This is a genomic window from Sorangium sp. So ce131 (genome assembly GCF_051519095.1).
GTDB lineage: Bacteria > Myxococcota_A > Polyangia > Polyangiales > Polyangiaceae > Sorangium.
On the sequence record NZ_CP150455.1, the window covers coordinates 10,990,710 to 11,106,052 of the forward strand.

The window sequence follows — 115,343 nt, forward strand, 5'->3', positions numbered from 1 at the left end:
AATCGCTCGCCCTCGACGACGGCGGGGCTCGTGGACTCGCCGTTGACCGCGATGATCGACACGCCCTCGCCGGCGAGCACGGAGGGGGCGAGCCCCTCGTAGAACGCCGTCACGTACGGCATCCCGTACACGATCGGGGCCGTCATGGTGCCGGCGTCCGCCGTCCACTCGACGGTGACCGACAGGAGGTCGGAGGACCTGATCGCGCGTCCGGTGATGGGCTGGCGCACGCTGAGCTGCAGCTGCGACACGTCGGGCGTCGCGACCGCTTTGCGGTCCACCGCGAGCTCCGGGCGGGAGATCGACAGGCTCTGGCCGAGCGCCTTGAGGTCGTACGGCGAGGCGTTGATGCGCTGATTGCCGTCGCCGAGCACGAGGTTCATCCAGGGGGCGTTCGTGGGGTACGGGGCGTCCAGCCCGGCCAGGGCGGGGTTCGGTTCGCTCGTGTGCTCCACCTCGGCGAAGCCCGGCGCCCCCGTCGAGAGCGGCTTGCTCCGGTCGAGCTCCCACGTCTCGACCGGGACGCCGCCGGTGCCGCCGGTGCCGCCGCCGGCGCCGCCTCCGCCTTCGTTGCTGGTGACCGGGGGCGGCTTGTCGTCCGCGCCGCAGGCCGCGATCGCGGCGAGGCAGCCAAGCCAGGTCAACGTCCGCAGTATCGGGTGTCTTAGCATCATGATCCCTACTCCCTCGCGCTCCGGCGCTCATCGTTCCATCCGACGCGAGTCGGCATGAGAGACGAGCCGTGGTGATATGGCAAATTCACCGATCGAGAAGCGACGGCTCAGGATTGTTTCACGAAGCGCCGGACCCGTCCAGCGTGGAGCGCGCTTCGTCGGGCCCCTCCGACGACGGAGACGACGCATGCCTCGATTCGGCTAGGTCGTTGTCAGTCGGGTCAGGAGTCCCCTTATCGGGGCTTGGCAGCGGTCTTTGACGGCGTCTTCACGGCGGCTCGCTTGGCCGGCGCCTTCGCCGAGGCCTTCGCAGGCGCCTTCGCCGAGGCCTTCGAAGGCGCCTTCGCCGCGGGCGCGGGGGCGCCGGCGCCGCGCACGAGCGCGAGCACCGCGTCGGCGTGCCCGTCGACCTTCACGCTGCCGAAGACGTGCTTGATCACACCGTCGGGGCCGATGATGAACGTGCTCCGGATCGTGCCCATCACCTTCTTGCCGTACATCGACTTCTCGCCGTAGGCGCCATAAGCGTCGTGCGCGGCGAGATCCGGATCGCTGAGGAGCGGTACCGCGAGTTCGTACTTGTCCCTGAACTTCCGGTGTCGTTCGACGGAGTCGCGGGAGACGCCCAGGACGACGGCGCCGGCCTCGGCGAACGCGCTCATGGCGGCGGAGAAGGCCTGGGCCTCCCGCGTGCAGCCGGGCGTGTCGTCCTTCGGGTAGAAGTAGAGAACGACCGTCTTGCCCCGGAGACCGGAGAGGCTCACCTTCCCGCCTTGGTCGCTCTCGAGGGAGAAGTCCGGGGCACGGTCGCCTGCATTCAACATCGCTCGCTCGCTCCTTGTCGTGGAGAGGCGCGGAGGACTGACCTCCTCGGCCTCGCGGCGGGCACGATACACGCGGCCAGGGCGGGGCACCACAAAGGCTCGGTCGCCCGGCGCTGAGGCGCCCGGCGCGCGGCGCCCTGGTCGGCCTCGGCCGGGTCCGAGGCCGCGAATCGAAGCGGCCGGCGCGGCCCGTTCGAGGGCGAATGCGCCGCCGTGGTCCCGCGGATCACATCCACGCCCGCGAGGTCCCGAGACCACGAGCAGCCGCTCGCCGAGGAGCGCGTCCAGGACAGCCGCGCACGCGCGCTCGATCGCGGCGCGCCGGGATCGCGGCGTCGGACAGGCGAGCTCGCCCGGCAGACCGGCGGACGGCGGCGAGCACGCGCGGCGTGGCGAGCGCGCGCGGCGTGGGCGAGCACGCGCGGCGTGGGCGAGCGCGCGCGGCGTGGGCGAGCGCGCGCGGCGTGGGCGGTGCTGTAAGGCGGCGCGCAGACGGCGGCGAGCGCCGCGGCCAGGCTTGCCCTGACCGGTCGCACGAGGTACCAAAGCGGGACTCGCAAGACGCATTGGGCGTCATCGAAGGAGTCGGCGCCGGCGCCGCTGGAGGAAACCATGACCCTACCCGTCCCCGTGTACATCGTCGCCGCGGCCCGGACGCCCATCGGCGCGTTCCAGGGCGCGCTCTCGCCCCTCTCCGCGCCCCGCCTCGGCGAGGTCGCCATCCGCGCGGCCCTCGAGCGGGCGAAGCTCGCCCCCGATGCGGTCGAGGAGGTCTTCTTCGGCAACGTCCTGTCCGCCGGCATCGGCCAGGCGCCCGCCCGGCAGGCGGCCATCTTCGCCGGCATCCCGCACAAGGTCCCGGCCACCACGGTGAGCAAGGTCTGCGGCTCGGGCCTCCAGGCCGTGATCCTCGGCGCGAAGACGGTGGCGGTCGGCGACGCGGACATCGTGGTCACCGGCGGCATGGAGTCGATGTCCAACGTGCCTTACTACCTCCCGCAGGCGCGCTCGGGCTACCGCATGGGCGACGGCAAGCTCGTGGACGGCATGATCCACGACGGCCTCTGGGACCCGTACGGCAACTTCCACATGGGCGTCGCGGGCGAGGCGTGCGCGAAGGAGCACGGCTTCTCGCGCGAGGCGCAGGACGAGTACGCGAAGGAGAGCTTCCGCCGGGCGCTCGCGGCGCAGCGCGAGGGGCTCTTCGCCGCGGAGATCGCGCCGGTCTCGGTCCCGCAGAAGAAGGGCGACGCCGTCGTGGTAAAGGACGACGAGGGCCCGCCGGCCGGCAAGCCCGAGAAGTTCGCGTCGCTCAAGGCGGCCTTCCAGAAGGACGGGACGATCACGGCCGCCAACGCCTCGTCGATCAACGACGGCGCGTGCGCGGTCGTGCTGGCGAGCGAGCGCGCCGTCAAGCAGCACCAGCTGACGCCGCTCGCGCGGCTCGTGGGTTACGGCGGCGCCGCGCAGGCGCCGGAGTGGTTCACCACGGCGCCGGCCGCGGCGATCGCGAACACCACGAAGAAGCTCGGCCTGACGCCGGACCAGATCGACCTCTTCGAGGTGAACGAGGCGTTCGCGGTGGTGGCGCTCGCGGTGAACAAGCTCGCCGGGATCGACGCCCAGAAGGTCAACGTGCGCGGCGGCGCGGTCGCGCTCGGCCACCCGATCGGGGCGAGCGGCGCCCGCATCCTGACGACGCTGCTCTTCGCGATGAAGGACCGGAACGCGAAGCGCGGCCTCGCGACGCTCTGCATCGGCGGCGGTGAAGCGCTCGCGGCCGTCGTGGAGCGGTGATCCGGCCGCGCGCCATCGCCCGCGGCGTGGAGTCCTTCGCGGCGCGCACGCCGACGCTGCCGCCCGCCACACACACGAACAGCTACGCGCTCGGCGGCGGTGAGGTGCTGCTCGTCGAGCCGGCCACGCCGTACGAGGACGAGCGCCGCGAGTGGCTCGCGTGGGCGCGCGGCTTCGCCTCCCAGGGGCGGACGCTCGTCGCAATCGCGGTGACCCACCACCACGCCGACCACGTGGGCGGCGCGCGCTTCTTCGCGGCCGAGCTCGGCCTGCCGGTCTGGGCCCACGCCGAGGCGGCGCCGCGGCTCCGCGACGTGCCGATCGCGCGCCGCCTCGAGGACGGGGACGTCGTGCGGCTCGGCGGGGCGGAGCCGAAGGAGATCCGGGTGCTCCACACGCCGGGGCACGCGCCGGACCACCTCTGCTTCCTCGACGAGGCGGAGGGCGCGCTGGTCGTCGGCGACATGGTGGCCGGCGTGGGGACCATCCTGATCGACCCCCGGGAAGGCGACATGGCGGTGTACCTCGCGCAGCTCGGGCGGCTGGCGTCGCTCGGCGCGCGCGTCGCGCTGCCCGCGCACGGCGAGCCGAGCGACGCGCCGGAGGAGCTCTTCCGGCGCACCGTTGCGCACCGGCTGGCGCGCGAGGCGCGGGTGCTCGAGGCGCTCGGCGCGGCGGGCGCAGGGGGCGCGGCGAGCGCAGGGGGCGCGGCGGGCGCAGGGGGCGCGGCGAGCGCAGGGAGCGCGGCGGGCGCAGGGGGCGCGGCGAGCGCAGGGGGCGCGGCGAGCGCAGGGGGCGCGGCGGGCGCAGGGGGCGCGACGCTGGAGGAGCTCCTGCCGGTCGCCTACGCCGACACGGCGCGCCTGCTCTGGCCGCTCGCGCGGCTGAGCCTGGAAGCCCACCTGATCAAGCTGGAGCGCGAGGGAAAGGCGCTGCGCCGCGAGGACCGATGGCGAGCGGCGCCAGAAGGCGGCTGATCCGCGCGCGGGCTCGTTGTCGCGAGCTCACAGGGGCAGCGGCGGGTCGACGAGCGGCGCGTCGGCCTTCGGCGCGTCGACCTTCTTCTTCGCCCGCCGCGCGGCCTCGGCGCGGCGCCGCCGCTCATAGGCGCTCGTCACCTCGCGCACGATGTCCGGGCGGTCCCGGAACACGAACCGCGCCGCCGCGCGCACCGCCGACATCCGTGCGAGCAGGAGCCCGATCACCTTGTTGCGCAGGCCGAGGGCCTCGCGCGCCCGCTCGCTGAGCCCGGCGGCCTCGGTGGGGTGCGCCCGGAGCGCGGCGGCGAGTTCCTTGGCCTCGTCGAGCATGGCCGCGTCGAACCCGCCGAGGCCGTCCATCGCCTCGCGGTGGGGCGCGGCGAGGGCGGCATAGTCGTCGAGGGCCAGCGCGAGCGCGTCGGCGGTGGCCGGGTCGTCCGCGTGGACCTGTTCGAGCCGCGCGAGCCTCGCGTCGTTCTCGTCCTCGACGCCGTCGTCGAACAGCCATTCTAGCGTCGCGGTAATCTCGTCGAGGACGACCTGCCCGCGCTCGAAGGGGCTCGCCTTCTTCGGGTCGACCACGAGCAGGTAGCGCGTGCCCGCCTCCACGGCGGCGCGCTGGAGCGAGAGGATCTCCTCGCCTGTCTTCGCCGTGAGCAGACTCCCCTTCTTCTTGTTCGCCGCCATCTCGAGGCCGCGGCGCACCACCTTCCCGTCCTTCACCTCCGGCTTCCAGTAGGCCTTGTGGAACTTCGCGACGTCGACCGCTTCACCGAACAGCACATGAATGGGCACCGAGATGGATAGACCCGTGTCTCCCGGAAAGGCGAGCGCCTCAGCCGTCCACAGGTCGAGATCGGTCTTCGTTTTAGGCATCGGAATCTCCTGATGTGCCGGGGGATGATTCATGGGGAGTTGGCTTCGCCCCAAGCCGCCCTAATTAACGGGCAACGTCGACGACGGCAAGAGCGCTCGACCGGAAGGCGTGAGGAGAGCAAGAATGCGGCGGCAGCGACGTCGCACCGCTGTCCAGGAAGCGAGCTGCGGTGTCCAGGAAATGGGGGAGCGCCGTCCAGGAAATGGGGGGCGCTGTCCAGGAAATGGGGAACGCCGTCCAGGAAATGGGGGGCGCTGTCCAGGAAATGGGGAGCGCCGTCCAGGAAATGGGGAGCGCCGTCCAGGAAATGGGGAACGCCGTCCAGGAAATGGGGGGCGCCGTCCAGGAAATGGGGGGCGCCGTCCAGGAAGCAAGCGTATGAACGGCGGCGTCCTGGAAGCGGCCCGGCGTGCGTGGGTCATGCCGCGGGCACGGCATGGCGCGCACACCGGGAAGCTGGCCGACGAAGGCGCTCAATCCGGGCCGTCGCTTGACACGAAAGGTCGAGCCGTGCGCTGCTGCGCGCAAGGGAGGCCGCGATGGCGCCGGTTCCGCGACAGGTTGTGCGGGCGTTGATCCCGCTCTTGATGTTCGTGACCTGCGTGCTCGCGCAGGCGGGGTGCACGTGCATGTCCGAGCCTCCGCCGATGCGTCCTCACGTCATCATCGCCTGCCGGACGCGCGACCCGGGCGAACCGCCGCGAGCCGGCCACACGCCGGGGGTTCCGACCGTCGCTGCAGGCGCCGCCCCGGGGAGCTTCTCCGTCTCGAGCACGGGTGAAGCGACGTACGTCATGCCGCTGATCGCGGTTCCCGGGCGCGCCGGCGTGGAGCCACGGCTCGCGCTCGCCTACGACAGCGCCGCCGGAGAGGGCGTCCTTGGGGTGGGGTTCTCCATCGCCGGGTTGCCCGCGATCGCTCCTTGCCCCAAGAACCGCGCGCAGGACGCCGAGATCCGCGCGGTGGCGTACGACGGCGACGACGCGCTATGCCTCGACGGAAAGCGCCTCGTCGCCGTGGAACGAGCGCCGGGCGCCGTCGAGTACAGGACTTTGCCCGACACGATGGTCAAGGTGGTCGGGCATTACGATGCAGAAGGGAACGCGCCCGCCGAGGCGCTCTCCTTCGAGGCGCACCTGCCGTCGGGGCTCGTCATCGAGTACGGTCGCAGCGAGAGCAGCCGGCCGCTCGCCCTCGGCAGCGCCCCGCGGGCGTGGCTCGCGACCAAGGCGCGCGACGGCCGCGGCAACGCCATGACGTACGATTACTGCGTCGCGGAGGCCGAGGAGGGCTTCGCGGCGGAGTACGCGATCGACGAGATCCGGTACACGAGCTTCGAGGGCGAGCCGGCGCTCGACCCCTCGCGGGCGGTGCGGTTCGTGTACGCCATGAAGGAGCCGGCCGAGGTCCGCAGGCGTTATGCGGGCGGCATGGCGCTCCAGAGCTCGCTGCGCCTCGACGAGATCCGGATGCTCGGCGCGGGCGACACGCTGGTGCGGCGTTACGCGCTCCGCTACGAGGCGAGCCCGACGACGCGGCGGACGCTGCTCACGCAGGTCGAGGAGTGCGCGGGCGACGGCGTCTGCAAGCCGCCCACGCGATTTCAGTACAGCCGCGGCCAGACCGGGTTCAAGCGGATCGCGACGGACGTACTTAAACCCACGTCCGATCGGGCCAGCCCGATGCTCGCGGACATCGACGGGGACGGGCTCGACGACCTCGTGGTGCCGGATACAAACCCGGCGCTCAGCACGCCGTCCAATCCGATCACCGACTGGCACGTCGCGCGCAACCTTGGACCGACGGCGTCTCCGGCCTACCTGGGCCCGGCGACGCTGGCCTTCTCCGAGGAGTGGCCTGTCGTCGCCGAGCCGCTGGGGACCGCGGATCCATCGACGCTCCAGCCGGAGCTCGGGACGGCGGTGGACTACGATCAGGATGGCCGCACGGACCTCCTGCTCCATGACGTCTACGGCACGCGCGACACCTTGCTCGTGCTCCTGGGCCGGCCGGATCGGACGTTCGAGGTCCACGACACCGGCATCCGCCGGCCCTTCCCGCTCCGCGGCGCCCGCGAGCCGCCGGTCCTGCGCAGCCCCGGGGGCTCGGTGCACCTTGCGGATGTGGACGGCGACGGCGTATCCGATCTGATCCTGTGTGAGGATCACGGCCAGGGATTGACGGAGACCCCGTTCGATCCGGAGTGGACCGTCCACCTCTGGAAACCCGCGCGCGGCGCGGGTTCTGTGGGCTTCGACGTGGCGGGGGAGCGGATCGCGCCGCTCGACGGCACCCTCTGCGACACGGAGCTTCACACCGTCGATCTCGACGCCGACGCCAAGGTCGACCTGGTCGTCCCGTTCGTGCTGACTAGCGGCGGCGAGGAGAGGATCCTCGCCGCGACGTATTCCGCGCTCAGCCGCCGGCATGACGGGAGCTGGGCGGTGATCGACACCGAGCTGCCCACGCTGGCTGTGGGCGGCCGCGTCGTGTTCCTCGACGTGAACGCCGACGGCCTGCCCGATGCCGTCGAGTCCGGCTTCAGCGATGCCGCGCTCCGCACGTACGTGAACACGGGGCCGACCTTCGTGGACTGGCCGACCCGGAGCCTCCTGGATCTGAGCCTCGGCAATCTGCTCGGCATTCCCGATCAAGACCGGTTCTTCCCGCTCGCCGTGCCGCTGGACTATGACGGCGACGGGAGGCAGGATGTCCTCATGCCTGTTCCTCCAGGCATGCTGCCGGGCTCATCGCTCGACTTGCCCTCCTGGGCCATCTTGCGGGCGACCGGCGATGAGGCGGGATCGGCGTTCACGCTGGTCGATCCGCAGATCCCGTTCGAGGCGCGGGTCGGGGAGGCCACGACTCTCGCCGATCCGCGCGGGCCGCGCGTCGGAGACCTCAACGGCGACGGGGCGCAGGACGTGGTGTTGCTGGTCGGTGGCGTGTTCACGATCTTCCAGAACCTCGCCGCCGACCAGGATCTTCTCGTCGCGGTCTCCGACGGGATGAACACGCACGAGCCGAGCGAGGCGGGGTTCGTGCCGAATGTGAGCGTGTCGTACGGGCACCTCACGGATGTGTCGGTCACGAACGACCTGGATGCGGGGCATCCGGAGCGGGAGGGCCTGCTCTACGTTGCGCGGGACGACGCGGCGAACGGATGCGAGTATCCGCGCCGCTGCGCGGTGGGGCCGAGGCGGGTCGTCAGCGGCTATGGCCTCGATAACGGCGCCGATCGGTCGCGGCGGTTCGAGGTGCGCTACCGCGACGGGCGCTACCACCGGCTCGGGCGCGGGTTCCTCGGGTTCGGCGAGCGCGTCGTGGTCGAGGTCGACACCGGGGCGGCGGCGGCCGAGCGCTACGACAACGTGACGTTCGATGAGGAGCTCCAGGTCTTTCCGTTCGTGGGGCAGGTGGAGCACGAGCGGCGCTGGGTTCCGGGGCTGCCGGGCCAGCCCAGGCCGGACCAGATCGAGATGTCGTTCCTCGACGTGGAGCGGGAGCTGGTGCCGACGAGCGAGGGCGCCAGCTACTTCACGCTCGCGACCGAGCGCCGGTTGCGGCGGGCGCAAGGGGTCTATCCGCCGGAGAGCGGTGAGGAGATCACGGCCCGGGCGTATGTCGACCAGGTCGAGCGCGGCGGCGGCGACCACGACGCGACGATGTTGCGCGACTCGGTCGCGACGGTGACGGACTTCGATGCGTTCGGCAACGTGCGCGGCGAGGAGGTCTCTTCCCGGGGGGTCGACCTGACGCTGGAGGTCAAGCGCACGTACAAGAACGACACCGAGCGGTGGGTGCTCGGGCAACTCCAGACGGAGGAGGAGTGCAGCGCCGCAGCGGGGCGCGCGCAGTGCCGCACGCTCGCGCGGACGACGACGGTCTACGGAGAGGTCGAGACAGAGTCGATCGACAGCGACGAGGGCATTGCGGACACGAAGCTCGACCTCGTGTACGCGCGGGACACGTTCGGGAACATCACGGGCGTGACGGCGGAGGACGCGTTCGGGCACCACCGGTCGTGGAGCACGGAGTACGACGCCGAGGGGCTCTTCCCGGAGAAGCACGTGAACCCCGAACGCCACACCACGCGCGTCGACTACGATCTCGATCTCGGGGTGCTCGTCAGGCTCGAGGATCCGAACGGGCTCGTGACCGAGCGCAAGCACGACGGCTTCGGCCGGCTCGGGCTGGAGGTGCGGCCGGACGGCACGCAGACGACGGTCGCGCTCTCGCGCACCAAGGACGGTGGGCCGGCGGGAGATGCGTGGCGCTTGACCCAGCGGACCACGACCGCCGGCGGCGCCGACGACGAGGTCGAACTCGACAGCCGTGGAAGGCCCATCCGGTGGTGGTGGCACGGGCCTTCCGCGGAGGGCGCCCAGGAGGCGCCGCCGCGGCTCATGCAGGAGATCGCCTACGACGCGCGCGGCGAGCACATCGCGCGGCGCTCGGTGCCGGTGCGCGAGGGGACGCCGGAGCGCGACATGCTCTACGACGTCTACGAGCACGACGCGGTCGGCCGGGAGGTGCGGCACACGACGCCGTGGAAGGCGGTGGTGGAGAGCGAGTACGACGCGCTGCGGGTCCGGGTAACCGATGAGCTGGATCATGTGACCGTGGTCGAGAAGGACCCGCTGGGACGAGCGGTGACGGTCACCGACGCGGCGAGGGGCGTCACGCGTTATGAATACGGCCCGTTCGGGGAGCTCACCACGGTCACCGATCCAGGCGGCGCAACCACGACCACGGCGCACGACGCGTTCGGCCGCGTCCGGCGGCGCGACGATCCGGATCGGGGCACGACGGTCGTCACCAACGACGGCTTCGGGGAGGTCATCACAAGCGCCGACGCGCTCGGGCGGGTGACGACGTTCGCGTACGACGGGCTCGGGCGCACGACCTCGCGCCTGGACGAGCACGGCACCGAGCGGCGGACGACCACGTGGACCTGGGATACGGCGGAAAACGGCATCGGCAAGCTCGAGACGCTCGCGAGCCCCGATGGACAGAAGGCGTATACCTACGATGAAGACGGCAAGCTCGAGACCGTGACGCTCCGCATCGATGGGGAGCGCGCGGCCCTGAAGAGCAGGCTTGACTATGACGATTTCGGTCGTGTCGAGGCCATCACCTACCCCGCGCCGGCCGGCGCGGCGCCGTTCGTCGTGGCGCACGAGCATGATCCGTACGGCCACGTGATCGCCGTCCGCGACAGCGCGACCCGCTCGGCTTACTGGCGTCTGACCGACGTCGACAACGCGGGCCGCTTCCGCGAGGAGGCGTTCGGCAACGGCGTCGTCACCGAGCGGAGCTACTACGCGGACAAGCAGCGGCTGAGGAGCGTGCTCACCCAGAGCGGCCAGAGCGGCGCGGACGCGGTGCAGGACCTGGACTACGGCTACGACGACCGGCTGCACCTGACGCGGCGCACCGACGCGCGCCAGCCGCAGCACCGGCACGAGCGCTTCCGCTACGACGCGCTCGAGCGGCTGACGTGCGCGTACTTCGGCGCCGCCGATAACGCGTCGGCGCCGTGCGAGCTCAGCTACGACTACGCGCCGAACGGCAACCTCCTCTCCAAGTCGGACGTCGGCGAGCTGCGCTACGACGACCCGCTGCACCCGCACGCCGTCACCGGCGAGGGCACGGCGACGAGCCGCTTCAGCTACGATGCCGTCGGCAACCAGATCGCGCGCCCGAGCGACGTGACCGTGCGCTACACGCCCTTCGACCTGCCGGAGAGGATCACGCAGGGCGCGAGCACCGTCACGTTCGCCTACGACGGCGACCAGCAGCGGATCCACAAGACCACGCCGGACGAGGAGACGCTCTACTTCGGCGACCTGTACGAACGGGTCACCGAGGCGGCTTCGGGGCGGGCCGAGCACCGGTATTACGTCCATTCACCGGAGCGGGTGGTGGCGCTCGTGACCCGCGGCGGCGAGGAGCCGGGCACGCGGTACGTGCACGTCGACCACCTTGGCTCGGTCGACGCGCTCACCGACGAGGACGGCGCCGTGGTCGAGCGACGGAGCTACGACCCGTTCGGCCAGCGGAGAGACCCGGTGTGGGGACGGCCGCCGCCGGCGTCGTTCGCCAGCACGACGACGCGGGGGTTCACCGGGCACGAAGGCGATGACGAGCTCGGGCTCGTCAACATGAAGGGCCGCGTCTACGATCCGCGGGTCGGGCGGTTCTTGACCACCGATCCGATCGTGCAAGCGCCGCTCTCCGGTCAGAGCTGGAACCCGTACAGCTACGTGCGCAACAGCCCGCTCAGCTACGTGGATCCGAGCGGGTTTCAGGCGGAGTATGAGAGGCCGCCAATCGATCCCGAATACCACAAGGATCCCGAGGTGCAGAGGATTCAGGGGTCCGGATGCTGGGGGATCGAATGCAGCCATCCATTTTATCACCGGGCAGAAAGCCCATCGATAGAAGGCTCGCGCGAGGCCGCGGAGGTCGGCGCGGCAGCGGCGCCCGTCGACGTGGGCACGACCGGCACCTCGTCCGGGCACATGCCGCAGCCGACGACCACCGCGCCGGAGCACGCGGGCGCGGGCGGCGTGGCCACCCTCGTTGGCCAGGGCATGCTGGGCGTGGCGGAGGGCACGCGCGACGTCGGGGTGGGCATCGGGCGGCTGCTCGTGCTCAACGCGCTGACGCTCGGGATCTACAGCGGCTACGAGTTCGCCGACGCGATGTGGAGCGGCTTCGAGGAGGACGGGCTCTTCGGCGCCGTGAACGCCGTGAACCCGCTCTACCACATCGGGCGGGGCGGCGCGGATACGGCGCTCGCGATCGGCCGGGAGGATTACCGGGCGGCGGGCGCGGCGGGGACCAAGACGCTGTTCCTGGCGGCGGCCACCGTCTTCGGCGCGGGGAGGGGGCTCGCGGCGGTGGAGGAGTCGGCGATCGCGGCGGGGGCCACGAGGAGTGGAACCTACGGAGCCTTGAGAGCCGCTGGTGTCAAGGACGCCCACCACTTGATTCAAGACGCCGCTGTTCGAGAGCTGCCGGGATATAGCCGCAGCGCAGCTCCCGCCGTTGAGCTCCCCGGGCCATCGACGCGAACAGGAACGCCGCACCATGCAGCAACACAGGTTCAGCGCCAGCCCGGCGGCGGGACCTATGGAGCGGAGCGTCGCATCGGATACAAGGCACTCAGACGCGCAGGATTGTCACCGAGCGAGGCGCGTGCGCAAATTGAGGCTGCGGACAACTATTTTTGCTCGCTCGGGGTCACTCCAGAAACCCTTACGAGAATCCCTGGCAACCGATAACCACAGACACGACACATGAACGACGAGCTGAGACGTGAGATACATCAACTGATTTCGGACCTCAGTGCCGGACGTTACGCTGAGATGGCGGCTGACGGACGCGCTGGGAGACTATCGGCCGAGGAGCTTCGGAGGACCATAGAGCAGTATGGTAGGACTTTGATTCTCCTGCCCGATGAGGCATGGGCTCTAGTAGACGAGTATCCCCACGCTAATGCCCCAGGAACCGTGGCCCTGGATTTGCCACTGTGGACAAAGGAAGAAGGCCGTAGTGATCTTACGCTCTCGCTCTCTGCAACCAAGGAGATGAACGGCTGGGTTCTTCATATAGACGACCTTCACGTCCTGTGACGATCGCTGCCAGTCGGCCTTCACATGACATTTTCGGCGCTCTCGTTACTTCGACCGACGAGCCGCGGCGGGTGAGCACAGCCCACTACGCTCCGATCGAGCCGCTGACGTGCGCGTACTTCAGCGCCGTCGAGAGCGCCTCGGCGCCATGCGAGCTTAGCTACGACTACGAGTGCAACGGCAACCTCACCTTTAAGTCGGACGTCGGCGAGCTGCGCTACGACGCCCCGCTGCACCCGCACGCCGTCACCGGCGAGGCCACGGCGACGGGCCGCTTCAGCTACGACGCTGTAAGCAACCAGATCGCGCGCCCGGGCGGCACGACCGTGCGCTACACGCCCTTCGATCTGCCGGAGAGGATCACGGAGGGCGCGAGCACCGTCACGTTCGCCTACGACGGCGACCAGCAGCGGCTCCGCAAGACCACGCCGGACGAGGAGACGCTCTACTTCGGCGACCTGTACGAGCGCGTCACCGATGCGGCGACGGGGAGGGTCGAGCACCGGTACCACGTGCGCTCGCCGGAGCGGGTTGCGGCGATCGTGACCCGCGGCGGAGCGGAGCCGGGCACGCGGTACGTGCACGTCGACCACCTCGGCTCGGTCGACGTGCTCACCGATGAAGACGGCGCCGTGGTCGAGCGACGGAGCTACGACCCGTTCGGGCAGCGGCGAAACCCGGTGTGGGGGCGGCCGTCGCCAGCGTCGTTCGCCAGCACGACGACGCGGGGGTTCACGGGGCACGAGGGCGATGACGAGGTCGGACTCGTCAACATGAAAGGCCGCGTCTACGACCCACGGGTCGGGCGGTTGTTGACCACCGATCCGATCATGCAGGCTCCGCTCTCCGGTCAGAGCTGGAACCCGTACAGCTACGTGCGCAACAGCCCGCTCAGCTACGTCGATCCGAGCGGGTTCCGGGAAGAGCCTCAAGCGCCTGGCATGGCGCCAACGCCAGGAATCATCGGGGACAGTGGGGTCAACGACCCTTGTCTGACCGGGTGTGTGGTCTCTGTCAGAGGAGCTCCGCGTGTGGAAGGCTCGCGAGAGGCCGCCGAGGTAGGCGCCGTCACGGCGCCGGTCGACGTAGGCACGACCGGCACCTCGTCGGGCTACGCGCCGCAGCCGGTGGCGACGGAGCCGGAGCACGCGGGCCTGCGCGGCGTGGCCCCCCTCGTCGGCCCGGGCATGCTGGGCGTGGCGGAGGGCACGCGCGACATCGGGGTGGGCATCGGGCGGCTGCTCGTGCTCAATACAGGACAAGGCGCAGATGGAGCTGTGGAGCGGCGAATCTGGTGGACCGCCGGCGCTCTCGCTTCCGGGTCGCAACAACACCAACTTCTTCCATGTGGAGGCGCACGCGGCGCAGACAATGAGGGTCGAGGGCCTCTCACAGGCGACTCTCAATATCAATCGGCTACCCTGCGCAGTTGGTCCCGGATGCGCGAACAACCTGCCGCATATGCTCCCCGAGGGAGCACGCCTTGGTCATCGGCCCCGACGGATACGCTCATACGTTCGTCGGGTTGCCGGATCCCCCAACCTACCCTCGCTGAGACCGCGATGAAATGCTACTGGACAGAGCATGATCCAATATTGGTAAACTCGACAGAAGAACTGCTTGCGCTCATCGATGACACAAAGAGCATCGGTCGTCCTACAATGATGCTCCTTGAGCATGACAATGGACGCACACTCGTCATAGGCCTCGGATCCCCGGAGTCTGTTCTCACCTTCGTTGAGACAGACGGGACGAGCTTCCACAGTGTTGGGGATGTATCCAGGTCGGGAGTGCTGAGGTTCTGGTGCCGTGATCAGCTCGATGACTTCATGCTCTAAATGGCCGTTCCCGAATCACTGGCGATAGATGCTGCGCGCTCGTTCTTTGCGAACGGTGCCATGCCATCTGATGTGATGTGGGAAGCGGACTGGTAAACGTGTTCGGCGACGTGCGCGGCGAGGAGGTCTCCTCCGGGGAGGTCGACCTGGCGCTCAAGATCGTGCGTACCTCGCGCCCCGCAGCGCGCCGAAGCGCACCGGCAGGTCGAGCGGGCGCTCGAGCGGCGAGTCGAGCGCCAGGCAGTCGACCGCGGGGTGGGCCCGGGCGCGGCGCGCCCCGCGGTGCCGGCGTCCTGCACCCCGCCGCCGGGCGCGGAAGCGTGACGGCGCTCCCGGGAGGCGGCGTCAGCGACGTGACGGTCCTGCCGGAAGCGCCACCTTTTCTTGAACTTCCGCGCTGGTGTCGCTCTTGCTTGCCCCCGCCCATGGCGGACGAGCTCTCCCGCAAGCGGAGGCTCGCCCGCCGAAGCGACGTGGGGCGTTCTCCCACGTCGCAGCAGATGTTGCCGTGGAGCGAGGAGGCCTGATGAAAAAATTCGCTGTCGTCACCACCCTGATCTCCGTCTCTCTCTGCGCCGGCGCGGCGTTCGCCGAGGGGCCCCGCGCCGCGCGGGCGCCGCGGCACCTCGATGTCCTGAGGTCGCGCGGCGACATCGTGGATCGGTCGTACCGTCACGCGCAGAAGGAGCAGGCCGAGCGGCGGCTCCAGCGCGTGGAGCGCGCGGACCGCGGGGAACGGGCGGCGCCGAGCCGCGTGCCCCGCGGGCAGGAGCGGATCCGCTGCGCCGACACCGGCATGGACTGCGCCTCGCGCACGGCGGCCGCCCAGAGGAGCCGCAGCGAGGTCCGCGACACCTCGAGGCCCGCTGCGGCCGGGGCCTCGCCGCTCAAGAGCAGGGCCGAGGCGCGCATGCACTGCAGCGACGCGGGGGAGTGCGCCGCGTCGAGCGCCGGGGCGCGCCGCGCGTGGGCCGGCCGGTCGGCCCGACCCGCGGCGGCGCAGGCGCGGGAGCACACGGCCGTCGAGCGCGCCGGCGCAGAGCGGCAGAGCCCCCGCATGAGCTGCGGCGGCGAGGGCGAGGAATGCGCCATGTCCAGCAAGGAGGCCGCGAAGTTCTGGGCCGCCGAGTCGATCAAGGCGGGCACCCAATCGCCGGCCCAGATCGCGTCGGAGCGGGCCGAGCGGGCGCGCCGGATCGCCGAGCGGCAGCGCGACCGCGACGCGCGCCGGGCGCGGAGCGACTCGGCCTCGAAGTGACCGCCGCGGGCGCCCGCCGGCGCCCGTCGACCGGCCGCGACTGCCGCCCTCGACGGCGTCAGCGCAGCGCGGCCGTCAGGCGTCAGCGCAGCGCGGTCGTCACCACGAACCGCGTCTTCCCCGACTCCGGATCCCGGCAATCCTTGTAATACTGCCCCGGCGGGTGGAGCCGGCCGCAAAGGTCCTGGCAGCTCCCGACGATCTCGATCATCCCGCAGGACGCGATCTCCCCCGCTTCGTCGAGCTGGCCCGCCGCGCAGTCGCGCTGCGCCGCGCGCGCCCACTCCACGGAAGCCTCGTTGTAGCAGGCGCGCAGGTACGGCGTCCTCGCGAAGAGGTCGCCCCAGAAGGCCCCTTCGACATGAGGGTACGCCGCGCGCTCGTCGCGCTCGACCTCGTGGCGCAGCGGGTCCTGGTGGGAGCGCATCGAGATGAGGACCGACACGCCATAACGGTTCGTGCGGGCCGCCAGGCAGGCCGAGACCATCTGCTTGCCGGCGGCGTCGAGCGGGCCGTCACCCCACGAGTCGGCGAGGCCGAGCTGCCCGCGATAGACCTCCTGGTGGGCGCTGCCCGCGGCGTCGGTCCACGCGAAGCGGAACGACTGCGACTCGTCGAGCGCGCAGCTGACCGTGTACTTCACGAGCTGCCGGAAGAGCGCGCCCTCCTCGCCAGGATCCTGGAGCGCGTCGAGCGCCTCGGTCCTGAGCGCGTTCAGGCTCAGCGCGTTCAGGCTCAGCGCGTTCAGGCTCAGCGCGTTCAGGCTCAGCGCGTTCAGGCTCAGCGCATTGCCGCTCGCGAGCGCTTCAGCGCTCGAGTCGATCTCCTCCTCTCCTTGATCAGCCGCGGTCGAGAGATCGGGCGCGATGCAGCCGGTAACCGACGCGAGCGACGCGAGGAGGACGCAGACGCATCCAAGAACATCCCTGGTTTTCACGTGATGAGACCTCAGCAGCGAGCCAAGGGGAGCGTCCGCTCCCCGATCACAGCACGCCCTCCGGCGCGTCGTCGCGGGACGACGACCGCCGGGAACTCTCCACGTCAATTTACAGGGTACGGCGAACGCGCGCGTCTGTCAGCCCTTAAATTGCACGTCCGGTGCGGATTCAGCCGTGATGACAGGAGCGCTCTGCTCCGACCCACTGCTCCGCGAGCGCCAGTGTGCGGGCATTGTCGGGAACGAGGGAGAGGAAGCGCCTCCTCCACTCGGGGTCGCGGACGCTCTCGGCCCGGTCAAGCAGCTTGTCGCGCGCGGCGGCGATCGCGGCGGCGGCCCTGGCCGGGTCGCCGGCGGCCGAGAGCGCCTCGGCGTACACCAGCCGGATCATCGACTCGCCCTCTTCGAGCCCGCCGAGCGACTCGAGCGCGGCCAGCGCCTCGCCGGCGGCCTCGAGCGCCTCGCCGGCGCGCCCGAGGCCGAGCAGCGCCTTCGCGCGGATCGCGGTGGCCGCGACGCGCAGCGGGGACGCGCTCTCCAGCGTCTCGGCGAGGCGCGCCTCGCGCTCCGCGGCGCCGAAATCTCCCCCGAGCAGGGCGATCTTCGCCAGGTAGGAGCGCGACACCACCTCGGCGCGCGGGTCGCCGAGGCGCTGGCTCGACGCGAGCGCCACCTCCTCGACGGCGCGCGCCTCGGCCAGGCGGCCGCGGTAGGCGAGGACCTGCCCCAGGCTCGCCTGGGTCGCCGCCGCCACCTCGTGGAGGCCCATCCGGTCCGCGGCGTCCAGCGCGGACCGGAGCGCCGCCTCGGCGCCGCCGAAATCGCCGAGCTCGCCGTAGGCGTAGCCGAGGTTCGCGCGGGTGATGCAGGCGTTGCGCCGGTCGCCGACCTCTTCGTACGCCGCGAGCGCGGCCTCCAGGCCGAGCACGCAGGCGCCGGGATCTCCGCCGCTCATGGCGCGGAAGGCGCGCGCCTGGTGCAGGCTCGCGGCCACCTCGGCCGAGGCCGCCGAGCCGTCGTGGAGCGCGCGCTCCACCGCCGCGATCAGCGCGTCGACGACGGCGGGGCGGCCCGCGAAGGCCAGCGCCGCCGCGCCCATGGAGAGGCAGGTGCTCTTCAGGCTGTCCGCGCCCTCGGCGGCGGGCGTGGCCGCGGCCGCGCCCATCCACCGCTCGACGCGGTCGAAGCCCCCCAGCTTGCCCGCCGCGGCGACCACCTGCGCGATGGCCGCGAACCACGGGGCGGAGCCGGGATCGAGGTGCTCCACCGCCTCCGTTCCCCGCTGCTCGGCGAGCGCGAGGTCGCCGCGCCAGACGTGGGCCTCGGCCTGGACCAGCCGGAGCGCCCCCACCACCGCGGGCTCCGGGGCGCACTCGAGGCCGCGCTCGGCCCGCGCGACCGCGGCGCCGAGGTCGTTGCCCTCCAGGGCGTGCTGGGCCGCGCGCAGGTACGCCGCCGCCGCCCGCTCGGGCACGCCGCCGCGCTCGAAGTGCTCGGCGAGCGCCATCGCGTCCGGCTCGCCCGCGCCCTCGAGCCAGGCGCCGGCCAGGGCGTGGCCGAGCCGCCGGTCGGCCTCCGTCAGCATCCCGTACGCCGCCTCCCGCACGAGCGCGTGGCGGAAGCGGTACTCGACCTCGCCGCGCAGCCGCCCGGGGCCGCGCCGGTGGATCACCTCGCGCCGCTCCAGCTCCGACAGCCAGCGCGTGACCCCGGCGCCGCCGAGCAGCGCGCTCACCCCGCTCGGCCAGAACGCCTGGCCGAACACGCTCGCCGCCCGCAGCACCCGCCGCGCCTCCGCGTCCAGCGCCTCGATGCGCGCCTGCACCATCGCCAGCACCGTCTCGGGCAGGTCGGCGCCGTGGCCCGCCGCCACCGCGCGGACCTGCTCCTCCAGGAAGAACGGGTTGCCGTCCGCCCGGTCCACCAGCATCTTCACGAGCTCCGCGCTCGCCTCGCTCCCGAGCGCCTCGCGCACCAGCCGCTCGCTCGCCCGCCGCGTCAGCGGCGGCAGCAGCAGCTGGTTGCCGAACCGGCCCTGCGCGAGCCCCGGGAAGACCTCGTGCACCTCGGGGCGGCCCAGCCCGAGCACCAGGAACGGCAGGTCCTTCAGGCTCCGGAGCGCCGCCTCCACCATCGTGATCGTCGGCAGGTCGCCCCACTGGAGGTCCTCCAGGACGAGCAGCACGGGGCGCTCGGCGCACTCGGCCCGGATGAAGTCCTCCCACGACAGCCGGAGCTGGTCGCCCATGAGCTGCCGGTTGCGCCGCGCCGCGCCCACCTGGATGTCGTCGTCCGGGAACGGCGCGCCGAGCAGCTCGCCGAGGAACGCGCTCACCCGCCCCACGTCGAGCTCCCGGTGCCGCGCGACGCGCTCCCGCACCTTGCGCCGCCGCTCCTCGAGCGGCTCGCCGTCCACGATGCCCATCGCGCCCCGCAGCGCGCGCGAGAGCAGCCCGAACGCCGACCCGGAGCTCATCGGGTCGCCCTGGCCGAGCCAGACCTCCACGCGGCGCGCGGGGGCGCCTCCCGCCCCGCCGGCCCCGGCCGCCTCGCCGGCCCCGGCCGCCCCGCCGGCCCCGGCCGCCTCGCGGGCCGACAGCTTCTCGATGAACTCCTGCCGCAGCCGCGACTTGCCCATCCCCGCCGCCGCGACCACGAGCAGCGCCCCCGAGGTCGACTCCTCGATGCTCCGGCCGAGCTCCGCGCTCAGCACCGAGAGCTCCCGCTCGCGGCCGATACACGCCATCGGCTTGCCGAGCAGCGCCGGGGGGCTCGCCGGCCGGAGGTCGTCCCGCGCCCCGTGCAGGAAGAGCGCGCCGCCCTCGCGGCTCGTCTCGAACCGGCCGCCGAGCAGGCCCGCGGTGACCTCGTCGATCCGCACCGCGGCCGCGGGCGCCGCCTCGGCGCGGGACGGGAGCAGCTGGACCGCGCGGTCGATGAGCTCGCCGAGCGGCAGCCGCGGCGCGAGCTCCGCCCGGCCGGTCACGAGCGCCACCGGCGCGCCGGCGAGCAGCGCCTGGAGCGACAGCGCGCAGCGGGCCGCGTGCGCCGCGAGGTCGGTGGCCTCCTCGGCGCTCGTCAGCACGAGCAGCGGCGACCTCGCGTCGATCAGCTCGATCTGGCCCTGGTACCGCGCCGCCAGCGCGCGCAGCTCCTCGGCCCGCGCGAGCTCCTCCTCCTGGAGGCGCGTGGCGTCCTCGGGCCCGGGGCGCTCGTGCGCCAGCACGAGGCACACGACGCGCCGCTCGCTGCTCGTGAGCGTGAGGCCGCGCGCCGCCGCCACGGCGGGCGCCCAGCCGGCCGCCTCCTCGATGCCGCGGAGGTCGATCGCGCCGAGCGCCTCGGCCACCGCGGCGCCGTCGCGGGGGCGCTCGGCCGGCTGCTTGGCGAGCATGCTGGCGACGAGGGCGTCGAGCGCCTCGGGCAGCTCGGGGCAGAGCTCGCGCAGGCGCGGCGGCTCGTCGAGCAGCACCTTGACCAGCACCGCGAGCGTGCCGGCGCCCTGGAACGCGGGGCGCCCGGTGAGGCACCGGAAGAGCACGCAGCCGAGCGCGAACACGTCGACCCGGGCGTCGACGGTCGGGTCGCCGCGCGCCTGCTCCGGCGCCATGTACTCGGGCGTCCCGAGGACGGTGCCCGGCATGGTGAGCTGCTGGTCGATGCGGATGCGCGCGATCCCGAAATCGAGCACCATCACCCGATCGAGCCGCCCGTCGATGAGCAGCAGGTTGCTCGGCTTGAGGTCGCGGTGCACGACGCCCTGCGCGTGGAGCGCGCCCAGCGTCTCGGCGACCCGCGCGGCGACCTCGACGCTCTCGACCGGGGTGAGCCCCCTGCGCGCGACGCGCTGGGCGAGCGTCTCGCCGGAGGCCCACTGCATGACCAGGTACGGTTGGCCGTCCGCCGTGACGCCGTGGGCGATGTACCGCACGACGCCGGGGATGCGCAGCGACGCGAGCGCCTGCACCTCGCGGGAGAAGCGGGTGAGCTCGCTCTGGCCGGCGGTGCGAAGCACCTTGAGCGCCACCGTGTCGCCGGTGTGCCGGTCGCGCGCGCGGTAGACGTGCCCCATGCCCCCCGAGCCCGCGAGGCCCTCGACCTCGAACCGTTCGCCGACGATCTCTCCCGCGCGCATCAGCCGCCGTCGATCCAGCGATATCACGCGCGCCGCCGGTTCGGCGCGGTCCGCCCGCTTCCGGCGCCGGACGGTGCGCGCGCGACCGACACGCCGCCTCGCGCGGCCACGCGCGCCCGAGGACAAGCCGTGATCGCGCTCACAGTCGTTCCGCGCCGCGGTGACCGCCGCGCGCGGCCGGCGCCGCGGAGCGTGCGCCGCGGAGCGTGCGCCGCGGAGCGTGCGCCGCGGAGCGTCAACGCGCGCGCCAGCGGCCGCGGCGACGGGGCGCGGACAACGTCATCGATGAAGATTTTCCGCGCCGACGTCCCGCGCACGTCCGGTCCATCCCGGGCGCGAGCGATCAGCCCGCCAATGTCCTCAGCCCCTGTTGACAGCGCTCGTGGGAGCTGCGATGTACTCAGCAAGCTTGGCCTCACATACAGGAGACGTCGGATGTCGATGAGCATGAAGCTTTTCAGTGCGGTGTTGATGGGCGTCGGCATTGGCTTCGCTGGGGCAGCGTGGGCTGCGGGCGGGGCGACGGACGTCCCCGCGTCGGTCGCCGAGGGCGCGGCGAAGAAGGAGTTCGCCTGCGGTGCAAAGGGACAGAAGGCCTGTCCGATGCAGGGCTGGATGAAGACGGTGATGCAGTCGGCGACCACGAGCGGCGACGGCGCGAAGATCGCGTCGGCGCTGGAGTACGTGGCGGCGAAGCCGCCGCCCGGGATGCCGAAGTGGGCCGCGATCTCGAAGGAGGGCGCCGAGAAGGCCAAGAAGGGCGACATCGACGGCGCCAAGGCGAGCTGCAAGGCCTGCCACGACCTGTACAAGGCCGACTACAAGGCGAACCTCCGCGACGCCGCCTTCTGAGGCGTCCTTCCCTTCCCCTCACGCTGAGCTCCGTTTCACCTCGCAGCCCCCGGCGCTCTCCGCCGGGGGCTTCGCCGTTTTCCCCTCCCGCGCTCGCCCCGCAAGGCCGCCGCCGCGTCTTCGTGCCGTCGCGGGGCCTGTGCGCCGCAGCGGCCGCGGGCGTTCGTGCCGCAGCGGCCTTGAGCCCTCGCGACGCGCGGTCCCCGCGAGCGGCGCGCCGGTCAGCAGCCGTCGTTGCCGGCGGCGGCGCAGACCTCTCGCGGCGTGAGCGTCCGGCCGAAGACGCGGAGGCTGTCGATCAGCCCGTCGAACTCGTTCCCGCCGGAGGGCTCGTCGGAGCCGATATGGATCGGCTGCTCCCCCTCGGCGAGCACCGGTCCAGAGGGGCTCCGGTCGACCTCGACGCCGTTCACGTAGAGGATCTGCGTCTGGCCGTCCGAGAGACAGGCGATGTGCGTCCACTTCCCCGGGACGACGAAGGCGGGGACGTTCCTCTCGACTCCGACGGTGCAGCGGACCACGCCGCCGGGCATCAGGAAGATGGACGGCTTCCCGCCGCTGTCGATCACGGCATATCGCGAGCTCTCCGGGAGGGAAGCCGGGTTGATCCAGACATCGATGGTCATGGCGGGCGCGGTCCACGCATCGTCGTGGCGAAAACGGAGGTCGCCGCGCCGCCCCAGCTGGAGCGCCTGGCCGTCCTTGCCAGGCACATAGCTCAGATCGCGCCACCTGACGGGCTTGAAGCCGTTCGCCGAGCCGTCGTCGGGGCTCCCCTCGAACGGGAAGCAGGCGATGAGCGACGCGTCTGCCGCGTCGCACAGCGCGGGGGGATCCTCGCCGGGCGGAGGAGGCTGTGTGGGGAGAGGGGGCTGTTCCGGTTCGTCCGTGTCTGGGTCCGTGTCCGCGCCTGGGCCGGCGCCCACGCCTGGGCCCGCGCCCACGCCCGGGCCCGCGCCTGGACCCGTGTCCGTTCCCGTGGCTCCGGCCTCGTCTGGCTGTCCTGGATCCTCTGCGCCGGTGCCACCGGCATGCAGGGTACAACTCGATAGCCAGAGCGGAACAAGGGCCGTTCCGGCCAGGCGAACCGTCAATCGAAGTAAAGAGCAAAGCATCAGGATCTACCTTAGATGCCAGCGTAGCTCAATACGTCGCTCCATGTCACCAGGACCCGCACGATGGTTCGATTCATGGAGGGCGAGTGGGACTGGCACGCCCCTGAGCTCTCCTGCGTGCGCCGCGGAGGGAAAAATGTACCCCAGAGGCATAGATCGCGTGGACATCTTCATGTCCTCTCTCCGCTGGGTCCAGTACATCTCCTGAGTTGCCTTCACGAGGGCCGAGCGCGACGAGGACGAGGCGTGAAGCGGCGCAGCGCCCAGCGCGGCGCCGGGAGCGTTATCACCCCTGCTGCTCCCCGGAGGAGACAGACCACCACGGCGCCGGCGCCGCGCCGCAGGCGCTCGCTACTCGGCGAAGACGTCGGCGAGGCTGCCGGCGCTCATCGCCCGGAGCAGCCACCGCTGCAGCGTCGCCGGCTCCTGACAGGAGAGCACGCGGGCGTGCGCTTCGTCGGAGCACGGGATCCCGCGCATGCTCAGCGCCGTCAGGATGCCCCCTCGCAGGCCCTCCATGGCCTGCTCGGCCTGCGCCTGCGCCTGCTCGACCTGCGCCTGCGCCTGCTCGGCCTGCGCCTGCGCCTGCTCGGCTTGCGCCTGCGCCTGCTCGGCTTGCGCCTGCGCCTGCTCGGCTTGCGCCTGCGCCTGCTCGGCTTGCGCCTGCGCCTGCTCGGCCCTCGCCTCCAGATCGGTCATCATGCCCTGGAGCCGGTCGATCAGATCGGCCGAACCGAAGAGCTCGGCCATGCCCTGGAAGAACCGGAGCTTGCCGCCGCTGACCGCCAGGTCGAGCCCCAGCACCGCCGAAGGATAACGGCCCATCTGCGGCACGATGCGCTGGTAACGCGCGGCGTCCGGACCCGGCAGGCGGTATCCATGGACCTGCTGGCGGAGCCGGTCGTAGACGAAATACTCCGGGATGCGCAGGCGGGCGTAAAACTCGACGTTGGCGACCAGATCCTTGTTTCGGTTGCCCTGATGGAGCACCTCCAGGACCAGGCTGAGGCCCTTGCCCTCTTCGGCCACCACCCACGCCATCCGCGGATCGTCCTCGGGCTGCGGCACGTCCAGCACCGCAAGGATATCCGGGACGAACACGTCCTCACCCGGGTAAAGGACCGCCAGCTCCTCGGCCAGGTAGATGACGCGCCCTGTCGAGCCGAAATGCAGGGTGAGCATGTCGATCGCCCGGCCCTTGGCCTTGTGGTGAGGCCGGCCTTCGGCCATGGCGCGCCGCGGATCGGACAGGGCGTCGAGGATCTGCACCAGCAGGCGCTCGCGCTCCGCCGGCGTCATCGCGCGCCATTCTTCCTCCGTGGGCGCCACCAGCGGGGGGCCGGGGGGCCGCGGCGTTCCCGAGGAGGGTTGGACCATGCGGAGACCTTAGCACCGAACGCGGCCGCGCTGCGCGCGGATCCCGCCGCCGGCTCCGGTATGCTCCCGGCAAGACATGCTGTCTGGGGCTCGTCCGACGCGGATCTTGCAGCAGGCGCGGAGCGCGATCCTCGTCCTGCTCCTCAGCCTGGCCGCCACGGCGCTGGTGTTCCGCTACGTGCGACAGAAGGTCGAGGACGAGACCCGGGCCTACTTCGACAGCCAGACCCGGGAGGCGACGGAGACGCTCGCGCACCGGATCGAGACGTACATCCACGGGCTGAGGGCGTCGCAGGGGCTCTTCGCCGCCATGCGCGAGGTGAGCTACCCGGAGTGGAAGCGCTACGTGGAGACGCTCGATCTGCCGCGGCACTACGCGGGCATCAACGGGGTCGGGTTCGTGCGTTACGTGCGCGGGGAGGAGAAGGCCGCCTACGAGGAGGAGGTGCGGCGGACCCGGGGGCCGGCCGAGGCGACGTACGAGCGCTTCGCGATCAGGCCGGCCGGCGAGCGCCCCGAGCACTTCGTCATCGAGTACCTCGAGCCCGTCGCGAAGAACCGCCAGGTCATCGGGCTCGACCTCGGCTCCGAGCCGGCGCGCCGCGTGGCGCTGGAGACGGCGCGGGACACCGGGCGCGCCGCCGCGAGCGGGCGGATCATCCTCGTGCAGGACGCCGCGAAGGCGCCGGGGTTCACGGTGGCGCTGCCGCTGTTCCGGGGCGACCTGCCCCAGGACACCGTCGCGCAGCGGCGGGCGGCGCTGATCGGCTACGTGTACGCGCCCTTCCGGGCGGCGAGCGTGGTCGACGAGACGCTCTCCCCCGCGGTGCGGCAGATGTTCGACCTGACGATCACCTGCCAGGGCCAATTGATGTACGGCGGCGAGCCCGGCGCGCAGGGGACCGGGAGAGCGACGACGCGGCCGCGCTACAGCCGGGAGCTCTCGATCGACATCGCGGGGCAGACCTGGCTGCTCTCGTTCCGCAGCCGCCCGGGGGTGCACATCGGCGCGGGCCAGCGCCTGCCCGCCACGGTGCTCGCGCTCGGCGCCGCGGTCGGCCTGCTGCTCTTCTGGATCACCTGGTCGCTGGCCTCGTCCCGCAGCCGGGCGATGGCGCTGGCGACGCAGATGACGGCCGACCTGCGCGAGAGCGAGAACCGCCTCCGCGAGCAGGCGCAGCTGCTCGAGATCCGCGTGGAGGAGCGCACCGCCGAGCTGAAGGTCGCGAAGGAGGCCGCCGACGCCGCGAACCTCGCGAAGAGCGAGTTCCTGGCGAACATGAGCCACGAGCTCCGGACGCCGCTCAACGGGATCCTCGGCTACGCGCAGATCCTCGCGCGGTCGCGGCCGCTCTGCGAGCGGGAGGCGCAGGGGATCTCGGTGATCCAGCACTGCGGGACGCACCTCTTGACGCTCATCAACGACATCCTCGACCTGTCCAAGATCGAGGCGCGGAAGATGGAGCTCCTCCCGAGGGCGTTCCATTTCCAGTCGTTCGTCCAGGGCCTCGTCGAGGTCTTCCGGGTGCGCGCCGAGCAGAAGCGGATCGCGTTCGTCCACGAGCAGGCGGGCGATCTGCCGGCCGCCGTGCACGGGGACGAGAAGCGCCTGCTGCAGGTGCTGTTCAACCTGCTCGGCAACGCGGTGAAGTTCACCGAGACCGGGCGGGTGGTCTTCCGGGTGCTCGCGCTCGACGGCGCGCCGGCGCAGCGGAAGGCCGGGGCCGCGCGGGCGCTGCGGTTCGAGGTGGAGGACACCGGGGCGGGCATGAGCGCGGCGCAGACGGCGCGGCTGTTCCTGCCGTTCGAGCAGGTGGGGACCGGGCGGCGGGCCGTCGAGGGGACCGGGCTCGGGCTCGCGATCAGCCAGCGGATCGTGGGGCTGATGGGCAGCGCGATCCAGGTGCGCAGCGAACCGGGGAGAGGCAGCACGTTCTGGTTCGACGTGCGGCTGCCCGAGGCGGAGGCGTGGGCGCAGGCCGCCGCGGTCGTCGCCCGCGGCAGGGTGGTGGGCTACGAGGGGCCGCGGAAGAAGGTGGTCGTGGTCGACGATCGGCCCGAGAACCGGGCGGTGCTGGTGGACCTGCTCACGCCGCTCGGGTTCGAGGTCGCGGCGGCCGCGGACGGGCAGGAAGGCCTCGCCAGGGTGGCGGAGATCGAGGCGGATGTCGTGATCACCGACCTATTGATGCCAGGGATGGACGGCATCGAGGTGGTGAGGCGCCTCCGGGAGGCGTCGGAGCGGCGCCGGCTCGTCATCATCGTGTCGTCGGCGAGCGTCTTCGAGGCGGATCAGCACCGGAGCCTGAGCGCGGGCGGCGACGACTTCCTCGCCAAGCCGGTGCGCGCCGACGAGCTGCTCGACAAGCTGCGGCGGCACCTCGGGATCGCGTGGATCTACGAGCAGGAGACGGGGGCAGCGCCCGGGGGGGCGCGGGAGGGAGAGGGGCTCGCGGGGGTCGCGGGGGAAGGAGAGATCGTCGCGCCGCCGGCGGAGGCGCTCGCGGCGCTGCTCGACCTGGCGGACAAGGGGCGGGTGAAGGCGCTGCTCGAGCGGGCGGCGGTGCTCGAGCGGGACGACCCGCGGCTCGGGCCGTTCGTGGCGAAGATACGGCGGCTCGGGGGGGAGTTCCAGATCAAGAAGCTGCGGGCGATGATCCGGAGTTACGTGGAGGAGGCGCGGGAGGCGGGGGAGACGCCGTGATGCGGTCGACCCCACCACGTACGGCACCCATGGTCGGTGACGCTGGGCGAGGGGGACTGGATCTACGACAGGTCGGCGCGCTGCATCGGTTCCGCCATGCGCGTAGCTCGAACGCTGCTCATCACCTCGCGTGGAGCACCTTCATCAATCGCTCGGCGAGTATCCCCTCGTTGCGGTAGAAGCGCTCCTTGGAGCCCGGCTCGGCGATCCATCCGCCGCTGTGGTGCAAGGCGACGAGCTTCCAATCCCTGTCGAAGACTGGTGACCCCGACGAACCGGGCAGCGTATCGGTCAGGTACTGGACGCGCCCCTCCCCTACATACATGACCAGATTATGAAAGAAGGACAGCTGCTTCTGCTCTCCGCCCGGGTGCTGGATGATGTTGACGCGATCATCCACCTGAACCATGGCCGGCTCGAGCTCGATGGCTCCCCAGCGGGCAGACGGATTGCCAGCCACCTTCACGATGGTGCAATCGTCCTCGATGGAAGTTGAGAAAAATGCTCCTGGATCCAGGCGGAGCTCCTCGACCTGTGCGTCACGCCCGTCTGCTGTCCTCTGGTAGTTGAATTGGATGCTGGTCGCCGCGGCCGCCTCCCGGGAGCAGAGGACATGGTGGTTGGTGACCAGGAGATCTCCTGCGATGAGAAAGCCTGTACCGAGCGTGCCGTCGTCACCCTTGACCCGCGCCACGGCGCGCGCTCGGGACAGCCCCACGTCCAGGAAGCTCACCGGAACGAGCGAGCTCTGCTTTCCAATGAGCTTCTCGAAGGGCTGACCTGAACGGCCTCGCCAGCCGAGGGAGGCGATGTCCGGCCCCTCGGCGTAGCGCGGCGCGGAACCGTTCAGCAGGCACCGCAGCCCGTGGTCGTCAGGATACTCTTCAAGAGCGAGATTGAGGATCGCCAATATTTGCTGCTCTCCCTGTTTGAGGGCCTCCTCCAGGATGCTGAACCAAGTGAGATCGGCGCGGTTACTGAAGCTAATCCGGATGGCGTTCAGACCTACCTTGTCCACGAAGGCGCGAGCCTCGTCGACGGTCGGGTATTTCCTTGCAAGCGCTTCCCGGAACGCCGCTCGGGTGCGGCCGTCACGCAACATGTCCCCAAGTCTCATGCTCTATACCATTTCTGCAGTTACAGGCTCCGCCCCCCGCGGGCGCATCACTCCAATTCACGGGATCGCTAGATGAGACCGAGCGCACGGGCAGCGCTGAGAAGCTCAGAATTTTCAGGGTAATCCATCAGGGGACGCCTCACCAGCGCAGGAAGTGCGCACAATTTCTCCGCCTCTTTAACGACTGCATACCAGACAACAATAGCGCTACCGCTCAGACTAATTCGCCTCACATCGATGCCTGCCTCTCCGGCGACAAGGCACACATGCTCCGCACTATGGTATAGACCAGCCAACACTCCGGACAACGTTGAGAGGCGCCGTTCGCGCATTGCGCTCGCCTTGGGATCAATACGCGACGACAAGGAGCGAAGCGTTATTAACGGTTCACCTCCAGGTCGTGACCCACGCTTCGCCGGTTTCTGTGGCCGCGAGCTCTCGCTCGGCGCCGAGTCTCTCCTCGTATCCTCATTCACCGGCTCAGGGTCGGCGGCGACCATCCAGACATTTCCTTCGTGATCGCCAGCGCAGATCAGCTTGTTCGTCGCCGCCACGCATCGAAACAATGACGTTCCATGCAACGTCCCAAGGCAGACGCCCATATGAAGATCCCACACTCTAATTGTCCTGTCTTCAGAGGCCGATATGACCTTTACGCCATCCGGTGACACGGCGCAGCCGAAGACCCTCCCACGGTGGCCACTGAGCACGGAAATGCGCCAGGGGCGGAGAACATTCCACACCTCGATCTCGCCGTTCTCTAGTGCGAGCACGGCGCTGCGTCCATCCGGCGTCAAAGTGCCTGCGAGAATCGGCGTGGCGAACTTGACGTGGAGCGGCTTGCAACGACCGGACTTGAGGTCCCAAACCTTCACCGTTCCGAGGCGCGAGAACGAGAGAGCATGATCACCGTTCTGTGAAATCGAGCAGCCATCCACGGGGGCACCGTGTTTGAGCACCATCGGGCGTCCTCTGCTCCCAGGGCTCCATATCCGCAGCGTTCCGTCGTGTGAGGCGGTGATCATGCGTCCGTCGGGCGCGATGGCGCAGCCGCTCACGAGCCCAGCGTGGCCGGCAAGCTCCTCCACACGTTGACGGGCGGCGAGGATCCACAACCGGAGGCTGCCATCGCGCGCTCCCGAAAGCACGCGGCGCCCGTCGGCGGAGATCGCGCACGCGGTCACGAGATCCGCATGCCCGCGCAGCGTTTCGCGGCACGCGCCAGTCGCGACGTCCCAGAGCTTGACGCTTCGGTCCTCTGAGGCAGACATTACAACTGCCGCGTCCGGCGTGGCTGCGCACGCCGTAACGGCCGCCTCGTGCTCATCGTGGGGCACCAGGGTCTCCGGCCCGCCGACTTCCCAGAGAGCGAGGGTCCGATCGTACGAGGCCGATACAACGCGGCGACCATCCGAAGTCACCGCGCACGCCGAGACCGCGGCCGCGTGCGCTTCCACACGGCGGATGCACCGCGGCGTCGCGAGCTCCCAGACAAGGATGGCCCCGTCCGCCATCCCACAGAGGAGATGGCGACCCTCGTGCAGGATTGCACAAGCATCCATGCGGCCTTGCCCCGTCCCAAAGCATTGCACGGGGCGACAGGAGACGAGGTCCCACACCGTCACGGTCCCGTCCCCTGCCGCAGCGACGAGCTGCGCTCCGTCGGACGACAGCGCAATCGCCGTGATCCAATGCTGCTCCTTCAAACCTCCACGAACAGGCGTGGTGCCGTGCGCCTCGTGCTCCAGCGTGTGAACGAGCTCGCCGGACGCTATCTTCCATGCCCGCACTGAGCCATCGCGCGACGCGGAGATGAGGAGCTCGCCATCGGGGGTCACCACGCACGCCGTAATGTAGTCGGTATGGCCATCCATTTTCGAGACGCACTCGCCCGATGCGGGATCCACGACCTGGAGGGTCCCGTCATCAGAGCCGATCGCGACGCGCCGACGGTCCGGGCTCACGGCGCACGCGGTCGCGCCGCGGCCCTCGTTGTCGAAGGACCTGACGTATTGCATTTTACTGAGATCCCAGATCTTCGCGGTCGCGTCGGTGGACGTGGAGACCGCCATGCTGCCGTCGAGCGTGATCGCGCACGCCGTGAGCTCGCCTTGGTGCCCGCGCAGCTCCGCGATGCAGGCCCCCGACCCGAGCGACCACAGGCGTAGCGTGCCGTCCGACGATGCGGAGAGGACATGGGCGCCGTCAGGCGTGACGACGCAGGCGACCGCCGGCCTTTCGTGTCCACGGAACGAGCGGAGCCGTGTAGGCCCGAGCCGAACGCCGTGCACCAGCCGAAGCGCCGGGAGTCCCTCGCCGAAACGAAGCCTTCCCTTGATCCTCTCGACCGACCAGCCCGCGCAGCGCAGGCGGTTGTAGACAAGGATCGGCAGCGACTCCGGGTCAGCACCCAGCCGGATCGCCTCAGCGCTCACGGCCGTGAGGACGGCCGCGAGATCGACGGACTCGCTCCCTTCAGAAGCGCGGACGGTCGCCTCGAGGTCGCGCTCGGCCGAGGTGACGCCGAGCTCTCTGCCCTTGCCCGCAGGGTCCGGTCCGGCGGCGGGCCCATCGATCTCGCGAAACTTCATCTTCAAGTAGTCGAGGTTCGTGCAGAGGCGCTGAGCGCTGCGAACTTCGCCAGCCTCGATCCGGTGCGCCACCGCGTGTCGAAGGGCATACGCGCGCTGGAAGGGATCACGCCCGCTAGACGGCCATGCAGCGAGCGTCTTCATCAAGCGAAGGTGATGCTCCCGGACCACGGAGCCTCCAAGCTTGCTGGAGATGAACTCACGAAAGTAGGCGTGAAACGGCTGAAATGCCGATTCGCCCTTGTGCCAGTGCGCTGGCTTCTCAAGAAGGAAGGGCCGCGTCACCCGCAGGAACTCCTCGACTTCCATCGTCGTCGGCCACTTGAGGAGCTCGCGGAAAAGATATGCCGGAAGCGCCTCGCGGGCGGCGCAAGCGAGGCCCAATCCGTCCATCACAAGGGCGCGTCGCGTGCTGTCGAGGGCGTTCAGCTCGGTCCAGATCTGCGTGAGGAATGCGTCGAGTCCGTAAGGTATCGCGCCCGCCACTCGGCGCTCGGGCGGCTGCATCCTGAGCCAGTCTCTGAGCTTGACCGCGTAGAGCGGATTCCCCTCGCACCGGCGCACTGCCTCATCGATGAAATCGGGGCTGAGAGGCGGCGTGAACTCCGCGGCGTGGTGCTCCCAGAAGCGCAGGCATGCCGCCTCGTTGGAGGCAGACCAGATCCCGTCGTTCAAATTGATCGATTGGACACCGTCTTGCTCCAGCCAGCTCAGATCGGGGTAGAGCGGTCGCGAGGCGCACAATACGACGACCCCTGGCGGTAGCACGCGCGGCAGGAAACGCGGAAGCGGGTTATCGCCGGCCGCCTCGTCTAGCCCGTCGATCACTAGGAGCAACCGCCGGTCGCGATGAACGAATCCCTTCTTCGATAGCCGCTTCAAGAGCTCTACGAGACGCACTTCCGACGGCAAATCGACGCTACAGTGCTCCGGATAGAGCCGCTCGATCTGCGCGCAGAGGTTCTGGACGACGACCTCCGGACGATCGAACCCCTCCATCCCTCGCCGGATGAAGTGATAGGGGGGGCCAGGTGCGGGCAGCCGCTTGATCAGGTTGGCGACGATCGCGCTCTTGCCGACGCCGGGCCCTCCGAGCAGCAGCAGCCAGCCGCGGTGAAGCGGCTTGTCCCCGACGAGCCAGCGGCTGAGCTCCGCGAGCACGTCCTCGCGCGCGAAGAGCTGGCTGTGCCGGGAGAACTCGTCCTCGAAATCGATGATTGAGCCGTACACCCTTCATCCCTCGTGCGAAATGATCGCGTTCACTTCGGCTCGCTGCACTCGATGACGGCGCCGCCTCACGCGACAGCCCCTCCCTTGCGCTGGGAAGCCAGCTTCAAGATCTCGTCTTCCGGCACTTGCTCGGTCTGTAGGAAGCTCCGATGGGCACGGAAGCTCGTAGCGCGCCCGTCCTGGAGTAGGTGGAACTCCCCCGCGCGCTGCCCGGGAATCTTGGCGGAGACATTCACCCGTGCTTCGCTGAGCAGCGGCTTCATTTTATCGATGGCCACCGTTTGCGTGATCCGCCCCGCGAACCAGCTCCGGACGTTGTCCCGGCACTTGTAGTCGAGGTCGCCGGGGCTCTGGGTGGCGAGCAGGATGCCCAGACCGCCGGAGCGCGCGCGGCGGAGCAGATTCTCCATCGGTGGCTTCGTCGCTGGCTGAGATTGCGCCGGCAGGTAGACGTCTGCTTCGTCGAACAGGACCACGGCCTGGAGCTGCGGCGAGGGCGAACGGGTCGCCCAGCGGGTCAGGGCGAGTAAAAGCTGCGAGACCCAGAACAAGATTTTCGCGTTGTCGCCCAGGAATTTCGTGCTGATGATGCTGAGCCGCGTCCGGTTGGGCCGAGCGAACGGGCCGAGACCGAGGAGCAGCTCGGCCTCGAGCTGCTCGCCGGTCGACGCCAGCAGCTCCGAGGAGCCGAGCTTCAGCGTCTGGAGGTGCTGCACGAGCTCCTTCAATAGGCGGGTTTCAAGCCGCCCTAGCGCGGCGATCAGCGCCGGATCCTCATCCGCGATGAGCGCGATCAGCAATTCGAGATCGAGCTTGTCCGCCTCGCGGTGCGCGGCGCAGAGCATGAACGCCTGAGTCAGGATGACCCGGAGCGCCTTGTCCCTTCTTGTGTCCTTGTAGCCGAGCATATCGCCGAGCGCCTGAGCGGCATAACCGGCGGCCTGATCGCGATCGAAGTCCTTGAGACTCTCGATGCCGCGCGGCATGAGCGAGATCGCGAGCGGCCTGCCTTCGCGATGGCCTGGCGTGAACAGGGCGACGTCGACACGCTCGCGAAGCGCCCGGCGTCGGCTGTCGAGCGCGGGCTCAGGATGGCGCTCCTGCCAAGGCGCGCCGCGCGCGTACGCGGCGAGGTCTCCCTTCCGATCCACGAGGATCGCGGGGACGCCACGGAGGAGCAACTGCTCGATCACGTTGAGCGCCAGCGTGGTCTTGCCGCTCCCCGTGCTGCCGAGGAAGGCCGCATGGGATGTCAGCGCTTCGACCTCCATCGTGAGCTCTTGGACGACGAGCTCCCCGGTAGTCCCGAGCGCGATCTCTCCGGCGGTGTCGCGCGGCGCGCCGCCCTGCGAGCGAGCCGGCACGCCCGCCCCCGCCGCGGCATCCGGTTCATTACGCGCCGGAACAGCGGAGGTGCGCTCCGGGGCCGCGGCGCTCCTTGGGGAGCTGGGCTCGTCGCGCGCAGGGGCGGCGGAGGTGGGCGCAGATGTACCGGGCTCGGCAGACCTCAGCCGCTGTACAGGCGGCGGCGCCGGCGTCGTCGCTGCGCCTCGCACGGCCGGCTCATTCTCGAAGCGATCGAGGTGATCGAGATCGAGGACGTGGATCAGGGGCAAGAGCCGGGAGAGATGGTTCTCCTCTCTAAGCCATTCCGTGAAATGCTCCTGCTGCTGCTTCGCCTCGCGATACCTCCGGAAAGCCGCGATCTTGCGCCAGTCGCTGTCTTCCACGACGGCCTTCCGCCCTCTCTTGTTCTTGATGATGTCCGCGAGCGCGTGAGCCGACTTCGGTCCGCTCGGGAACTCGCCGCACCGGAGCAACACGGGGATCCGGTGCTTGGCGCGCTTGACGGCGGCGTCGAACTGCGCGCGGAGGCCACCGCCCTGAGGAGCCTTGTTGCAGAACGCCAGGGAGATCTCCTCTCCAAGACGGTACGTTCCCTTTGGAGTGGGGACCATCACACGAACATCGATGAGCTCGCCTTCGACGTTAACCTCGAAGCGGTACCCACTCTCGAGCTCGTCGGCGCACGTCCTGAGCGCCCATCCGAAGAGCTCGGCGAGCTCTGCGTCCGTCTCGGGACGCTCCTCCCGCGCCTGCGCCAGGTAGTCGTTCCACTCCCTCTCGAGCCGCTCTTTTGCGGCCTTGATACTACGATCGTCGTCCTCACGCTTGTGCGTGCTGGGTTTCGCGAGCACCGGCTTCACGATCCGACCGGCTTCGATGCACGCATCCCGGAACGTACGGCACTCGTCGAGCACGTCCCGGATCCGCAGCCCAGAGAGCCCGTGAACGAACGCGGGCGGGATCGGGTACAGCGGATCGACGTCGCCGTCAGGCTGCTTGACACCACAGGCCTCGTAAAGATACCTGAGCCGCTGGCGCACGATCATCTCGACCTCCTCGGCGCTCCGCCCGCTCACGAGCCGGACAGGCGGAGGATCGTTCTCGATACGATCGAGCGTGGAGCGCGTGAGCCGGGTGCGGACGACGTCGTAATAATCCGCCAGGCATGCGATTACGATGATGGATGATGGCACCTGGTCCGCGATGGCGCACAGCGATGTCATCACGCGCCGGAACCGCGCCTCGGCGTCCTCGAGCTGATAGAGATCCTCGAACTGATCGACGCAGAGGACGAGCGAGCGCGCATCGAGGGCCCACATCAGCCGACCGAGATGCTCGACGAGCTTCTGCGCATCGTCGTCGCTGCGCTTCGGCGATATGCCGCCGAGCAGCCGGGCGTCCCGCTCGGGGAGCTCCTCGCAGCGCAGGTACTTCACGACACGCTTCTTAAGGGCCGGATCCTGTCGCTGCAGAAACAGCAGAGCGCGAAGGAGGTCGAGGTCGAGTTCGGCGTAGCGCGGCTGTGAGATGAGCCGATCCGCGGCGCGCTCCACCAGCTCGATCACAGCGTCGGGATCGAGATCAGCCCTGTTAGACAGCGAATCGATCGCTACCGCGTCTCCACACCGCGCTGCGACGGCGTTGGAGAGCCGGAGCAGCCCGGAGGTAGTGCCGAGCGACTCGTAATAGGGCTGGTCGAGCGAGTCAATCAGGTTGCTCACCAAGTAGCGGCCGTAGCTGGACACCGTGGTGGTCATCTGCATGTACCCGACAAAGCCGAGCCCGTTGACGTGGACATGGTTCCGGAACGAGCGGACGAGGTGCGTCTTGCCGCTCCCCGACTCGCCGATGAGCAGGAGGATGCGCCCGGAGTCCAGCCCCGGCGGCGTCGTGACCTGGGCGAGCAATCGTTGAAACTCCAGCCGCGCCCGGTCGTGCACGGACTCCACGTCGAACGGATCTTCGCGCCAGATTTGGTGGCGGTGCTCCACCGAATGGAACACTTCCTTCTTCTTGCTCGATATGAACACACTGAGCAGCGCGTCCCGACCTATCATGGGGGCACCCATCCTATTTTGTATGTCCTGCCACTGCTGGCGCCGCAGATCCTCTCGTAAGGAGGAGCACCGACCTCTACATCGCTAGACAACCACGAAGTGGAACGTGGCGCTGAGATGGCGTGTCTCCGATGCCTCGGTGTCCTTCGGATCCATCGCCTCCACGAGGTCCGCGCGGCTCAGCGAGAGCAGCCCCTGGCGATGGGCCGCGACGAGCCGCTCCTTGAACGCTGCCGCGTCGCCGTCGACGTCGCCCATCTGCACGAGCTTGCGGAACACATGCGAGATGAACACCTTGTTCTGTCCGAAGCGCCCGGTCTCCGAGCCGCGCGCGACCTCGACTACGCGCGCCGCGAATGCGCTGCTGTCCTCTTCCTCGTGGCGTGAGGCGGCCCCCTTCACGGGGCTGGATATCTGAGTCTTCTCGCCTGGCTCCGCGCCCATCTCTCGGCTTGTTGCTGCTGCGCTCGCGCCTCCGCCCGCTCGTCCAGCTGCTGTACTGTACAGCCATTGCCAGATCAACGCGCTCTGGATCTCCCCCGTATCCGCCCGGCGCGCACCCACCGCGTTCGCGACTGCGAGCGCGAGTACCTCGTCCACCGCGTGCGATCCCGAAATTCCTAGAGTTCGTCCTACGAGCAGCGTCGAAACAGCTTTGATTGAGAACGGCTCCCGGGTCTCCACGCCGAGCCCCCGCCAAGCCAGCCTGTCTCGCACCTGTCTGAGCGTAGGATAGTCGCCCACGCTCAACTGGAGGCGGTGCGCTAGAACCGCAGCGATAAGACCTTCCTTCTTGCCGATCCGCGCCACCTCAGCCTTTGTCTTAGGGGCTCGAAGGCCTAACGAGCGCGGAGTCAGATACCGGCTCTTGATCGTGTTCCAAGTCACCCGGCCAGGGAGCGCCTCGACGCCGAGCACCTCGAGCCCGGCGCGTCGGCCGCTCTCCGTGAGCACGATGGCGCCTCGCCTCGGGCATTGGATGTGCTTCGCCCTCTCTAGCGCGGCGTACCCATCCTCGAACGCATTTCGTCGCTCTGCATCGCTCCACCTACCGACGAGCAATGGATTCAACGCCTTCGCTGCCTGGCTCCTCGTCCCGGCGCCGCTGGCCTGCCCCAGCAGCCAGACGAGGGCGAGCGCTCCGACGCCCTTCACCATCTCCTTGGCCGCAGTGCTCATCGCTCTGTCCTCCCCACACGTGCAAACGACAGCTCCTCACCCTGCCCTAAGAGGCGACGAACGCGCTCACAGCCGTGCTCGCGCGCCAGGGCGCGGTCGCGGAGCGCGGCGTACTCGCCGGTCGAGCGCAGGTGATCCGCGAGGCAGCGGTCCGCGTCCGGGCCGTACAGGATCTCGGCCCATCGCACCTGCGCTTCATCCTGCAAGAAGCGCTCGATCTCGACCACCCCCTGCTGCTCGAGCCAGCGCACCAGTTCTCCTGGTCCGGAGAGACCGCGGTCCCGGCAGAGCGCCTCCACGACGTCCCGCAGCGCAGTTCCCTCGGACCTCCGCCCCTGCCGCCGCGCCGCCTCCAGCGCGAGCGCCCGAGCGAGCGCCCCTCGACGCGCGGCCGCATATCCGTCCGACCGCTTCAGTTCCTCGATCGCCGGGTCAGTTCGACCCGCGCCGGGCGCGACGGCGGTGCGATCGGCCTTATCGCGGATGTGCTCCCACGCATCCGTGGCCTCGAAATGGTACCGGACCGGCTTCGGCTGTACCCGGCCTGTGAAGCGCTCGCGCAGGACCCGGAGGAGCGCGCGGGCGTCGATCTGCTTCTGGTCGACGCGGCCCTCCGGCAGGAAGTTCCTCAGCGCTCGGATCTCGACGGTTGAGACGCCCTGCTCTTCCGCGTGCCGGAAGAGCAGGGGATAGCACCGGTCGGCGTAAAACATCCCCTTCGCGATATGCTCGATCCTCTCCGCCGTCGCACCCTGGATCACGCCCGCGGCCTCGGCGGCGCGCAGCGTGGCGCGGAGGTTCACCATCGCCTCACTCGCGGGGCGGTAGCCGTCTTCGGCGCTCGCGTGGACGACGGCCACCTCGTCATCGGCCTCGATCTCCCCGCGCGCATAAGCGTCATAGACGGCGCCCACCCCCTCCATCCCGAACGACGAGAGCTCCGCTGCTCGCAAAGCTCCCATGCTCGCGGCGCCGAGGACGTGCACCCCCTGCCCCATGGCCCAAAGGATCTCCTTGTGAGACACCGACGGAATCCGCTCGAAGTAGCCGTCGATGATCCCGATGGCAACCGGCTTGTCCAGCGCGGCGCGGTACACCTCGCCTTGCGCCGCAGGAGGCAAGAAGACGGCGTCGAGTTCCTTCTTCCCCTCCGCGGCGGAGAGTGTGGGCCCGGTGAAGATGTAGATCGTCATGATGCGCACTCCATGAGGCGCTGGCGCGCGCGGGCGCCGGGCACGTAGCCAGGAATGTCGTAGAGCGGCTCGAGGCCTGGGACCACCATGCGCACCACGGGGATCCCGAGCTCAGGCCGCGTGAGATCGACCGCGATGACCTGGTGGATCCCCGCCGCGCGCAGGCGGTCGAGCTCCCACGCGACGTCATCATCGAGCGTGTCTCCGTCGTGGTGGGGCGCGTCGTGAAAGCTGCGCTCCGCAGGTTCGTCTCGATGCGTCGCTAGGAACCCGCGGGCCGCCGCGAGATCCTCGTCTGGACCGTTCCCGGAGACGCGCACGTCGTCGCGCGCCCCCGTGATCACGGTGAGCCGGCTCTGCGCCGCCTCGGTGAGAGCGCGCAGGAGCGCCACCTCCTTCGCGGGGTGACATCCGTATCCGCCCATCGGCGCGATCGCACGATGAGGGTTCGGGTCTCGGTCGACTAGGATGCAGGAGAACGCGGGGACGCCGACATCGGACGTGATATCCCATACGTACGCATCGATCTCGGCGCGCTTGTACCTGTCGAGCACCTCCCTGCAGTCCGGGTCGTCCACCGTGGCGAGGTCGACCCGGGTGCGGCGCTGGTGCTCCTCGCTTGACAGCCGCCACAAGGTCGCCGCGTCGCGCTCGATCAGCTCGCAGAGCGCATGGCTGATGGCCTCCAGCGGGTGATTGCCGGAGGCGAGCCCGTTCGAGCTCATCACGAAGGAACCGGACCCCGACAGGAGCGGAAGCGAGTAGTCGGTGTGCACGATCTCGAACGGCACCCAGGTCGGGGCTCCGGCGATGACGTCCATCCCGATCACCCAGTAGAGCCGAAGGTTGTCGTGGAAGGCGCCGATCGAGAGGCGCGGCAGGCCGCTCACGTTGACCAGGCGGTGACGGAAGCGGAGTTCGTTTACCGTGCCCAACTTGAGGGGCAGCTGCACGCGCTCCGCGTGCCAGTGCTCGACAGCCTCCATCAGGCCCGAGGCGCGCGCCGCTGCCAGCGTCAGCCCCTTTCCCTGCGAGACGGAGAGCGATCGCGCGTTGGGGCGCGTCACCATGACCACCGGCACGCCCAGCGTGTCGAGGCCGGTGACGTCGGCGACGCGAGTGATGCCCATGACAGGCATCAACGGTCGGAGTCGGGCCATCGTCTCCTCGGGGGAGATGGCGCGGTGGGTACCGGAGAGAAACCGCTTGGGCACCGGTGGGGGGCTGTCGGCGGGGGCCGCCGCGCTGGGTTCGTGCTCGTGGGTGGTCATGGCGCCTCGTCGCTCGCTCAGAGATCAGCGCTTGAACCGCGCCAGGTTGAGCACGTAGCAGTTGATTTGTATGATCGCCTTGATGGGCATCGGCATCGTGGAAGGGAGCGCCTCGGATTTGTCAGGGGTCATCGAGAGGAAGTTCTTTCCGTGAAGATCCTCGAGGAGGAGCAGCACCTCCTTCGTCGTCTCCACCTCCCGCGGGCGCGTGGCCTGGTCCGTCACGAAGCGACCCCAGGTGTTGCACTTGATCACGAAGTAATCGCCCTCCTGGGTCTCGAAGACATCACCGTTGTCCGCGATGATCGTGCCGCCCTTGGCGCAGAGTACAATGTCGTACGGCGATAGCTCCCGGTTGCTCCCCGGCTGCTTGCCGGGCGCGAAGGCCGCCTCCTCGTCGGCGAGTTCGGGGAGCGGCTTGATGTTCTTCTCGTAGATCAAGTAGACGCCCGTCTCTCCCTCGAGGGAGCGCACGAACGTGCCCGGCTTTCCGTTCTGCTTGAGCTCGGCTGCCTTGGCACGGATCTCCGGCGGAATCTCGTGCTCGCCCCAGCGGTGAGACACATGGGCCCAGTGCTTTGACTCGAGCTGGTACACAGGCTCCCGCTGACGATCGATCGTGAAAATCAGACCACGCTTATCATCAACAATTAGACTCTGATTCGACATGTTCATTCTCCATCGAATTCCATGCATTCGAACCACGAAGAGCGAGAACGCACGTAGACACGCGCGTGTCGCCGCGTAGAGATCATCTGATATTCCGAGGACGCGAATCAGCTCACAAGTAGCCAAGCCCTCGGGCAACCCTCGATATCGCACGAAGTATTTTCTGCGCCTCGGCCGCGTGGCCCTGTGCGAAAGCTTCGTCTGCCGCCGTGAAGGCCGCCTCGATCTTCCCTGGTAAACGCTGCTGCTTCGGATGAAGCATCGCCCTGACCTGCGCGACGGAACCTTCGACTCGACCGCACGCCAGCTCGACGAACGCGAGGGGCATCCTGGCGAGCCACTGAAACGGGTAGACGCGCTGCAGCGCTTCCCAGCGCGAGAGCGCTTCGCGCCCGACCCGCTCCGTCGCGACATGGTCGCCGCGCCGGAACGCGACCCAGGCCTGGTTCGCCAGGACCGCGCCGACGTACTGGCTCATCCCTGCCTCGGCCAGCTTCGCGAGGCTCCTCTCGGCCTGCTGCTCGACGACTACGACCCTGCCCCGCCTGCGCTGGATGAAAGAGAAATAGGTCAGGCTGCGCGCGTGCATCTCCAGATCACCCATGCGGGCCGCGTCGTTCATCACGGCGGACATCTTCTCTTCGGCTTCCCCGAGTTCGCCGCGCAGAAGGAGGAGGATCGCTAGGCTGCACCTGGCCGTTAGGATCCAGTGCGCCTCGCGGGATTCGTCGGCATGGTCGAATGCCGTGCAGCAGTCGCGGGCCAGGACCACCGTCTCAGCCGAGGGGGCGTAGCGCTCGTTCCAGACATTCAGCTGCGTCAAGGTGTGGAGGAATCGTCCGCGCTGGACCGGAGTTCCGTGCGCCTGCACCACAGGTCGAATGTCCTCCACGATGGTGCGCATTTGCTTCACGTTGGCGAGCCAGTAATGCGCGGAGATCCGCTCAATCTGAATCTCGAGCCACTCGTCCCATCGCGGATCGGCGTGGTCCGTCGGGCGGTCGCCGAGCGCAGCCTGGGCGCGGTCGGACAGCTCAAGCGCCGCCGTGTGCTGTTCTTGTTTCTCCCACGTCTTGCCGAGCTTGCGGTAGAGCCGCGCCCGCTGGAGCTGCCCAGGAGCCGCGCCGAGCGCCGCGCTGTACGCATCTCGGGCCTTCTCCTGGTCCCCGGTGCGATCCCTCATGTCGCCGAGCTGCTCGTGGAGGGTCGCGAGGTCAGGGAGGTCCAGCTCCTCGGGCGACGCCTGCCTGCGCTCGCGGATGGATCTCTGCAGAAAGTCGATCGCCTCCTTGTTGGCATACAGGTCCCGCGCGCGCTCCGCAGCGCGTGCGAGGTACCTGCTCGCCTTGCCATGGACGCCAGCCTCCGCGAAGTGATGCGCAAGGGACGGGAGCCGCTCCGGCAAGTCGCCGTGCCGCGCCTCGATCGCCTCGCCGGCGCGCCTGTGCAGCTTCGCCCGCTCGTCCTCTGGGATCCGCGCATAGGCCACCTCGCGGATTTTGTCATGGCCGAAGCGCAGCCGGCCCCCGGGTGCCTCCTCGAAGATCTGGAGCCTCCGCAGCGTGTCCAGCGCCTCCGTCGAGGACGCGGCGTCCGCAATCAGCAGATCCCCGTCGAGTTCTTGACCGAAGATCGCCGCCTGCGCGACGAGCGCCTTCGCCTCTGCGTCAAGCTGCCCAAGCCGCCGCTCGATGAGCGCGACGAGCGTGCGGGGCAACGGCAGCGACGAGAGCGCAGCCGCCGCCTGGTCGGGCGGCACATCGAAGCGCCAGACCCCCGCGTCGTCGCGGTAGAGGATCCCCTCGGCGATGGCGGTGCGCAGGTACTCGGCGACGAAGAAAGGGTTGCCCTCCGAGTGCTGTACCAGCGCATCGACCACGGGCCAGGGTGGCTCGTTCGCCAGCATGTCCAGGACCATCGCTGCCACGGCCGAGCGGTCAAGCCGGCCAAGGGTGATCGTGGTGACGTTCGGGGATCGAGTCATCTCCACCAGCTCCGATCGTTCCTCCTCGCTCCGGTAGGTGGCCATGACCAGCACGCCGGGGCGCTCGGCCCCGCCCTTCGCCAGCGCCTCGAGCAGGCTCAACGACAGCTCGTCTGCCCACTGGATGTCGTCGAGCACAAGCACGAGCGGCAACAGCTCCGACAGGGACCAGATCGTATCGCAGAGTGACGCGATCACCCGTGCTCGTGACTCCTTCGGCGGCAGCGCCGGAGGAACGGGAAGCTCGTCTTGGCCGGGCAGGCTGAGCAAGGAGGGGTTGTAAGCAGCCAGCACCGCGCCTCGACGGCCGAGGAGCCGATCCGCCGCTGCGCGCCCGCCTCTTCGTGCTCGATCGGCCACCTCGGTCAGCAGCTGCGCGACGGGATCGAGCGGCGGCGTCGCTCCAGCTCCGGGCGTGCAGCGGCCTGAGATCACGAGGAGACCCGAATCCGCGAACAGGTGCTCCGCGCTTCGACTCACTTCTTTCGCGAGACGGGTTTTACCCACGCCGCTCTCGCCACGTATGAACAACAACCCGGCGTGCTGACGGCTAGCCGCACGCTGTACGGCCTTGTCGAGCTTTGACTTTTCTTCGCAGCGTCCGTTGAGCTCCGGCTGATAGAGGTAGGCACGCGGGCGCGGCCCGTCCTCGATCCCTGGTTCTGCACCTGCTGCCACGAGGGCTGCGGCTACATCGATCGCGTGACCGATCCGATCCCGCGGCGACTTCTCCAGAAGCCGCAGTATCAGGCGCTCAAGCTCCGCAGGGATCCCTGGCACGAGCAGTGAAGGCGGAAGCGGACGCTCACGCACGTGCTGGAGCGCGACGTACTCGCCAGAAAAAGGCGGCCGTCCTGTTGCGCACTCATAAAGAATACAACCGAGTGCGTAGAGATCCGCGCGCGCGTCCACCATCCTGCCACAGATCTGCTCGGGAGCACAGTATTCTACGGTCCCCCTGGAAGGGGCTACATCGAGTTCCTCGCGCCCACCAGCGCCGAAGTGCGCGGCGATGCCAAAATCGATGAGCACCGGGCGCCCGTCGGCCTGCAAAAAGATGTTGCCCGGCTTGAGGTCACGGTGAACCAGGCCCTCGCCGTGCAGGAACGCGAGCGGCGCACAGACGCGGCGGATCAAGGTGAGGAGCGGGCCGAGCGCCGGTGCAGACGCCATCTGCGGCGGCGCGACGACCACGCGTGGGGGCTGTCCGAGGTGACTGGTCATCGGCGCTGTCGCGTCATCCAACGCCGCCGAACCAGCACCATCTCGGCCGCTGCCACGCCCCGCCCAACGAGCGGCGAGATGCTCGCCCAGCGTGGATCCTTTCAAAAGCGGCATCGCATACCAAGGCGTCCCGCCGATCACGCCCTCGTCGAGGATAGGGACGATTCCGGGGTGCCGCACGCGACGGAGCGCATAGATCTCACGGCGAATGCCGGCGAGCTCGGCGCGGTCCGTCACCGGCACCGTCTTGATAGCCACCTCTTCGCCCGTGTCGGCGTGCTGGCCTCGGTAGACGACGCCCATGCCCCCGCGGCCGAGGATCCCTGAAAGCCGATAACGTCCAAGGCTCGAAGGAGTAAGCATCGCCTCGCCCCCTGCCGGCTCCGTGTCTGTCACTCGAGAGCGCAAAGGTGTCCCTCCCTGTGCTCGCGACCCTACATCAATGCTTCTCGACGCAACGAGCGCACCGGTGGCTTCGCCTTCTGCAATGCAACGGTGTATCGCCGCGACCTGCAACGTGGTGCTCCCGATGCCCGCGATGCAATGCACGAGGTGTGCCGCACCGGGTACCCCCTCCGATCCCCGAAAACCGTCGTATCTCTCCCCGCCAGGAGGCGGCATGACCAGGCCAGATCTGGCCTTGGGTCTGCCATTTCTGGCCGATGGCTCGCCTCGGGGCACCTGGCCATGCCCGCAGCTGGGGTCCAACATCGTCCAGCGCGCCCCGCCGAGTGCTGGTGCCGCTGGCCCCGAAGCGCTCCCGAACGGGAGCCCAGGCGTACGATTTCATTTGACATCGCGAGCAGCATCACTTCGCGGACTTGAGCCCGAGCTCCTTGATCCTGCGCCCCAAGGTGCGGAGCGGCATGCCGAGCTGGCGCGCGGCCGCTACCCGGCTGCCGCCGACACGGTCGAGCACCTCCTTGATCATCTGCGCCTCGGCTTTGCGGACATGCGCCTTCACCGAGCGCTCGGATGCGGTGTCGCCTGCTAGGTGCTCCTCCTCGGGCGTGCGTGGCGGCGCCTCCTGCGCTGCCGCGTGAGCCGCGGCCGCGCGCACGCGCGGGGGCAGGTCCTCGGGCTGGATCAGCTCGCTGCGGACCAGGACCACCGCGCGCTCGACGACGTTGCGGAGCTCTCGCACGTTCCCTGGCCATCGGTACACGTGCAGCATCGCCATCGCCTTGTCAGAGATGCCTCGCACGCTCCGGCCATGTGCGGCGTTGGCCTCCTTCAGGAAGAGCTTCACGAGCGGAGCCATCTCGTCGCGCCGCTCGCGCAGCGGGGGGACCTCCAGCTCGATCGTGCTCAACCGGTAGTAGAGATCCTCGCGGAAGGCGCCCTGCCTGACCATGGCCGCCAGATCGCGGTGCGTCGCCGCGATGACGCGCACGCGCACCTCCACCTCGTGCGTCGAGCCCACGCGAGAGAACCTTCCGGTCTCCAGCACCCTCAGGAGCGCTGCCTGCGCGGCGAGCGAGAGCTCGCCTACCTCGTCGAGGAATAAGGTCCCCTGATGCGCGGCCTCGAACACCCCGATCCGCTGATGCGACGCGCCCGTGAAGGCCCCTCGCTCGTGCCCGAACAGCGAGCTTTCCAGGAGCGATGGGGGAAGCGCAGCGCAATTCACGCTGACCGGAGGCTTGTCACGCTGCGCGCTGTGCTCGTGGATGAAGCGCGCCATGAGCTCCTTCCCGGTCCCGGTCTCGCCGTGCAAGATCACAGGGACGCGTGACGACGCCACTTTCCGCGCGGCGTCTATGAGCTCACGCATGGCCGCCCCAACGATCATGCCCTCGTGACCGAGGGTGACGTCGCTCTTTGCCCACACATCTGTCGAGGCCGTCATCACGGGGCGCGCCGCGCTCGCGCGACCGGCTGCTCCGCGCGCCAGCTCGATGAGCTTTTCGACCGTGGTCGCGGCCTCCGGATACACTGCGATGCCAACCGCGTGAGGGACACCGTCCGGACCCGGCGCCGAGGAGACCGCATGCGCCATCTGCGACGCGGCCTCGGCGCCCGTCTCCGGGAGCAGGACGAGCGCCGTGTCCGGGGAGTAGAGGCTGGCTCGGTCGATGTCCGTCCGCAGCCTCGTCAGCAGGCCGGTCACCCAGGCGCTGACCGGCGATCGGGCGGCCTCCAGCGTCAGCGCGCGCACCGCGAGGATCGCGAAACGTCGGCCGAAATGGCGCGCTCGCTTGATCTCGTCCTGGATCCGCGCTCGAAAGCTCTCCTCGCTCTCCACCTGCGGGAGCGTCGCCGCGCCGAGGACGACCACGTGCGCGACGACCGTACCCAGCAACACCTCGCCGCCAAGCGCGATCTCGGCGCGCTCGACCCGAGTGCCCCCGGCCCATGTGCCGTTGGTCGATCCGAGATCCTCGACGAGGACGCGCCCTTCGAGCAGAGAGAACCGCGCGTGCTCGCGCGACAGCGTGCGGTCCGGCAAGCGCAGGTCCGACGGTTCGCCGCGCCCGACGACCTGCGCCTCGCCTGGAGCCAGCTGGATCACCTCGACGCCGTCTCGGTAGTGGAACACGACCGTGACGCCCCGCCGCGCCGGGGGAGTCCCTCCGTCCGCGCTGCCTGACATCCGCTCGGTGCTTGTATCGCCCCGCTTGTCTTCGCGTTTCTCCTTGGACATGTCCGCCTGAGCCAGTAGGAAGGGGTGGAACGCACGCTCAGGGGAGCAGGCCGGGGGCCCCCTGGTCCAGCAGATTCGCGCCAGTCCAGGGCGCCGAAGCCCCTGAGCGGGGTGAAATGGCAGAGACGTCCGCTGCGCGAGCAAGGGTGAGGCGCGGCAATGGCGTCCTATCCTCGTCACGCTGCGGGGGAGGAGCGCGGCGGGCGGGCAGTTCGAGTGACTGGCTCTCCGGCGGGCCAGGGCGGGCGTGAAACGGCGTCGGCCTAAGGGCAGTCCGGCAGCGCGAGCAGGTTGTTGGGCTGCTCGCCGTCGGCCTCCGTCTTCACGTAGTCATGGCCGGCCGAGGAGCGCGCGATCACGAGGGTCACGCGATGTCCCCCCGGTCGTTCGACGTAGTAGCTGAACCGCTTGCTGCTGATATTGGAGATGGCCACGGCGAGCGGGTGATACCATGGCGTGCCATCGGGCTCGACGCCGCCGATTCCCTGGATGCGCTCGTGCGCGCTCTGCCGGTTCGTTCTCCTGATGCATGAAACACGTTTCATCATGGCTGTCTTCAACTCCTTCGTCTCGCACGCAGGAAATCCTGGTGCCTGAGGGCGGCTCGCCGTGGAGCGAGCTGCCAAAAGGAAAGACGCCGTCCCGTTGCCGATCGAGCGAGAAATCTCGCGCTCAGATCACGAAGAACGCACGAGCAACGCGAGCACCTCGCGCATCGCAGGGCGTTGCGAGGGCTTCTTGCTCAACATCCGCGCCACCAGATCGCGGCGCTCCTCGGAGACGACGCCGTCGAGCAGAGCGAGCGGAGGCTGCTCGAAGAGGTGGAGGCACATCAGCGCCTCCTGGTCTCGCGCGATGAAAGGGAGCTGGCCCGTGAGCATCTGAAATAGAAGAACGCCCAGGGAGTAGACATCCGCCTTCGGACCGACATCCTTCGACTTGAGCCACTGCTCGGGAGCCATGTAATCCCACGTCCCCAGCAAGGCCTCGCCGCTGGTCGAGACCGGAAGCAGAGCATCCGCTCCCTGGCGCGCTCTCTCACCACCAGGCCCAGGTCGCACCTTCGCAAGCCCCAGGTCCGCCAGCTTGTACCGGGCGGTCGTGGGATCTCCATCGTCCGAGAGCACGTTGGCCGGCTTCAGATCGCGGTGAACGATGTCGCGCTCGTGAAGCGACGAGAGCCCCTCCGCGATCTGCGCCGCGACGCGCGCCGCGACGCCAGCCAAGAGGCCTACTCGAGCGCCGGCAAGCACCGCTTGGAGGCTCACGGGCAGCCACTCCAGGATCATGTACGGCGGCCCTGCGGGGAGGCGGCCCCAGGCGAGGACGGCCACGACATGCGAATGCTGGATGCCCTCCAGCACGCGCGCCTCGTTGAGAAAGCGAGAGAGGGTGTCGGCATCAAGGCAGAAGATGTCTCTCAGGACCTTCACCGCGACAGGCCGGCCGCTCAGCGTCTCGCGACCTTCGTAAACCTCGCTCATCGACCCCTCGGCCGCGAAGCGTACCAGGTGGAAGCGCCCTACGCACGATCCCGGCGCAAGCATGGGAGCCGCCTTCACCCTCTCCGGCACTTCAGCGCAAGCGACGCTGGACGGATCGACTGGATGCGCTCTATCCACTCGAGCATGGGCCGCAGTTCGTGCGCACAGGCTGGATGGTCGGCCAGGAAGGCCTCCGGGCCCAAGCGCTCTCCAGCGTCGCGCCGCCGCAGGTAGAGCAGCAGCGCAGCGGCAGCGTCCGTCGGGGAGACCTCGGGGCCCCCCGCCTCCGGACGAACCTCACGTTCGCTCGTTACCCGGGACCGTAGCGCCTTCAGGCCACGCCGCAGGAGCCCTGCCACGGCGGCCTCTGTTTTCCCCATGCGCTGCGCGACCTCGGCGACGGGGAAGTCCCTCAGGTGGCACAGATAGATCGCTTCGCCCTGATCGTCCGGAAGCTCGTAAATTTGCGCCAAGAGCTCCGTCAGCTGTTCCTCACGCATCATCTCCTGGCTTGGGCTCTGCTGAGGAGTGGGAACGGCCATCGCCTCGAGGCAGCCGTCAAGTGGTGTCGTCCTGCGGCCGTCGCGCTTTCCTCGCTTCTCGTCGCGCAGCGCCTGCAATGCGTAGTTCCGGAGCACAGAGTGCAGCCAGGAAAGCCACTCCGCTTTCGTGATCCCGGTGAACGTGGAGAACTTCTCGAAGGCGCGCAGCGAGGCCTCTTGCGCGACGTCCGAGGGCCGGAGGGCGCGGGACCTGACATCCTTCAGGCGCAGGGCAGCCCACCGCTCGAGCATCGGTCGGCACGTGCCAAATAGCTCCTCGAGAGCGGAGTGATCGCCGGCGCGCGCTCGGCCGATCAGCTCCTCGACAGGGATCTCCGGGCTACCATCGAGGCTCATGTCGCGACGCATGCTGCCATAGTACGCCGTATCCTTCACCGCAACACCGCAGCGGCTCGACGCGGCCGGCTTCGGCCTGCGCTTCACATCCGGCTTCGCCGAACGTGCGCGCGTCAAGTGGCAGAAAGGACGACATGCGCTCTCCTTGATAGTCTGGATCAGGTACGGTCTGTTCGTCATCGCGCGCTCAGGTCCATGGCTCTCGAATCTTGAGGCGTCCAACCTGCGGAAGTGCATTGCTGGACATCGTGCCGACCACGTTCATGCGGTCCGGGCGAGGCCGTCGCAGGACGAGCCTCCAGAGGAAAGGACGCCGTCCGTGACCAAACCGGTCGCGCCGATCTCACTTTTTTCACCAACCTGGAGCAGCGCACCGAAAACCGACCCGTGCTCCTTCCGGAAGATGCCTGCACGGTCGCAGCGGCACACAGGAATACGCGAAGCGCAACGCGTCGCGTCATACGCGTCGTACCCCCCAGAATCACCGCAGGACCAGACAGCTTCAGTTTCGCCCCGCAGCACGCACAATTCCATTCAGGACGCAATCGCGTACACGGTGCTCCCCGGCCAGGGTGACGCAAGCAGACGCCACCCGGGTGCCCGCTGCACCTTGCGATGCTCGGCAGCCGAGCCTCAACGACAGCCCGGAGCGTCCCCCTGCTCAGTCCGCGGGCACCACGGTGATCACCCCCATCGTGTACAGCGCCGAGGTATCCCAGACGAGCCCGTCGGCGAGCGGCACCGCGATATTCACCTCGTCGAACGCCCCCTCCAGTGCGCCGCCGAAGCCGAGCAGGACGACGTTATCCCCGGCCTGAAACGGCGCCGAGCCCTCCGCCGCGACCACCTCCAGCACGCCCCCGAGGCTCATGTCCCCGTCGACGTCCAGGATCGGCGCCGCGCTCGGGCCCCCGACCGTGATGCGCAGCGCCGCGCTAGGGCCCTGACTGTAGGCGCCCGTGATCGCCGTCGAGGAATACGCGTCGCCCACGATCAGCTCGCCGGCGTGGATGTTGACGAGATCGCCCACGATGACGCCGGCGCTGAGCCGCCCGCCGGCAAAGTCGAAGTCGCCCGCTCCGGCCTCGATCGCGCCCGCGACAAGATCGCCGTCCGCGAGGCGCACGGAGGGCGCCTCGTCGGGATCGCCTTCCTCGAGCGGCGCGGACCGGAGGACGCCGCCGATACGGACGAGCCCGCCGCCGTCGACGAGGAGCGCCGGCCACAGGGACCTAGACGCGAGCACCGTCACATCACCGCCGTTGATCCATGACGCATGGACGCCGTCCACCGCGACGAAGGCCGCGCCGTCGCGCGAGCGGATCTCGACGTCCTCCGTCAACAGGGTCCCGTACGCCCCGATCGAGACTTCACCCGCGAACTCACCGAACTCGATGTCGGCCCCCACGCGCAAGAGCCCTTGGTTGGTCCAGGTCCCGCCCCAGCCGCTCACGGCCACGTACGTCCGACCGATGCCGGGGTCGCCCTCGATCCGCGCATTCACGGTGGAGAGCTCGGCCGCGTAGACGTCCAGCTGGCCGACGCCGCCGCCACCCACCACGAAGTCGCCCGTGTTCACCCACCTCGTCCACGCGCCCGTGGCGCGCGCCATACCCAGGCAGAACCGGCACCCTCCAACCCACGTGTTGTTCGAGAAGAAGCTCGCACCTTGCCTGAGAGCCAGGCGGCCAACCCCCCGGCGGGGAAGGTACACGTCGGTCCGGCTCGTCAGGGCGGCGTCGTAGCCCTCGACGAGCACGTTGCCGATGGAGTCGGCCCCCGTGCTGATCACGAGCGCGTCGGTCGTCACCTGGGCCCCCCTGCGGACGGTGACGACGCCCTCGGAATCTCCGAAAGCAATGTCGATGGCCCCGCTGTTGAGCCACCTCGATCCGTACCCGAGGATCTCGACGGTGCCCGTGCCGTACGAAGCTCGCCCGACATAAGCGCCGGCGGAGATCAACGTCCCCCCATTGGAGACGGTCACGCGTGCCGGGTCATGGCTTATCGTGTTCACCACCAGAGCGCTCGACCCGAGATCCCAGGGATCCGTGGGGTTCTGGGGCGATACGTCCCCCTCGACCACCACATCCGCATAGGCCAGCCCTGCCATGCTCGCCGACGCTGCCGCGAGCAGAGACGCCAACGCCAATCGGACTTGCTGTTTCATGGGTCTTGCCTTTCAGGATACTACGTCGTGGTCCACAGGACACGCTCGTGCGCATGGCGGACTCAACCGCTCACGGGGCGCCTGGTCTCGAGATCGAACACGTCGCCGGCGCTGAGCACGTGGAGGCGCACGTCGAAGAGGCTGAGCACCCGGTCCTCCTGCTCCTCACCGAGGTTCGTGTGGCTGATGCCGCGCCCGTCCACGATGTAGACTGCGCCCGACCCCAGCACACGCAGGCTCCGGTTCGTGTCGATCACGGCGGCCGTGTCCTCGTCGATCCCGACCCCGAGAAGGCGGGGATTGTGCGCGACGGCGCCGAGCAGCCGGCCGAGCCGGCCGCGCTGCGCGAAGTGCTGGTCGACGAGGATGTCGCGGACCAGCCCGAGGCCCGGCGCCATGCGGACCGCGCCGCGCACCTTCGCGGACTCCTCGCCTGCCCCGCCCACGAGCATCGTCTCGCTCATGACCGAGGCGCCGGCCGAGGTGCCCGCGACGAGGCCGCCGCGCCGGTACAGCCCGACGATGGCGTCCGCGGCGCGGCTGCCGCCGAGCTTGCTCGTGATCTTGAGCTGATCGCCGCCGGTGAAGAAGACGCCCCCCGCGTCCTCGATCGACCGTATCCACCGCTCCTCGTTCGCGTCCCCGCGCTGGGCGATGTCGAGGTGCCTGACGTCGCCGGCGCCGAGCCCGCGAAAGACCTGCTCGTACTCGCTCCAGAGCTCGCCTGCGACCTCGCTCGCGAGCGTGGCCACCACGACCGGGCGCCCGCGGGCGCCGGCCACGACCTCGCGCAGGATCTGCCGCTCGCCCGTCTTGTCCTCGTGGCCTCCGATGAGCACCAGCGCGCCGCCGGCGCGCAGCGCGCCCGCCGAGAGGTCGCCCCTGGGCCCCTCAGCGCTCCCTGTACTTCCGACCATGCAGCTCGACCTTTCGATTGCTTTGCTCGAGGAACCGCTCCGTGACCGCGAGCCGCCCGGCCTTGACCATCCGCCGCCCCCGCGCGACGACCTCGAGGATCTCGAGAGATCCCCGCTCGAGCACCACCACGTCGGCGTCGTGGCCCGGCCGGAGCGCGCCTTTGCGGCCGAGCTTCAAGATGCGCGCCGTGTTCGACGTGACCAGCGGCAACACGCGCTCCAGAGAGAAGCCGTGCTCGCGCACCACCTCGCGCACCTGCTCGAACAGGGTGCGCGGGCTCGGGATCGAGGCGTCCGACGAGGCCGTAAGGTTCGCGAGATCGCCGCCCTCGTCGCAGAAGAGGCGCAGCCACTTGCCGAGATCCTCCTCGACGGTGTCGATGTCGACCGTGACCCCCTGCCGCGTGAGCGCGATGGCCTCGCGCATCAGAGGCTCGCTCCGCTCGACGTGCGTCGGGTAAAGCCACCCGGGCGCGACGTCGTGCTCGGCGAGGAGCCGGCGCACCGGCTCGAGCCGCCCTGGCCCGTCGCCCATGTGGAGGTGCGTGACACCCGCCTTGCCGGTGAGGATGCCCCCCACGTAAGCGTCGCTCGCGAGCCGCGCGAGCTCGGCGAGGCTCGGCTCGGTGCTGCGGAGATCCGAGACGGCCACCTCGCCGGCCCCGATCACCTCGTCGACGAGCAGCATGTCGCGGCGCACGGAGCCGGTCAGGGTCACGGGCGGCACGTCGTAGCCGCCCGAGTAGAGGTACGCCGATATCCCCTCTTCCTTGAACGCCTTGGCCTTGGCCAAAAGGCCCGTCATGGTCTTGGTCGTCGTGTCGACGCCGAGGCACCCCACCACCGTGGTGATGCCCGCCGTCACCACCTCCCGCAGCGCGATCTCGGGCGTCTGCGACGCGAAGCCGCGCTCGCCGCTGCCGCCGAGCAGGTGCTCGTGCGGGTCGATCAGGCCCGGGATGACCACGCAGCCGCGCGCGTCGATCACCTCGACCTCGAGCCCGAGGGCGGCGAGCGCGCGGCCGTCGACCGGACCGACCTTGGCGATCCGATCGCCGGCCACGAGCACCGACGCGGCGCCCGCCGGCTCCGGGGCGTAGACCTCCCCCCCCTCGATGAGCACGAACATCAGACCGCCACGTGGGTGTCCTCGTGGCGCCGCGCGCGGCCCCGGATACCGGAGCTCAGCTCGGGCACCGCGCTCACCGCCACGGCCCCCATCCGGACGAGCATCTCCCCGACGAGCGCCGCGTCCTCGGTGAAGAGCACGATGACCTCACCCGGCTCGGCGGTGGCGAGCGCGTGCTCGATCGCCTCGCTCTCGTCCGGGATCACCTGGCAGAGCTGCCCGGGCTGCACCTCCGCCACGACCCGCTGCAGGAGCGCCGGGACCTCCCCGGGCGCGCGGCCCCGCAGGTCGCCGTCGTCCTTGCAGAGGATGCGGTGGAACCCGCCGTTCGCGATCTCGCAGGCGCACGCCTCCAGGAGCGCGTTCGAGCGATCGCCGGGCAGGCTCACGATGCCGGTGAGCCTCCGCCCCTCCCACTGCGCCGCGAGGGCGCATGTCGCCCGGAACGCGCCGGGGTTATGGCCATAGTCGAGCAGCACGTAGTTGTCCTCGAGCTGGTACAGGTTCGTGCGGCCGCGGTTGTTGCTGCACGCGTCGAAGGTCTGGAGCGCCCGGGCGACGGTCTCGACCGGCACCCCCTGCGCGCGGCAGGCCGCGACCGCCGCCATGGCGTTCGCCACCTGGAAGAGCGCCGCGCCCCCGAACGTCGCCGGGATGTTCGCCGCCGGCACGATGTGCCGCTCGACCACGCCTTGCAGCTCCACGATCCAGCCGCTCCGGAGCGTATACCCCGTGCCGCCCCGCGCGACGTGCTCCCGCAGCACGGCGCTCTCCGGGTCGAGCGCGAAGAACACGATGTTCCGCGAGAGCTTCGCCATCCGGCGGTGCTGCGGGAGCGCCGCGAGCAGCGGGTCCTCCGCGTTGAGCACCAGCGTGCCGCCCTCCCGCACCCGCTCGGCGACCACCCCCTTGATCCAGAGCAGGTCGTCGACGCTCTCGATGCCGTCCTGGCCCAGGTGATCCGGCCCGATGTTGGTCATGATCGCGACGTCGGACCAGTCGTAGCCGAGCCCCCGCCGGACGATGCCGCCGCGGGCCGTCTCGAGCACCGCGATGTCCACCGTGGGATCGAACAGGATCGCGCGGGCCGACCCCGGTCCGGTGGTGTCGCCCGCCTCGACGCAGCGGTCGCCGACGTAGATGCCCTCGGTGGTGGTCATTCCCACCGTCGCGCCGGTCGCGCCGAAGACGTGCCCCACCATGCGCGTGGTCGTCGTCTTGCCGTTGGTGCCCGTGATCGAGACGATGGGGATGCGCGACGGCGTGCCCGGCGGATAGAGCATCTCCACGATGGCGCCGCCCACGTCCCGGGGCTTTCCCTCGCTCGGGTGCTCGTGCATGCGGATGCCCGGGGCCGCGTTCAGCTCGATGATCGCGCCCATCGCGCCGCCGCCGAGCGGACGGGAGATGTCGTCGGCCACGAGGTCGATGCCGCAGATGTCGAGATCGATGGCCCGCGCCGCCCGCTCGCACAGGCGGGCCGTGTCGGGGTGCACCTCGTCGGTGACGTCCCGCGCGATGCCCCCGGTCGAGAGGTTGACGCTCTCGCGCAGGATGAACCGCTCGCCGGGCGCCGGCACCTCGTCGAGCGAGCGGCCGTGCTTCGCGAGGCAGGCGCGCACCACGTCGTCGACCACGATCTTCGTGAGGACGCCGTTATGCCCGTCGGCCCGCAGCGGGTTCTGGTTCTCCAGCGCGACGAGCTCGGACACCGTGTGTCGCCCGTCGCCCACCACGTGGGCCGGCAGCCGCTCGCTCGCCGCGACCATCCGCCCGTTCACCACGAGCACGCGGTAGTTGCGCCCGCTCACCATCTCTTCCACGAGCACGCGCGGCCGGTGCTCGCGGGCGATCTCGAACGCCTCGCGCACCTCGGCCTCGGACGAGAGGTTCAGCGACACGCCCTTTCCCTGGTTGCCGTCGAGCGGCTTGACCACGACGGGCGCGCGCAGCTGGCCGAGCGCGCGCGCCGCCTCGTCGGCGGTCCTCACCACGATCCCGCGCGGCACCGGCACCCCTGCCCGCTCGAGCAGCTGCTTCGTGAGCTGCTTGTCGCCGGCGATCTCGACGGCGACGAAGCTCGTGCGGCACGAGGTGGTGGCCTGGACGAAGCGCCGGTGTTTGCCGTAACCGAAGACGAGCAGGCTCTCGTCGTTGAGGCGCGACCAGGGGATCCCCCGCTTCTCGGCCGCCTTGACCACGGCCCGCGTGCTCGGCCCGAGGGCCGTGTCCTCGGCGACCCTCGCGGCCTCGGCGACCTTGGCCGCGACGTCGAACGATCGCCCCTCGAGCACGGCGGTGACGAGCTCGAAGGCGCCCTCGAGCAAGAGGCGCATGGCGGCCTCGTTCTCGAACTCGACGATCACGTCGTACAGGCCCGGCGCCCCGGCGTAAACCGTCTTGCCATAGGTGACCCCGATGCCCGCCGGCTCGCTCAGCTCGAGCGCGACGTGCTCGATGATGTGGCCCCAGTACGTCCCCTCCCGGAGCCGCTCGACGAAGCCCCCGGGCCTGCCCCGCGAGCAGTGGTGCTCGCCGAGGCCCGGGAGGAGGGCGAGCAGGGCGTCGACGAAGCGCGGGATCTCCGCGCTGCTCGTCTCGGCGAGCTCCCCCAGATCGAGGGTCATGCGGAGGACAGGCCAGCTGGCGAACACGTTGGGGCCGTGGAGCGTACGGATGCTGAGGATGCGCATGGGACTAGCTCGGGTGTTGATGTCGGTTCACTGGGAGTCGAGGATCGGTCTTCTCTCGAGCAGATCGAAGCTGCGGCCGTGAGGCAGCGAGTGCAGGGTCACCTCGCAGAGGGTGATGCAGCCCCCCGTCCGGGTGTCCACCGCGTCGTTGAACGAGGCGCCCCCGGCGTCGATGATGGTGACGGCGCCGCTCCCGATCACGGTGGCCCGGTGCCCCTGGACGACGATGGCGGTGTCCTCGTCGATGCCGACGCCGAGGTAATGAGGGAACAGGCCGATCACGGAGAGCAGCCGGCCGATGCGGCCCCGCTGCGCGAAATGTTGATCGATGATGACGCCGGGCAGGAGCTCGAGGCCCGGCCCGGTGCGCACCGCGCCGGCCCGCGGGGACCTGGTCTCGCCCTCGACGATCATCGTCGACGACATGACCGCTGCCCCGGCGCTCGTCCCGCCGACGACCATGCCCTCCTCGCACCGCCGGTGGAGCGTCGTGTCCACCCCGGTGCCGCCGAGCCGGTTCATGATGCGGAGCTGATCGCCGCCCGTGAAGAAGGTGCCAGTCGCGCGCTCCACCTGCCGCATGGCCGCCTCGTTGCGGGCGTCGTTGCGGGCTGCGATGGTGAGCACGGAGACCTCCGGCGCGCCGAGCTCCTGGAAGATTCGCTGATAGAGCTCGCCGACCTCGTCGGGCGTCTCGCTGGCCGAGGGGATGACCACGATGGAGGCCTGCTCGCCCCCCGAGAGGCGCACGAACTCGCGCAGGATCGTGCGCTCGCCCTCCTTGTCTTCGGCGCCTCCGATCGCCACCAGCCGCGGGAACACGGGAGCGGGAACCATCCTGGAAGCCCACTCCCCTTGGCAACCCGCAGGCCAAGGGGCTCTCGCTCCGTTTCAGGCACGTTTCAGCCGCACGCCCCGATCTGGGGGTGGCAAATTGCCACACAGTGTCCGTATTGCCACCCTCGCTCGTTGCGGCTGAGGTCGTCCAGCTCGTTCCAGCAGCCCCGCGGGAAGCGCTCGGGCGCGGGGATCCTGCTGAGTCCGTAGGCAGGGCGGCGCCGGGGCGGGTATCATCGCGCGCACCCGTGAAGATCCCTCGAGCTTCCTTCTCTGGCGCGTACGGCGCGCTCGGCGTGCTCGCGCTCGGCGCGCTGTCCGGCTGCGGATCGTACGTCTCCGACTACATGCCACCGGCGGACGGGCGGGCGCGCCCGGTGTTCCGCGACGGAGAGGTGGTGATGGAGATCGGCGGGGGGGACACGCCGGAGTGCCGGTCGGGCGACGAGGAGAGCCCCGGCGGGGCGGCGCCTCCGACGCCGCCGAGCGCCTCGTCCTCGCGCGTGAGCGTCCACGGGGGCTTCTGGGTGCCGGTGTATTATGGCCCTCCCATCGTCGTCGTGAGGCGCGGCGAGGCGGCGCCGCTCCCGCACATCCACCAGGCTCACGGGAGCGTGGTGCGGGTGCCCGCGTCGCCGTCGAAGGGGGGCAGCGCCGGGACCGGCGGCAGCGCGACGCCCCGGGGCAGCGGCGCCAAGGGCAGCGGCGGCGGCAGCGAGGCGGTCGCCGTCGTGCTCGTCTCGGCCGCGGTGATCGCGCTCATCGCGCTGCCCGCGGTGGCCGTGGGGCTGTCGGTCGGGCGCACGGAGGCCGAGGAGGAGACGGCCGTGACGCTGGACCGCGTGAACGCCTACAACGACATGGCGCGCACGCCCGGGTCGCGGTGCGCGGCGGCGACGGCTGGAAGGTTGTCGCCGTGAGCCGCGCGAAGAGGCCCTGGACCAAGGCGCCCGCCGCGGCCGCGTGTGTGCTCGGCTGCACGCTGCTCGGCTGCACCAGCGGTCGCACGCTCTACGCCCCGCGCTACGTGGCCCGCGGCGAGCTCACCGCGAGCTACGACGACGGGTTCGCGCTGTGGGCCGGCGGGCAGAAGGTGGCAGAGAGCTACCATTACGAGGGCCTGGAGGAGTTCGTGCGCTGCGTGCCCGAGGCGCGCGAGCACGCGCGGCAGGCCGCGCGGAGCGGCCGGTCGGCGACGACGTACTCCACGCTGGGGGCGGTGCTCGGGGTCGCGGGCCTCGGCGGGTTCACAGGGCTCTATTTCTACGACAAGGACAAGGGCGTCATGGCCGCGTTCCTCGGCACCGGGATCGCCGTGGCCGTGGCCGGCGTGGTGCTCGGCGGGCTCTCGAGGCCGGCCAAGGAGAGCGCGCACGGGCACGCGCTCGACGCGATGAACTACTACAACGACGCGGTCGGGAGCCTCGGCGCGACATGTGATGATCTCACCTATCCAGCGCCGGCCGGGCCGGAGCCGCCGGCGGCGCCCGAGCTCCCGCCGCCTCCGCCTCCCCCTCCGCCGACCCTTCCGGAGGGCGACGCGCCGCCGGCGCCGCCGGCCTCGCCAGAGAACGAGCCGCCGTCGCCGGCGATGTAGCAGGGCGCGCCGCCGCCGTAACGAGCGGGCTCTCCGCCCTGATCGCTCACTCGTCGTCGCCTTCGCACAGCGCCGCGAGCCGGCGCTCGTCCTCGGGCCCGCCCGCGGCGCGCGCCGTGTAGTAGACGAGCAGCTGCCTGCTCGCCGTCGTCGACGCGAGCGTGTGCCACTCGAGCAGCAGCGGCTCGCCGTCGGCGTCGCGGCTGCCCACGCCCCGGCCCCCGACACGGAATGCCTTGATGCCGCTCACCTTGGCGCGGACCTCGTGGCGCGCCCAGATCGTCCGGAACACCTCGCTCGTCTCGAGCAGATCCGCGATGAGCGCGTCGTACTCCGGATCACCCACGTACGAGCTCGCGTCGAAGCGGAAGCCGGCCACGGCCTCCTTCTCGACCACACCGATCTCCGCGTATCGCGCGCGCAAGCCCGCGTGATGGAACGTCATCCAGAGCAGGTTGCGCCGCCGCGGGGGGACGTCGCCGAAGTCCGCCAGCAGGCGGCACGCCGCCCTGTTCCACGCGAGCACGTCGTACCGCGGGCTGATGACGAGCGCCGGGACGCGCATCGCCTCGAGGGCGCGCGCCATCGCCGGCTCGGGCCGCTCCTGCCGCGCCGCCGGCCGCGCCGCGGCGCCGGCGTGCTCGGGCCGCGCCAGGTAGAAGAGGTGGCCTCGCTCGTCGTCGTCGAGCTTCAGCACGCGCGCGATCGCCTCGAGCGTCTCGCGCGACGGGTTGACGTCGCGCCCTTGCTCGAGCCGCGTGTACCAGTCGACGCTGAGCCCCGCGAGCTGCGCGAGCTCCTCGCGCCGCAGCCCCGGCGTGCGCCGCCGCTTGGCCGCGGCCGCGCCGCCCGCGATCGGCGCGGCGCGCTGCCTCCTCCCTCGCAGGAAATCCGCCAGCTCGCTCCGCCTGTCGCTCACGATCGCGCGCGCCCCGGGCATGGGATCATCATGCACCACCCGCGCTCCCGTATCCAGGGATTGCCAGTCCTAGGTTCGCCGCTCGTCTTCCTATGCTCTCCGCGGAGCTCCAGATTGCGGTCATCCCCCCAGCGGGGAACCCAACCAGGAGCAGACACCATGTCCCAGAATCTCTCTCTCGCAGGTCGCATCGCCGTCGTCACCGGGGCCTCCAGCGGTATCGGTGAAGCCGCCGCGCGCAAGCTCGCCGAGCAGGGCGCGGCCGTCGCGCTGCTCGCGCGCCGCAAGGACCGCCTCGAGTCGCTCGCCGCCCGGATCCGCGCCGCGGGCGGGCGCGCGCTCCCGCTCGCCGTCGACGCCAAGGACAAGAACGCCGTCGCCGAGGCGGCGCGGGTGATCTCCGGCGAGCTCGGCACCGTCGACCTCGTGCTCAACAACGCCGGCGTCATGTTGCCGTCCGGCGTCGAGGAGCACCGGGTCGCCGACTTCGAGCAGATGATCGAGGTCAACGTCACCGGCGCGATGCGGGTCGTTGACGCGTTCGTCGATCCGCTGGTCGCGGCCGCGGCGAAGGGCGGGCCCTCGGACCTCATCAACATCTCCTCGATCGCCGCGCACGACGTCTTCCCGACCTTCGCCGTTTACTGCGCCACCAAGGCGGCGGTCACCCACCTCTCGCGCAACCTGCGGGCCGAGCTCGGCCCCAAGCACGTCCGCGTCTCGGTCATCGAGCCCGGCTTCGTCGACACCGAGCTCCAGAGCCACATGACCAACGAGGCGGCCAAGGAGTGGATCGCCGGCGCCAAGAAGCAGATCACGTGGCTCACGGCGGAGGACCTGGCGAGCACGATCGCCTTCACGGTCGGCCTGCCGCGGCACGTGAACCTGCCGCACATCACCATCATGCCGACGCAGCAGGTCTGATCGGCGCTCTCGTTCCGCACAGCAGGGGTCGGCTCGCCGCGCCAGGCTTCCTCGCGCGGCGAGCCGGCTTCTTCTACTTCCCAGCGACGCGTCCCTCGCGCCAGGGAGACAGGTCCGCTCCGGAGGCATCCTGGACAGACCTGGTCCGGCGGCTTCGGTTGACCCATCGAGTTATCGTCAAAGATAAAATGCATGGCTAAGTCGGTCTACTCGATGATCATGTCACTGGTCGAGCGCGACATCACTGTTGACGGTCCTGAGCTCACCGCGCACGCGATAAGAGCCGGCCTTGTCGACGAGCTCCAGATGATCGTTTGCCCCGTGGTCGTGGGCGGCGGAAAGCGGTTCTTCCCGGATGGCGTGCGGCTGGCTCTTGAGCTGGTTGAGGAGCGACGGTTCCGCAAGGGTGTGGTCGCTCTGCGATACGCCGCCCGCGGCTGATCGGGTGCGCCGGCAGGTCAGCGCGCGCGCGCGCCGCGCGCCACCGACGCCGGCGTCACGCCGAGGACGCGGCGCATGCACCGCGCCATGTGGCTCTGGTGCGCGAACCCGGCCTCGAGCGCCACCTGGCTGGCCGGCCGATCGCCGCGCAGGAGCAGCGCCTTCGCGCGCTCCACCCGGCGCTGGATCACGTACTCGTGCACCGGCAGGCCCGTCGACCGCTTGAACAGGGTCTTGAGGTGGGACGCGCTGACCTCGGCGACGCCGGCCAGCCGATCCAGGGAGAGGTCCTGATCGAGGTGCTCCTCGATGTAGTCCGTCACGCGCCGGAGCTGCGGCCTCGACAGCCCTCGCGGCAGGCTGGTCGGCGCCCGGAAGCGGCCGAGCAGGTGCACCGCGAGGGCGATGCCGAGGCTCTCCGTGTAGAGCAGGCCGCTCGGGTGGCCCGCCCTGCGCTCGGCGTCGAGGGCCCAGGCGATGTGCTCGATCTGCGGATCCCGGATCTGGTGCTGCAGCTCGAGGCCGGCGCGGTCGGGATCGAGCCCCATGTCCACCGCCGCGCGGCGCAGCAGCGAAGGGGACAGCAGGAGGACGAGCGAGGTGCTGGCGTCGTCCTCGTGCCAGGCGTCCGAGAACCCGGCGGGGAGGACGTCGACGTCGCCGCGCGTGTAGACGAACCGCGTGCGGCCGCAGAACCCCCTGACCGGCGACCCGGCGTGGACCTTCAGCCGATGGTCGGGCGTGGGGTCGATCGCGACCACGCCCGGCGCGGTCGTGCGCACGTCGACGCGCAGCCCGAGGTGAGGGCGCGGCGCGCTCGCGGCCTGCTCCTGTCTTCCGGTGGCTTGCATCCCGCACGAGTATCCACCGGCGCCGGGCCGCGCGCCACGCGGCCGCGGCCGCCTCGCCGTGCCCCGGCCGCCTCGGCCGACCCGGCCGCCGCAACCCGGTCGTCCGAACGTGCTCTCCGCGCGTCCAAACGTGCGCGACGGCGGGGTTCGCAGGCCGCAACCATGGAGGCATGAACGAAACCAACACGCTCGGTGATGTCTCGATCCTCGGCCTGGGCTCCATGGGCACCGCGCTCGCCCGCGCGCTGCTCCAGCGCGGCGCCCGGGTCACCACCTGGAACCGGACGCGCTCGAAGGCCGAGCCGCTCGCCGCGGAGGGCGCGGCGCTGGCGTCGAGCGCGGCGCACGCGGCGCAGGCGAGCGCGGTCGTCGTCGTCTGTGTCACCGACTACCCGTCGACGTACCGCGCGCTGGAGGCGCCGGAGGCCGCCGCCGCCCTCGCCGGCAAGGTGCTCGTCCAGCTGAGCACGGGGACACCGCAGGAGGCCCGCGACGCCGAGGCCTGGGCGAGGCAACACGGCGCCGACTACCTCGACGGCGCCATCCTCGCGACCCCGAGCCAGATCGGACGGCCCGAGAGCACCATCCTCGCCTCGGGCTCGGAGACGGCGTTCCGGAAGGGCAAGCCGCTGCTCGAGAGCATGGCCGGGACCGTGACGTACCTCGGGGGGAAGGTCGGCGCGGCGTCCGCCGTGGACCTCGCGTTCCTCTCGCACCTGTTCGCGGGGCTCGTGGGCTTCTACCACGGCGCGCGCATCTGCGAGGCCGAGGGCCTCCGCGTGGCCGACCTCGGCGCCATGTTCGCCGGCGTCGCTCCGGCGATCGGCGGGATGATCAAGCACGACGCAGACTCCATCCAGGCCGGAACGTACGAGTCTTCCGAGGCCACGCTGGAGCTCTGTGCAAAGGCCCTCGACCTCCTCCTGCGTCAGTCCAGGGAAGCGGGGCTCGATCCCGCGCTCCCGGCGTTCGCCTCGGCGCTGTTCAGGAAGGGGGTGGCCGCAGGGTACGGAAACGAGGGGCCTTCCGCGCTGATGAAGGTGCTCCGTGAGGGCGCCTGACATGCAGAAAGGAGACGCCATGAATCGCTACGCCGGAAAGAAGGTCGTGGTCACCGGCGGGACCCACGGCATGGGGCTCGCCACCGTCAAGGCGCTCCTCGACGGAGGCGCCGAGGTGCTGCTCACCGGCCAGAACGAGGCCAACCTCGCGGCGGCGCGGCGCGAGCTCGGTCCGGAGGCGCACGTCGTGCGCTCCGACACGTCGAGCCTCTCGGACATCGACGCGCTCGGCGCGATAGTGAAAGACAAGCTCGGCGCGATCGACCTCTTGTTCGTCAACGCCGGCTTCGCGAGCCTCGGGCCGTTCGATCTGGTGACCGAGGCCTCGTTCGACAAGACGTTCGACATCAACACGAAGGGCGCCTTCTTCACGGTGCAGCGCCTTTCGCCGCTGATCCGGGACGGCGGCTCCATCGTCGTCACCACCTCCATCGCGAGCGACGGGGGCACCGCCGGCATGAGCGCCTATTCCGGGTCGAAGGCCGCGCTCCGCGCGTTCACGCGCGCCTTCGCCGCCGAGCTCCTGCCCCGCGGGATCCGCGTGAACGCGGTGAGCCCGGGGTTCATCAAGACGCCGACGATGGGCATCGCCGGGGCGTCCGAGGAGCTGCTCGCGTCCTTCGAGAAGGAGGGCAACGACATCACCCCCATGAAGCGCATCGGCGCGTCCGACGAGGTGGCCCGCGCGGTGTTGTTCCTCGCCTTCGAGGCGACCTTCACCACCGGCGCCGAGCTGCCCGTCGACGGCGGCCTGGGCCAGGGGCTTGTCCCGCCCCACCCGTAGCGGCGCGACGGGAGCGCTACGACCCGACGCGTTGGCTGACCTGTGATCGCCGCCGCAGGCCGCAGGCTGCCGTGCCTCGTCAGGCAGGCCGCTCCCGTCGACGAGCATGTTGCTCCAGCCAGGCGAGCAATCCGTCGCGAGGTAGAGAGCCGGAGGCAAGCGCGAGCATGATGCGCTCCTGCTCATCGACGTCCGCGTCGAGATAGTAGCCGTTCAGCATGAGAAAGACATCCATCGACGCGTGGCCCACGCGCTTGTTCCCGTCGACGAAGGGGTGGCCTTGCACGAGCGAGAAACAGAGCGTTGCCGCCTTGGCGAGGGCGGTGGGATAGAGATCCTCACCTCCGAAGGTCGCCTTCGGCTGGGCCACAGCTGCCTCGAGCGCCCGAAGGTCACGCACGCCCGCCGCGCCGCCGCTCGCCTCAAGGACCCGCTCGTGGAGGAAGATGACCTCGGGCAAGGTCAAATAACGCATGCTCAGGCGAGCCGCCTGTAGAGCTCCGCGTTCTTCTGGAGGACGGCCTCGGCAGCGTCGCGGAACTCGTCATCCGGGGTGGTCAGCAGATCGGCCACAGCTGCACGCGCCAGCTCTTCCGGCTGCAGCCCGAGGCTCTTCGCGCGCTCGCGGAGGCGGTCAGCCTGGGAGGGTGACAGGTCGATGGCGAGCTTCATGGACCTGATCCTACCCCGGGCTGCCGTGCGCGTCGACGTGGCGCCGAGCTCCGGCTCTCCCGAAGCGCTCCAGCGCTACCCCGCCTTCGCCGCCTCCGCGAAGGCCTTCCACGTCGCCTCGGCCGCGCCGACCGCGGCGCGCGGGCCGTCGCGCACGATGGGCGTGCGGAGCAGCAGCGGATCCTCGGCGAGGAGCTCGGCGATCCGCGCCTCGCTCGGGCCGAGGTGCTGCAGGCCGCGCTCCTTCACCCGCGCGCCGTCGGCGTCGTAGAGCGCGCGCACGCCGCCCACCGCGCGCGCCACGCTCGCGAGCTCCCCCTTCGAGAGGCCCTTCTCGCGCAGCTCGACGACCTGCACCTTGATGCCCCGGTCCGCGAAGAACCGCTGCGCTGCCCGCGTCGCCTTGCACTTGGCGGTGCCGAAGATCTGGATCATACGCGCCGGGCCCACCTTACCACGCGGCTCAGGTCCCGTGGTGGCTCAGGTCCCGTGGTGGAGAGGACCGGCCGCGCCGCCCACCGCGGCGGCGCCGAGGGATCGCAGCCGGAGGCCGAGCGCGATCAGGAAGGCGCCGAAGACGAGCGCATAGGCGCCGATCCAGGTGACCAGCGCGAGCGCGCCGGCCCCGGGAGCGATGAACAGGAGCACGCCGACGGCGATGGAGAGCACCCCGGCGAGGCCGAGCAGCCACTCCCCCTCGATGACCTTGCGGAGCCGGACGGCCGCGGCGATCTTGAGCACGCCCGTCACGATCGCCCACGCGCCGATCCAGAGGACGAGCGCGACGGCGGTGATGCCGGGCGAGAGCAGCGTGATGAGCGCGACGCCGATGCTCACGATCCCCTCGAGGAGCAGCACCCACCACCGCTGCTCCGCGTAGCCGCCGCGGGCCGCGCCGAGCAGGCTCACCATGCCCTCGGCCAGGGCGTACCCGCCGAAGAGGAGGACCAGCACATAAAGGCTGATGCTCGGCATGGCAATCGCGAGCACGCCGAAGATCATCGCGAGGACGCCGCGGATGACCGGCGCCCACCAGTTTCGAACCATGTGGCTTATCATGATTTGCCCTCCGCCCAGGCAGCGGGCGGGCGGCGACGTGCCGCCGCACGCCCGCGCCGGAACTCCGCTCATCTAGCTAGGCTGCTGCCCCTTCTCGGGCGTCGCCTGATTGCCGTTCGAGCCCGCCCCCTGCGCCGAGGACGCGCCGCCGGCCTTGATCTGGACCGTGCGCCCGCGCTGCTGCTGCTGCGGCAGCTTCAGGGCGATCTCGAGCACGCCGTTCTCGAACGTGGCGTTCACGTCGTCGGGCTGCACGCCCTGGGGCACCGGGATCGTGCGCGCGAAGGTGCCGTAGCTGCGCTCGGTGTAGCTCATGCCCCCGCGCTGCTCCTGGTGCTCCTGCCGGCGCTCGCCCTCGATGAGCAAGGCGTCCTCGAGCAGCTCCACCCGGACGTCGTCCCTCGCCACGCCCGGGAGATCCGCCTTCACGAGGATCTGACCCTCGCGCTCGCTCACCTCGATGTGCGGTGACCAGAGGCCGCCGACGGACGACGACAGGGCCCGCCCGCCGCCCTGCGGAGCGAGCGAGCGGGGCTGGCCGAACGGCGAGAGCGCGCCGCCGAAGCCGAAGTCCTCGAACAGGCGATCCATGTCCTCCATCATCCGGCGCATCATCGAGAACGGGCCGAAGCCGCCGCCCGCCGCGCCGTACCGCCCGAGCTGACGGCCGCCCTGCTGGCGCTGCAGCCCGGCGGACTGCCCGCCGCCGGCGGCCTGCGAGGGAGCCTGCCCCGCCGCCTGGCCGCTCTGCTTGCCCTGCTGCGGCCCGGCCATGGAGACATCCTGACTCGTCTGCTGACGTTGCTGTTCTCTCATGACAACCCCCTTTCACGGCAGCTCATTGCAAACGCGGTGCCCCGCCCCGCTGCGCGTGACCGCAACACGAGGCCCGTTGAGCGCCGGCGCCGCGCCCCGCGCTGCGCCCTCACGCCGCGCCCGGACGGCGGCGCATCACGCCACGGATCACCCAGCGCCCTCGCCCAACCCCCTTGCAGGCGAGCTCCTCTACAGGCGCGAAGAGGCTCGACCAGAGGCCGCCTGACCACCACAACGGCGCTGGCGTGACGCGGCGCCGACGGCCCGGCCGACCGCGATCGGGGCGGCGCAGAGGGGCGGCCGCTTCAGCTCGGGTCGCGCTTGACCCGCCGGAGCTCGCCGGCGGCGCCCTTCCGCTCCTCCGGCTGGCAGCTCGGGCAGTAGATCGCGTCGTGGCCGTGCACGGGCGCGCGCCGGAGCTTGTCGCCGCAGCGCGGGCACGGCTGGCCCGGGCGCCCGCGGACCTTCAGGAAGTCGCGCAGCTTCTCGTCGAGCGCCGGCGCCCGCTCGGCGATGATCCGGGTCGCGTCGCCGACGACCCGCACGATGGCCCCGTGCAGGCGGTCCAGCGCCTCCTCGGAGAGGCTCTTGACCGACACCTTCGGGTGGATCCCCGCCTCGAAGAGCGCCTCGTCGGCGTACGCGTTCCCCATCGCGTCGAGCGCCGCCTTGTCCATCAGGAGATCCTTCACCTGATCGCGCCGCCCGCGCGCGACGTTGCGGAACGCCTCGCGCGTGAACACCCGGGGATCGAGGACGTCGAGGCCCACGCGCCCGAGCCCGGGGATCTTGTCGTAGTCGCCCCGCGCGATCACGTAGACCTTCCCCATCTGCACCTCGTCGCGGTACCGGAGCTCGCGCCCGTCCGCGAGGGTCAGCGCGAAGGCGAGATCGGTCGGGATGCGCGGCTCGCCCGGCGGCGCGATCGAGAACCGGCCCGCCAGCATGGGGGAGATCACGAGGTCGAGCGCCCGCGCCCCGGCGAGCTCGAGCACCACGGCGTGCGCCCGCCGCGTCACGCGCGCGATCGTGGCGCCCGGCAGGAGCTCGTCGAGGCGCTCCGGGAGCAGGACGCGCAGCACGACCGGGCTGTCGGCGCGGGCCCGAGCCACGGCCGCGCCGCGGAGCTCCCGCGCGAGGATCGGGACGACGTACTCGAGGTCGGGGCGCTCCGGCACGATCCCAGGATACGCGCCTTCGCCCGCAAAGTATGGCGCTCAGGCCTCCGGGCCCACAGAAAATGGCGGGGCGCCGCTCAGGCGCCGCCCGGCGACCCCCGATCGTGCCTGGGATCACCTTCCCCGGCGCTCGCGCGCCGCAGGGCGTCGTCGGCGAGCCAGTCCGGGCTCCGCGCGAGCGCGTACACGGCGCGGATCCGCGCCGCCGGGAACGCCGCGCCCGGCTCCGGGTTCAGGAGGACCGCGCCGTCGTCGAGCTCGAGCGCGATCGGGAGCGCGCCCCGCGGCTCGAGCGCCCCCCGGAGCTCGTCGAAGCGGAGCGCGCCCGCGGCCTGCGCCGGGGGCGGGGCGTCGAGCCGCACGAGGTCCTGCCCGCCCTCGCCGAGGAGCTCTTCGTAAAGAGCCGTTACTCCGGGCACGAAGGCGCTGTGCACCATGAAGTAGTTCTTGATCCGCTCCGTGCTCACCAGGCTGAGCCGCAGCCGATCCGGCCCGGCGAAGCCGCATTTGCCCGCGTCGAGCAGGCGGCGGACGTGCTCGCCCTTGCCCACCGAGGAGAACTCCGCGAGCACGTGCAGCCGCCCGCCGTGGGCGAGCTCCCGGCTCTCGAGCGCCCGCGCGAAGCGGATGAGCCGCATCGCCGTCCGCGCGTCGCGGTCGAGCCCCTCGGGCTCGCTCAGGAACACCGCCGCGCCGGGCGGCGCCCCGCGGCCGGCGCAGCGCACCGCGAGCGAGGCGAGGTCGTGCCCGCGCTGCGTGTACACCGTCGCGCGGCCCCCGCGCGGCAGCGCGAGCGCCGCGCCCTCCTGGCCCGGCGGCGCGCCGTCCGGCGGGAGCGCCAGGCCGAGCGAGGCGAGGCGCTCGGGGAGCGGCATCCGCTCGTCGCCGCGCTCGCCGAGGACGAGCGTCACCTCGATGCCGGGGACGAACTGCGCGAGCGCGTGCAGGAGCGACGGCAGCGCGGCGCTGTAGCCGACGATCAGCACCCGCCGGAGGTGCCCGCGCCGCAGCGAGAGCCGCCCGGCCCACGCGCGCGCGGCCTCGCCGGGCTCCGCCGCCGCGGCCGCCGCGACGCCGCGGCCCATGAGCAGCTCCCGCCCGTAGCGCCGGAGCGGCGCGTAGGTCGCCGTCACGCCGATGAGCCCCCGGAGCCGCGCCGCGGGCACCCGGCCCGCGCGCGCGCCGAGCGCCCGCGCCGGCGACCCCTCGGGCGGGTCGAGGGACGGGTTCAGCCACGGCGCGAGGCCCTCCATGGGCACGAGCTCGCCCTCCCTGCGGCGCGGCACCTCGTCGCCGAGGAAGACGCCCGCGAGGACCACGCTCTTCTGGTACGCCGCCTGCGCCATCCGCGAGAACGAGATCTCGCCGCTCCCGGCGTCGCCGAGCGCGGCGAGGGCGCGGGCCTCGTCCTCGCCGAGGAAGATGTGCGTGTAGAACTCCGAGCCGTCGGCGGTCATGAGGTCGGCGTAGAGCGCCTCGACGCCCGGCGTGATCAGGTGCTGGCAGAGGAAGAGGCCGAGCACGCGCGGCATGTCGAGCGGGTACGTCCCCGGCCCGCCGACGGCCTCGAGGAGCTCGCGGTTCTTGCTCTCGTGCACCTCCACGAACACGTGGCCCCGGCGGTTCTGCGCGCGGAACGAGGAGAGGGCCATGGCGGTCACGGCGTCCGCGTCCGGCCCCGCGTCGGGCCGCGCGAGGATGAGCGCGCGCTTCGCCCCGGCGGCGCCGACGCGCCCGAGCGCCTCGGGCTGCGCGCTGTCGCCTTGCCGGTACTCGACCCAGCGCATGCCCGGCGCGTAGAGGTACGGCGGCGGGTCGTCCTCGGTGCCGAGCAGCGCCATGCGCGGGAGCGCGTGCCGGGTCGGCGGGGGTCCGCGGCGGACGAGCCACTGCCACACCTCCGCGAGCCGGAGGCTGCGCAGCGCCCGGTGGCGCTCGTAGAGCCGGACGAACTCCTGCACGAGGATCTCGACCCCGTGCACCGGGCCGATCACGAGCGTGTGCCCGGCGTAGCCGACGGGCCGCCGGCGCGCGGCGCGCACGACCTGCTCGATCACGTTGGCGCCGATGCCGATGATGAACGAGGTGACGAAGACGCCCACGATCGTGAGCCCGAGCGAGATCGCGGCCACGACGGGGTGCACCCGGAGGTGCTCGACGAGGTTGTCGGCGCTCTCGAGCTGCCGGAACGACCACCAGATGCGGTCGAGGAAGGAGGCGTCGGGCGCCGGGCCCCGGCCGTCGTAGTCGTGCGCGATCCCGAGGTGGCCGAGCAGGACGGCGGCGGCGAACGCGAGCCCCCAGACGGCGAGCGTGACGAGCCCGAACTGCTCGAGCAGCTCGCGCCGGGTCATGATCGCGTAGAAGTCGAGCGCGATCTCGCGGGTGAAGCGCAGGAGGAGGAAGAGCCGCGAGAGCCGCAGCATCGGCAGGGCGTGGGCGGCGTGCGGGTCGAGCAGCTGCTCGAGCGGCAGGAAGCTCATCCACGCGAGGACGTCGAACGCGAAGAGGAGGACGTCGAGGCGCGGCGTCCCGCGCCCGTGCAGCTCGCGCCGCTGGTGCCGGAGGAGGACGGCGCGGAGGACGAGCTCCACCCCGAAGATCCCGAGGAAATACGGCCGGAGCTGGTCGTCGAGGGCCGGGATCGGCAGGACCGAGACGAGGATCAGGATCGAGAGGGCGAGCTTGACGGGGCGGGTCTCCAGCGCGCCGGCGAGGCGGATCAGGACGGGCGGGCGGGTCGCCATGGGCGCGAGGATAGAGGAGCGGCGGGGGAGAGAGGCGGCCGCGCACACCTCCGCCCCTGGCGAGGCAGGGGGGCGCGGTTGCGGTACGCTCTCCGGGTGGCTGCCTCCCGATCGTTCGACGAGAAGCGCGCCCGGATCGTGGCCCTCAAGGGGCGGCGGGGGGAGGAAGATCGCGGCGGTGTTCGCGGAGGAGATGGGCGGTTAAGGGGGCGGCGCGCGGGTGGAGTCGCGGGGGGTCGCCGCGTGGGCCTCCCGTGTTTGCGGGGCGAGGGATGGATTCTGGGCGAGCTGTCAGCGGATGCGCTCCACGTTCGCGCTCCCAGAGCCCGATGTGCGGCGCCGCCGAGCGCGCGACGTGTCAACTCCGGGTTGACGCTGTGTACAACCACGCGTGACAGCGCCGCGCGCGCCGCCGGGTCGAAGGGGGTGTAGCCGTCGGCTCAGCGCGGAAATCTTCAAGAAATATCCAATAGTATCGTAGAGTTACAGCGCTCGCGGGCGAGCCCTCGTGTGGCCCGCGTGTTGCTGATGGGGTGGTTGTCACCGGCGCGGCGCAGCGCAGCGGACCTCGGACCGAACGCGCAGATCTGGAGACGGCTCTGCGCGCTCGGTCCGGGTGCCGCCGCGAGGCGCCAGTGCGGCGCGAGGACTTTCTTAGACAAAGGATCGAGACAATGAACCTTCGCTCAACGTTTGCTCGTCATGTGCTGCTGGCGCTCGGCGCCGTGGGCGTCGTCGCGACCGGCTGCCTCTCGGAAGAGGAAGCCATGATGGAGATGGATGAGGCGGCCCAGGCCGCGACCGCCACGCGGATCGAGGCCGAGTCGCAGTCCTGGTCGACCTCGTCGGGGGACGGGTTCGACGCGAGCTCGAGCAGCATCAGGCTCAAGGCGAACGCCAGCGGCGACTACTTCCGCTTCTCGAAATCGGTGGCTGCGGGCGAGTACCGGGTCGTCGTGCGTTATTCTCAGCGGAACATCTACGGGAACTATCAGCTCCACCTGAACGGCGCCTCGGTGGGCGACCTCGACGGCTATTCGTCCTCCACGAGCGACAGCTGGAGGACGGTGACGCTCGGCACGAGGAGCCTCTCGGGCAACGTCGAGTTCAAGCTGGTCAGCACCGGCAGGAGCTCCGGCGCGACGGACTACGACCTCAAGGTCGACTACATCGAGCTCGTGCCGACGGGCAGCGGGAGCTCGACCAGCAGCACGACGTCCAGCTCCTCGTCAGGCGGCGGCGGCTCGGGCGGCAGCGGCGGCTCCGGCGGCGGCGGCGGCTCGGGCGGCAGCGGCGGCAGCACGACGACCGGGAGCGGCGGGGTCGTGGACTCGACGATCGTCGTGCGGTCCGGCCAGGTCTATGACGGCGGGGGCCGGCGGTTCATCGCCGGCAGGTCGCTCGGCGACGGCAGCCAGTCGGAGAGCCAGAAGCCGGTCTTCAAGCTCGAGAACGGCGCGGTGCTCAGGAACGTGGTCCTCGGCGCGCCGGCCGCGGACGGCATCCACACCTACGGGAACGTCACGCTGGAGAACATCGTCTGGGAGGACATCGGCGAGGACGCCCTGACGATCAAGGAGTCTGGCACGGTCGTCCTCAACGGCGGCTCGGCCGTGAACGGCGAGGACAAGGTGTTCCAGATCAACGCCGCCAGCACCTTCCGGGTCTCCAACTTCCGGGCGTCCAACGCCGGCAAGTTCATCCGGCAGAACGGCGGGACCACGTTCAGGGTCGACGTCATCATCGACGGTTGCGACATCTCCCACATGGACGAGGCCATCTTCAGGACGGACAGCAGCACCAGCACCGTCAGGATGACCAACACCCGCTACAGCGACATCGGCGACGCGCTGTTCATCGGGCTGTCCTCGTCGAGGATCACCACGTCCAACAACACCGAGTACTGACGGAGCGACGCTGGCAGCGCAGGTCAGAGGCTCATGCCGACGCCCAGCCGGAGCCGCGCTGCCAGCGCGGAGGCGAGCGCGCTCTCGTCGCTGCCCGTGCGTTGCTGCTTGACCACGTACGTCTGTCCCGCCGCCTCGACGGTGAGGTAGAGCCCTCCCAGCAGATCGATGTTCGCCCCGGCGCCGGCGCCGAACGCCCCAGCCAGGCTATGCCGGTCGGGCGCACGCCCGGACGTCTCGAACCGCTGCCGCAGGACGGCGAGGCCGAGGTCCAGGCCGACGCCGAGGGTGATCACGGGGAGATCCCAGGCGCGGGACAGGCGGACGTCCAGGCCGAGCTCATCGTTGTTCACGGTGAGATGCTCGTTCTGGAACGCGCCGTGGCACGCGCTGAGCCGGGACGCGAGGCCGATGTGCTGGAGCTCGATCCCGTAGCCGACGAAGCCGCCGTGACAGAGCGCGCCCTCGTCGAGGAGGGGAATCTTGAGCTGGTAGCCTGCCATCGGCCCGTGCGCGGCGTCGCGGACCCCGCCGCCCTTGCGCACGAGCCGAGCGTACATGACGCGGCTCAGCCGGTCGTCGCCCACGTCGACGCTCTGGCCGGCTTCGACCTCGATCGCCCCCTCCAGGAGGAAGTCGGGGCCTCGACCCCGGACGAAGTAACGGCCGGGGCGGAGGCTGATGGTCCGCGCCGCGTCGTTCGCGCCCACCTCCGCCGCCACCGGGCCCTCGCTCGAGTCGCGCATCACGAGGTAGGACCTGCCGGGCGGGAAGCGGACCGCGCTCCGGATCGACGCATGGACCGGCAGCCGCGTCAGGACGAGCTTCCCCTGGCCGCGGAGATCGTAATGGAAGGTGGGGTGTTGCGCGCCGGCCCACGTGCGGCTCGTGGCGCGCAAGGTGCTGTCGTAGGCATGGCGGTACGCCTCCTCGAGGGAGACGGCGCCGTCGCGATCCACGTCGGCCGTGCCGAGCAGCCCCGAGACGAGCGCGTGGGTGAAGAACGAGCCCTTGAGCTCGTCGGACTCCTGGGCGTCCTCGTTTCCGGAGCTCGACGTGAGCGTCACCATGCCCTGCCCGGCGAGCCGCTGATCGAGCTTGATGACGAACGGGGGCGCGCTCGTGCCGCCCTTGACGCGCGTCAGCGCTCCGGAGCGGCACGAGTCGACGATCAAGAGCCGCGCCGAGGCGGCCGAGCCGCGGACGAGCTGCTCGAACTCCGTCAGCCCGAGCTGCGTCGAGCCGAGGTGGAGGGCGTTCGCGTCGGCGTGGCCGGAGTAGTAGACGAGATAGAGGACGTCGGTCTCCGGGCTCGATACGGCCGCTCGGACGCGGTCGTTCATCGTGATGAGCGTGCGACGGACCGTATCCGCGCCCTCGCTCCGCAGGAGCACCAGGTTCGCCGGAGGAAAGCCGCCGAGGTCCTTGAGGACGTCGTACATCTTCGCGGCGTCGCTCTCCGCGTAACGGAGCTCGACCTCGCCCTTGTCGCCGGCGTTGTTGCCGATGAGCACCGCGAAGCGCTCGACGCGGGCCTCCGCCGGGGCCGCCCAGGCGACGGCGAGACCCCACGCCAGAGCGGCGAGCGCCGCGGGGCGACCGGACGTCACGGCGAGCCCGCGACCTTCTCCGCCGTGAGCGTGTCGACGTCGCAGCCCGGCGGGACGGGAGGCGCGTCGGGGTGGGCCGCGAGCGCGGCGCGGAGCGGCTCGACCGCGACCGCCTCGGCGCAGAACAGCCCGTGGATCCGCTCGGCGCCGAGCGTGTCGTCCAGCACCGTGCTCTGCGGGAGGAGGACGTCCCGGCCGGGCTGGATCGGCGCGGCGACGGGGCCGTCCGGGTAATAGACGCTCGCGTGCGACGCCCCGTCGACGCTCAGGATCACGAGGTAGCGCGCCTCGGCGCTGGAGTACGTGAACTGGAGCGCGTCGCCGGGCAAGAGCCGCTCTCCCGAGCCGCCGGGCAGGACATGCTCGCCGCGCTTGACGTAGAAGCCGAGGCGGCTCGCCCCCTTGATGCGCTCACCATGGCTCTCCAACCTCCGTTCCTCCGGCGCTGCGCGGAAGAGGAGCGCCGCCGCCGCGGCGGCCGCGAGCGCGCTCGCCGCGGCAGGCGCCAGCCATCGCCGCGGCGAGCGCGCCGTCGTCGCCGCCGCGCGCGCCGCCCGGGCGCCATGGTCGAGCCGCAGGGGCGGCGCCGACGCCGCGAACGAGGCGCGCGCCGCCTCGAGCTCGGACAGCCGCGCCGGGCAACGCGCGCAGCCGGCGAGGTGCGCGCGCGCCTCCTGCTCCGCGGCGGCGTCGAGCTGGCCCGCCAAGAGCTCATCGAGCTTCAGATCCGAGAGGCACCCGTCGGGTCGCGCTGGCGTCATGGACTCGGACTCCCTTCTCTCATCTGCTCGGAGAGCGTGGCCTTGAGCCGCTCCAGCAGGTTGCCGACGTGTCGACGGGAACAGCCCATCACGCGCGCGATCTCCTCGTGGGTCATCTCATCGGAGTAGTAGTGGACGGCGGCCTGCGCGAGGTCGACCGGGAGCCGCGCGAGGAGCTCCCGCGTGAGGAGCGCGTGCTCGGCGCGCGGCGCGACGCTCTCCTCTTGCATGGGCGCAACGTGGGTGTCGAGGAGCCGCAGCCGGTTCTTCCGATCACGGATGCGGTTCAGGCAAGCGTGCGTCGTGGCGCCGTACAGCCAGCCCACCATCGGGCCCCTCCCGTCGAGCTGCGTGGGCTCGTCGAGCAGGGAGGCGAAGACATCCTGGAGGATCTCCCGCGCCTCCTGCTCGTTCCCGAGGAGCCGCCGCGCGCGGCGGAGCACGAGGTGTCCATGCTGCCGGTAGGCCGCCTCGATCAGCGCCACCAGCGCCACACGGTCGTCCACGTCGGTGGGTGTATCACGCTCAGTGCCAGTCCGGGTACGCCAAATCCTCCTGAGGCGCCATCCGGACGGTGAGCGCCGTATCCGGCCCGCCTGCGGAGGGACGGATCTTGAGCTTCGCGTCATACCCGTAGCAGGCGTTGTGCTCTGCCTCCGTCGTCGCGGCGGCGTCGCACGCCTCGAAGGCTGCTTGCAGCTCGGCGTCCACCGCGTTCCCGTCTTCGCGGGTGAACACATCCATGACATGGAAGCCGGGGGCGAGAGGCCCGCCGAAGAAATTCGACCAGAAGCCGTCTTCGTCCATGTCGCTCTCGACGTACACGATCACATGCCCCTCATCGATGCCGAGGGAGCTGCCCTCCCCGGCCTCGCCCTCGTGAGGCGCCGCTTCGATGGTGGCGATGCCGACCCTGGCGTCGACGAGGCCGCCCTCGCTGAGATCGTTGAGCGCGTTCTCGGGCGGGGGCGTGTACATCGACAGCGTGAAGGCCGCGGGGAAGCTCCCGGTCACCGTCGCCCGGACCGGGAAGTTCTCGGCGCCGCTTTCGCTCCCTTGGATGTTCCAGACCAGCACGGCGTCGACCGGCCCCGCCGGCGGCTCGTCGAGCTCGTTGACGATGGTGCCCTGAAGCGTCAGGAGCGGCTCGCCGGCATAGTCGGAGTCCGCCTGGCCGTCGCACGCGGCGAGAAGGATCGGGAGAGCGAGCGAGAGGATCGAACGAAGCTGCATGATATTCCTCCAGAAAGAAGAGATGCGATGTTGACGGCGAACGAGCGAGACACTGAATCTCGCGAGCGGGCGCTGCCCATACCGATGAAGTCCGGCCGGTGCGGCCGGATCTCTCGTGGATGGATGGCGGGGAGCCTGCCGTTCGGTGCGGCGCGCGCGCCCGGGAGGGGACCGCCGTCGCCGTCCCCTTCGACCTAGAAAGACCGCAGGGCGTCTGGTTTGGGCACGGGTCGGTGTCGATTGTTCATCTTCCAGTGCCACTGCATATTTCGAGGCCGGCGCGACCCATCCCCGGCCCGACCCGGGTTGGGGCAGACCCGGTTGGGGCAGACCGCCGTCACGATGACCAACACCCGCTACAGCGACATCGGCGACTCGCTGCTCATCGGCCTGCCCTCATCGAGGATCACCACGGCCACCGTCACCGAGTACTGACCGAACCGGAGGGCGCAGAGGCGCTCTCATAGCGGTTCAGTCGACCGACGGCGACGCGACTGCGGCGATCGCCGTCCGAAGTTCCTCCTCGAACTGCTGGAACGCCGCAAGGCGGCGCAAAGCATCGACACGCACCTCGGCCCCGAGCACGGCGTAGTATTCCTCCACGCCGCGACCCATCCGTGCGCCCAGGCCGCAGAGCGCGGCCTCCAGGGCCTTCTTCGGGTCGGCCTCCGCTTCCGGATCCCGAGGCAGCGGCAGGTGCCGATCGGTCTCGAAGATCCGGCGGAACGCCTCCGGATCGGCCAGCATCCAGGCCTCGGTCTCCCGCACGGGCACACAGGCGGCCGCCACGAGGTCGGGGCGCGCGCGCCGCGCGCGGGCGAGGCCCGGCTCGATGCGCTCGCGCCGCACCATATCGGGGGCGCCCTCGCCGTCGCTGTGCACGACGAAGAGGGTGCACTCGCCCCAGCTCTCCTCGATCGCCGCGGCGATCCGCTCTTCCCGGCTCGCGCCGCGCATGCGCCGCGGCTCGCTGATCCGCCGGGCGTCATCGATGTAGAAACCGCCCTTGCAGACCTCGACGGCGAGCGGCGGCAGCATCCGGTTGAGCACGTTGCAGAGGAACCGGTCGTCCGTGGGGCCCTCCGCATAGACGCCTGCGCAGAGCCAGATCACGCCTCGTCCTCCGGGCGCGCGGCATCCAGGAGGCGCTCGATTTCTCGCCGGGAGACCGTGCTCGGGTCGCGCTCGGGACCGTCGCTGGCGCGCACATGGCGCATGCGCGTGGAGCGGAGGTCGTCTCCCTGCCGGACGAGATCCGCGAATACGAGCGACTCGGGCCTTCCGTGGAGCGCGGCGAGGATCGCCGGCGAGTGGCTCGTGAGCAGCACCTGCGGCGGGAGGACGTCGCCGCGGGGCGTGGTCGCGTCGACGAGCTTGTCGATGAGCGCGCGGAGCCGGCCGGGGTAGATGCCGTTCTCCGGCTCCTCGACGGCGATCAGCGCGCCGGGCGGCGAGCCGCGCAGGAGCGTGAGCAATGCAACGAGGCGCAATGTGCCATCGGAGAGCACCCGTGCGGGTACGCGGGCGCCGTCCGTGAACTCCACCTCGAGCCGGAGCTCCTCGTCGGCTGGAACGACCTCGAACGAGCGGAACCCCGGGATGAGCTCCGCGAGATCGGCCCGGATCTGGGCGCGCGCCTCCGGGGCCAGCGCCGCGAGCGCCGTCGGGAGATTGGAGCCGTCGGCCGCGAGAGCCGCGCCTGCTGCGCGATCGCTGGGGAGGCGAAGCTTGGAAGGCTCGAAGTGAATGACGCGTAGTGCGCGGAGCTCCTCCGCGATCCTGGCGGACAGGAGGTTTCCTGATACAATACTTGACAGCAGGCTATGGTACGGGCCGCCGAGGTCCTCCCAGAAATTGGAATCTGTTCCGTTGCGATGCTGCCGGAGCACCCGTCTATCTGGCCCGGTCACGGGCCTTTTGCCCTCTAGCCTGAAGATGCCTTCGTCAGTATTGCTGTCTGGAGTGCCGTAATACGCCATCGGCGCGAGCGCCGGGTGCCGTGCGATCCATGGGTCGGCGGCCGGCCCGTCAAGCGCGCGTATTCGCTGCTCCTCGATCGTAATGTCCTCGATCCCCGAAGAGAGGACGGCGCGCTCAACGTCGATCTTGTAGAGCGCTCTCGTCGCGGTCCCGTCTACGACAACGTCCTCGATAGTGTCCGGCGTGAGCAGCATCTCTACCGAGATGCTGATGCGCCCTGCCGCTCCGTCCCGCAGCCGTGAGAACTGGTCCCGGATCGCGCCGCGACCGCCCTTCAGCGCCTCCGTGACGCCGGTCTCGGCGAGCCGCGACAGGAGATGCAGCGCATCGAGCAGGTTCGACTTGCCCGCGCCGTTGGCGCCCACGATCGCCGTCAGCGGCTCCAGGTCCAGCGCGAAGCCGCGGAGCGACTTGAACCCGTCGACCTCGATCCGCGTGATCATCGCCGGCCACCGTACCGCAGCCGTCCCTCCGGCGCACCGTCCCGCGAAGCCCGCCAACGCACCTCTTCCGCGCGACGTCCTCATCCACCCAGCACCGCCGCCGCCCGTCCCGCACGACCCCGCCCGCCCACGCCCCGCGCCCTCCCGCATGGTAGCGTCCGCCTTCATGGATCTCCGCCTGCGCGGCCTCACCCACCTCGATCCCCTCGCCGTCCCCCTCCCTCACGGCACCGAGGTGACCACCCGCGTCGATCGCGTCCTCGGCGACCGCCGCGTCCCGCAGGGCGCCGTCGGGCGCGTGGTCGCGACCGCCGGCGCGGAGCTCGACGTGATGGTCGTCGGCGTCGGCGTCGTCCGGTACCGCCGCGACGAGCTCGTCCCGCGCAAGGCCGGCCAGGTGCGGCACGCCGAGCGGCGGAGCGCCGCCTGGGACGCGCTCCGGCCCGCGGTCGTCCTCGAAGCGGTCGTCGGCTCGCGCGCGTGGGGGCTCGCGGACGAGGGGTCCGACACCGACCGCCGCGGCGTCTTCGCGCTCCCCTTCCTCTGGACCGCGGGCCTCGCCGAGCCGCCGAGGGACCTCGTGAGCGCCGACGGCAGCAGCGCGTACTGGGAGATCGAGAAGGCCATCCGCCAGGCCCTGCGCGCCGACCCGAACACCCTCGAGCTGCTCTTCGTCCCCACCGCGGAGGCGCGCGACAGCATCGGCGCGTGGCTGCTCGAGGCGCGCGACGCGTTCGTCTCCTCCGCGATCTACGGCAGCTTCGGCCGCTACGCGCTCTCGCAGCTGAAGCGGCTCTCGCAGGCGCACCGGCTGGCCGAGCACCGCGAGCGCGTGCTCGACTGGCTCGCGGACGAGCCGTCGCTCTCGCTCGACGACGTGGCCCGCCGGCTCGCCGCCGTCAGCCCGCGCGCGGCGCCGACCGCGGCGGACGGCGAGCTCCAGGCCAAGGAGTACATCAAGCAGCTCTACCGGTCGCTCTACGACCAGGGCCTCCTGCCCGCCCGCGACTTCGCCTCCCTGGCCGGCTTCGCTCGCGGGCGCGCCCGGACGTCGCTCGACCCCGCGCGCGATCTCCGCCCCAAGAACGCGTACAACCTCGTGCGCCTCATCGCGACCGCCATCCGCTGGCTGCGCGACGGCGAGGTCGACCTCGTCGCGCGCGGCGCGCTGCGCGAGACGCTGCTCGCCATCAAGACGGGCGCCTGGCCGCTCGATCGCACGCTCGAGCTCGCCGAGGCGATGACGCCCGAGCTGGAGGACGCGCGGCTCGCGACGAAGCTGCCGCCGCGCCCCGACGTGCCGCGCGCCGAGGCGCTCCTCCGGCGCGTGCGCGAGGAGGTCGCCCGGCGGCACCTCGCGGCCGAGCCGGGCCCGCTCGGCGCGGGCGCGCCCCCCGCGCCGGTGGCGGTCTGGGACGAGGGAGACACGGGCCGCGGGCGCGACGGCGAGGCGCGCGGCGCAGAGGACGTGACCCGAGGCGGCGCCGAGCCCGACAACACGCCTCAAGGCGGCGCCGACGCCGAGGACGCGCCCCGGGGCGGCGCCCATGCCGACGACTCGCCCCGAGGCGGCGCCACGACCGATGACGCGCCCCCGGGCGGCGCCGAGGACAGAAAGGACGAGGGATGAACACCCAGGTGCTCGAGGCGAAGCAGCAGGAGGTCGCGGCGCGTGTCATCGCGGAGGAGGAGACCAAGCGGTCGCACCTCGTCGTCGCCCTGAGCGGCGCCCACGCGTACGGGTTCCCCTCGCCGGACAGCGACCTCGACCTCAAGGCCGTACACGTCGAGCCGACCGAGAAGCTGCTCGGCCTGCTCCGCAGCGGCGCGAGCCCCACCCGGATGGAGGTCATCGACGGCGTCGAGATCGACTACTCGTCGAACGAGATCCACCCCGTCCTCCTCGGCGTCCTCCAGGGCAACGGCAACTACATCGAGCGGATCCTCGGCCCCCTCCAGCTCCACGTCGATCCCGACCTCGCCTCGCTCCGCCCGCTCGTCGCCGCCGCGCTCTCGCGCCGGATTTTCCGCCATTACATCGGCTTCGCCACGAGCCAGCTCCGCGCCTGGGAGAACGGAGGCCGCACCTCGGCGAAGAAGCTCCTTTACGTCCTCAGGACCACGTTGACCGGCGCCCACGCGCTCCGGACCGGCGAGATCGTCACCGACGTGACCGCGCTGCTCGACCTCTACGGCTTCAGCGCCGCGCGCGAGCTGATCGAGGCCAAGCAGGCCGGAGAGCAGGCGGCGCTCACCCCCGAGGCCTCCGGGCGCTGGGCAGAACACGTCTCCCGCGCCTTCACGACCCTCGAGGCGGCCCACGATCGCGCGGTGCTGCCGGAGGAGCCGAGGAACGCGGACGAGCTCAACGACTGGCTGCTGGCGCTGCGCAAGGCGCGGCTCTGAGGGGCGGCGGAGCGGGGCAACAGGGCGCGTCGCTCGCTGCCCGCGAGCAGCGCCCTCGCCGGACAGGCCCTCTCCGACCGGCAAGCCCGCGCCCTCTCCGACCGGCAGGCCCGCGCCCTCTGCGGCCGACAGGCCCTCTCACCGCGGCAGCGCGCAGCCCTGCCCGCACGCCCGCCGGCCGTCCTTGCACCGCTTCGCGGGCCCCTGCCCCTGGCACTCCACCTCGCAGCTGCCGGCCTCGGTGCACGACACCGCGCACGAGCCCGTGCAGGTCACATGGCACTCCCCGACGCGGTTGCACCTCACGACGCTCGCCTCGCCCACGACAGGGCCGCACGAGGCCACGTCCTCGCAGGTATACGAGCACTGCGTTCCGCAGGTCGCCTGGCAGGTGTCCGCATTGCGGCAATCGATGGAGCAGCCGTCCGTGCACCTCGTGTCGCACGCCTTGGTCCGCGCGCAGGAGGCCTCGCAGCCGCCGGCGCAGCGGGTCTCGCACACCTCGCGGCGCGAGCAGCTCGGCTTGCAGCCGGGCGCGTCGCCGCACGTGAGCGCGCAGCGCTCCCCGGGTTTTCCCTCGACGCCGCCCGGGCAGACGCACGCCGCGCCCGGCTGGCAGGTCCCGGCGGCGGCCGCGGCCACCGCGGAGCTCGAGGCCTGGGGAATGTCCGCGAGGGACACCGCGGCGCCCGCGTCGCTTGCGTCGCCGGAGGGCCAGAGCAGCAGCACCGCCCCGATCCCGACGCAGAACAGGATCACCGCCACGCTGGCGACGACCACGAGCCGCGACGACCCCGGCGCACGCGACGCAGCGGCTCCCGGCGCAGGCTGCTCTGGCGCCGCCTGCCCCGGCCAGGGCGCGGCCGGCGCCCCCGTTGCCGCCGGCACGCCCGCGCCCGCAAACGCCGCCCCCGGCGCCCCCGTTGCCGCCTGCACGCCCGCGCCCGCAAACGCCGCCCCCGTTGCCGCCTGCACGCCCGCGCCCGCAAACGCCGCCCCCGCCCCCGTCACCCCCAGCCCCCCCGCGCCCGCAAACGCCGCCCCCGCGGCCCCCACGGGCGGCCCATCCGGGATGGCCCGGCCGTGCACGCGCGTGCGCTCATCCTCCTTCGCCCTCTCCGCGGTCGCGAACGGCGGCTCTCCGCCTGCGCGCACCGCGCGGATGTCCGCGAGCATCGTCGGCGCGTCCGGATATCGCCGCTCGACCTGGAAGGCGAGCGCCCGGTCCACGATGCGCGCCACCCGCGGATCCACCCCGGGCGCCACGGACGCGAGCGGCGGGGCCGGCGTCGAGCCCATCTTCACGAGCAGCTCTCCCTCCGTGGCCGCCTCGTGGACTCGACGGTTCGTCAGGATCGTGAACATCGTCGCGCCCACCGCGTAGAGGTCGGCCCGCCCGTCCACCTCCCGCCCGAGGATCTGCTCCGGCGCCATGAAGCTCGTCGTGCCCAGCACCGCGCCCGTCCGCGTCTTCAACCCGGAGCCGCCCTGCTTCATGCGCGCGACCCCGAAATCGAGCACCTTGATCCGGCCCTCGCGGGTCACGAACAGGTTGTCCGGCTTGATGTCCCGGTGGACGATCCCGGCGGCGTGCGCGGCGCCCAGCACCTCCAGCAGCGTGTCGACGTGGCCGAGGAGCTCGGGCAACGGCACCCCGCCGAGCCGGTAGGCGCGCTCGCGGAGGCTCTCGCCCTCGAGCAGCTCCATCACGAGGAACGGCTCCCCCTGCTCGGTCACGTCGATGTCGAGCACCTGCACCGCCGCGGGGTGCCCGAGCCTCGCGGCGGCGAGCGCCTCCTGCTCGAAGCGGGCGCGGAGCTCGGAGGACACGGCCCGCTCCGGGTGCAGGATCTTGATGGCCACCCGGTGCCCCACGTGATGCGTGGCCGCATAAACAGCCGCCATCCCCCCCGCCCCGAGCAGCGCGTCGAGCCGCCATTTCCCGCGGATCATCTCCCCGACGCGGGCCCTCAATCGCCCGGCGTCGTCCTCTTCCGTTCCCGACATCGGCGCCGAGCCTAGCACGGGCCCCACGGCAGGAGACGCGCCCGCCGACTCACGCCGCCCCGGCGCGCGCGCCGCCCCGCGACTCCGCTCCTCGCCTCTCGGCGCGCTCGTCGAGGCGCCGTGACACGGCGGCCGCGCGCTCCGTCACGCCCCGCGGGCGCGGCCGCGGCCCGCGATCTTCCACGCCCTGTCCACGGCCTCCTCCGCGTTCGCGACCGCCACGATCTCGTCCGCGCGCCGCTCGTCCACGCGCGCCCCGGCGAGCTCCTGCGCCCAGCCCCCGCTCGTCGCGAGCGCGAGCAGCGGCTTGCCGAGCTGCCACGCAATGGCGATCTCGCTCAGCGTCCCGGCGCCGCCGTCGACGATCACCACGACATCCGCCGTCGCGACGACGAGGATGTTGCGCCCGATCTGCATCCCCGTCGGGACGACGACATCCACGTACGGATTGGCCGCCGACGCCTCGTACCCGGGCAAGATCCCGAGGATGTCGCCGTCTCGCCACGTCCTCGCCTCGCGCCCGCCGCGCGAGACCGCGGCCATGACGCCCCCGAGCCCGCCGGTGACGATCCGGAACCCCGCCTCCACGGCGCGGCGCCCGAGCTCGACGCACGCCGCCTCCGTCTCCTGGTCCAGCGCGAGGCCGTTGCCGATCACCGCCAGCACGGGGCGACGCGACACGTAAGGAGCGATGTCCCGCCTCGTGTCCTCCTCTTCCCGCTCGTCGTTCATCTCGGCTCCGCTCCGCAAGGGGCAACCCCCGTCCATGCCACTTCAGCCGATCGATCCGCCGCTCGGCCAGCCCGCGCCGGCGCGCGACGCCGCGCCCCCGCGCGCGCCGGCGACGCGCCGCCCGTGTCGCCGGAAGCGTCACCCTCGCCGCCGTCGTCCGAGCAGGCCGAGAGGAGCGCGCTCGCCGCCAGCACGAGAGAAATCGAGCCGAGCTGAAGAATTCCACGAGACGCCATGACATTTCCCTCCAGCCGCCGACACTCTGGAGGAACGTGATCCCGCGATCAAGCCCGGGAATTTCCTTCCCCACCGGCGCCGACGCGCTCGATCCGCAGGCAGCGCCGCGGGGCGCTCCGGTCACGCCGCCGCGCGCGCTCCCGCGGCGCCCGCCTTGAGCTGTTTTCCTCCGTCTCTTGTACATGCGTCGCAGAGCGGCGGTCACCCGCACAGGAGACGGGCCCAGATCGGCGTTTTCGGCGCGCAAGCGCACTCCGGTGCGCTGAGCACCGAAAACGTCGAGATGGGCCCGTATCCGAAGCGGGTGCCCGCCGCTCTAGGGAGCGAATACGGCGATCGCGAGGTCGGAGTTGCCCGCGCTCGTCCGCGGCCCGTCGCCGAAGTCGACGGTCCCCTCCACGGTGCCGACGAGGACAATCTGGCTCGATGGGTTGACCGCGATCTTGCCGGGGTACTGGGTCTCCGGATCGCCGAAACGTTTGCTCCAGAGGTGAGCGCCGAACAGATCCATCTTCGCAAGGAAGATGTCCTCGCCACCGCTGCTGGCCAGCGGATCTCCGCCGAAATCCACCGTCCCTTGCCCCCCGAGGGCGAGGATGACATTGCCGCCCTCGTCGACGGCGACGGCGCTGTCATTCTGCGTACCGAAATCGCCGAAGCGCTGGCTGAAGCCGTATGCTCCCTGGCCCGTGAGCTTGAGGAGGTAGACGTCGCCGCCTCCGGCCGATTGCAGCACGTCCTCGCCCTCGGGATCGAAGCTCATCGCCTCGTTGAACGTCCCGGCGAGGAAGATCCCGGCCTGCGGGTGGGCGGCGATCGACGTCGCCTGGAGCTCCCTCGCGTAGAAGGCCTTGCTCCAGCCGATCGAGGCGCCGGAGAAGAGGTCCACGCGCGCCACGAACATCCCGCTCTTCAGGTCGGACGGCGCCGGGTACGCGGTGCTTCCGAGCGTGAGCGCGCCGTTGAAGAACCCGGCGACGACCGCGGCGCTGCCGTGGACGGCGAGCGACGAGATCCACTCGTTCTGGGCGCCGCCGTACCGCGCCCGCTGGAGGTCGACCCCATCTGCGTCGAGCAGCGCCAGGAAAGCATCGAACTCGCCGGCGCTGGTCAGCGAGCCCTCGTCGAAGCGGATGGTCGTGCCGAAGCGCCCCGCCACGGCGATCCTCCCGCCGCCGAAGACGGCGACGCGCGGGCCGTGGCCGCCCGACGAGCCGCCGAACCCTTTGGCCCAGAGGACCTCTCCGCCCGGATCGAGCTTCATGACGAGGTTGTCCGCGTCCACCACCTCGGACTCGAGGTTGAGGTCGGCGTCGGCCGAGACGCCGACAACGATGTTGCCCGCCTCGTCGGCCGCAACACCCCCGATCCTGATGTTGCCGCCGAGGTCGAACTGCCTCGCCCAGATCGGCTCCCCGGCCGGCCCGAGCTTCGCGACGAGCAGCTCGTAGTTGGCGGCGCTGACCTCGACCTCGCCGATCGAGAACGCGCCCCGCGCGATGCCGGCCACGATGATGTTGCCGTCCGCGTCCACGGCGACGGCGGGCCCGTACTGGGACTCCTCGCTGCCGTAGAGCGCGCTCCAGAGCGCGTCGCTGCACACCTTGCCGTCGCAGTCCTCGTCCCCCGCGAGCTCGCAGTCCTCGTCCCGCTCGGGCTTCACGTCGCCCACACACGCGCCGTAGGCCGAGCCGTCGCCGGCGCACGTCTGCACGCCGAGCACGCAGTTGCCGACTCCCTTGTTCCGCTCCGGGCCGGTGTAACACGCGATCGTGCTCTCGGGCTCGCAGAAGGTCGCCGGGCCGCCGCCGCCAGGGCCGCCGCCCCCGTCCGGACCGCCGCTCGCTGTCGAGCCGCCGCCCCCGCCCTGCCCCGCGGCGTCCTTGAAGTCGTCGAGGCCGAGGAGCACGTTGCAGCCGCCCGACACGGCGATCGCACAGGAGAGGAGAACAGGAGACCAGAACCGGCGGCGGCGCAGCGGCATCGTCAACTCCGCAGAAGCTCTTCGTGGGTCGTTCGTAAGTCTGTCGTGAATCTTTCTGGACGGCGCGCAGGAGCGCATCGCCCAGACTACCACGTTCCGGGCGCGGCGAGGGCGCGGCCGCTAGCCGCCGTCCATGCGCAGCGCGCCCCAGTCGATGTCGAACCGCGCGAGGTACTTGCGCAGCCGGTCGGCGTCGTTGACGCTCTTCTTCTTCGCCCGCGACGCGGCGAAGAGCACCCTGCCCGCCTCCGAGAGCGACCGCGCACCCTTCATGACCCGCAGCACCTCGGCGAGCTGCGCGCGCTCGAACAGGTCGAGCGCCGCCGCCCGGCGCTCGCCGAGCGCCGCGACCACGAGGTCGTCCGCGGCCGGCCCCTCGCCGGCGGCGTCGGGCGCCGGCGCCCGCCGCCACGCCGCGGCCAGCCGGGCGATCTCCTCCTCGACCACGTCGACGCCGATACGCCCGCCGGGCGCGAGCGTCGCCATGCGCGTCACGGCCGCGTTGAAGTCGCGGAAGTTGCCGGTCCACGCCGCCTCGCGCGACGTCGCGAACGCGAGGAAGCGCTCGCGCGCGTCGCGGCTCATCGCGACGCGCGCGCCGAGCAGCCGCGACGAGGCCTCGAGCTCGTACTCGAGGTTCGGCGCGATGTCCTCGGGCCGCTCCCGGAGGCCGGGCAGCCGGAAGGTCCACAGGTTGATCCGGGCGAGCAGATCCTCGCGGAAGCGCCCGGCCGCGACCTCCGCCGACAGGTCGCGGTTCGTGCCCGCGAGCAGCTGGAAGTCGCTGCGCACCTCCCGATCCGAGCCGACCGGCAGGAACGCCTTCTCCTCGATCGCGCGCAGCAGCATCGCCTGCTCGTCGGCGCCGAGCTCGCCGATCTCGTCGAGGAAGAGCACGCCCTCGTGCGCCTTGCGGAGCAGGCCGGGGCGGTCCTTGAGCGCGCCCGTGAACGAGCCCTTCGTGTGCCCGAACAGGGCCGACATGGCCCCGTCGCCGCGGATCGTCGCGCAGTTCAGATCCACGAAATCGCCGCTCACCTGCCGGCGCCCCTTCTTGAGGTCGTAGATCTTGCGCGCGAGCTGCGATTTGCCCGCGCCCGTCGGGCCCATGAGCAGGATCGGCGCCCGCGACGCGACCGCGACGTGCTCGATCCGCTCGATCAGCCGGTTGTACGCGGCGTTGCGCGTGTCGATGCCGCTCTTCAGGAACGACAGCCCCTCGCGCTGCTCCTTCTGGAAGCGCGACGCGAGGCGGTCATACTTCGAGAGGTCGAGATCGATGATCGCGAACGACCCGGCCGCGAGCTCCTCCCGGTGGCGCTTCGGCGGCGACGTCTGGATGAGCCGGCCCGGGATGTAGCGCGACTCGGTGAGCAGGAAGAGGCAGATCTGCGCGACGTGTGTGCCCGTCGTGATGTGGACGAGGTAGTCCTCCCGGTCCGGCGCGAACGGGTACGCCCGCGCGAAATCGTGGAGCGCGCCGTACACGGCCTCGAAGTCCCACGGGTCGCCGAGCTCGACGACGTGCCCGCGGACGAGCGTCTCCGGCGAGACGTGCCGCACGTCCTCCATCACCGTCCCGGCCAGCGCCTCGTAGCTCTTCTGGTAGAGCAGCTCGAGCCGGTCGACGAGCAGGTCCTCGTGCTGGCAGAGCGCCACGCTCGGGCGCCAGCGCGACCAGCGCTCCGGCGTCTTCCCGGTGTCCAGCGTCGGGCCGAGCATGCCGAGGATCACCGTGGGCTTGCGGGTCATAGATGAAATTCTAACAGCTTGATACGGGAAGATAAAGGGCCGCGCCGGCGGCCCGCGATCGGCCGCGTTTGCCCGCGGTTCTCGGGCGGTTCTCGGGCGATCCGGCTGGCACGCGCCGTGCGAAGCCTCGCTCCGGACGACTCAACCCCTTCGGGAGATGCTGCCATGGAGCGAAGCTACAACGTGATTCCCACGGACGCGGGCGTGCCGATCAAGGCGTGGACGGTGGGCGTGCCGTTCGAGCCCGGGGCGGAGGCGCAGCTCAAGAACATCGCCGCGCTGCCGTTCATCCACAAGTGGGTCGCGGTGATGCCGGACGCGCACCAGGGCATCGGCGCGACGGTGGGGAGCGTGGTGGCGACGAGCGGGGCGGTGATCCCGGCGGCGGTCGGGGTCGACATCGGCTGCGGGATGATGGCGGCGCGCACGAGCCTCACGGCGGCCCAGCTGCCGGACTCGCTGCGCGGGCTCCGGGCCGCGATCGAGGCCGCGGTGCCGCACGGGCGCACGGACAACGGCGGGAAGAACGACCGCGGCGCGTGGCGCGACCCGCCCCCGGCGCAGGTCGAGGCCTGGGCGGCGCTCGAGCCGCGGTACAAGGCGGTCGTGGAGAAGCACCCGCGCATCGGGCGCGGCGTCGCGATCGAGCACCTCGGGACGCTCGGGACCGGCAACCACTTCATCGAGCTCTGCCTCGACGAGGAGGAGCGCGTGTGGGTGATGCTGCACAGCGGGTCGCGCGGGATCGGAAACCGGGTCGGGAGCTACTTCATCGAGCTCGCGAAGCAGGAGATGCGGCGGTATTTCGTGAACCTGCCCGACCAGGACCTCGCGTACCTGCCGGACGGGACGAAGCATTTCCACGACTACATGCAGGCGGTGTCGTGGGCGCAGGACTTCGCGGCGGTGAACCGGGAGCTGATGATGGCGCAGGTCGTGCGGGCGCTCCGCGCCTCGGGCGAGCTGCCGCCGTTCGACGCGGCGGTGGAGGCGGTGAACTGCCACCACAACTACGTGGCGCGCGAGCACCACTACGGGAAGGACGTGCTCGTGACGCGCAAGGGCGCGGTGCGCGCGCAGGCGGGTGATCTCGGGATCATCCCGGGCAGCATGGGCGCGCGCTCGTTCATCGTCCGCGGGCTCGGCAACCCGGAGAGCTTCTGCAGCTCGAGCCACGGCGCCGGCCGGGTGATGTCGCGCGGCGAGGCGCGGCGCCGCTTCACCGTCCGGGACCACGAGGCCGCGACGGCGGGGGTCGAGTGCCGCAAGGACGAGGACGTGATCGACGAGACGCCGGCGGCTTACAAGCCGATCGACGACGTGATGCGGGCGCAGAAGGACCTCGTCGAGATCGTCCACACGCTGCGCCAGGTGGTCTGCGTGAAGGGGTGAGCCCCGGCGCGCGGCCGTGGTATCGATGATCCAGGGAGAGCCGACTGCCATGTTGACCATCGATGGATCCGTGGGAGAGGGAGGGGGCCAGATCCTCCGCACGACGCTCAGCCTGTCGCTCATCGCGCAGACGCCGGTGCGGATCACGTCGATCCGCAAGGGGCGCGCGCGCCCGGGGCTGATGCGGCAGCACCTCACCTCGGTCCAGGCCGCCGCGGCGGTCGGCCGCGCCGAGGTGACGGGCGCCGCGATCGGGTCGCAGGAGATCGTGTTCCGGCCGACCGCGATCGTGCCCGGCGCGCACACGTTCCGGGTGGGGAGCGCGGGGAGCACGATGCTCGTGCTCCAGACCGTGCTGCCGGCGCTGCTGCGCGCGCCCGGGCCGTCGTCGCTCACGCTCGAGGGCGGCACCCACAATCCGATGGCGCCGCCGTTCGACTTCCTGGAGCTCGCCTACCTGCCGCTGCTGCGGCGGATGGGGACGGAGGTCGCGGCCACGCTCGTGTCGCCGGGCTTTTATCCGGCGGGCGGCGGCGTCGCGCGGGTCGAGATCGCGCCGGCGCCGGCGCTCGCGCCGCTCGAGCTGCTCGAGCGCGGGGAGATCCGGGGCCGGCGGGTCGTGGCGACGGTCTCGAACCTGCCGCGGCACGTCGCGATGCGCGAGCTCGACGCGGCGGCGGCGGTGCTCGGCTGGGCGCCAGAGTGCTTCCGGCCGAGCGTGCTCACGGGCGGGCACGGTCCGGGCAACGTGGTCACGATCGCGGTCGAGAGCGAGCACGTGACCGAGGTGTTCACCGGGTTCGGCGAGAAGGGGGTGCTCGCGGAGACGGTCGCGACGAAGGTGGCGGAGGAGGCGCGCGACTACCTCGCGGCGGGCGTGCCCGTGGGCGAGCACCTGGCGGATCAGCTGCTCTTGCCGATCGCGCTCGCGGGGCGCGGGGCGATCCGGACGGTGCGGCCGTCGTCGCACACGACGACCCACCTGGATCTGCTGCGCAACCTGCTCGGGATCCGCGCGTCGGTGGAGCAGATCTCGGAGCGGGCGTGGCACATCGAGATCGGGCGCTGAGCGCGCGGCGGCCCGGCGGGACGGCCGATTGACGGCGGCGTCCGGGTTGTGCCACATGACGGCGGGCGCACGGCGCGCTCGATGCTCGCGGGCTGCACAGGGGCCGCGGCGTGGGAGCGCATCCGGACGGAACAGTACGTCGACGGCACGGAGACGGCACGGAGACGGCACGTAGGCAACACGCAGGCAGCACGCGAGCAGCGCGGAAGGCGGGACAATGGCGAAGCGCGATTACCTCAAGATGACCGACATGACCCTGGCCGAGGCGCACCGCGTGCTCAGGCTCGCCGCGCGCCTGAAGGAGGAGCCGAAGGGGCGGCGCACGGGGCTGCTCGCCGGGCGCGCGGTGGCGGTCGTGCTGGAGAAGGCGAGCACGCGCACGCGGGTGTCGTTCGAGGTCGGGATCGCGCAGCTCGGGGCCCAGCCGGTCGTGCTCAGCACGCAGGGCAGCCAGCTCGCGCGCGGGGAGCCGATCCGGGACACGGCGCGCGTGCTCGAGCGGTACTGCGACCTGATCGCGTTCCGCACGTCCTCGACCGCGCGCCTCCACGAGATGGCCGAGGCGAGCGTGCCGGTGATCAACGCGCTCTCGGACGAGGGGCACCCGGTGCAGGTGCTCAGCGACGTCTTCACGATCGAGGAGGCGCTCGCGGCGAGCGGGGACAGGAGCGGCATCGCGGGGCGGCGCGTCGCGTTCATCGGCGACTGCGCGAGCAACATGGGGCGCTCGTGGCTCGAGGCGGCGCAGCTCTTCGACTTCCACCTCGTGCTCGCCGCGCCGGAGGGGTACCTGCCGCCGACGGACGAGATCGAGCGGGCGCGGGCGACGGGGCACGTGACGATCGCCGCGGATCCGCGCGAGGGGGCAGAGAAGGCGGACGTGGTGAACACGGACGTGTGGGCCAGCATGGGCAACGAGGACGAGGCGGAGAAGCGGCGGGCGGCGTTCGCGGGGTGGACGGTGAACGCGGGCGTGATGGAGAAGGCGGCGAAGCACGCGATCGTGCTGCACTGCCTGCCGGCGCACCGGGGGGAGGAGATCGACGAGGAGACGCTGGAGGGGCCGCGGTCGCGGGTGTGGGACCAGGCGGAGAACCGGCTGCACGTGCAGAAGGCGCTGATGCTCTGGCTGCTCGGGGTCGAGCTGGCCTGAACGCGCCGGCGGTCCTCCCGCAGCTTGGTCCAATGCGGGCCGGCAAGACGGCGGCGGAAGGGTCCAGCTTCCCAATGCCTGCGCTCACATCGGAGCGAGCCTCCCATCTTCGAGCAGCACCCAGGGGGCCGAGGGTGAGTATGCCTCGGTCCCAGCGATGGGCAGGCGCGGCGCATCCGTGAGGTGATCGAGTCCCTTGTCTCGGAGTTGCATCCCGCGTTCGGTGAGGCGATAGACTTCCGAGAGCATCGGGTAACCAGCGTTAGGCGGCTTCGGTCCAGGCGCACGCTCCACAGCCGCGCTTGAGTCGTGGTCTGCCCAGTCCTCCAGCCGGCGCGGCAGGAACAAATCGCCCGTGCAGGAAAGGAGATGCCACAGGTGCATTCGCGTTTCCGATTTGTGAGCGGCCAATGCCAAGGCAGTCTGGCATTCAGACGAGAGGAGGGCGAAGACAATCTCGTCAAATCGGCTGAGAAACAAACCTCCTTGCGCAGTTTTTCTCGGAAAAAAGTGCGAGAGGAGCAACCACAAGGGAGCGAGCTCTGCAAAGCCTTCGACGCCGGTGATGCAGCTCTCGACGAACGGAAGTGGATTCTCGTCGACGTAGCTCTCCCATAGGCGAATGGCACGCTCGTGGCGCTCCACCGACCAGGGACCCGCCTTACCGAGGCGGTCCAGGAGAACCTCGTCAGCATGGTCAGACACTGACTCGGAACAGGTGAATGGGCGCGTCAACACTTCGCGATCAGCTGTACTTGGAAGGGGAACAGGCTCGAGATCGATGATCAGGACATCGTGGTGTGCGATCCCGAGGCGACGCAGCCAGCTACATGTTCGCCAGAGGTTCACCCGTTCGTGAACGCTCGCCGACACCCACAAGATGACGGGCAGTTCCCATTGGACATCCGACGAATACAGCCGATCCCACTCTTCGTCCAAATTCCACCACATACGACGTGCCCGGGCATGCTCGAGGACATCTCGACGATTTGGACCAATGATCAGGCGGTCGGACGCGCGCACGACATTGGTCGCACCAAGTTCCGATAGCCGTTCCGTGGTCAATCCATCGAAGGCAACATGGGTAGCCTTACCAATGTCAACGAGGTTCGACATGCTCAATAAAATCCGCATTTGTAGCACTGCCTGAATTTATAGTCATGGCCTTTTAGACAATTCTCCTGACATACAGCACAAAGTGTTATCCCTACGTCAACGAAGCGCGAGCAAGGCCAAGGCATACTTTGGCAATCGACATACATGTCGGTGCATGACTTGCTTGGCGAGCACGATCCCGCCATCTCAAGCTGTGCGATGCCCACATCCTCGCCTCCATCGCCGTCTCTGAGAAAATCTCCAGCCCCTACGGATTCTGTCGGAATCTCATCGCCTCCGCTTCCCGGCTCCACCGTCTCGCATGTGTAAGAAGGCAACTCGCACGCTGACGCAAGCACCACTACGAGCCCGCAGCACAGCACGAGCGCGCCCGTCTTCAACTTCAAGCCGTACCCCATGTCGTCCTCCCCCATTCAGGGTAAGCGCACCGATCTCTCAGGAGAAGGGCGGCGTCAACAGGTGGTCCAGGACACTTTGCATCGTGCGGTCGCTGCACGCAGCCGAGCGCGAGCAACTTCACGTACGCCGAGGCGACGCGCTCGCAGAAGCTCGCCGACTTCGTCGGCTCGGCGGTGCGGATGTTCGAGTACTTCGGTGGCGTGCCCGAGGTCTCCTCCCCGACCAGCTCCGCAGCGCGGTGGTTTCCCCGCCTGCCGCCGCTGCGGCGGTTCCTGCTTCTTCGCCGCTGCCTGCCGCGCCCGCGGCTTGCGTCGCGTGTTCTGCTCCTGCACCCGCGCCTTGTTGCGCGACGCAGCGCGGAGCACGCGTTCGAGCCGCGCCGGCGGGTTGAGCACGTCGAACACCAGCCACAGCCTGACCGCCTCCACCGGTCACCTCTTGCGGCGCGCTGGCGCGCGCTTCTTCTGTGCTTTCTTGGGCTTTCTCGTCGCGAGGAGGCGCTTCACATCCCGCATCGAGCGCTCGAGGCCGGACTCCGCCCTCGCCGGGCGGCAGACGTACGTCACGCCGCGCGGCCCTCGCCACTCGCCCTTCGCTGCCGTCGCGCGCGCCTTCCGGACGCGCCCCGTCGCCGGCGTTTGGCGCCGGAGGGGACGCGCGCAGCATAGCCGTGACCAGCAAGCTCTTGCTGCATGCAAATTTTGCACCATTCGTTGACAACTTGGATCTCGCGGGCTTGGCGGGGAGCGGCGGGGGAGGCGAGCCGAAACTTGGCGACACCGAACTCCGCTGGCCCGACCTGGCGCCTCGGGAACCCTCGATCAGCGGCAGCGCAAGCCCGGCCTGCTGCCCTTACGCGTTGATCTTGACAAAGCCGGAACCAGGGCTTCTGTGTAGGCCTTCATGACGAAGACAAGCACAGATGGACACCGCAGGGGAGAGAGAGAGAAGCAGAACTCCCTACCTCTTACTGGGGATCGTGCTCGGAATTTGGGGTCTGTCGTGGGCATTACTAGCAACTTTCGTTGACAAACCTGAGGACCGTGGGCTTTTCGGAGACATGTTCGGCGCCGTAAATGCTCTATTCTCCGGATTAGCCCTGGCAGGAGTGGTATACGCCATCTTTCTTCAGCGCCAGGAACTTCAGCTTCAGCGAGAAGAGCTCGAATTGACTCGTGCAGAGCTACGCAGGTCTGCCGAAGCGCAAGAGAACTCAGAGAAGGCACTAGTCAGTCAGGCCAAGGCGCTCGCCGACACAGCTCGCGCCAACACCATGACCCTGATGCCCACGACGATGTGTAGCTTCACTGTCATGCACATCAGCAATGGTGGACTGTACCCGATCTTAAACATTGCAAACGTAGGCAACGTTCCCGCGTTCGACTTCGAGATTTACATCGCCTGTGTGTTTTCAAGCAAAAAGGAGCACCTTGCTCAATTAAGAAAGTACATCAGACCAGGTTTCGTCAGCGATTTCGACAAAGTCCGATTTACCGAAGATGGTTTCTATGGCATTAGGGATCAGGTGCATTATCCGATGGTACCACCAAGACGCCAGCGGTCACTATCGGTCGTCTCGACTGATTTGCCCATCTGGCCGGTGGGAATACACACCCTAGTGCAATTTCGCGATGTGCAGGGGCACAACTACTCCCAAGTTTACTACTTCGAGCACACTCTACAGGACGAAACCCATGTGTTTCGCCTTGTAGAGCTAAATCCCCCGACTCCGTTAGCCCACTCCAGAATACACGTGGAATCCAGCGACAACGGCGTCCAGTTGCGAAACGGGGAATCGGCACTGGAGTTTGCCTCGCATTTTCAAGAGATTCTACAGTCGTCGATATCGTGCGTCTGCTTGAATAGTTCGATTGTGGGCGGAGAGGACTGGGGAGACTGGCAGGAGATCTAGTACGTGACGTCAACCAGACGACGCCCACGCGCTCGTGCGTGGGCTCGCTCGTGCCAAAACGGTATGTCCGAGCTGCCTGAACACTCCACTTGGGGCAGCCTCCAGCGCACACCACGCAACGGAGGTACCCTCACAGGGGAGCGCCGGAACGCCTCGTGAACGACGCGGGCCGCCTCCGCATCTCCGAGAGCGACGGCACGGCTCAGGGTTTGGCGAGCGAGGCGACGACGAGGGCCCGAGGCGACGAGTCGGCCGGCGCGAGCGCGAACTCCCCAGGCCCCAGTCTCGCCGGTTGGCCCCGGGTGATGGTGAGTTCGTGTTTGCGCGGAAATTCGGTGAAGAAAATCGGTGAAGTCGGCCCATCGCGCAGTCAGCATCCGGGAGTGCTTGCGCAGGCCACGGGCGCGCTCGCTGCGCGAGCCCGCTGCGCCGCCCTTGACCTGCGCGCCGCCTCCCGGCGCGGGACATCGGGCGATGGGCAAAGTGGCGTGTGACTGTGGCCCGGCGCCTGCGTGCTCATACTGGCGGAGCCTACTACGCCGACGCGGAGGAGGCGCGCCGGAGGTCGCGCGGGCTCGGGGACTTATCTGCGGAGCAGGAAGAGCGCTGCCGCCGCGGGGAGGCCGAGGGCGAGGCCCATGGCGAGCTTGCGGCCGCGTCTGGCGACGCCCCGCTTCCAGCCGCCGCTCACGCCGCTCCACTGGGGCATCGGCTCGAACAGGTTGCCGGCGGTGGGCGGCTCGGCGCGGTCCTGGAAGTGCTTTCTTTCCACCTGGCGCGCCATCATGCGCTCCATCATCGCGGGCGCGAGGTTGTGCTGCGCGGCCATGAGCCGGGCCGCGCCGCCGACGATGAGCTCCCGGCGGGGGCGGACGGCGAGGCCCACGATGGCGCGCGCGATCCGCTCCGCGCTGGCCACGGGGGGCATCGCCTGGACGGCGCGACCGGTGTAGTTGGCGGCGTGCTGGAACAAAGGGGTGTCGATCGTCGCGGGCATCACGGTGCACACGTGGATGCCGGGCGCGTCGAGCAGCTCCTGGCGCAGGCTCTCGCCCAGGCCGCGGATGCCGAACTTCGTGACGCAATAAGCGCTCGTGTACGGCTGGCCGACGATGCCCGCGACCGAATCGACGTTGATGAGCACGCCCTTGCCCTGCGCGCGGAAGCGGGGCAGCACCGCTCGGGCGCCGTGGATGTACCCGAAGAGGTTCGTCTCGATGACCTGACGGTACGCCTCATAAGGCGCCTCCTCGGTCCGGGCGAAGAGCGTGACCGCCGCGTTGTTCACCCACACGTCGATGCGCCCGAAACGCTCGACCGCGAGGCGCGCCAGCTCGCGCACCGCCTCCTCGCCGCGGACGTCCGTCGGGACGACCAGGGCCTGGCCGCCGGCGGCCTCACACTCGGCCGCCACCTCGTCGAGCGTCTGCCGCGTCCGCGCGGCGAGCACGACCGCAGCGCCGCCCTCGGCGAAGAGCCGGGCAGCCATGCGGCCAACCCCGCTCGACGCGCCGGTGATGACCACGACCTTGTCACGGAGCTTCTTCGTCATACCCCTCCGGGAGACTGGAGAAGGCAAACACCTTTCCAGCCCGATCGATACCCGCCGTCCTCTGTCGCCTGGCGCTAATCGCCTGTCGCTCGTCACCTATCGCTTGCCGCCTGCCGCTCGCCCGCGCCCGCTTCGCCTCAGCGGGCGCCGCTGCCGCCCTGCCCCGCGAGATCCCCGAGGAACACCGTCTCGCCGTGGGCCGTGGCCTTGCCGTTCTCCAGCAGGGAACGGAAGCGCAGGAGATCGTCGTCCATGGCGTGCTTCGGATCCACGCCGAAGAGCGCCGCCACGGCGTGACCGAGGACGCCGGCAGGCGGGGTGTAGGACATCTTGATGTCGAGGCGGGTGCCGCCGTCGGGCGTCGCCTCGAAGCGCACCGTGCCCGCGGTGGCGACCGCCGCGCCGGGCACGCTCCGCCAGGCGATGAGCTCGTTCGGGACCATCTCGGTCACGTCCGCCTCCCAGCGGACAGGGATGCCCGCCGGGCCGACGGCGGTCCAGCGCAGCCGGCCGTCGCCCTCCAGCTCCACGTCGCGCAGGTGCGACATGAACCGGGGGAAGTTCTCGAAATCGATGAAGAACGCGAACACCTCCTCGACCGGCGCCCGCACCGTGATCGCCTTCTCGAGCTCCACCGCCCGCCGCCCCGCGCCGACGCCGAGCAGGCGCGCGATCGGGCGGCCCGCGACATTGCCGAACAGCGCCGCGGCGCCCGACGCGCCGAGCAGCAGCCCCAGCCGATCGCGCCGGGCAACCGCGCAGCTGACGAGCCCGACGCCGAGCGCGGCCACGAGCACACGCGCGATGGGCAACCGGCCCGCCTTCGTGAGCGCGGGCTGCTCGCCAGCGGGGGCCCTCGCGCCCTGGAGCGACGGGATGCCGTCGGCCGAGCTGTGCGCCTCGAGCTGGTTGTTCATGCCCTTGACGCCGCCCACGGCCGAGATGGCCGACAAGAGGTCCGGAACCTCGCGCTCCAGGATGGTGCCGGTCAGGGTCACGCGCCCGTCGACCACCTGCACGCCGATCGCGTGCGGGTTCGAGACGACACGCCCGAGCTTCGAGCGGACCCGATCGACGAGCACCTCGTCGAAGACCTCCTCGTGCCGGAAGACCGATGCCGCGCTCGCGATCACGCCCCGGCCCCGGTGCCCGAGGTCGCGGGCGCGACGGTCGAGCGCCGCGCCCGTCCGGTGCGCCGCGCCCACGGTCCGGTCGCGCAACAACGCCCGGCGCCGCGCGCCGCGGTCCGGATCGAGCACATACATCAGACCAGCCCCGACGCCGATCGTCGCCGCGACCACCGCCGCAGGGCCGATTTCATACGGCTTCGGTCGCAGCACCAGCCGAATCGCCTTGTCGAAGACAGCCATGGCCATCTCTTTCGTCCCTCTCCCGTAGCGGCCGGGGGAATTGCCCCGAACCGGCCATTACCGCATCTCCTGCGAGCGCAGGAATTCCGACTCACAGCGCACGCTCGAACCTAGGCCGCCTCCGCGCCACCATCATCCGGGCCCACGCGGAATGGACAGTAGGGACACTCCGTACGTCGCGAACGCGACAGCAGCCATGGCCAACGCCTGAGTCCGCCACCCGGAGGGATCAGCCCGCCTGTGCGCCAGGTCTGTCTGCGGCGCCACTCACGCTGTTTGTTCAGACTGGATCGGTCTCCGCAACTCGCATGTTCAGGCGGCGGGTAACCCTCATGCACGCGCCCGAGGGCCGCCGGAAAGGCAGCGGGCTCATGCATGCTGGCAAGCGCTTTTGGACGTCTCGGGATCGCCCCGGCGAACAACGAAGGGTTTTCCCCGATTGCGACTTCCGTCGACGCACCCCAGTCTTGGCCTCCGCGACGATTGGACATACGGTCGCTACGCCGCACCGACATCCGTGACACGTTGTCGAAACAGATTCGACGCCGTTTCACCACGTCAAGGAAGGAGCTCCACCATGCGGAATCGATTCGACAGGGACGCTGACTACGGACGAGACGCACGCGGCTGGGACGAGCGCTACGGGCAGAGCCAGGGCGGCTGGGACGAGCGTTACGGACGAGGTTACGACCGGGACGAGCGCTATGGGCAGGGCCAGGGCGGCTGGGATGAGCGCTACGGCGGCTCCCGCGGCAACCTCTCCGAGCGCGGCTGGGACCGCGACAACAACCGGAGCTGGGGCCGCGACTACGATCGCGATCAAGGGCGCACGACGCAGCGCGGTTACGGCGGCGACAACGACGAGGGGCGCCTCGGCAGCCGCGACCGCGGCTTCGACCGGGACTACAACCGCAGCTTCAGCGGCGGCGACTATAACCGCAGCTTCGGCGGCAGCGACTATAACCGCAGCTATGGCGGCGCCGACTACAACCGCGGCCTCGGCGGCGGCATCGAGTTCAACCGCGGCTTCGGCGGCGGCGACTACAACCGCGGCTTCGCTGGCAGCGATCACAACCGCGGATTCGGTGGCACCGGCGACTACAGCCGCCACTACGGCGGCGCCGACTACAACCGCAGCTTCGGCGGCGCCGACTACAACCGCGGCTTCGGCGGCGGCGATTACAACCGCAGCTTCGGCGGCGGGTACGGCCGCGAGGAGAACCGGGGCTGGGGACGCGAGGAGAACCGGGGCTGGGGACGCGAGGAGAACCGGGGCTGGGGACGCGACCGCGAGGAAGGCAGCGACTTCGTCCGCACCGTCCGCGACGCGGGCCGGTCCGCAGTGCAGGGCGTGAGCGGCGCGCTGAGCAACCTCGGAGAGCGCGTCCGGAGCGCGTTCGGCCGGGGACCCAAGGGCTACAAGCGCTCCGACGACCGCATCCTCGAGGACATCTGCGAGCTGCTCTCGGATCGCGACGACATCGACGTCACCGACGTCACCGTCCGCGTGCAGAACAACGAGGTCACCCTCGAGGGCACGGTGAACGAGCGCCACCACAAGCGCATCGTCGAGCAGATCGCCGAGAACGTGCGCGGCGTCGACGACGTGCACAACCAGATCCGCGTCAAGCGGCCGGGCGAGACGACGACCGGCACGACCGCCACCACCGGCTCGACCAGCACGACCGGCACGACCGCCACCACCGGCTCGACCAGCACGCTCGGCTCGACCGGCGCGCAGCAGAACCGCGGGATGGCGAACGACCTGGCCCACCGCTGAGCCACGCCGCGCCCCAGGCGAAGAGCCCACGAGCGCCTCCCATCCGAATCGAGCTCACGCCCGCCGGGGCGCCCCCCCAAGCCGGGGCGCGCCCCAGCCGAGGCGCGCCTCAGCCGGGGCGCGCGTCCACAGCACACTCCCTTCCGGCGAGATCCGCGATCACCCGGATCAGGCTGGAAGGGTCGATGGGCTTCGCCACGTGCCGCTGAAAGCCCGCCGCGAGCGCCCGCCGCCGATCCTCGAGCCGCGCATAAGAGGTCAACGCCACCGCGGGGAGCCTGCGGAGCTCGGCGCGCTCGGCGGCGCGCACCTGCTGGATGAGCGTGTAGCCGCTCTCGCCCGGCATCCCGATATCGCTGATCAGGACGTCGACCCTCCGCCGCTCGATCAGGCTCAGGGCCTCGGCCGCCGCGCTGGCCGTCATGACCTGTGCGCCCGCCTGCTCGATCACGAGCGCGATGATCTCGCGGGTGTCGGGCTCGTCCTCGACGAGCAGGACGTGGAGGCCGACCAGCGGCGCCCGCATCGCGTCCTCGATCGCCACGCGCCACGACGGCACAGACGGCGGCAGCGCGCGGGGCGCGGCGGGCCCCGCGCGCAGGGGGAGCGCCACCGTGAACGTGGCGCCGCGGCCCTCGCCCTGGCTCTCGACCTCCACCGTGCCGCCGTGCAGCTCGACGAGGTGGCGGACGATCGCGAGCCCCAGGCCGAGCCCGCCGTAGGCCCTCGTCGGCGAGGAGTCGCCCTGACGGAACCGATCGAAGACATACGGCAGGATGGAACGGGCGATCCCCTTGCCGTTGTCCGCGACCGCGAGGATCACCTGGCCGTCGTTCCGCGACGCCCGGACCGTGATGAGGCCGCGCTTCGGGGTGAACTTCACCGCGTTCGAGAGCAGGTTCCAGAGGATCTGCTGGAGGCGCGCCGGGTCGCCGCTCACCTCGCCCAGGCCCTCGCCGACCTCGACGCGGATCTCGATGTCCTTCGCCTTCGCCGTGGGCGCGATGACCTCGACGGCGGCGTCGATCAGGGCGGCGAGATCCACGGCGACCGCGCTGATCCGCAGCTTGCCGGTGATGATCCGCGAGACCATGAGGAGGTCGTCGACGATCTGCGCCTGCGCCTGCGCGTTGCGTTCGATCGCCTCGACGCCCCGGGCGAGGCGCTCCGGGGCGAGGCGTGTGTCCTTGATCAGCCTCGCCCAGCCGAGGATCACCGTGAGCGGCGTCCGCAGCTCGTGGGAGACGATCGCGAGGAACTCGTCCTTCATGCGGCTCGCGTCCTCGGCCCGGAGGCGGTCGTGCTCCGACTGGGCGAGCGCCTGCTGCTCGCGCCGGAGCAGCTGCGCGCGCTCCTCCTCGAGCTGCTTCAGCTCGGTGATGTCGACGACGGCCCCCGTCAGGAACAGCGGAGCGCCGCCCTCGTCGCAGATGAGGCGCCCGCGGTCGTGCACCCACCGGATCGACCCGTCCGGGCGCACGACGCGGTGGATCATGTCGTAAACGCAGCGCCCGTAGACGCACCGCTGGGTCGTGGTGCGCACGGCGTCCCGGTCCTCGGGGTGGACGCGGCTCATCCAGTCCTCCATCGGCTGCGTCGTCTCGCGCTCCTCCAGGCCCAGGATGAGGTTCAGGCGCGCGTCCCGCGTGTCGTTCCACGTCACGAGGTCGATGCGCCAGGTGCCCACGTCGGCCGCCCACGTGGCGAGCCGGAGCCGGTCCTCGCGGTCGCGCAGCGCCTTCTCCATCTGGAATCGCTCGGTCAGATCGACCGCCGTTCCGACCATGCGGATCGCCTTGCCGGACGCGTCGCGGAGCGCGTAGCCGCGATCGAACACCGTGGCGATGGATCCATCGCCGCGGTAGACGCGGTATTGCTGCGACCAGGAGTCGCCTTCACCGTGGATGACCGCCTGGAAGCTGCGCGCCACGCGCTCGCGATCCTCGGGGTGGATGCGCGAGATCCACCAGGCGCCGGACGGCTCCGTCTGCTCGGGGGTGTAGCGGTAGACCTCGTAGAACGCCGCGTTGCGCTCGACCTGGTCCGCCTGGATGTCCCAGTCCCAGATCGAGTCCTTCGTGGCGCGCGCGACCAGGCGATAACGCTCGCGCTGCACGTCGGCCTCCCTGCGAGCGGCCTGCTCGCGGAGGCTCTCCGTCACGGCGTCCTCGGCAGGCATCTGCAGCGTCATCGACTGGGTCCTCGTACATCCCGACCGAGCGCGCTCTGGGGCTGACGGCGGCGAGGCGCCAGGTGGAAGCGTACGCGGCATGTCTTTCAGGACGACTGTATGAGGTCCCGCGGCCCTGCCCACCAGCCGGGCCGCGGGCGTCGCCTTCGCAGAAAACTTGGCCCGGGCTCCAGAATCCTGAGCAAACACGCGCTCCGTGGATTTCCGCGACGTACCGACCGAGGTTGTCCTGGCCGCGGCCGGCGCGGCGCTCTTCTTCGGGCTCGTCCAGACGCTCCGCCTCGCGTGGCAGCGCGCCCGGCAGCGGCGCCGGCTCGACCGCTTCCGCGAGCAGGGCGCCGCCGGCGAGGCCCGCGCCGAGGCGCTCCTCCGCGAGCTCGGGTACACCATCCTCGGCCGGCAGGTCGCGGTGTCGTACGGAGTCCAGGTCGACGGCGAGCCCATCACGGTCGGGCTCCGCGCCGACTACCTCGTGGCGCACGGCCGCAGGCGGTATGTCGCCGAGGTGAAGACAGGCCGGCTCGCGCCGCGCATCGACACGCCCGCGACGCGGCGGCAGCTGCTCGAGTACCGCCTGGCGTTCGACGTCGACGGCGTCCTCCTGGTCGACGCGGAGACCCGGCGGGTGCGGTCCGTGGTGTTCCCGCTCCCCGCCGGCGTCTCGGCGGGCGAGAGCCCCGGCGTGCGCCTCGCGTGGTTCGTGGCGGCGGTCGTGGCGGGCTCGCTGGCCGCGATGGCGGCGCGCGCCTTCTGACGGCGCGACGCCGCGTCGGTGACGGCGCGGCGCCGCGTCGGTGAGGCGCGACGCCGCGTCGGTGAGGCGCGACGCCGCGCGGGCGTCAGGCTCGCTCGAAGTGAAGCGGCTGCTACGCGCGGCCGCGCGCACGGCGGCGGCGGCCGGCGAGCAGCAGGAAGCCGAGGCCGAGCAGGCCGAGCCGGGCGGGCGCGCCGTCGGACGTGGCGCCCGCGCGGCAGGCGCAGGACGAGTCGGGCTTCAGCTCGCTCGTGTCGCCGCCGCCGCCCGCGCCGCCGGCCGGCGACGTGGGATTCCCGTTGTCGTCGCCCAGGCCGATGTCCTCGTCGATGGTCCCGCCGCTCGCCGCCGAGGTGCTCATGGAGAGCACCGGCTCGCCGCACGCTCCGTTGACGCACGGGGCGTTGCCGGGGCAGACGACGCCCGCGCAGGCGTCGACGCAGGCCCCGGCCCGGCAGAGCTGCCCCGCGGGGCACGTCACGCCGTCGCAGCCGGCGTCGAGGCAGTGGCCGCTGTCCGCGCACTCCTTGCCGGCCCCGCAGGTGCGGCAGCCGCAGTTCGACTGGCAGATGCCGCGCTCGCACACCATGCCTTCGTCGCACTCGACCGAGGCGCAGAGATCGACGCAGCGCCCGAGCTGGCACTCCTGGTTGCCGGGGCAGACGACGCCGTCACACCCGCCCACGCAGAGGCCGCCGACGCAGATCTCGCCGCCCTCGCACGCGACGCCCACGCAGGCCGCCTCGACGCAGAGGCCCTCGTCGCAGACGAGGCCGGCGTCGCAGACGACCTCGCCGCGCCCGCAGTACGGCACGCAGTTGCCGCGGTTGCACACGAGCCCTTCGGCGCAGAGCCCCTCGGCGTTGTCGACCTCGCCGTCGCAATCGTTGTCGATGTTGTCGCAGCGCTCGGCCTGCTCGCCGGGCTCGAGGACGGCGTGGCACGCGACCTCGCCGTCGGTCGCGCAGCCCGTCCTGCCCACGGCGCAGGCGCCCGGCTGGCCCGTGTCGCAGACCTCGCCGCCGCCCTGGCAGGTCACGCCGGTGATGTAATAGACGAAGTCGTTGAAGTCGCCGTCGTTCGTGCTGCCGCCGCTGCCCCGCCAGCTGGTCGGGGTCACGGGCAGGTCCTCGAACGCGACATAGAACGCGTCGGGCGTCTTGGTCGACGTGTAGATCAGCGTGGTGACCCACGGCTGGGCCGGCGTGCAGTTCGTACACTGCGTGTTCAGCTCGGCCTGCGAGAACTTCGTCTGCGTGCACAGGGTGCTCGGGCTGCCGATCAGCGCGAAGCCGACCAGGCCGCCCGCGTACCGCGGGTCCTGGCGGATGTCCTCCGCCGAGAAGCTCCGCGGGGTCCAGTCGTGCTGCCCCACCTGCGTGGTCATCATCGTGGCCAGAGGGCAGAAGTCGCCGTCCTCGCAGTTGAAGGCCTCCGACGGGTTCGCCGGGATGAGCTCGTAGATCTGGTTGTCCGGCGGGCGCATGCCGCTCGCGGTCGCGTTGTACCAGCCGAACGCGACCCGACAGCCGCCGCCGCGCAGCACGAGCTCCCCCGTGAACCCGCAGAGCGGCGAGAACACGCCCGGCTCGATGCTCGCATCGTCGACGGGGTCGATCGTCTCGCCCCGGTACATGAAGAGCCCCTCCAGCGTCACAGCGTCTTCCGGGAAGCCTCGGCCCCTGACGAGGCCGAGCTCGTTCTCGCCGACCGGCTGGGGCATGACCTCGCCGGTCGGCTGACGGACCTGCGCGCTCGCGAGCGCAGGCCACGCGGCCGGGGCGAGCGAGAGGGCCAGAGGCAACGCGGCGCGCGCCGCGCGAGAGAAGTTCAAGAAAGCGCTGTGTGGCATGTGCGCACTTTACACCTCCTCGAGAGCTCGAGGCGTAGAACATTCCACCTCTCCGCGACCCCGCAAAGTTGCAGTAAGGTTGTTCCTGCGCCGCCGCTGCCGCGAATTTTTTATGACCAAGAGATCGCTGCGCGTTTATCTGATCGCCCACCACGACGGCCGCTTCACCGGCATCTTGCTGCGCGCGTGGGGCTTCGTCCTCGATCGGCCGGCCCCGGCGGCGTACGGCGCCTCCGAGGAGGACGTCCTCCGCCGGCTGGAGGCCGAGCTCCACGCGCGGATCGCGACGGGCGACGACGATCTGGATCGTTATCTCTGGGAGGAGTCCTTCGAGGTGCGGTCGCTGAGCGTGGACGTGCACCCGCAGACGACCGTGAAGCGGACAGCCGTCGTCGGGCGGCGCCGGATCCCGCTGCGGCTCACGTACCTCGCCAGCAAGCTGGCCGAGGGCGGCTATCGCGTGATGCTCCCGCGCTTCGGCTGGTCGGTGGTGCTCGAGGATCTCTCGATCGCGCCCGACGTGCTGCGGCAGCTGGTCACGAGCGGGCTGCTCGGCGAGTCGCCGCGGTCGCTCTTCGATTTCCGGCGGGAGGGCGAGGAGGTCGTGCGCCCGTGGTCGCCGCGCCTGCCGTCCGCCGCCGAGGCGACCGGCCGCCGCCCGCGGGACGAGCGCCCGACGCTCGGCGCCGTCGCGGAGGATCTCGTGGAGAAGGCCGCGCGCCAGCGGCTGCCGCTCGCGGTCGGCGAGTCGGAGGAGCTCGAGCGGGCGCTGCCGCTGTTCTTTGAGGCCACGCGCGGGGCACAGCGGGGGGCGCGCGGAACGAGCGGGGCGGGCGGAACGTCGAACGAGCCGCCGCCGTCGATCCTGCTCGTCGGCGGCCCCGGCGTCGGCAAGACGACGTGGGTCTACCGGCTGGCGCGGCGGTTCGCGGCGTGGCGGCGGGACAAGGCGCGCGCGGGCTCGCCCGGCCTGTTCAGCACCTCGGCCGACCGGCTGCTCGCGGGGATGACGTACCTCGGGATGTGGCAGGCGCGGTGTCTCAAGCTGGTGAGCGAGCTGTCGCACGAGGGGGATCTGCTGCACGTCGGCGCGCTGTTGCCGCTCCTCAGGCCGCAGCCGGACGGCGCCTCCATCGGCGAGGTGTTCTTGCCGGCGCTCCGGGGCGGCGAGGTGAGCCTCATCGCGGAGTGCACCGAGCCGGAGCTGGAGGCGTGCCAGCGCCGCGCCGCCTCGCTCGTGTCGTGCTTCCAGATCGTCCGGCTGCGCGAGCCGGATCCCGCCGCCGTCCCCGCGCTGCTCGCGGAGTACGAGGCGCGGAGGGACGCGCGCGTCCGGCTGCACCCGGCCGGCAAGAAGCGGCTGGTGCAGCACCTGTCGATGTTCCGGCGCGACGTGCTGTTCCCGGGCAAGGCGTTCCGCTTCTTCGACTGGCTCGCACAGGAGTCGTCCCCGCGGGCCGGCGCGGAGGCGGCGGCGGGGGCGACAGCGGCCATGGGGGCGGCGACAGCGGGGATGGAGGCGGCGGGGGCGCGTGTGCTTTATCCGCGGGACGTCTCCGAGGCGTACGCGCGCCACTCGGGGCTGCCGATCGAGCTGATCGCCGACGAGGTGCCCGCGAGCGCGTCGGCGATCGCGAGCGGGCTGAAGCGCCGTGTGATCGGGCAGGACGAGGCGTGTGACACCGCGGCGCGGGTGCTCGCGCGCTTCAAGGCGGGGATGAACGATCCGGAGCGGCCCTGCGGCACGTTGCTCTTCGTCGGGCCGACCGGCGTCGGCAAGACGGAGCTCGCGAAGGAGCTCACGCGCGCGATGTTCGGCGACGAGGGCCGGATGATCCGGCTCGACATGAGCGAGTACCGGCTGCCCGGCGCGTCGGCGCGGCTGCTCGACGCGGGGCCGGACGCGACGACGCTCGCGCAGCGCGTGCGGCAGCAGCCGCTGTCGCTCGTGCTGCTCGACGAGATCGAGAAGGCCCACCGCGAGGTGTTCGACCTCCTGCTCGGGATCCTCGGCGAGGGCCGGCTGACGGACGAGGACGGCCGCCACGTGGACTTCCGGATGGCGCTGATCGTGATGACCTCGAACCTCGGCGTCGCAGACCGCGCGCCGGTCGGCTTCGGCGGCGAGGACGGCGCCGCGCACGCGCCGCCGGGGCCGCGGCGCGCGGCGCCGGCGGGCGTGCGCGAGCACTTCCGGCCGGAGTTCGTGAACCGCATCGACCACGTCGTCCAGTTCCGGAGCCTCGGGCGGGACAGCGTGCTCCGGATCGTGGATCTCGAGCTCGAGAAGGCCGAGGCGCGCACCGGGCTCGTGCGCCGGAACCTGCGGCTCCGGGTGCTGCCCGAGGCGCGGGCGCGCCTCGCGGAGGTGGGGTTCGATCCGCGGCGGGGGGCGCGGCCGCTCAGGCGCGTGATCGAGGAGCAGGTGATCACGCCGATCGCGGCGCGGATGGCGGAGGACCCGGGGTGCAGGGATCGAGAGATCGTCGTGGCGGGCGAGGGCGCGGGGATCGAGGTGCGGTTCGGGTAGACCGGCCGCCGCGAGGAGGGCGGCGGAGCGCTCGCGCGCTCGCGGTCGTGGTAGAACCGGGCACGGAGGTCCGCGGTGCCGCAGCGAGACATGTACCATGGAGTCGTGAAATCCGCCTTGGTCGAGGAGGGATGGACCATCACGCACGATCCTCTCGTGGTTCCGTTCGGGATCCATAACCTCTACGTCGATCTCGGTGCAGAGCGCCTGATCGCGGCCGAGCGCCCAGGCGAGCGCATCGCCGTCGAGATCAAGAGCTTCGCTGGCGCTTCTGAGGTGGCTGACATGCAGCAAGCGCTCGGCCAGTACTTGATGTACCGGAGCTTGCTTCGCCGCACGGAGCCCGACCGCAGCCTTGTTCTGGCGGTTCCAGCCGACGCCTTTGACACCATCTTCGGCACCGACCTGGGCCGCGCGATCTTGGACGATTACGCGCCCATCGTACTGGTCTTCGATCCGCAGAGGGAGGTGATTCGACAATGGGTGAAGAAGTAACGGCCTCCGCCGGGGCAGCGTCCTATGCGGACGTGGTGAAACGGATTTTAAGCGCGTACGCCGAGCTCAAACCGAGTTACGGTGAGGTCGAGGTCGAGGCCATCTTCGACGACGCCCAGGGGCACTACGAGCTCATGTACGCGGGCTGGGCTGGAGGGCGCCGCGTCCATGGGAGCGTCATCCACGTGGACCTGCGGGGCGGGAAGATCTGGATCCAACACGACGGGACCGAGCACGGGATCGCAGCAGAGCTCCTGGACGCGGGGATCCCGAAGGAGCATATCGTGCTCGCGTTCCAGCCGCCGGAGAGGCGAAAACACACACCGTTCGCAGTGGGATAACCGACCACCTTCGTTCAGTGAGCTTCTGCCGCCTCGGCCGGCGGCTCGGCCGCGGCGCCGGCCTCGTCGTGCGCGATGGCCCACACGAACTCCGGGATGAGCGCGAGCGAGTGCGGGTCCTGCGTGACGCCGATGAGGCCGCTGATGAAATCGAGGGGGTGCTCCCGGCGCTGCGCGTCGACGAACCGGAGCGACGTGCTCGTCAGCCCGGGCGGGAGCCGGTTGAACCCCGGTCCCTGCGGTTTGGCCAGCGCGGCGAGCGGGCTGCTCCGGGCCTCCGCCGCCTTCCAGCGATCGAGCCAGTCGTCGAGGTGCGGGTTCGGGATGAAGTGATCCGCGGGCCAGGCGCGCAGGTAGGGAAAGAGCACGTGGATCCAGCCGGTGAGCTCGTCCGCGGCGTTCTCGTACCGGAAGAAGGAGCGCCAGAACGCCGGGTCCTGGCGGCCCTCCGCCGAGGCGACGACCTGGTCGAGCACGGGCAGGAGCGCGCGAGTCCAGCGCTCGGCGCCGAACTGGCCGAACGCCGCCGCGCGCCGGCGCACCCAGCGCCAGTCGTCCGCGGTGCCGACCAGGTAGACGCGCGGGATGCCGCGGCTCGGAAACTCGAGGTCGGCGGGGAAAGGCGGCTCCCACTCGTAGTCCGGCACGAACGGGGTCATCACGGTGAGCTCCGAGGCCACCCGCTCGACTGGTCCGGTGGTCGAGAAATTGGCTGTCACGAGCTCCCACAACTTCCCGACCCGCGCGGCGATCTGGGTGGAGAACTCCGGGAACGTGACGGGCCACGGGTTCAGCTGGCCGAGCGTGAAATCCTGCCGATCCAGCCGCAGCTCGAAGGCGCGCTCGTCGAGGAGGAACTGGCGCCGCTGCTCCTCGCTCGCGGCGATGTGCAGCGTGAACCCCCGCGCCAGGCAGAACCAGATCACGTCCGGCGACAGCACGAGCGAATAACGCTGGGTGAAGGCCATGTAGGCCGCCTGGACGAGCGGGTGCACGTCCGTGCGCCCGACGAGCGGCAGGCGATGTCGGAAGGCGGCCTCCACGGGCGAGACGAGCAGGCTCTGCACCGCGGCCTCCTCGTCGAACACGGGCAGCGGCGCCGTGGAATGCTCGACATCGGCAACGGCGATCGTCGTGATGCTCATGGTTCCTCGTCCGTCCTCCTGGCCCTGCGCGCGACGGCTGCACGCACCGCGCTGCCCTCTCGTACCTCGTACACGAGGGCGCCGGGCGAAACAACTCGGCCCGGGCGGGGCGCCAGGCCGCCCGGGCTCGCTCGGCCGTGGGCTCGCCTCGGGCGCCTCGGAGGCCGCACCCAGCGCGGTGGCGCGCAGGGGGTGGCGCGGCGGCGCGACAGCACGTTCGGTTCGTCGCTACACGACCGAAACAAATCAACCACAGCAGAACATTCCAGCACGATTGGTGCGCCGGCGGATGTCCATGATTTGAAGGGATCCCCTGCTCGTCGCGCCGGCTGCAATCGCCGCACGTGTCGCACGTGCACGCCGGGCGCTGGTCGTGCGGGATCGCGGCGGTGGCTGCTGGAGCGCGGTCATGGGTGTACCGCGCGGATCACAGGTGGATCGTCGCCCTCGCCGCAGGCGGCTCCATGGCGGCCGGGGCTCGGTGGACGTGCATGACCTGGAACGGCGCGGTGCGCGTGGGACCGCGGGTGGAGGCGCTTGGCAGCGCGGTGGTTTCGGGGCAATCATTGGCCATGCCCAGGGGTTCTCGCAGTGGGTCGTCGTCGTCGGCGGCCAGCATTCGGGCGTGGCTGGGCAACCAGGCGAAGGGCGCCGGCGGTTTCGCACATTCACCTGCCGGCGGGACCACCCCGGCCGACGGAGCCATCACGTCCAGCCTGGGTGGCACGAATACGGCCGCGAACCCGTCCGCGGGCTCGGCTCCGGCGACGGCCTCGACGTCGAGCGCCGCCCCCGGCTGGGATCCCGTCACCCGCAAGGCCATCAAGCCCCCGAGCTCGACCTCCCCGAGCGCGACGACGGCGCCGACCAACACGTCGCCCACGACGACGGGGAGCGGCTCCGGAACCGCGACGACCGGCAATGGCGGGTCCAATGTGGGTCGAGCGCCGACCAGCACGCCGACATCGCCGCCTTTCGGGTCGAGACCGGGCGATGTCCCCCGCAGCGATGTCGGCGTCGCCCCGAAGCCGAATGTCCCGCCGCGGAACATCCCCGCGACGCCTTCTTCCGCGCTCCCCAACACCAATAGCCCGACGACGCCGAGCGCGCCGCCGCGGAACATCCCCGCGACGCCCTCTTCCGGGCTTCCCAACACCAATAACCCTACCAGCCCTGCACCCTCGCAGGGAAGTTCCACGCCGCAGCCGAGTCTTCCCAAGGGAGATGGCGCGCAGGGCCCCAGGGCTGGCGGCCCGCAGGCCAGTCCGGCGACCAACAATCCGCCCACGAGCACGCCCGCCCAACCAAGCCCGAGCGAAACGGCCGGCAAGGCACCCGCGACCGAGACCGCTCCGAAGAACGGGACGTCGCCTCAGACCCCGCCCAAGACGGGTGAGGCTGGCGCAAAGCCTGGACAACAGAGCCCCTCCACGGCGAAGCCCGAAGGCGCGACGCAGGGTGGGTCCAACCAGCCATCGGCCCCCAAGGCTCCGGACACGACAAGCGGCAAGGACAATGGTGCCAAGGACACCAAGGGCCAGGAGACCAAGGGCCAAGAGACCAAGGGCCAGGAAACCAGGGGCCAGGAAACCAAGGGCCAGGAAACCAAGGGCCAAGAGACCAAGGGCCAAGAGACCAAGGGCCAGGAAACCAAGGGCCAAGAGACCAAGGGCCAAGAGACCAAGGGCCAGGAGACCAAGGGCCAGGAGACCAAGGGCCAAGAGACCAAGGGCCAGGAGAACAAAGGCCAAGAGACCAAGGGCCAAGAGACCAAGGGCCAAGAGACCAAGGGCCAGGAAACCAAAGGCCAAGAGACCAAGGGCCAGGAAACCAAGGGCCAAGAGACCAAGGGCCAGGAAACCAAGGGCCAAGAGACCAAGGGCCAGGAAACCAAAGGCCAAGAGACCAAGGGCCAGGAAACCAAGGGCCAAGAGACCAAGGGCCAGGAAACCAAGGGCCAGGAAACCAAGGGCCAAGAGACCAAGGGCCAGGAAACCAAGGGCCAAGAGACCAAGGGCCAGGAAACCAAGGGCCAGGAAAGCAAGGGCCAAGAGACCAAGGGCCAGGAAACCAAGGGCCAAGAGACCAAGGGCCAGGAAACCAAGGGCCAAGAGACCAAGGGCCAAGAGACCAAGGGCCAGGAAACCAAAGGCCAGGAAACCAAAGGCCAGGAAACCAAGGGCCAAGAGACCAAGGGCCAGGAAACCAAAGGCCAAGAGACCAAGGGCCAAGAGACCAAGGGCCAGGAAACCAAAGGCCAGGAAACCAAAGGCCAGGAAACCAAGGGCCAAGAGACCAAGGGCCAGGAAACCAAGGGCCAAGAGACCAAGGGCCAGGAAACCAAGGGCCAAGAGACCAAGGGCCAGGAAACCAAAGGCCAGGAAACCAAGGGCCAAGAGACCAAGGGCCAGGAAACCAAGGGCCAGGAAACCAAGGGCAAAGACGACCCCTCCAAGGACACCAAGGGTAAGGACGACCCCTCCAAGGACACCAAGGGCAAGAACAACGGTCAAACCCCAGGGAAGACCGACCCGCTCAAAGACTTTGAAAAGAAGATCATGGAGAAGAACAACACGTGGTCTTCTCCACGCACGCAAGACGACAAGCGGGAAGCCGTCGAGCTTGTCACCGATCTATTGCAGATGCTCGGCATAGACGCCAAGGTCGTCGATCCGGCGGGCGATCAAGACGAGGACCCGCATGGCACCGATCACTCCACCTGCACATGCGTCCGTTGATCCGGTGCGACACGGACACGCCCCTCCCGCTCGCGGGGTCGGGCACCAGCTGACGGCAGGCAACCCGCTCCGCCTGCCGCTGCGCGGGCGCGCTCCGCCTGCGCGGGCGCGCTCCGCCTGCCTCCTCGCCAGATAACGATTCAAAGACGCCTACACCCCGCGATCGGGACCGCAGCCAGCGACCACTCCGCCAGTCACAGCAGAATATTCCAGTACTGACGCTGCGCTGGTGACTGCCTGAAGCGGAACAGATCGCCTGGTCGGCGGGTCGACCGCAATCGCTGCGCCTGTCGCACATGCACGCCGGACGACGAGCGTCGCATACCGGCGCGAATCGCAGGCGAAAGGGCGCCGTGAATGCAGGCGGATCCGAAGCGAGCAGGCGCTGGCGGAGCCGGAGGGCGCAGAACGGCACGCTCCGGCCGTGACGGCGGGTGGAGGCGCTTGGCAGCGCGCGGGTTTCGGGGCAATTATTGACCATGTCCGAGTCTCCCTTCGGCAAGCGGCCCCGCGATGTTCGCCCGCCGTTGACCGCACAGGTGAAACGCGCCCGCAATGTCACACCTCCGGGCACCGGCGCGAGCAACCCGACCGGCGACGCCGCCGCCTCCAGCCTCTCGAGGCCGGCCTCGGCCCCGAGGCCGCCCGCGGGGTCGCCGCACGCCAATCCCACGCTGCAGGCGCTCACCCAGGACATGCGCTCGGAGGACGCGGCGCGCGCGCACGATGAGCGATCCGAGCTGGCCACCCGGGACGACGAGCCCCGCGATCCGCCCGGTGATGCCCCGGAGGACATGCTGGCAGGGTATAACCCCGCCTCGGACAGCGAGGACGAGGAGGCGTTCGAGCCGCCCCCGGACTCCGACGAGTTCGAGGACGAGCCGGCCCCGTTCTCGGAAAACACGCCCGATGAGGCGGCGCCCGTCCCCATCGAGGCGGTGACCTGGATCGTCGACAAGGCGATCAACAAGACTATCTGGCGGACCGACACGAGCTTCGCAAACCGCGAGAGGGTCAAGCGCGATATCCCCAGGATCGCTGGACAGCTCCACGGCGGCGGCTTCGACGACGACCCCAAGACCATGAAGAAGCAGATCGGCGGACGCTTCCCGAAGGGGCCGCTGCTCAGCGACGTCGAGTGGGTTACCTTCGAGCAGCTCTCCTCGACCCCCGAGGGCCAGCGCTGGCTCAACGCCGCCGGCATGCTCACGCTCGACGAGGTCGAGAAGTACCTGTCGGACAACGACGACGACAACCCCGAGCGGTACCGCGGCTTCCACCCGCTCCACAAGGCCAGCAAGGTCGTGCTCGCCAGCTACGTCGCGCGCAAGATGAGCGGCGGCGAGGACGGCCAGCGCTTCGAGGGCAGCCCTCCTGCCGCCGTGGCCCAGTCGATGGAGGCCAAACACGCCTCCGATCAGGAGCACAGAGACGCGCTCACCAGGGAGATCGACCGGCGCATCGCCGCAGAATGGGCAAAGACCCTCGCGCAAACCGAGCTCAACAACGCGGCGACATTCGCCATCGACCAGGGCGCCGTCCCCGATCCGAAGAAGAGCAAGAACAAGCTCTCCAAGGAGCAAGTCGTCGACAGGCACCGGCAGTCGCTCGAGGTGCTCAAGAACGTCTTCCACCTGCTGCAGGCGGGCGCCGAGATCTACGACGACAGCGCAAAGAGCCATGTCCCGCTCCAGGACGTGCCCGTCGCCAAGCTCCTCTCCCACGGCGGCCGCGTCAACGTCCAGGTCCCCAAGGGCAGCGCGCCCTACGCGCTCACCGAGTTCCTCGGCATCACCGACAAGCACGGCAACCCCACCACCGGCGTGTTCAAGCGCTCCTTCGGGACCCATCACACCGCCCTCAGCGGCGGGAAGTTCAAGGAGGAGGGCGGCCATTTCGCCGCCATCAAGTCCAAGCTCGACGACACAGAGCTCTACGGCATCAACCTCGCCGTCGGCGGCCTCGGCCTCAAGGACTTCAACGGCGACGTCATCCTCCCCGACGGCGCCCACGGACACATGTTCATCGGCTACAGGCCGCCCAAGCCGGGCAGGAAGGGCGCCCTGCAGATCGGCATCGAGACCACCGGCCCTCACGCGCCCAGCACCGTTGGCTACGTCCACAACGTGTTCTCCACCGAGAAGACCGCCAACCCCATCTCCAGCGTCGGCGGCCTCAAGCAGGACAAGATCGGCGACGAGACCACCAAGAACGCGCGCACCGTCGACCTGAGCAAGCTCGGCGACAACTGGGTAGATGCCCTCAGGCAACGCGCCGAGCAGTTCGAGCAAGACCTGGCCCTGAGGGGCAAGGACGCCCTCAACGAGCTCGTCGGACCGCGCACCCAGCCGCCCCAGGAGCTCCAGGAAGCCCAGCCCCCGGAGGACGAGCAGGCAGGGTATAACCCCATGGCGGACGACGCCGACGGGGCAGACGACCCGCTGCCGCACGCCGAGGTGGCGGAGAGCCCCTCCCCCGCGCCGACCACCACCGCCGAGAGCAGCGCCGAGGTCGAGCCGAGCCCACAGGGCCCAGGGAAGACGCTCGAGGATCGGATCAAGGCGCTCGACGAGCAGAGCCGCACGTGGTCGCACCCGGCGAGCGAGAAGGACAAGAAGGAGGCCGTCCAGCTCCTGACCGGGCTGCTCCAGCACCAGAACGTGCATCCCTCGGTCATCGGCCGGATGCGGGAGCTCATCAACAATCCTGCTTCGCTCTCGCAATCGGCCTTCACCAGCTGCGCGCTCACCAGCTTCCTGTATCCGACGCTGAAGAACGATCTCGCCACCACGTCCCACCTCGTCGCCGCCCTCTTCACGGGCAAGCGGCTCGGGAAATTCGCGAGCACCCCGGCGGCCGACTCCATCACACAGCAGGGCTCGGGCAAGGGGGCGCTCAGCGAGGACCTCGACCTCATCCGGCGGATGATGACGGGAGATGCCCCGCCAGCGCTCGGCCCCGCTCCTACCAGCCCGCTCGTCAACGGCCTCAAGACCGCCAAGGCCAAAGGCGACAGCCTGAAGAGGGAGAAAGACCGAAAGGACCTGCATCGCCACCTCCTCGACCATCTGCTCGCCCGCGGCCTCGTCGAGCTGCACGCCGCCGACGCCCTCGCGCAGCTCGGGGAGCAGACCGACGCCGCCAAGCGGCCTGGCGTCGCCGCCGAGCAAGGCGACCTGCTGGCCTCAGCGAAGCAGCTCGCGAACCTCTTCAGCTCGGCGCCCGGGGCGAACGCCAGCCTCATGGTCCACGGCTCTCCCGGGGGTTACGACGTCGCGCGCGTCAACGACGCCCTTCAAGAGACGCAGCAGGCTGGGTTTGCGGTCGCCACCGTGATCGACGGCAAGGCGCTCTGGGAAGCAGCGAAGGCGCACCAGGCGAGCTCCTCGGCGGCTCAGGATCCCGACAAGGTCGCGCGGCTCGGCGAGCCCGCATCACTCACGCCACATCATGCGCCGATCGTCGGCCCGATCATCGACCACGGCGACTCCGTCATCGTGCCGCTCCAGTCCTGGGGGCGGAGCTTCCCCGTGCGGGTCGACAAGAAGGACATGCCGAAGGTCTTCCCGGCGATCACCTACGGGACGCTCGCGGGCGGCCAGGCGCCCGCGCCAGCGCAGGCGTGGGCGAGCGACGGCTCCGGCGACGCGCTCGGCCCAGCCGACGTGCTCGCGGGAGTCAAGGAGACGTCCACCGCGCGGCCCCCCGGCGCCGAGCCGGAGGCTCCGAGCAACACCGGGGACGACGCCGACGCCGGCGACCGCACGATCGTGCAGGCCGCGTACATGACCGGCGACATGGCCATCATCTCCGCGGCGCTGCTGCTCGACCCGCAGCTCTCGGTCCAGATCGTCTGGGACGACTCCCACTATGTCCGCGCGTTCGAGGAGCGCGCGAAGCTCGAAGGTCGCCCGGTGCAGGAGCTCTACGAGCGCGCCCGAACGAGCGAAGGGGCCGAGCGGGCGCGCATGAAGAGGAACGCCGACCGCATCGAAGAGTTCTACAGGAAGGCCGGGATCGAGCCCGAGCGTATCAAGAAGGAGAAGGCGACCGGGAGCAGCGCGCGCGACCACTACAACAAAGTGCGCAGCGCCGTGTTTCCGGAGGACGGGAGCCCGCCCGACCCGGAGCTGCGCGTACCCGGTTACGCCACGAGCGTGGTCCAGAGGGCGTTCCACGCCGACCGCTACGAAGCCTCGCGGCGGCGGATCGCGGGCATGTTCGACAGGATCCCGCCGGAGCGCAAAGACGCGATCGACCGCTTCCGGGAGGAGCGGTTCGGCAACGAGGAGATCGTTCTGCTGTGGAACCGCGGGTCGAGCCGGACCCCGGGTGGCGGCAATCCCGGCCTCGATACGAATCCCAACCTGCTCGGCCAGCTCGTCGAGGCGGTAGAGCACGATCTCCACGGACGCCGGCCGGTCATCATCGGTGATGAGATCGAACCGACGATGCCGTTCGATGAGCTCGGCACGCCGGTCGCGCGCAGCCGGCAGTCCGGCCATCTGATCGAGTACTGGAAAGACGAGCACTGGAACGGTGCTGGCCTCTCGTTCGTCGAGCAGGTCTATTTCCTCGACCAGCTCCGGGAGAAGAACCGGGCGATGGCTGTGGGCATGATCAGCGGCGCGCTCGAGCTCCCAGCGCTGCTCGGGGTGCCGACCGTCTACTTCGAGCTCAGCTCGATGCGGGAGAAGGGACAGCGCTGGACCAAGATGAGCGGCCTCGGCCGGCCGTCGGGCGGCGCGGTGCCGAACCTCAACCAGATCGAGCTCAAGGCCGACATGGAGCACGGCGCGCTGCTCAAGCTGGTCTACGGGCAGCTGACCGAGTGGCTGGACGACGATCGCGGAGATCGGCCCGTCCTGTCGAGAGAGGAGACCGAAGAAGAGATCGACACGATACGCAAGCTGGTCCGCCCGGTCCTGTACGATTACGAGACATCCGCCTATCGCTCGATCGACGCGCTCGACCCGGCCGTCACGGAGCGGAAGCAGCCCGTCGCCCCGTTCCATCATGACCCGGACGATCAGGTCTTGAACGATCCAGCCCAGGATCGTGCCGAGAGCCTCGCCGAGCTCACGTGGGGGCTCGAGAAGCTGGCGGAGCTGCGTCGTACTCACCGCGCCGGGCCTGTCCCCGAGGCCCTGCGAGCTGAGCTCGAGCAGCAGGCGAGCAACGAGCTGAAGGTCTACGGCTTGCTCCAGCGAGAGCTCGACGACGTGCTCACGCTTCTGCGCACGTGGGACTCCATCGACGAGGCCGCGCGCGAGCGGGGGCAGCGCATCGACGCGTGGTCGGATGACCAGGTGGTAGCCCACCTTCAGCGGCGCCACCCGCGCGCGTCGATCGAACGCTCCGCCTCCGACGGCGCCGTCACCATGGCCGGTCGTCGGTTCACCGTCGCCGAGCTGAGACAGCGGCTGAAGGTCGATCCCGACTGGGTCCACGATCTCCTCAAACAGACGTCGGAGCGCGCGATCCTGTCCGATACGCCGCTCGAGCTCCCGGGTGAGCTCTCAGAGGAGGAGATCGAGGAGCTCGGCGAGACGACCAAGAACCCGACCGGGGTGGCGCGCCTCTCGGAGCTGCTCGGCGGGCGGGTGTTCGCCGGTCTGGTCGAGGATCTCCGCCCCTTCGAGGGAGCGCTCGGCGCGGTCATCGAGATGGTCGACGCGATCGGGCGCGATCGGGTAAAGCAGGCAGTCGATCTCGCCGGTCCTGCCGCCTTTGCCGGTGTCCTCTTCGAGCAGCGGACCAAGCTCGGCCGGCTCACGCTCTTCGTGGAGCGGCTCGTCGGGAACAAGGAG

75 protein-coding genes and 3 pseudogenes (2 of these 78 cut by a window edge) are annotated in these 115,343 nt (G+C 70.3%); 29 read left to right on the forward strand and 49 right to left on the reverse strand.

All coding sequences use genetic code 11. The features are described from left to right. Both WMF43_RS40030 and WMF43_RS40035 read right to left on the reverse strand, forming a co-directional pair. Nucleotides 1-674, reverse strand: partial view of a glycosyl hydrolase gene (locus tag WMF43_RS40030; protein WP_437673146.1) — the 5' portion only. The gene continues 1,474 nt to the left of window position 1, outside the view; 674 of the gene's 2,148 nt are visible here — the first part of the coding sequence; its start codon is at nucleotides 672-674; the stop codon falls past the left edge of the window. 233 nt (nucleotides 675-907) lie between these two features. Further along, nucleotides 908-1,498 (reverse strand): peroxiredoxin, encoded by a 591-nt coding sequence (locus tag WMF43_RS40035; protein ID WP_437673147.1) that lies wholly within the window; start codon nucleotides 1,496-1,498, stop codon nucleotides 908-910. Nucleotides 1,499-2,110: 612 nt separating this feature from the next. Between WMF43_RS40035 and WMF43_RS40040 the strand changes: the two genes are divergently transcribed. Together WMF43_RS40040 and WMF43_RS40045 are read left to right on the forward strand one after the other, a co-directional pair. Further along, nucleotides 2,111-3,295 (forward strand): thiolase family protein, encoded by a 1,185-nt coding sequence (locus WMF43_RS40040; RefSeq protein WP_437673148.1) that lies wholly within the window; start codon nucleotides 2,111-2,113, stop codon nucleotides 3,293-3,295. After that, nucleotides 3,292-4,272: an MBL fold metallo-hydrolase gene (locus tag WMF43_RS40045; RefSeq protein WP_437673149.1), complete on the forward strand. Its 981-nt coding sequence runs from the start codon at nucleotides 3,292-3,294 to the stop codon at nucleotides 4,270-4,272. Before WMF43_RS40040 ends, WMF43_RS40045 begins: the two co-directional genes overlap by 4 nt. 27 nt (nucleotides 4,273-4,299) lie before the next feature. Here WMF43_RS40045 and WMF43_RS40050 read toward each other — a convergent pair whose 3' ends face one another. Then, nucleotides 4,300-5,184, reverse strand: coding sequence for a hypothetical protein (locus WMF43_RS40050; RefSeq protein WP_437673150.1), 885 nt, complete (start codon nucleotides 5,182-5,184; stop codon nucleotides 4,300-4,302). A 507-nt stretch (nucleotides 5,185-5,691) separates the two neighbouring features. On the opposite strand from WMF43_RS40050, the gene WMF43_RS40055 reads away from it, so the two are divergent. The 5 genes and pseudogenes from WMF43_RS40055 (at nucleotide 5,692) to WMF43_RS40075 (ending at nucleotide 15,888) form a co-directional block, all read left to right on the forward strand. Next, nucleotides 5,692-12,441 (forward strand): RHS repeat-associated core domain-containing protein, encoded by a 6,750-nt coding sequence (locus tag WMF43_RS40055; RefSeq protein ID WP_437673151.1) that lies wholly within the window; start codon nucleotides 5,692-5,694, stop codon nucleotides 12,439-12,441. Between the two features lie 15 nt (nucleotides 12,442-12,456). Then, entirely contained in the window at nucleotides 12,457-12,792 is a 336-nt protein-coding gene (locus tag WMF43_RS40060) for a DUF7668 domain-containing protein (protein WP_437673152.1), read from the forward strand. A 101-nt stretch (nucleotides 12,793-12,893) separates the two neighbouring features. Further along, nucleotides 12,894-13,929 (forward strand): annotated as a pseudogene (locus WMF43_RS40065) (RHS repeat domain-containing protein); the annotation flags it as partial. Between the two features lie 234 nt (nucleotides 13,930-14,163). Then, nucleotides 14,164-14,358 carry a DddA-like double-stranded DNA deaminase toxin gene (locus WMF43_RS40070; RefSeq protein WP_437684189.1) on the forward strand — a complete coding sequence of 65 codons (195 nt, stop codon included), beginning with the start codon at nucleotides 14,164-14,166 and terminating at the stop codon, nucleotides 14,356-14,358. A gap of 798 nt (nucleotides 14,359-15,156) precedes the next feature. Then, nucleotides 15,157-15,888 carry a hypothetical protein gene (locus tag WMF43_RS40075; RefSeq protein WP_437673153.1) on the forward strand — a complete coding sequence of 244 codons (732 nt, stop codon included), beginning with the start codon at nucleotides 15,157-15,159 and terminating at the stop codon, nucleotides 15,886-15,888. Nucleotides 15,889-15,970: 82 nt separating this feature from the next. On the opposite strand, the gene WMF43_RS40080 is transcribed toward WMF43_RS40075, so the two are convergent. Together WMF43_RS40080 and WMF43_RS40085 are read right to left on the reverse strand one after the other, a co-directional pair. After that, on the reverse strand, nucleotides 15,971-16,825 hold the full coding sequence (locus WMF43_RS40080; RefSeq protein WP_437673154.1) for a hypothetical protein: 855 nt from the start codon (nucleotides 16,823-16,825) through the stop codon (nucleotides 15,971-15,973). A gap of 169 nt (nucleotides 16,826-16,994) precedes the next feature. After that, nucleotides 16,995-20,960, reverse strand: coding sequence for a serine/threonine-protein kinase (locus tag WMF43_RS40085; RefSeq protein ID WP_437673155.1), 3,966 nt, complete (start codon nucleotides 20,958-20,960; stop codon nucleotides 16,995-16,997). A gap of 447 nt (nucleotides 20,961-21,407) precedes the next feature. Between WMF43_RS40085 and WMF43_RS40090 the strand changes: the two genes are divergently transcribed. After that, complete coding sequence (locus WMF43_RS40090) at nucleotides 21,408-21,812, forward strand: hypothetical protein (protein ID WP_437673156.1); 405 nt, start codon at nucleotides 21,408-21,410, stop codon at nucleotides 21,810-21,812. 221 nt (nucleotides 21,813-22,033) lie between these two features. Here the strand turns inward: WMF43_RS40090 and WMF43_RS40095 are convergent, their stop codons facing one another. Together WMF43_RS40095 and WMF43_RS40100 are read right to left on the reverse strand one after the other, a co-directional pair. Further along, nucleotides 22,034-22,756: a LamG domain-containing protein gene (locus WMF43_RS40095; protein ID WP_437673157.1), complete on the reverse strand. Its 723-nt coding sequence runs from the start codon at nucleotides 22,754-22,756 to the stop codon at nucleotides 22,034-22,036. A 522-nt stretch (nucleotides 22,757-23,278) separates the two neighbouring features. Then, complete coding sequence (locus WMF43_RS40100; RefSeq protein WP_437673158.1) at nucleotides 23,279-24,226, reverse strand: Uma2 family endonuclease; 948 nt, start codon at nucleotides 24,224-24,226, stop codon at nucleotides 23,279-23,281. 154 nt (nucleotides 24,227-24,380) lie between these two features. Here WMF43_RS40100 and WMF43_RS40105 point away from each other — a divergent pair, with 154 nt between their 5' ends. Beyond that, complete coding sequence (locus WMF43_RS40105) at nucleotides 24,381-27,008, forward strand: CHASE domain-containing protein (RefSeq protein ID WP_437673159.1); 2,628 nt, start codon at nucleotides 24,381-24,383, stop codon at nucleotides 27,006-27,008. A 121-nt stretch (nucleotides 27,009-27,129) separates the two neighbouring features. On the opposite strand, the gene WMF43_RS40110 is transcribed toward WMF43_RS40105, so the two are convergent. The 17 genes from WMF43_RS40110 to WMF43_RS40190 all read right to left on the reverse strand — a co-directional run bounded on the left by WMF43_RS40110 (nucleotide 27,130) and on the right by WMF43_RS40190 (nucleotide 55,643). Continuing rightward, nucleotides 27,130-28,110: a trypsin-like peptidase domain-containing protein gene (locus WMF43_RS40110; RefSeq protein WP_437673160.1), complete on the reverse strand. Its 981-nt coding sequence runs from the start codon at nucleotides 28,108-28,110 to the stop codon at nucleotides 27,130-27,132. A gap of 83 nt (nucleotides 28,111-28,193) precedes the next feature. Further along, nucleotides 28,194-31,946, reverse strand: a complete 3,753-nt coding sequence (locus WMF43_RS40115; RefSeq protein ID WP_437673161.1) for a hypothetical protein — start codon at nucleotides 31,944-31,946, stop codon at nucleotides 28,194-28,196. A 65-nt stretch (nucleotides 31,947-32,011) separates the two neighbouring features. Beyond that, complete coding sequence (locus tag WMF43_RS40120) at nucleotides 32,012-35,350, reverse strand: AAA family ATPase (RefSeq protein ID WP_437673162.1); 3,339 nt, start codon at nucleotides 35,348-35,350, stop codon at nucleotides 32,012-32,014. Nucleotides 35,351-35,434: 84 nt separating this feature from the next. After that, entirely contained in the window at nucleotides 35,435-36,529 is a 1,095-nt protein-coding gene (locus WMF43_RS40125) for a hypothetical protein (RefSeq protein ID WP_437673163.1), read from the reverse strand. Beyond that, nucleotides 36,526-37,722, reverse strand: coding sequence for a TfuA-like protein (locus tag WMF43_RS40130; protein WP_437673164.1), 1,197 nt, complete (start codon nucleotides 37,720-37,722; stop codon nucleotides 36,526-36,528). The genes WMF43_RS40125 and WMF43_RS40130 overlap by 4 nt, the downstream gene beginning before the upstream one ends. Next, on the reverse strand, nucleotides 37,719-38,993 hold the full coding sequence (locus tag WMF43_RS40135) for a YcaO-like family protein (RefSeq protein ID WP_437673165.1): 1,275 nt from the start codon (nucleotides 38,991-38,993) through the stop codon (nucleotides 37,719-37,721). The genes WMF43_RS40130 and WMF43_RS40135 overlap by 4 nt, the downstream gene beginning before the upstream one ends. Before the next feature lie 24 nt (nucleotides 38,994-39,017). Then, nucleotides 39,018-39,557 (reverse strand): hypothetical protein, encoded by a 540-nt coding sequence (locus WMF43_RS40140; protein ID WP_437673166.1) that lies wholly within the window; start codon nucleotides 39,555-39,557, stop codon nucleotides 39,018-39,020. A gap of 217 nt (nucleotides 39,558-39,774) precedes the next feature. Next, nucleotides 39,775-43,581, reverse strand: a complete 3,807-nt coding sequence (locus tag WMF43_RS40145) for a serine/threonine-protein kinase (protein ID WP_437673167.1) — start codon at nucleotides 43,579-43,581, stop codon at nucleotides 39,775-39,777. A 97-nt stretch (nucleotides 43,582-43,678) separates the two neighbouring features. After that, on the reverse strand, nucleotides 43,679-45,514 hold the full coding sequence (locus WMF43_RS40150; RefSeq protein ID WP_437673168.1) for a sigma 54-interacting transcriptional regulator: 1,836 nt from the start codon (nucleotides 45,512-45,514) through the stop codon (nucleotides 43,679-43,681). A 263-nt stretch (nucleotides 45,515-45,777) separates the two neighbouring features. Then, nucleotides 45,778-46,062 carry a DUF3892 domain-containing protein gene (locus WMF43_RS40155; RefSeq protein ID WP_437673169.1) on the reverse strand — a complete coding sequence of 95 codons (285 nt, stop codon included), beginning with the start codon at nucleotides 46,060-46,062 and terminating at the stop codon, nucleotides 45,778-45,780. 129 nt (nucleotides 46,063-46,191) lie between these two features. Next, nucleotides 46,192-46,998, reverse strand: coding sequence for a serine/threonine-protein kinase (locus WMF43_RS40160; RefSeq protein ID WP_437673170.1), 807 nt, complete (start codon nucleotides 46,996-46,998; stop codon nucleotides 46,192-46,194). Nucleotides 46,999-47,072: 74 nt separating this feature from the next. Then, entirely contained in the window at nucleotides 47,073-48,077 is a 1,005-nt protein-coding gene (locus tag WMF43_RS40165; RefSeq protein ID WP_437673171.1) for an RNA polymerase sigma factor, read from the reverse strand. Between the two features lie 481 nt (nucleotides 48,078-48,558). Further along, the gene (locus WMF43_RS40170; protein ID WP_437673172.1) at nucleotides 48,559-50,067 is read right to left on the reverse strand and encodes a hypothetical protein; all 1,509 of its coding nucleotides are present in this window, start codon (nucleotides 50,065-50,067) and stop codon (nucleotides 48,559-48,561) included. A gap of 62 nt (nucleotides 50,068-50,129) precedes the next feature. Then, on the reverse strand, nucleotides 50,130-50,984 hold the full coding sequence (locus WMF43_RS40175; protein WP_437673173.1) for a cyanophycinase: 855 nt from the start codon (nucleotides 50,982-50,984) through the stop codon (nucleotides 50,130-50,132). Next, nucleotides 50,959-52,113 (reverse strand): beta-aspartyl-peptidase, encoded by a 1,155-nt coding sequence (gene iadA / locus WMF43_RS40180; RefSeq protein WP_437673174.1) that lies wholly within the window; start codon nucleotides 52,111-52,113, stop codon nucleotides 50,959-50,961. The genes WMF43_RS40175 and iadA overlap by 26 nt, the downstream gene beginning before the upstream one ends. Beyond that, nucleotides 52,113-54,806: a cyanophycin synthetase gene (cphA, locus tag WMF43_RS40185; protein WP_437673175.1), complete on the reverse strand. Its 2,694-nt coding sequence runs from the start codon at nucleotides 54,804-54,806 to the stop codon at nucleotides 52,113-52,115. The genes iadA and cphA overlap by 1 nt, the downstream gene beginning before the upstream one ends. 27 nt (nucleotides 54,807-54,833) lie before the next feature. Further along, complete coding sequence (locus tag WMF43_RS40190) at nucleotides 54,834-55,643, reverse strand: cyanophycinase (protein WP_437673176.1); 810 nt, start codon at nucleotides 55,641-55,643, stop codon at nucleotides 54,834-54,836. A gap of 248 nt (nucleotides 55,644-55,891) precedes the next feature. On the opposite strand from WMF43_RS40190, the gene WMF43_RS40195 reads away from it, so the two are divergent. Further along, complete coding sequence (locus tag WMF43_RS40195; protein WP_437673177.1) at nucleotides 55,892-56,563, forward strand: hypothetical protein; 672 nt, start codon at nucleotides 55,892-55,894, stop codon at nucleotides 56,561-56,563. Next, nucleotides 56,560-57,240, forward strand: a complete 681-nt coding sequence (locus WMF43_RS40200) for a hypothetical protein (RefSeq protein WP_437673178.1) — start codon at nucleotides 56,560-56,562, stop codon at nucleotides 57,238-57,240. The genes WMF43_RS40195 and WMF43_RS40200 overlap by 4 nt, the downstream gene beginning before the upstream one ends. A 46-nt stretch (nucleotides 57,241-57,286) precedes the next feature. Here the strand turns inward: WMF43_RS40200 and WMF43_RS40205 are convergent, their stop codons facing one another. Next, on the reverse strand, nucleotides 57,287-58,180 hold the full coding sequence (locus tag WMF43_RS40205; RefSeq protein ID WP_437673179.1) for a helix-turn-helix transcriptional regulator: 894 nt from the start codon (nucleotides 58,178-58,180) through the stop codon (nucleotides 57,287-57,289). A 138-nt stretch (nucleotides 58,181-58,318) separates the two neighbouring features. Here WMF43_RS40205 and WMF43_RS40210 point away from each other — a divergent pair, with 138 nt between their 5' ends. Both WMF43_RS40210 and WMF43_RS40215 read left to right on the forward strand, forming a co-directional pair. After that, complete coding sequence (locus WMF43_RS40210; protein ID WP_437673180.1) at nucleotides 58,319-59,083, forward strand: SDR family oxidoreductase; 765 nt, start codon at nucleotides 58,319-58,321, stop codon at nucleotides 59,081-59,083. A 231-nt stretch (nucleotides 59,084-59,314) separates the two neighbouring features. Then, a pseudogene (locus WMF43_RS40215) lies at nucleotides 59,315-59,524 on the forward strand (dihydrofolate reductase family protein); the annotation flags it as partial. 17 nt (nucleotides 59,525-59,541) lie between these two features. On the opposite strand, the gene WMF43_RS40220 reads toward WMF43_RS40215, so the two are convergent. After that, nucleotides 59,542-60,375 (reverse strand): helix-turn-helix domain-containing protein, encoded by an 834-nt coding sequence (locus WMF43_RS40220; RefSeq protein ID WP_437673181.1) that lies wholly within the window; start codon nucleotides 60,373-60,375, stop codon nucleotides 59,542-59,544. 170 nt (nucleotides 60,376-60,545) lie between these two features. Here WMF43_RS40220 and WMF43_RS40225 point away from each other — a divergent pair, with 170 nt between their 5' ends. Both WMF43_RS40225 and WMF43_RS40230 read left to right on the forward strand, forming a co-directional pair. Then, complete coding sequence (locus tag WMF43_RS40225) at nucleotides 60,546-61,436, forward strand: NAD(P)-dependent oxidoreductase (protein ID WP_437673182.1); 891 nt, start codon at nucleotides 60,546-60,548, stop codon at nucleotides 61,434-61,436. A gap of 19 nt (nucleotides 61,437-61,455) precedes the next feature. Next, nucleotides 61,456-62,220 (forward strand): SDR family oxidoreductase, encoded by a 765-nt coding sequence (locus WMF43_RS40230; RefSeq protein WP_437673183.1) that lies wholly within the window; start codon nucleotides 61,456-61,458, stop codon nucleotides 62,218-62,220. A 79-nt stretch (nucleotides 62,221-62,299) separates the two neighbouring features. Here the strand turns inward: WMF43_RS40230 and WMF43_RS40235 are convergent, their stop codons facing one another. From WMF43_RS40235 to WMF43_RS40265, 7 genes are all read right to left on the reverse strand, one after another. Further along, nucleotides 62,300-62,695 carry a type II toxin-antitoxin system death-on-curing family toxin gene (locus tag WMF43_RS40235; protein ID WP_437673184.1) on the reverse strand — a complete coding sequence of 132 codons (396 nt, stop codon included), beginning with the start codon at nucleotides 62,693-62,695 and terminating at the stop codon, nucleotides 62,300-62,302. Nucleotides 62,696-62,697: 2 nt separating this feature from the next. Further along, complete coding sequence (locus WMF43_RS40240) at nucleotides 62,698-62,892, reverse strand: DNA-binding protein (RefSeq protein WP_437673185.1); 195 nt, start codon at nucleotides 62,890-62,892, stop codon at nucleotides 62,698-62,700. 75 nt (nucleotides 62,893-62,967) lie between these two features. Then, entirely contained in the window at nucleotides 62,968-63,327 is a 360-nt protein-coding gene (locus tag WMF43_RS40245; protein ID WP_437673186.1) for an arsenate reductase family protein, read from the reverse strand. 45 nt (nucleotides 63,328-63,372) lie between these two features. Beyond that, a complete protein-coding gene (locus WMF43_RS40250) occupies nucleotides 63,373-63,939 on the reverse strand; it encodes an HdeD family acid-resistance protein (RefSeq protein WP_437673187.1) in 567 nt (188 codons plus the stop codon). 84 nt (nucleotides 63,940-64,023) lie between these two features. Continuing rightward, complete coding sequence (locus tag WMF43_RS40255; RefSeq protein WP_437673188.1) at nucleotides 64,024-64,725, reverse strand: Hsp20/alpha crystallin family protein; 702 nt, start codon at nucleotides 64,723-64,725, stop codon at nucleotides 64,024-64,026. A gap of 347 nt (nucleotides 64,726-65,072) precedes the next feature. Continuing rightward, the gene (locus tag WMF43_RS40260) at nucleotides 65,073-65,945 is read right to left on the reverse strand and encodes a DNA-formamidopyrimidine glycosylase family protein (RefSeq protein WP_437673189.1); all 873 of its coding nucleotides are present in this window, start codon (nucleotides 65,943-65,945) and stop codon (nucleotides 65,073-65,075) included. Nucleotides 65,946-66,022: 77 nt separating this feature from the next. Then, nucleotides 66,023-68,692 carry a hypothetical protein gene (locus tag WMF43_RS40265; RefSeq protein WP_437673190.1) on the reverse strand — a complete coding sequence of 890 codons (2,670 nt, stop codon included), beginning with the start codon at nucleotides 68,690-68,692 and terminating at the stop codon, nucleotides 66,023-66,025. A 1,298-nt stretch (nucleotides 68,693-69,990) separates the two neighbouring features. Here WMF43_RS40265 and WMF43_RS40270 point away from each other — a divergent pair. Further along, nucleotides 69,991-70,599, forward strand: a pseudogene (locus WMF43_RS40270) (pectate lyase); the annotation flags it as partial. A gap of 23 nt (nucleotides 70,600-70,622) precedes the next feature. Here WMF43_RS40270 and WMF43_RS40275 read toward each other — a convergent pair. From WMF43_RS40275 to WMF43_RS40300, 6 genes are all read right to left on the reverse strand, one after another. Beyond that, nucleotides 70,623-72,209 (reverse strand): caspase family protein, encoded by a 1,587-nt coding sequence (locus tag WMF43_RS40275; protein ID WP_437673191.1) that lies wholly within the window; start codon nucleotides 72,207-72,209, stop codon nucleotides 70,623-70,625. Next, nucleotides 72,206-72,970: a DUF4384 domain-containing protein gene (locus WMF43_RS40280; RefSeq protein ID WP_437673192.1), complete on the reverse strand. Its 765-nt coding sequence runs from the start codon at nucleotides 72,968-72,970 to the stop codon at nucleotides 72,206-72,208. Before WMF43_RS40280 ends, WMF43_RS40275 begins: the two co-directional genes overlap by 4 nt. Then, a complete protein-coding gene (locus WMF43_RS40285; RefSeq protein ID WP_437673193.1) occupies nucleotides 72,967-73,476 on the reverse strand; it encodes an RNA polymerase sigma factor in 510 nt (169 codons plus the stop codon). Before WMF43_RS40285 ends, WMF43_RS40280 begins: the two co-directional genes overlap by 4 nt. Before the next feature lie 19 nt (nucleotides 73,477-73,495). Continuing rightward, on the reverse strand, nucleotides 73,496-74,203 hold the full coding sequence (locus tag WMF43_RS40290; protein WP_437673194.1) for a hypothetical protein: 708 nt from the start codon (nucleotides 74,201-74,203) through the stop codon (nucleotides 73,496-73,498). Between the two features lie 471 nt (nucleotides 74,204-74,674). After that, nucleotides 74,675-75,316, reverse strand: coding sequence for a DUF4276 family protein (locus WMF43_RS40295; protein WP_437673195.1), 642 nt, complete (start codon nucleotides 75,314-75,316; stop codon nucleotides 74,675-74,677). Next, entirely contained in the window at nucleotides 75,313-76,626 is a 1,314-nt protein-coding gene (locus tag WMF43_RS40300) for an AAA family ATPase (protein ID WP_437673196.1), read from the reverse strand. The genes WMF43_RS40295 and WMF43_RS40300 overlap by 4 nt, the downstream gene beginning before the upstream one ends. Nucleotides 76,627-76,792: 166 nt before the next feature. On the opposite strand from WMF43_RS40300, the gene WMF43_RS40305 reads away from it, so the two are divergent. Continuing rightward, on the forward strand, nucleotides 76,793-78,256 hold the full coding sequence (locus WMF43_RS40305) for a DNA polymerase beta superfamily protein (RefSeq protein ID WP_437673197.1): 1,464 nt from the start codon (nucleotides 76,793-76,795) through the stop codon (nucleotides 78,254-78,256). Continuing rightward, entirely contained in the window at nucleotides 78,253-79,032 is a 780-nt protein-coding gene (locus WMF43_RS40310) for a nucleotidyltransferase domain-containing protein (RefSeq protein ID WP_437673198.1), read from the forward strand. Before WMF43_RS40305 ends, WMF43_RS40310 begins: the two co-directional genes overlap by 4 nt. Nucleotides 79,033-79,170: 138 nt before the next feature. On the opposite strand, the gene WMF43_RS40315 is transcribed toward WMF43_RS40310, so the two are convergent. The 4 genes from WMF43_RS40315 to rtcR form a co-directional block, all read right to left on the reverse strand. Next, on the reverse strand, nucleotides 79,171-81,039 hold the full coding sequence (locus WMF43_RS40315; RefSeq protein WP_437673199.1) for a serine/threonine-protein kinase: 1,869 nt from the start codon (nucleotides 81,037-81,039) through the stop codon (nucleotides 79,171-79,173). Nucleotides 81,040-81,183: 144 nt separating this feature from the next. Next, nucleotides 81,184-81,771 (reverse strand): TIGR00725 family protein, encoded by a 588-nt coding sequence (locus WMF43_RS40320; protein ID WP_437673200.1) that lies wholly within the window; start codon nucleotides 81,769-81,771, stop codon nucleotides 81,184-81,186. A gap of 553 nt (nucleotides 81,772-82,324) precedes the next feature. After that, nucleotides 82,325-83,992, reverse strand: coding sequence for a hypothetical protein (locus WMF43_RS40325; protein ID WP_437673201.1), 1,668 nt, complete (start codon nucleotides 83,990-83,992; stop codon nucleotides 82,325-82,327). A 120-nt stretch (nucleotides 83,993-84,112) separates the two neighbouring features. Beyond that, on the reverse strand, nucleotides 84,113-85,744 hold the full coding sequence (gene rtcR / locus WMF43_RS40330) for an RNA repair transcriptional activator RtcR (RefSeq protein WP_437673202.1): 1,632 nt from the start codon (nucleotides 85,742-85,744) through the stop codon (nucleotides 84,113-84,115). A gap of 165 nt (nucleotides 85,745-85,909) precedes the next feature. Between rtcR and WMF43_RS40335 the strand changes: the two genes are divergently transcribed. The 3 genes from WMF43_RS40335 (at nucleotide 85,910) to argF (ending at nucleotide 89,358) form a co-directional block, all read left to right on the forward strand. After that, nucleotides 85,910-87,136, forward strand: coding sequence for an RtcB family protein (locus WMF43_RS40335; protein ID WP_437673203.1), 1,227 nt, complete (start codon nucleotides 85,910-85,912; stop codon nucleotides 87,134-87,136). A gap of 49 nt (nucleotides 87,137-87,185) precedes the next feature. Then, nucleotides 87,186-88,205 (forward strand): RNA 3'-terminal phosphate cyclase, encoded by a 1,020-nt coding sequence (gene rtcA / locus WMF43_RS40340; protein WP_437673204.1) that lies wholly within the window; start codon nucleotides 87,186-87,188, stop codon nucleotides 88,203-88,205. A 217-nt stretch (nucleotides 88,206-88,422) separates the two neighbouring features. Then, nucleotides 88,423-89,358 carry an ornithine carbamoyltransferase gene (argF, locus tag WMF43_RS40345; protein WP_437673205.1) on the forward strand — a complete coding sequence of 312 codons (936 nt, stop codon included), beginning with the start codon at nucleotides 88,423-88,425 and terminating at the stop codon, nucleotides 89,356-89,358. Between the two features lie 84 nt (nucleotides 89,359-89,442). Here argF and WMF43_RS40350 read toward each other — a convergent pair whose 3' ends face one another. Next, entirely contained in the window at nucleotides 89,443-90,474 is a 1,032-nt protein-coding gene (locus WMF43_RS40350) for a hypothetical protein (protein ID WP_437673206.1), read from the reverse strand. Nucleotides 90,475-91,795: 1,321 nt separating this feature from the next. Here WMF43_RS40350 and WMF43_RS40355 point away from each other — a divergent pair. Next, nucleotides 91,796-92,785 carry a hypothetical protein gene (locus WMF43_RS40355; RefSeq protein ID WP_437673207.1) on the forward strand — a complete coding sequence of 330 codons (990 nt, stop codon included), beginning with the start codon at nucleotides 91,796-91,798 and terminating at the stop codon, nucleotides 92,783-92,785. 583 nt (nucleotides 92,786-93,368) lie between these two features. Here WMF43_RS40355 and WMF43_RS40360 read toward each other — a convergent pair. Both WMF43_RS40360 and WMF43_RS40365 read right to left on the reverse strand, forming a co-directional pair. Further along, the gene (locus WMF43_RS40360) at nucleotides 93,369-94,337 is read right to left on the reverse strand and encodes an SDR family oxidoreductase (RefSeq protein ID WP_437673208.1); all 969 of its coding nucleotides are present in this window, start codon (nucleotides 94,335-94,337) and stop codon (nucleotides 93,369-93,371) included. A 137-nt stretch (nucleotides 94,338-94,474) separates the two neighbouring features. After that, a complete protein-coding gene (locus WMF43_RS40365; RefSeq protein WP_437673209.1) occupies nucleotides 94,475-95,707 on the reverse strand; it encodes an SRPBCC family protein in 1,233 nt (410 codons plus the stop codon). 577 nt (nucleotides 95,708-96,284) lie between these two features. Here WMF43_RS40365 and WMF43_RS40370 point away from each other — a divergent pair. Further along, nucleotides 96,285-97,487 carry a BON domain-containing protein gene (locus WMF43_RS40370; RefSeq protein ID WP_437673210.1) on the forward strand — a complete coding sequence of 401 codons (1,203 nt, stop codon included), beginning with the start codon at nucleotides 96,285-96,287 and terminating at the stop codon, nucleotides 97,485-97,487. 109 nt (nucleotides 97,488-97,596) lie between these two features. Here WMF43_RS40370 and WMF43_RS40375 read toward each other — a convergent pair whose 3' ends face one another. After that, a complete protein-coding gene (locus tag WMF43_RS40375; protein WP_437673211.1) occupies nucleotides 97,597-99,678 on the reverse strand; it encodes a hybrid sensor histidine kinase/response regulator in 2,082 nt (693 codons plus the stop codon). A gap of 196 nt (nucleotides 99,679-99,874) precedes the next feature. On the opposite strand from WMF43_RS40375, the gene WMF43_RS40380 reads away from it, so the two are divergent. Beyond that, a complete protein-coding gene (locus tag WMF43_RS40380) occupies nucleotides 99,875-100,432 on the forward strand; it encodes a hypothetical protein (RefSeq protein WP_437673212.1) in 558 nt (185 codons plus the stop codon). A 112-nt stretch (nucleotides 100,433-100,544) separates the two neighbouring features. Here the strand turns inward: WMF43_RS40380 and WMF43_RS40385 are convergent, their stop codons facing one another. Next, nucleotides 100,545-102,284, reverse strand: coding sequence for an MYXO-CTERM sorting domain-containing protein (locus WMF43_RS40385; RefSeq protein ID WP_437673213.1), 1,740 nt, complete (start codon nucleotides 102,282-102,284; stop codon nucleotides 100,545-100,547). Nucleotides 102,285-102,396: 112 nt separating this feature from the next. Here WMF43_RS40385 and WMF43_RS40390 point away from each other — a divergent pair, with 112 nt between their 5' ends. From WMF43_RS40390 to WMF43_RS40400, 3 genes are all read left to right on the forward strand, one after another. After that, nucleotides 102,397-104,814, forward strand: a complete 2,418-nt coding sequence (locus WMF43_RS40390) for an AAA family ATPase (protein ID WP_437673214.1) — start codon at nucleotides 102,397-102,399, stop codon at nucleotides 104,812-104,814. A 90-nt stretch (nucleotides 104,815-104,904) separates the two neighbouring features. Further along, nucleotides 104,905-105,309 (forward strand): element excision factor XisH family protein, encoded by a 405-nt coding sequence (locus tag WMF43_RS40395; RefSeq protein WP_437684191.1) that lies wholly within the window; start codon nucleotides 104,905-104,907, stop codon nucleotides 105,307-105,309. Then, nucleotides 105,294-105,650, forward strand: coding sequence for a XisI protein (locus WMF43_RS40400; protein WP_437673215.1), 357 nt, complete (start codon nucleotides 105,294-105,296; stop codon nucleotides 105,648-105,650). The genes WMF43_RS40395 and WMF43_RS40400 overlap by 16 nt, the downstream gene beginning before the upstream one ends. A gap of 14 nt (nucleotides 105,651-105,664) precedes the next feature. Here the strand turns inward: WMF43_RS40400 and WMF43_RS40405 are convergent, their stop codons facing one another. Continuing rightward, the gene (locus tag WMF43_RS40405) at nucleotides 105,665-106,795 is read right to left on the reverse strand and encodes a DUF4419 domain-containing protein (RefSeq protein ID WP_437673216.1); all 1,131 of its coding nucleotides are present in this window, start codon (nucleotides 106,793-106,795) and stop codon (nucleotides 105,665-105,667) included. Between the two features lie 491 nt (nucleotides 106,796-107,286). On the opposite strand from WMF43_RS40405, the gene WMF43_RS40410 reads away from it, so the two are divergent. Then, nucleotides 107,287-109,533, forward strand: a complete 2,247-nt coding sequence (locus WMF43_RS40410) for a hypothetical protein (RefSeq protein WP_437673217.1) — start codon at nucleotides 107,287-107,289, stop codon at nucleotides 109,531-109,533. Between the two features lie 434 nt (nucleotides 109,534-109,967). Next, nucleotides 109,968-115,343 carry the 5' end (the start) of a hypothetical protein gene (locus WMF43_RS40415; protein ID WP_437673218.1) on the forward strand. The gene runs 47,271 nt beyond the window's last position, so the window shows 5,376 of its 52,647 coding nt (coding positions 1-5,376); it begins with the start codon at nucleotides 109,968-109,970; its stop codon lies off the right edge, out of view.

What these genes read in the sequence shown, in the direction of transcription:
- WMF43_RS40035 (WP_437673147.1), bottom strand. Translation starts at nt 1,498, where the DNA reads ATGTTGAATGCAGGCGACCGTGCCCCGGACTTCTCCCTCGAGAGCGAC.
- WMF43_RS40040 (WP_437673148.1), top strand. Translation starts at nt 2,111, where the DNA reads ATGACCCTACCCGTCCCCGTGTACATCGTCGCCGCGGCCCGGACGCCC.
- WMF43_RS40050 (WP_437673150.1), bottom strand. Translation starts at nt 5,184, where the DNA reads ATGAATCATCCCCCGGCACATCAGGAGATTCCGATGCCTAAAACGAAG.
- WMF43_RS40055 (WP_437673151.1), top strand. Translation starts at nt 5,692, where the DNA reads ATGGCGCCGGTTCCGCGACAGGTTGTGCGGGCGTTGATCCCGCTCTTG.
- WMF43_RS40060 (WP_437673152.1), top strand. Translation starts at nt 12,457, where the DNA reads ATGAACGACGAGCTGAGACGTGAGATACATCAACTGATTTCGGACCTC.
- WMF43_RS40070 (WP_437684189.1), top strand. Translation starts at nt 14,164, where the DNA reads ATGAGGGTCGAGGGCCTCTCACAGGCGACTCTCAATATCAATCGGCTA.
- WMF43_RS40075 (WP_437673153.1), top strand. Translation starts at nt 15,157, where the DNA reads ATGAAAAAATTCGCTGTCGTCACCACCCTGATCTCCGTCTCTCTCTGC.
- WMF43_RS40085 (WP_437673155.1), bottom strand. Translation starts at nt 20,960, where the DNA reads ATGCGCGCGGGAGAGATCGTCGGCGAACGGTTCGAGGTCGAGGGCCTC.
- WMF43_RS40090 (WP_437673156.1), top strand. Translation starts at nt 21,408, where the DNA reads ATGAAGCTTTTCAGTGCGGTGTTGATGGGCGTCGGCATTGGCTTCGCT.
- WMF43_RS40100 (WP_437673158.1), bottom strand. Translation starts at nt 24,226, where the DNA reads ATGACGCCGGCGGAGCGCGAGCGCCTGCTGGTGCAGATCCTCGACGCC.
- WMF43_RS40105 (WP_437673159.1), top strand. Translation starts at nt 24,381, where the DNA reads ATGCTGTCTGGGGCTCGTCCGACGCGGATCTTGCAGCAGGCGCGGAGC.
- WMF43_RS40110 (WP_437673160.1), bottom strand. Translation starts at nt 28,110, where the DNA reads ATGTTGCGTGACGGCCGCACCCGAGCGGCGTTCCGGGAAGCGCTTGCA.
- WMF43_RS40120 (WP_437673162.1), bottom strand. Translation starts at nt 35,350, where the DNA reads ATGATAGGTCGGGACGCGCTGCTCAGTGTGTTCATATCGAGCAAGAAG.
- WMF43_RS40125 (WP_437673163.1), bottom strand. Translation starts at nt 36,529, where the DNA reads ATGAGCACTGCGGCCAAGGAGATGGTGAAGGGCGTCGGAGCGCTCGCC.
- WMF43_RS40130 (WP_437673164.1), bottom strand. Translation starts at nt 37,722, where the DNA reads ATGACGATCTACATCTTCACCGGGCCCACACTCTCCGCCGCGGAGGGG.
- WMF43_RS40135 (WP_437673165.1), bottom strand. Translation starts at nt 38,993, where the DNA reads ATGACCACCCACGAGCACGAACCCAGCGCGGCGGCCCCCGCCGACAGC.
- WMF43_RS40145 (WP_437673167.1), bottom strand. Translation starts at nt 43,581, where the DNA reads ATGTTGGACCCCAGCTGCGGGCATGGCCAGGTGCCCCGAGGCGAGCCA.
- WMF43_RS40150 (WP_437673168.1), bottom strand. Translation starts at nt 45,514, where the DNA reads ATGTCCAAGGAGAAACGCGAAGACAAGCGGGGCGATACAAGCACCGAG.
- WMF43_RS40155 (WP_437673169.1), bottom strand. Translation starts at nt 46,062, where the DNA reads ATGATGAAACGTGTTTCATGCATCAGGAGAACGAACCGGCAGAGCGCG.
- WMF43_RS40160 (WP_437673170.1), bottom strand. Translation starts at nt 46,998, where the DNA reads ATGAGCGAGGTTTACGAAGGTCGCGAGACGCTGAGCGGCCGGCCTGTC.
- WMF43_RS40165 (WP_437673171.1), bottom strand. Translation starts at nt 48,077, where the DNA reads ATGACGAACAGACCGTACCTGATCCAGACTATCAAGGAGAGCGCATGT.
- WMF43_RS40170 (WP_437673172.1), bottom strand. Translation starts at nt 50,067, where the DNA reads ATGAAACAGCAAGTCCGATTGGCGTTGGCGTCTCTGCTCGCGGCAGCG.
- WMF43_RS40175 (WP_437673173.1), bottom strand. Translation starts at nt 50,984, where the DNA reads ATGGTCGGAAGTACAGGGAGCGCTGAGGGGCCCAGGGGCGACCTCTCG.
- iadA (WP_437673174.1), bottom strand. Translation starts at nt 52,113, where the DNA reads ATGTTCGTGCTCATCGAGGGGGGGGAGGTCTACGCCCCGGAGCCGGCG.
- cphA (WP_437673175.1), bottom strand. Translation starts at nt 54,806, where the DNA reads ATGCGCATCCTCAGCATCCGTACGCTCCACGGCCCCAACGTGTTCGCC.
- WMF43_RS40190 (WP_437673176.1), bottom strand. Translation starts at nt 55,643, where the DNA reads ATGGTTCCCGCTCCCGTGTTCCCGCGGCTGGTGGCGATCGGAGGCGCC.
- WMF43_RS40205 (WP_437673179.1), bottom strand. Translation starts at nt 58,180, where the DNA reads ATGCCCGGGGCGCGCGCGATCGTGAGCGACAGGCGGAGCGAGCTGGCG.
- WMF43_RS40210 (WP_437673180.1), top strand. Translation starts at nt 58,319, where the DNA reads ATGTCCCAGAATCTCTCTCTCGCAGGTCGCATCGCCGTCGTCACCGGG.
- WMF43_RS40220 (WP_437673181.1), bottom strand. Translation starts at nt 60,375, where the DNA reads ATGCAAGCCACCGGAAGACAGGAGCAGGCCGCGAGCGCGCCGCGCCCT.
- WMF43_RS40225 (WP_437673182.1), top strand. Translation starts at nt 60,546, where the DNA reads ATGAACGAAACCAACACGCTCGGTGATGTCTCGATCCTCGGCCTGGGC.
- WMF43_RS40230 (WP_437673183.1), top strand. Translation starts at nt 61,456, where the DNA reads ATGAATCGCTACGCCGGAAAGAAGGTCGTGGTCACCGGCGGGACCCAC.
- WMF43_RS40235 (WP_437673184.1), bottom strand. Translation starts at nt 62,695, where the DNA reads ATGCGTTATTTGACCTTGCCCGAGGTCATCTTCCTCCACGAGCGGGTC.
- WMF43_RS40240 (WP_437673185.1), bottom strand. Translation starts at nt 62,892, where the DNA reads ATGAAGCTCGCCATCGACCTGTCACCCTCCCAGGCTGACCGCCTCCGC.
- WMF43_RS40245 (WP_437673186.1), bottom strand. Translation starts at nt 63,327, where the DNA reads ATGATCCAGATCTTCGGCACCGCCAAGTGCAAGGCGACGCGGGCAGCG.
- WMF43_RS40250 (WP_437673187.1), bottom strand. Translation starts at nt 63,939, where the DNA reads ATGGTTCGAAACTGGTGGGCGCCGGTCATCCGCGGCGTCCTCGCGATG.
- WMF43_RS40255 (WP_437673188.1), bottom strand. Translation starts at nt 64,725, where the DNA reads ATGGCCGGGCCGCAGCAGGGCAAGCAGAGCGGCCAGGCGGCGGGGCAG.
- WMF43_RS40265 (WP_437673190.1), bottom strand. Translation starts at nt 68,692, where the DNA reads ATGGCGACCCGCCCGCCCGTCCTGATCCGCCTCGCCGGCGCGCTGGAG.
- WMF43_RS40280 (WP_437673192.1), bottom strand. Translation starts at nt 72,970, where the DNA reads ATGACGCCAGCGCGACCCGACGGGTGCCTCTCGGATCTGAAGCTCGAT.
- WMF43_RS40290 (WP_437673194.1), bottom strand. Translation starts at nt 74,203, where the DNA reads ATGCAGCTTCGTTCGATCCTCTCGCTCGCTCTCCCGATCCTTCTCGCC.
- WMF43_RS40300 (WP_437673196.1), bottom strand. Translation starts at nt 76,626, where the DNA reads ATGATCACGCGGATCGAGGTCGACGGGTTCAAGTCGCTCCGCGGCTTC.
- WMF43_RS40305 (WP_437673197.1), top strand. Translation starts at nt 76,793, where the DNA reads ATGGATCTCCGCCTGCGCGGCCTCACCCACCTCGATCCCCTCGCCGTC.
- WMF43_RS40310 (WP_437673198.1), top strand. Translation starts at nt 78,253, where the DNA reads ATGAACACCCAGGTGCTCGAGGCGAAGCAGCAGGAGGTCGCGGCGCGT.
- WMF43_RS40315 (WP_437673199.1), bottom strand. Translation starts at nt 81,039, where the DNA reads ATGTCGGGAACGGAAGAGGACGACGCCGGGCGATTGAGGGCCCGCGTC.
- WMF43_RS40320 (WP_437673200.1), bottom strand. Translation starts at nt 81,771, where the DNA reads ATGAACGACGAGCGGGAAGAGGAGGACACGAGGCGGGACATCGCTCCT.
- WMF43_RS40325 (WP_437673201.1), bottom strand. Translation starts at nt 83,992, where the DNA reads ATGCCGCTGCGCCGCCGCCGGTTCTGGTCTCCTGTTCTCCTCTCCTGT.
- rtcR (WP_437673202.1), bottom strand. Translation starts at nt 85,744, where the DNA reads ATGACCCGCAAGCCCACGGTGATCCTCGGCATGCTCGGCCCGACGCTG.
- WMF43_RS40335 (WP_437673203.1), top strand. Translation starts at nt 85,910, where the DNA reads ATGGAGCGAAGCTACAACGTGATTCCCACGGACGCGGGCGTGCCGATC.
- rtcA (WP_437673204.1), top strand. Translation starts at nt 87,186, where the DNA reads ATGTTGACCATCGATGGATCCGTGGGAGAGGGAGGGGGCCAGATCCTC.
- argF (WP_437673205.1), top strand. Translation starts at nt 88,423, where the DNA reads ATGGCGAAGCGCGATTACCTCAAGATGACCGACATGACCCTGGCCGAG.
- WMF43_RS40350 (WP_437673206.1), bottom strand. Translation starts at nt 90,474, where the DNA reads ATGTCGAACCTCGTTGACATTGGTAAGGCTACCCATGTTGCCTTCGAT.
- WMF43_RS40355 (WP_437673207.1), top strand. Translation starts at nt 91,796, where the DNA reads ATGGACACCGCAGGGGAGAGAGAGAGAAGCAGAACTCCCTACCTCTTA.
- WMF43_RS40360 (WP_437673208.1), bottom strand. Translation starts at nt 94,337, where the DNA reads ATGACGAAGAAGCTCCGTGACAAGGTCGTGGTCATCACCGGCGCGTCG.
- WMF43_RS40365 (WP_437673209.1), bottom strand. Translation starts at nt 95,707, where the DNA reads ATGGCTGTCTTCGACAAGGCGATTCGGCTGGTGCTGCGACCGAAGCCG.
- WMF43_RS40370 (WP_437673210.1), top strand. Translation starts at nt 96,285, where the DNA reads ATGCGGAATCGATTCGACAGGGACGCTGACTACGGACGAGACGCACGC.
- WMF43_RS40375 (WP_437673211.1), bottom strand. Translation starts at nt 99,678, where the DNA reads ATGACGCTGCAGATGCCTGCCGAGGACGCCGTGACGGAGAGCCTCCGC.
- WMF43_RS40385 (WP_437673213.1), bottom strand. Translation starts at nt 102,284, where the DNA reads ATGCCACACAGCGCTTTCTTGAACTTCTCTCGCGCGGCGCGCGCCGCG.
- WMF43_RS40390 (WP_437673214.1), top strand. Translation starts at nt 102,397, where the DNA reads ATGACCAAGAGATCGCTGCGCGTTTATCTGATCGCCCACCACGACGGC.
- WMF43_RS40395 (WP_437684191.1), top strand. Translation starts at nt 104,905, where the DNA reads ATGTACCATGGAGTCGTGAAATCCGCCTTGGTCGAGGAGGGATGGACC.
- WMF43_RS40400 (WP_437673215.1), top strand. Translation starts at nt 105,294, where the DNA reads ATGGGTGAAGAAGTAACGGCCTCCGCCGGGGCAGCGTCCTATGCGGAC.
- WMF43_RS40405 (WP_437673216.1), bottom strand. Translation starts at nt 106,795, where the DNA reads ATGAGCATCACGACGATCGCCGTTGCCGATGTCGAGCATTCCACGGCG.
- WMF43_RS40410 (WP_437673217.1), top strand. Translation starts at nt 107,287, where the DNA reads ATGACCTGGAACGGCGCGGTGCGCGTGGGACCGCGGGTGGAGGCGCTT.